This window comes from Streptomyces sp. RKND-216, from assembly GCF_004795255.1.
GTDB lineage: Bacteria > Actinomycetota > Actinomycetes > Streptomycetales > Streptomycetaceae > Streptomyces > Streptomyces hazeniae.
Genome location: NZ_SSBQ01000002.1, coordinates 908609 through 1023951, shown reverse-complemented (window position 1 = coordinate 1023951; position 115343 = coordinate 908609). Strand labels below are relative to the sequence as shown.

The 115343-nt window shown below is 70.0% G+C and carries 76 protein-coding genes (2 of these 76 running past the window's edge); 39 read left to right on the top strand and 37 right to left on the bottom strand.

Annotated features, from left to right (window positions below; translation table 11 throughout):
• The 6 genes in view from E4198_RS04505 to E4198_RS04480 are tightly spaced (at most 45 nt apart) and all read left to right on the top strand, a layout consistent with a single transcriptional unit that may run on beyond the window.
• Nucleotides 1–17079, top strand: the 3' portion of a protein-coding gene (locus tag E4198_RS04505; protein ID WP_136182018.1) for an SDR family NAD(P)-dependent oxidoreductase. The gene continues 5094 nt to the left of window position 1, outside the view; 17079 of the gene's 22173 nt are visible here — the last part of the coding sequence; its start codon lies beyond the left edge, outside the window; its stop codon occupies nucleotides 17077–17079.
• Complete coding sequence (locus E4198_RS04500; protein ID WP_136182017.1) at nucleotides 17076–18056, top strand: LnmK family bifunctional acyltransferase/decarboxylase; 981 nt, start codon at nucleotides 17076–17078, stop codon at nucleotides 18054–18056. Before E4198_RS04505 ends, E4198_RS04500 begins: the two co-directional genes overlap by 4 nt.
• On the top strand, nucleotides 18053–18313 hold the full coding sequence (locus tag E4198_RS04495) for an acyl carrier protein (protein ID WP_136182016.1): 261 nt from the start codon (nucleotides 18053–18055) through the stop codon (nucleotides 18311–18313). Before E4198_RS04500 ends, E4198_RS04495 begins: the two co-directional genes overlap by 4 nt.
• Nucleotides 18310–19566 carry a hydroxymethylglutaryl-CoA synthase gene (locus E4198_RS04490; RefSeq protein ID WP_136182015.1) on the top strand — a complete coding sequence of 419 codons (1257 nt, stop codon included), beginning with the start codon at nucleotides 18310–18312 and terminating at the stop codon, nucleotides 19564–19566. The genes E4198_RS04495 and E4198_RS04490 overlap by 4 nt, the downstream gene beginning before the upstream one ends.
• A gap of 45 nt (nucleotides 19567–19611) precedes the next feature.
• Nucleotides 19612–20364 (top strand): alpha/beta fold hydrolase, encoded by a 753-nt coding sequence (locus E4198_RS04485; protein WP_136182014.1) that lies wholly within the window; start codon nucleotides 19612–19614, stop codon nucleotides 20362–20364.
• Between the two features lie 41 nt (nucleotides 20365–20405).
• Nucleotides 20406–21164: a 4'-phosphopantetheinyl transferase superfamily protein gene (locus tag E4198_RS04480; RefSeq protein ID WP_136182013.1), complete on the top strand. Its 759-nt coding sequence runs from the start codon at nucleotides 20406–20408 to the stop codon at nucleotides 21162–21164.
• A 40-nt stretch (nucleotides 21165–21204) separates the two neighbouring features.
• On the opposite strand, the gene E4198_RS04475 is transcribed toward E4198_RS04480, so the two are convergent.
• Nucleotides 21205–21609, bottom strand: coding sequence for a DUF3224 domain-containing protein (locus E4198_RS04475; protein WP_136182012.1), 405 nt, complete (start codon nucleotides 21607–21609; stop codon nucleotides 21205–21207).
• 162 nt (nucleotides 21610–21771) lie between these two features.
• On the opposite strand from E4198_RS04475, the gene E4198_RS04470 reads away from it, so the two are divergent.
• The 8 genes from E4198_RS04470 (at nucleotide 21772) to E4198_RS04435 (ending at nucleotide 32423) form a co-directional block, all read left to right on the top strand.
• Nucleotides 21772–22980, top strand: a complete 1209-nt coding sequence (locus E4198_RS04470) for a cytochrome P450 (protein ID WP_247597553.1) — start codon at nucleotides 21772–21774, stop codon at nucleotides 22978–22980.
• Nucleotides 22981–23140: 160 nt separating this feature from the next.
• Nucleotides 23141–23533 carry a DUF3224 domain-containing protein gene (locus E4198_RS04465; protein WP_136182011.1) on the top strand — a complete coding sequence of 131 codons (393 nt, stop codon included), beginning with the start codon at nucleotides 23141–23143 and terminating at the stop codon, nucleotides 23531–23533.
• A gap of 190 nt (nucleotides 23534–23723) precedes the next feature.
• The gene (locus E4198_RS04460) at nucleotides 23724–25151 is read left to right on the top strand and encodes an MFS transporter (protein WP_168711368.1); all 1428 of its coding nucleotides are present in this window, start codon (nucleotides 23724–23726) and stop codon (nucleotides 25149–25151) included.
• Nucleotides 25152–25301: 150 nt separating this feature from the next.
• The gene (locus E4198_RS04455; protein ID WP_247597552.1) at nucleotides 25302–26033 is read left to right on the top strand and encodes a PIG-L deacetylase family protein; all 732 of its coding nucleotides are present in this window, start codon (nucleotides 25302–25304) and stop codon (nucleotides 26031–26033) included.
• A gap of 5 nt (nucleotides 26034–26038) precedes the next feature.
• The gene (locus tag E4198_RS04450; RefSeq protein ID WP_136182009.1) at nucleotides 26039–27526 is read left to right on the top strand and encodes a class I adenylate-forming enzyme family protein; all 1488 of its coding nucleotides are present in this window, start codon (nucleotides 26039–26041) and stop codon (nucleotides 27524–27526) included.
• A 90-nt stretch (nucleotides 27527–27616) separates the two neighbouring features.
• Nucleotides 27617–27982: a nuclear transport factor 2 family protein gene (locus E4198_RS04445; protein ID WP_136182008.1), complete on the top strand. Its 366-nt coding sequence runs from the start codon at nucleotides 27617–27619 to the stop codon at nucleotides 27980–27982.
• A gap of 832 nt (nucleotides 27983–28814) precedes the next feature.
• The gene (locus tag E4198_RS04440; RefSeq protein ID WP_136182007.1) at nucleotides 28815–30227 is read left to right on the top strand and encodes a family 2B encapsulin nanocompartment shell protein; all 1413 of its coding nucleotides are present in this window, start codon (nucleotides 28815–28817) and stop codon (nucleotides 30225–30227) included.
• 18 nt (nucleotides 30228–30245) lie between these two features.
• Nucleotides 30246–32423 carry a germacradienol/geosmin synthase gene (locus E4198_RS04435; RefSeq protein WP_136182006.1) on the top strand — a complete coding sequence of 726 codons (2178 nt, stop codon included), beginning with the start codon at nucleotides 30246–30248 and terminating at the stop codon, nucleotides 32421–32423.
• A gap of 135 nt (nucleotides 32424–32558) precedes the next feature.
• Here the strand turns inward: E4198_RS04435 and E4198_RS04430 are convergent, their stop codons facing one another.
• Nucleotides 32559–34226 (bottom strand): bifunctional NAD(P)/FAD-dependent oxidoreductase/class I SAM-dependent methyltransferase, encoded by a 1668-nt coding sequence (locus E4198_RS04430; RefSeq protein ID WP_136182005.1) that lies wholly within the window; start codon nucleotides 34224–34226, stop codon nucleotides 32559–32561.
• A 76-nt stretch (nucleotides 34227–34302) separates the two neighbouring features.
• Here E4198_RS04430 and E4198_RS04425 point away from each other — a divergent pair, with 76 nt between their 5' ends.
• Complete coding sequence (locus E4198_RS04425) at nucleotides 34303–34860, top strand: helix-turn-helix transcriptional regulator (RefSeq protein WP_136182004.1); 558 nt, start codon at nucleotides 34303–34305, stop codon at nucleotides 34858–34860.
• A gap of 70 nt (nucleotides 34861–34930) precedes the next feature.
• Here E4198_RS04425 and E4198_RS04420 read toward each other — a convergent pair whose 3' ends face one another.
• Nucleotides 34931–35674, bottom strand: coding sequence for a GNAT family N-acetyltransferase (locus tag E4198_RS04420; protein ID WP_136182003.1), 744 nt, complete (start codon nucleotides 35672–35674; stop codon nucleotides 34931–34933).
• 565 nt (nucleotides 35675–36239) lie between these two features.
• Between E4198_RS04420 and E4198_RS04415 the strand changes: the two genes are divergently transcribed.
• The 11 genes from E4198_RS04415 to E4198_RS04365 all read left to right on the top strand — a co-directional run bounded on the left by E4198_RS04415 (nucleotide 36240) and on the right by E4198_RS04365 (nucleotide 48569).
• Complete coding sequence (locus tag E4198_RS04415; RefSeq protein WP_136182002.1) at nucleotides 36240–37823, top strand: ATP-binding protein; 1584 nt, start codon at nucleotides 36240–36242, stop codon at nucleotides 37821–37823.
• 3 nt (nucleotides 37824–37826) lie between these two features.
• Nucleotides 37827–38231, top strand: coding sequence for a roadblock/LC7 domain-containing protein (locus tag E4198_RS04410; RefSeq protein ID WP_199779575.1), 405 nt, complete (start codon nucleotides 37827–37829; stop codon nucleotides 38229–38231).
• On the top strand, nucleotides 38228–38584 hold the full coding sequence (locus E4198_RS04405; protein WP_027763182.1) for a DUF742 domain-containing protein: 357 nt from the start codon (nucleotides 38228–38230) through the stop codon (nucleotides 38582–38584). Before E4198_RS04410 ends, E4198_RS04405 begins: the two co-directional genes overlap by 4 nt.
• On the top strand, nucleotides 38565–39185 hold the full coding sequence (locus E4198_RS04400; protein WP_136182001.1) for an ATP/GTP-binding protein: 621 nt from the start codon (nucleotides 38565–38567) through the stop codon (nucleotides 39183–39185). Before E4198_RS04405 ends, E4198_RS04400 begins: the two co-directional genes overlap by 20 nt.
• Entirely contained in the window at nucleotides 39182–40621 is a 1440-nt protein-coding gene (locus tag E4198_RS04395) for a cytochrome P450 (protein ID WP_136182000.1), read from the top strand. The genes E4198_RS04400 and E4198_RS04395 overlap by 4 nt, the downstream gene beginning before the upstream one ends.
• A 341-nt stretch (nucleotides 40622–40962) precedes the next feature.
• On the top strand, nucleotides 40963–42084 hold the full coding sequence (locus tag E4198_RS04390; RefSeq protein ID WP_136181999.1) for a selina-4(15),7(11)-diene synthase: 1122 nt from the start codon (nucleotides 40963–40965) through the stop codon (nucleotides 42082–42084).
• A 31-nt stretch (nucleotides 42085–42115) separates the two neighbouring features.
• A complete protein-coding gene (locus tag E4198_RS04385) occupies nucleotides 42116–43462 on the top strand; it encodes a cytochrome P450 (protein WP_136181998.1) in 1347 nt (448 codons plus the stop codon).
• 332 nt (nucleotides 43463–43794) lie between these two features.
• On the top strand, nucleotides 43795–45000 hold the full coding sequence (locus tag E4198_RS04380) for a polyprenyl synthetase family protein (RefSeq protein ID WP_136181997.1): 1206 nt from the start codon (nucleotides 43795–43797) through the stop codon (nucleotides 44998–45000).
• Entirely contained in the window at nucleotides 44997–46577 is a 1581-nt protein-coding gene (gene crtI, locus E4198_RS04375; protein WP_136181996.1) for a phytoene desaturase family protein, read from the top strand. The genes E4198_RS04380 and crtI overlap by 4 nt, the downstream gene beginning before the upstream one ends.
• Nucleotides 46564–47574 carry a phytoene/squalene synthase family protein gene (locus E4198_RS04370; protein WP_136181995.1) on the top strand — a complete coding sequence of 337 codons (1011 nt, stop codon included), beginning with the start codon at nucleotides 46564–46566 and terminating at the stop codon, nucleotides 47572–47574. Before crtI ends, E4198_RS04370 begins: the two co-directional genes overlap by 14 nt.
• Nucleotides 47571–48569 carry a DUF5914 domain-containing protein gene (locus E4198_RS04365; RefSeq protein WP_136181994.1) on the top strand — a complete coding sequence of 333 codons (999 nt, stop codon included), beginning with the start codon at nucleotides 47571–47573 and terminating at the stop codon, nucleotides 48567–48569. Before E4198_RS04370 ends, E4198_RS04365 begins: the two co-directional genes overlap by 4 nt.
• A gap of 46 nt (nucleotides 48570–48615) precedes the next feature.
• Here the strand turns inward: E4198_RS04365 and E4198_RS04360 are convergent, their stop codons facing one another.
• From E4198_RS04360 to E4198_RS04315, 10 genes are all read right to left on the bottom strand, one after another.
• Nucleotides 48616–50160, bottom strand: a complete 1545-nt coding sequence (locus tag E4198_RS04360) for an FAD-dependent oxidoreductase (RefSeq protein ID WP_136181993.1) — start codon at nucleotides 50158–50160, stop codon at nucleotides 48616–48618.
• Nucleotides 50160–50879 carry a methyltransferase domain-containing protein gene (locus tag E4198_RS04355; protein ID WP_136181992.1) on the bottom strand — a complete coding sequence of 240 codons (720 nt, stop codon included), beginning with the start codon at nucleotides 50877–50879 and terminating at the stop codon, nucleotides 50160–50162. Before E4198_RS04355 ends, E4198_RS04360 begins: the two co-directional genes overlap by 1 nt.
• A 29-nt stretch (nucleotides 50880–50908) precedes the next feature.
• Nucleotides 50909–52099 carry a lycopene cyclase family protein gene (locus tag E4198_RS04350; RefSeq protein WP_136181991.1) on the bottom strand — a complete coding sequence of 397 codons (1191 nt, stop codon included), beginning with the start codon at nucleotides 52097–52099 and terminating at the stop codon, nucleotides 50909–50911.
• Nucleotides 52092–52916: an anti-sigma factor gene (locus E4198_RS04345; RefSeq protein WP_168711367.1), complete on the bottom strand. Its 825-nt coding sequence runs from the start codon at nucleotides 52914–52916 to the stop codon at nucleotides 52092–52094. Before E4198_RS04345 ends, E4198_RS04350 begins: the two co-directional genes overlap by 8 nt.
• A gap of 60 nt (nucleotides 52917–52976) precedes the next feature.
• The gene (locus tag E4198_RS04340) at nucleotides 52977–53657 is read right to left on the bottom strand and encodes a class F sortase (protein ID WP_136181989.1); all 681 of its coding nucleotides are present in this window, start codon (nucleotides 53655–53657) and stop codon (nucleotides 52977–52979) included.
• 26 nt (nucleotides 53658–53683) lie between these two features.
• Entirely contained in the window at nucleotides 53684–54526 is an 843-nt protein-coding gene (locus E4198_RS04335; RefSeq protein WP_136181988.1) for a DUF4397 domain-containing protein, read from the bottom strand.
• A 353-nt stretch (nucleotides 54527–54879) separates the two neighbouring features.
• Nucleotides 54880–56535 (bottom strand): hypothetical protein, encoded by a 1656-nt coding sequence (locus E4198_RS04330; RefSeq protein WP_136181987.1) that lies wholly within the window; start codon nucleotides 56533–56535, stop codon nucleotides 54880–54882.
• Between the two features lie 289 nt (nucleotides 56536–56824).
• Entirely contained in the window at nucleotides 56825–57289 is a 465-nt protein-coding gene (locus E4198_RS04325; RefSeq protein WP_136181986.1) for a hypothetical protein, read from the bottom strand.
• Nucleotides 57290–57507: 218 nt separating this feature from the next.
• Nucleotides 57508–59673, bottom strand: coding sequence for a hypothetical protein (locus E4198_RS04320; RefSeq protein ID WP_136181985.1), 2166 nt, complete (start codon nucleotides 59671–59673; stop codon nucleotides 57508–57510).
• Between the two features lie 11 nt (nucleotides 59674–59684).
• Nucleotides 59685–60005, bottom strand: coding sequence for a hypothetical protein (locus E4198_RS04315; protein ID WP_136181984.1), 321 nt, complete (start codon nucleotides 60003–60005; stop codon nucleotides 59685–59687).
• Between the two features lie 393 nt (nucleotides 60006–60398).
• Between E4198_RS04315 and E4198_RS04310 the strand changes: the two genes are divergently transcribed.
• Complete coding sequence (locus tag E4198_RS04310) at nucleotides 60399–61061, top strand: lysophospholipid acyltransferase family protein (protein WP_136181983.1); 663 nt, start codon at nucleotides 60399–60401, stop codon at nucleotides 61059–61061.
• 30 nt (nucleotides 61062–61091) lie between these two features.
• Here the strand turns inward: E4198_RS04310 and E4198_RS04305 are convergent, their stop codons facing one another.
• From E4198_RS04305 to E4198_RS04275, 7 genes are all read right to left on the bottom strand, one after another.
• Nucleotides 61092–61367: a DUF3253 domain-containing protein gene (locus E4198_RS04305; protein ID WP_136181982.1), complete on the bottom strand. Its 276-nt coding sequence runs from the start codon at nucleotides 61365–61367 to the stop codon at nucleotides 61092–61094.
• Nucleotides 61316–62320 carry a hypothetical protein gene (locus E4198_RS04300; protein ID WP_210732777.1) on the bottom strand — a complete coding sequence of 335 codons (1005 nt, stop codon included), beginning with the start codon at nucleotides 62318–62320 and terminating at the stop codon, nucleotides 61316–61318. Before E4198_RS04300 ends, E4198_RS04305 begins: the two co-directional genes overlap by 52 nt.
• A gap of 127 nt (nucleotides 62321–62447) precedes the next feature.
• The gene (locus tag E4198_RS04295; protein WP_136181981.1) at nucleotides 62448–63509 is read right to left on the bottom strand and encodes a hypothetical protein; all 1062 of its coding nucleotides are present in this window, start codon (nucleotides 63507–63509) and stop codon (nucleotides 62448–62450) included.
• Nucleotides 63510–63711: 202 nt separating this feature from the next.
• On the bottom strand, nucleotides 63712–63948 hold the full coding sequence (locus E4198_RS04290) for a hypothetical protein (RefSeq protein WP_136181980.1): 237 nt from the start codon (nucleotides 63946–63948) through the stop codon (nucleotides 63712–63714).
• Between the two features lie 85 nt (nucleotides 63949–64033).
• A complete protein-coding gene (locus E4198_RS04285; protein ID WP_136181979.1) occupies nucleotides 64034–65416 on the bottom strand; it encodes a hypothetical protein in 1383 nt (460 codons plus the stop codon).
• Nucleotides 65417–65419: 3 nt separating this feature from the next.
• A complete protein-coding gene (locus E4198_RS04280; RefSeq protein ID WP_136181978.1) occupies nucleotides 65420–65761 on the bottom strand; it encodes a hypothetical protein in 342 nt (113 codons plus the stop codon).
• A gap of 401 nt (nucleotides 65762–66162) precedes the next feature.
• A protein-coding gene (locus E4198_RS04275) for an IS3 family transposase (protein ID WP_136181977.1) occupies nucleotides 66163–67406 on the bottom strand; the annotation gives its coding sequence in 2 pieces (ribosomal slippage) (nucleotides 66163–67124 and nucleotides 67124–67406; 1245 coding nt in all).
• Here E4198_RS04275 and E4198_RS04270 point away from each other — a divergent pair.
• A complete protein-coding gene (locus E4198_RS04270; protein ID WP_136181976.1) occupies nucleotides 67405–68361 on the top strand; it encodes an IS481 family transposase in 957 nt (318 codons plus the stop codon). The genes E4198_RS04275 and E4198_RS04270 overlap by 2 nt on opposite strands.
• 97 nt (nucleotides 68362–68458) lie before the next feature.
• On the opposite strand, the gene E4198_RS04265 is transcribed toward E4198_RS04270, so the two are convergent.
• From E4198_RS04265 to E4198_RS04225, 9 genes are all read right to left on the bottom strand, one after another.
• Nucleotides 68459–69832, bottom strand: coding sequence for a hypothetical protein (locus tag E4198_RS04265; protein WP_136181975.1), 1374 nt, complete (start codon nucleotides 69830–69832; stop codon nucleotides 68459–68461).
• A gap of 164 nt (nucleotides 69833–69996) precedes the next feature.
• Complete coding sequence (locus E4198_RS04260; protein WP_136181974.1) at nucleotides 69997–72153, bottom strand: DEAD/DEAH box helicase; 2157 nt, start codon at nucleotides 72151–72153, stop codon at nucleotides 69997–69999.
• Nucleotides 72153–73478 carry a BREX system ATP-binding protein BrxD gene (gene brxD, locus E4198_RS04255; protein WP_136181973.1) on the bottom strand — a complete coding sequence of 442 codons (1326 nt, stop codon included), beginning with the start codon at nucleotides 73476–73478 and terminating at the stop codon, nucleotides 72153–72155. Before brxD ends, E4198_RS04260 begins: the two co-directional genes overlap by 1 nt.
• A 46-nt stretch (nucleotides 73479–73524) precedes the next feature.
• A complete protein-coding gene (locus tag E4198_RS04250) occupies nucleotides 73525–75273 on the bottom strand; it encodes an AIPR family protein (protein ID WP_136181972.1) in 1749 nt (582 codons plus the stop codon).
• A gap of 39 nt (nucleotides 75274–75312) precedes the next feature.
• Nucleotides 75313–78213 carry a BREX-2 system phosphatase PglZ gene (gene pglZ, locus E4198_RS04245; protein ID WP_136181971.1) on the bottom strand — a complete coding sequence of 967 codons (2901 nt, stop codon included), beginning with the start codon at nucleotides 78211–78213 and terminating at the stop codon, nucleotides 75313–75315.
• Nucleotides 78210–82097, bottom strand: coding sequence for a phage resistance protein (locus E4198_RS04240; RefSeq protein ID WP_136181970.1), 3888 nt, complete (start codon nucleotides 82095–82097; stop codon nucleotides 78210–78212). The genes pglZ and E4198_RS04240 overlap by 4 nt, the downstream gene beginning before the upstream one ends.
• Nucleotides 82098–82189: 92 nt before the next feature.
• Nucleotides 82190–84085: a DUF2075 domain-containing protein gene (locus E4198_RS04235; RefSeq protein WP_136185182.1), complete on the bottom strand. Its 1896-nt coding sequence runs from the start codon at nucleotides 84083–84085 to the stop codon at nucleotides 82190–82192.
• 183 nt (nucleotides 84086–84268) lie between these two features.
• Complete coding sequence (locus tag E4198_RS04230) at nucleotides 84269–84499, bottom strand: hypothetical protein (protein WP_247597551.1); 231 nt, start codon at nucleotides 84497–84499, stop codon at nucleotides 84269–84271.
• A complete protein-coding gene (locus tag E4198_RS04225) occupies nucleotides 84496–84747 on the bottom strand; it encodes a hypothetical protein (protein WP_136181969.1) in 252 nt (83 codons plus the stop codon). Before E4198_RS04225 ends, E4198_RS04230 begins: the two co-directional genes overlap by 4 nt.
• A 209-nt stretch (nucleotides 84748–84956) precedes the next feature.
• Between E4198_RS04225 and E4198_RS04220 the strand changes: the two genes are divergently transcribed.
• A complete protein-coding gene (locus E4198_RS04220) occupies nucleotides 84957–85799 on the top strand; it encodes a helix-turn-helix transcriptional regulator (protein ID WP_136181968.1) in 843 nt (280 codons plus the stop codon).
• Nucleotides 85781–85990: a DUF397 domain-containing protein gene (locus E4198_RS04215; RefSeq protein WP_136181967.1), complete on the top strand. Its 210-nt coding sequence runs from the start codon at nucleotides 85781–85783 to the stop codon at nucleotides 85988–85990. The genes E4198_RS04220 and E4198_RS04215 overlap by 19 nt, the downstream gene beginning before the upstream one ends.
• Nucleotides 85991–86050: 60 nt before the next feature.
• Here E4198_RS04215 and pglX read toward each other — a convergent pair whose 3' ends face one another.
• Nucleotides 86051–89665 (bottom strand): BREX-2 system adenine-specific DNA-methyltransferase PglX, encoded by a 3615-nt coding sequence (gene pglX, locus E4198_RS04210; RefSeq protein ID WP_136181966.1) that lies wholly within the window; start codon nucleotides 89663–89665, stop codon nucleotides 86051–86053.
• Nucleotides 89662–94332, bottom strand: coding sequence for a BREX system serine/threonine kinase PglW (gene pglW / locus E4198_RS04205; RefSeq protein ID WP_136181965.1), 4671 nt, complete (start codon nucleotides 94330–94332; stop codon nucleotides 89662–89664). Before pglW ends, pglX begins: the two co-directional genes overlap by 4 nt.
• Before the next feature lie 285 nt (nucleotides 94333–94617).
• Here pglW and E4198_RS24795 point away from each other — a divergent pair, with 285 nt between their 5' ends.
• From E4198_RS24795 to E4198_RS04190, 4 genes are all read left to right on the top strand, one after another.
• Nucleotides 94618–94839, top strand: a complete 222-nt coding sequence (locus E4198_RS24795; RefSeq protein ID WP_168711365.1) for a hypothetical protein — start codon at nucleotides 94618–94620, stop codon at nucleotides 94837–94839.
• A gap of 56 nt (nucleotides 94840–94895) precedes the next feature.
• Nucleotides 94896–95525 carry a restriction endonuclease gene (locus E4198_RS24790; RefSeq protein ID WP_168711364.1) on the top strand — a complete coding sequence of 210 codons (630 nt, stop codon included), beginning with the start codon at nucleotides 94896–94898 and terminating at the stop codon, nucleotides 95523–95525.
• Nucleotides 95526–95591: 66 nt separating this feature from the next.
• Nucleotides 95592–95987 (top strand): hypothetical protein, encoded by a 396-nt coding sequence (locus E4198_RS04195; RefSeq protein WP_136181963.1) that lies wholly within the window; start codon nucleotides 95592–95594, stop codon nucleotides 95985–95987.
• Nucleotides 95987–99682, top strand: coding sequence for an AAA domain-containing protein (locus tag E4198_RS04190; RefSeq protein ID WP_136181962.1), 3696 nt, complete (start codon nucleotides 95987–95989; stop codon nucleotides 99680–99682). The genes E4198_RS04195 and E4198_RS04190 overlap by 1 nt, the downstream gene beginning before the upstream one ends.
• Here E4198_RS04190 and E4198_RS04185 read toward each other — a convergent pair.
• From E4198_RS04185 to E4198_RS04175, 3 genes are read right to left on the bottom strand one after another with little or no spacing between them, the layout of a single operon-like run.
• Complete coding sequence (locus E4198_RS04185) at nucleotides 99669–101843, bottom strand: hypothetical protein (RefSeq protein ID WP_136181961.1); 2175 nt, start codon at nucleotides 101841–101843, stop codon at nucleotides 99669–99671. The genes E4198_RS04190 and E4198_RS04185 overlap by 14 nt on opposite strands.
• Nucleotides 101844–101846: 3 nt before the next feature.
• Nucleotides 101847–102668: a protein phosphatase 2C domain-containing protein gene (locus E4198_RS04180; RefSeq protein ID WP_136181960.1), complete on the bottom strand. Its 822-nt coding sequence runs from the start codon at nucleotides 102666–102668 to the stop codon at nucleotides 101847–101849.
• Nucleotides 102665–103501: a vWA domain-containing protein gene (locus E4198_RS04175; RefSeq protein ID WP_136181959.1), complete on the bottom strand. Its 837-nt coding sequence runs from the start codon at nucleotides 103499–103501 to the stop codon at nucleotides 102665–102667. Before E4198_RS04175 ends, E4198_RS04180 begins: the two co-directional genes overlap by 4 nt.
• Nucleotides 103502–103907: 406 nt before the next feature.
• Here E4198_RS04175 and E4198_RS04170 point away from each other — a divergent pair, with 406 nt between their 5' ends.
• A complete protein-coding gene (locus tag E4198_RS04170) occupies nucleotides 103908–106022 on the top strand; it encodes a DUF2075 domain-containing protein (RefSeq protein ID WP_168711505.1) in 2115 nt (704 codons plus the stop codon).
• Nucleotides 106023–106076: 54 nt separating this feature from the next.
• Here E4198_RS04170 and E4198_RS25295 read toward each other — a convergent pair whose 3' ends face one another.
• Both E4198_RS25295 and E4198_RS04165 read right to left on the bottom strand, forming a co-directional pair.
• Nucleotides 106077–106205: a DUF6408 family protein gene (locus E4198_RS25295; RefSeq protein WP_281727960.1), complete on the bottom strand. Its 129-nt coding sequence runs from the start codon at nucleotides 106203–106205 to the stop codon at nucleotides 106077–106079.
• A gap of 355 nt (nucleotides 106206–106560) precedes the next feature.
• Nucleotides 106561–107895, bottom strand: coding sequence for a DUF3592 domain-containing protein (locus tag E4198_RS04165; RefSeq protein WP_136181958.1), 1335 nt, complete (start codon nucleotides 107893–107895; stop codon nucleotides 106561–106563).
• 10 nt (nucleotides 107896–107905) lie between these two features.
• Here E4198_RS04165 and E4198_RS25665 point away from each other — a divergent pair, with 10 nt between their 5' ends.
• The 4 genes from E4198_RS25665 to E4198_RS04145 all read left to right on the top strand — a co-directional run bounded on the left by E4198_RS25665 (nucleotide 107906) and on the right by E4198_RS04145 (nucleotide 114563).
• Nucleotides 107906–108859 (top strand): DUF4232 domain-containing protein, encoded by a 954-nt coding sequence (locus tag E4198_RS25665; protein ID WP_136181957.1) that lies wholly within the window; start codon nucleotides 107906–107908, stop codon nucleotides 108857–108859.
• A 633-nt stretch (nucleotides 108860–109492) separates the two neighbouring features.
• Entirely contained in the window at nucleotides 109493–110617 is a 1125-nt protein-coding gene (locus E4198_RS04155) for an ATP-binding protein (RefSeq protein ID WP_136181956.1), read from the top strand.
• Complete coding sequence (locus tag E4198_RS04150) at nucleotides 110605–111261, top strand: response regulator transcription factor (protein WP_136181955.1); 657 nt, start codon at nucleotides 110605–110607, stop codon at nucleotides 111259–111261. Before E4198_RS04155 ends, E4198_RS04150 begins: the two co-directional genes overlap by 13 nt.
• 245 nt (nucleotides 111262–111506) lie before the next feature.
• Nucleotides 111507–114563, top strand: coding sequence for a LuxR family transcriptional regulator (locus tag E4198_RS04145; RefSeq protein ID WP_136181954.1), 3057 nt, complete (start codon nucleotides 111507–111509; stop codon nucleotides 114561–114563).
• Nucleotides 114564–114623: 60 nt separating this feature from the next.
• Here E4198_RS04145 and E4198_RS04140 read toward each other — a convergent pair whose 3' ends face one another.
• Nucleotides 114624–115343 carry the final stretch of an ABC transporter ATP-binding protein gene (locus E4198_RS04140; RefSeq protein WP_210732775.1) on the bottom strand. The gene runs 882 nt beyond the window's last position, so the window shows 720 of its 1602 coding nt (coding positions 883–1602); the start codon falls outside the window, past its right edge — the gene reads right to left on this strand; the stop codon is at nucleotides 114624–114626.

Sequence of the window (115343 nt, the reverse complement as noted above, 5' to 3'; positions counted from 1 at the left end):
GAGGACGCCCTTTGCGCCGAGCTCTATCTGGAGCGCCACGAGATCGACGCCCGGAGCAGCTTCCACGAACTCGGACTCGACTCGGTCGGCGCGGTGCGGGTCACTCAGCGGCTGGCGGAGCGGTTCGATGTGGACGTCGAATCCACCGCCGTCTTCGACCACCCCACGGTCCCGCGGATGACCGACCACGTCCTCGCGCTGGGCCCCGTGAACCGCGGACCGTCCGCCTCGACGGCCGTGCCCGGCTCCTCCCCCCGGTCGACCGATGCCGACGACATCGCCGTCATCGGCATGTCCGGCCGCTTCCCCGGTGCCGAGAACCTCCACGAGTTCTGGGAGAACCTCGCCGCCGGCCGACACAGCTTCGCCGAGATCCCCCCGCACCGCTGGGCCGTGGAATCGGTGTACGACCCTGACCGCCGGGCGGCAGGCCGTACGTACAGCAAGTGGGCGGCCATGCTCCCCGACGTGGACAGGTTCGACGCAGCGCTGTTCAACATCTCGCCGCTCGAGGCCGAAGTCATGGACCCCCAGCAACGCCTGTTCCTCCAGCAGGCCTGGTCGGCGTTGGACGACGCGGGCTACGCGGTCCAGTCCGGTGATCCCTCCCGGTGCGGCGTGTTCGTCGGTTGCGCGCCCGGAGACTACGGAGAACTGCTGGGACAGGCCGGGCGCGCGGACGGCGGCCACGCCTTCCTCGGCTCCACGAGCTCCCTCATGCCCGCCCGCATCAGCTACCTGCTGAACCTCGTCGGCCCCACCCTGGCCGTCGACACCGCCTGCTCCTCCTCACTCGTGGCGGTCCATCTGGCGGCCGAGAGCATCCGGCGCGGCGAGTGCGCCACCGCCCTCGCAGGCGGAGTGGCCCTCATGGTCACGCCCCAACTGCACATTCGCACCAGCAAGGTCGGCATGCTGTCACCCACCGGCAGCTGCCGGCCCTTCGACGCCCAGGCCGACGGCACGGTGCTGGGCGAAGGGGTGGGCTGCGTGGTCCTCAAACGCCTCGACCGTGCGCTGGCCGACGGGGACCACATCCACGGCGTCATCAAGGCCACCGGCATCAACGGCGACGGCCGGACCAACGGCATCACCGCCCCCAGCGCGGTGTCGCAGGCGGCGCTGCTCGCAGAGGTCCACGCACGTGCCGGCGTCACAGCCGACCACATCGGTTACGTCGAGGCCCATGGCACAGGCACACCCCTGGGTGATCCGATCGAGGCCAGGGCACTCACCGACGTCTTCCGACGCACCACCGATCGGGCCGGATATTGCGGTATCGGCACTGTCAAGGCCAACATCGGACACACCACGATGGCCGCGGGGATCGCCGGCCTCCTGAAGGTGCTCCTCGCTCTGCGGCACGGTGAGTTGCCGCCGGCGCCTGCCTTCGACACACCCAACCCCAGGACCGGCCTGGAAGGCAGCCCGTTCTTCGTCGTGCGAGAGCGCCGCCCGTGGGTTCCGGGACCGGACGGCACCCGGGTGGCGACGGTCAGCAGCTTCGGATTCAGTGGCACCAACGCACATGCCGTGGTGGCCGAGGCCCCCCCTGCCCCTGCGCCTCCGCGTGAAGCCGGCGGCGCTCACCTGTTCCCCGTCTCGGGCCAGGACAAGCAGGCCCTGAGCCGGGCGCTGGTGCGGCTGGCGGATGCGCTTGAGGACGAACCGCCGCCGCTTGTCGACGTGGCGTACACACTGGCCGTCGGCCGCAGCCACTGGGCGGTGCGCGCCGCGTTCGTCGCGGAGGACCGCGCCGAACTCCGGCAACAGCTCCGCGACGCCGCCCGCAGCGGCAACCCGCGAACCCCGGGCGCGGAGGTGTCGACCCCGGGCGGCGGGAGACACGGCAACGACCGCCGCGCCGAACTGGAGCGCCTCGCGCAGGAGTACGTCGCCGGGAAGGACCTCGACTGGTCCGGGCTGTTCACCGGCAGGGAAGGGCGCCGGGTGCCGCTTCCCCCCTACCCCTTCGCCGACCAGCGTCATTGGGTCGGCGGCCCAGAGGAGCCGGCCGGCGGAGAAGCTTCGAAGTCGCCTGGCCGGCACCCCCACCTCGGCGCCCCGGTAAGCAGCTCGGACGAGGCGGAAGGGGCGGTGTTCGACGTCGCCGTTCCGGACGGCCACTGGCTGCTGGACCACCACCGGGTCGGCGGGAGACCGGTCCTTCCCGGTGCCGCCGGCCTCGACCTCGCCGCCTCCGCCGCACGGGCCTCCGGCTTGACCGGACCACTCCGGTTGACGGGTGTCCGGTGGCTTCGGCTCGTCGACCCGTCCGCGGCAGGCACCTTGAGGGTGAGGCTGACGCCGGCCGAGGACGGGTACACGTTCATACTCGAGTCGCGCGACCGACAGCAGCGGTACGTCCAGGGCGATCTCGTCACCGCCCACTCGGCGGAGCAGGAGCCGGACCTCGACCTCTCCGAGGCGAGGCGGCGCTGCCCCCGGAGCATCCCGGCCGCGCGGTTCTACGAGGACTTCCGGTCCGGAGGCATCGAGTACGGGGAAAACTTCCGGACTTTGTCGGAGGTGCGCTTCGGCGAACGCGAGGCACTGGGCCGGTTCGCCGCCCTGCCGAGGCCGGGGTTCACGCTCGACCCCTGCCTGCTCGACGGCGCCCAGCAGCTCGTCGCCGCCGTCGAAGGAGCCAACGAGACGGTGCTGGTGCCGTTCGCACTGGACAGCGTGACCCTCACGGTTCCCGGAGCGGTCCCCCAGTACGCCCATGTGGAACGTGTCGGACCCCACCGCTACGGCATCCGGCTGGCCGACGCGTCGGGACGCGTCTGCGCGCGCTACGACGGTCTGCTGCTGCGTGCACAGCAGAACCCCGTCGACGAGATGGTCTACCGCCCGGTGTGGCGCGAGACGGCCCCGGTCGTCCCGCCCGCCGAAGCGCCGGACGACCGCCGTACCGTCGTGGTGCACACGCAGGACGCGCACCGCCTCGCCGAGGCCCTCGCCGCCCGGACGGCGCGCCACGGCCAGGTCACCACCGTGCCGCTGCCGGACGCCGGCGCCGCCGACCTCCGGCCTCTCGACGACCCGCTGGACGTCGTCTACTTCGTCGCGGGCGGCGACGAGCCCGCCGTCCCGCCGGAGGAGGACACCACCGCGTTGACGTTCTTCCGCCTGGTGAAGCGGTTTCTGGCGGCCGGGCGGCAGCGGGAGCGGCTGGAACTGCGCATCGTCACCTCCGGTGCGGTGCCGGCGGACGCGGAGGAGACCGTGGTACCGCACGCCGCCGGGCTCCTCGGTCTTGCCCGTGCCGTCGAGTCCGAGTGCCCCCGATGGCGGGTGTCCTGCGTGGACGTGTCCGCTGCCGACCCGGACCTCGAACGCACGGCCGACCTGATCGTTTCGGAACCGGGCTCCGAACCCCTGGTACTGCTGCGCGGCGGGCGGCGCCTCGAGCGGACCTTCGCCCCTGTGCGACTGCCCGCGCCCGAGGGCACCGCGCCGTTCCGCAGCCAAGGCACCTACGTGATCGCGGGGGGTGCCGGCGGCATCGGCTTCGCGCTGAGCAGGCTGCTTGCACGGATCGCCGGGGCCCGACTCGTCTGGCTGGGACGCAGCCCGCGAGGCCCGGAACACGAGAGCAAGGCCCGGGAGATCGAGGCGCTCGGCGGGCGGGCTCTCTACCTCCAGGCGGACGTCGCCGACGAGGCCGCGCTGCGACGAGCCCTCGAGCGGGTACGGACGGAGTTCGGTGCCGTGCACGGAGCCGTTCACGCGGCACTTGACCTGCGGGACCGCACCATCGCGCACATGGACGAAGCGGAGTTCGCCGCGGGGCTCGCCCCCAAGGTAGCCGGTGTCACCGCCTTCTCCCGTGCGTTGGAGGAGGAGCCGCTGGACTTCCTGCTGATCTTCTCCTCGGCCGTCTCCTTCGTGGAGGCCGGCGGCCAGGCCAACTACGCGGCCGCCAGCACGTTCGAGGACGCGTACGCGCAGTGGCTGGACCGGCGTCGGCCCTACCCCGTCTCCGTCGTCAACTGGGGCTTCTGGGGAAGTGTCGGGGCCGTGGCCAACGACCGGATGCGGAAAGCGTTCACGAAGCTGGGCATCGGCTCGATCGAACCCGCCGAGGGGATGGCCGTACTGCGCCGCGTGATCTCCGCCCGCCTGCCCCAGGTGCTGGCCATGAAGGCGGAGAAGTCCGCCCTGCCCGGCATGGGCATTCGCATCCGGGGCGCCGCGGACGCCGATGCGGCGGCTGTCCGGTCGGCCGCAGACCCGACGGCCCTCGCGCCGGAGACGAGCGCTGCGGCGTCGGTCGCCCCCTCCGCTTCGGCACCTCGGACGGCGACCGACGCCTCCGGCGGCGCCGACCTCGCTCCCGGGGCGGTGCGCGCCTACGTGGCTGGGGTCTTCGCGGAGGTGCTGAAGCACCCGGCGGAGGCCGTGGACGAGGAGGCGACGTTCGAGAATTTCGGTGTCGACTCGTTGGTGAGCCTGAGCATCGTCGACCGTTTCGAGCAGGATCTGGGCGACCTGCCGTCCACCCTTCTGTTCGAGCACATGACGATCAGCCGGCTCGCTGCCCACCTGAGGGAAGAGCACGGCGAACGGCTGGCGACCGTCCTGTCGGCCGGGGTGGACGAGGGGGACCGGGCGGCCGCGTCCGCACCCGCCTTCGTGGGCGGGAGCGGCGAGCCCGCGCCGGCACCGGACGGCGACGGAGAGGACCTTGCGGAGGCCCGGCGGGGCTTCGCGGCGGTCGAGTCGTACAGCCGGACCCTGCTGCGTGACGCCTTCCACCGCATGGAGGGTCGGCCCGTTGCGGGCGAGACCTCACCGGTCGCGGTCTGGGAGAGGCGAATGGGTGTCGTGGAACGTCACCGCCGTCTGTTCCACGCCTCCCTGGAGATCCTGTGCGGGGTCGGGTCCGTGCGTCGGGAAGGCCCAGGGTACGTCCTCACCGGCGCGGCCGAGTCGCCGGACGAAGCCCTCGCGGACGAGATCATCGCGCGCCATCCGACGATGGAGGGCCACGTGCGTCTCGTGGAACGGTGCGTCGACGCGCTCGGCGACGTGCTCACCGGGCGGCGCGATCCCATGGACGTGCTGTTCCCCAAGGGGTCGGTCTCCCTCGTCGAGCCGATCTACCGCGGACAGCCGATCACCGACCACTTCAACCATACGCTCGCCCAGGAGGTCGCCGAAGCCGCACGCCAGGCCCACGGACGGCGGGGGAGCGCCGCCCGCGTCCTCGAGATCGGCGCCGGCACGGGTTCGAGTTCGGGCACCGTGCTCGCGGCGTGCGAGGAACTGGGTGACGGGGCGGTCCAGTACGTCTACACGGATATCTCCCCGGCCTTCCTGAGGCACGGAGAGCGGGAGTTCGGCGCCACCCGCCCGTACCTGTCCTTCGAACAGTTGGACATCTCGAAGGATCCGACGGCGCAGGGGTTCCCGGCCGGTGAGTACGACGTGGTGCTCGCCACCCATGTGCTGCATGCCACTCCCGACATCCGGCGGACGCTGGCACACATCGGCACACTGCTCCGGCCCGGCGGAGTCGCCCTCGTCAACGAGATCACCCGGGTCTCGGACTTCCTGACACTCACCTTCGGGCTGACGACCGGCTGGTGGATGTACGAGGACGCGGAACGCCGCCTGCCCCACACCCCGCTTCTCAGCACGGAGCAGTGGCGTACCGCTGCGGAGGCCGTGGACCTCACGGTCGCGCGCACGCACGGCGTGCCCGGAGCCACACCCCAGGAGTCCGCGCAGTCACTCGTCGTCGTCGAGAAGCCGCGTAACGCGGATGGTGCGGACGAGCCGGGCGACCTCGGACGGGGGACGTCTGCCGCGCGCGCCTATGTGGCCGGGGTCTTCGCGGAGGTGCTGAAGCACCCGGTGGAAGCCTTGGACGAGGAGGCGACGTTCGAGAACTTCGGCGTCGACTCGTTGGTGAGCCTGAGCATCGTCGACCGATTCGAGCAGGACCTGGGCGACCTGCCGTCCACCCTTCTGTTCGAACACGTGACCCTCGACCGACTTGCGGCGTACCTGGAGGAGCACCACGGCGACCGCATACCGGTTGCCGCGGTGCCGCAGCCCGGCACGGAGGAACCCCCGGCGCCGCCGGAGCCGGGAGACCGCGACCCCGCTCGCCCGGCGGAGGGCGCACCGCCCCCGGCACCCGCGCCGACGGCCGAAGTCGCTCCCGCTGGGGGACAGTCCGCAGCACCGCGCGTCACCGGGACGCCGGGGACGGTGACGACCGCCCCGGCCGGAACCCCGGCGGCAACGAGCGCCGACGACCGGCCGGAAGCCGACGACATCGCGATCATCGGAGTGGCGGGCCGCTACCCCGGATCGCCCGATCTGGAAACCTTCTGGACCCACCTGTCCCGGGGCAATGCGTGTATCGGCGAAATCCCGGAGGACCGCTGGGACTGGCGCCCCCACTTCGACACGCGCAAGGGCGTCAAGCACCGCACGTACAACCGATGGGGCGGGTTCCTCGAGGGGGTCGACGCCTTCGACGCGCCGCTATTCGGCATCCTGCCCCGTGAAGCCAACGACATCGACCCGCAGGAGCGCCTGTTCCTGGAGACCTGCTGGGAGCTGCTGGAGAGCACAGGTCACCTCGGAGAACGGACGCGTGAGCCGCTCACCGGAGTCTTCGCAGGACTCATGTACGGAGAGTACGGGCTCCTGGCAGCTGCGGCCGACTGGCCCGAGGGCCGCTACGCCACCGGCCACTCCGCCTACTGGTCCCTGGCCAACCGGGTGTCCTACACCTTCGACCTCCAGGGCCCGAGCCTCGCCCTGGACAGCGCCTGCTCGTCCGCCCTGACGGCAGTCCACCTGGCCTGTGAGAGCCTGCGCCGCGGGGAGTGCGCGATGGCGATAGCGGGCGGCGTCAACCTCATACTGCACCCGGCCCACTTCGCCGCACTGGCCGCGCGGAACATGCTCTCCACCGGTGACGCGTGCCGCGTCTTCGATTCCGAGGCGGACGGGTTCGTACCCGGTGAAGGGGCGGGGGCGGTCCTGCTGAAGCCGCTCGCACGGGCGAGGGCCGACGGCGACACCGTATGGGCGGTCGTCAAAGGCAGCCTGAGTAACGCCGGGGGTAAAGTCAGCGGCTACACGGTGCCCAATCCCAACGCCCAGGCCCGGCTCATCGAGGAGACATTGCGGCGTTCGGGGGTACATCCCAGGACAGTGTCCTACGTGGAGGCCCACGGCACCGGCACGGCACTCGGCGACCCCATCGAAGTGGCCGGTCTGACCCGTGCGTTCCGCGCCTTCGGCGTCACCGAGAGGGGCTTCTGCGGCGTCGGCTCGGTGAAATCGAACATCGGACACCTCGAGGGCGCCGCCGGGATCGCAGCGCTGACCAAGGTGCTGCTCCAGTTCCGGCACCGCACACTCGCACCCACCATCAATCTCCGGACGGTCAACCCCAAGATCGGTTTCGCCGAGTCACCGTTCCGTCCGCAGCACGAGGCGGCGCGGTGGGAACGTCCCGAGGCCGACATAGGCACCGGCAAGCGGACCTGGCCACGCCGGGCCGGCATCAGCTCGTTCGGAGCGGGGGGAGCCAACGTGCACCTGGTGCTGGAGGAGTACACCGAGCCCGAACGACCCGAGGGCTTCGGCGACGGCGGAGCCCCCGTTGCGGATGCGGATGTGGCGGAGCAGCAGGTGTTCGTGCTGTCCGCCCTCAGCGGGGAGGCGCTGCGCCGCCACGCCTCCCGGACCGCGGCGTACCTGCGTACCCCGGCAGGTGCGGAGACACCCCTGCGGGACCTGGCGGCCTCCAGCCAGACCGGACGCCGGGAACTGCCCGAACGGCTCGCGGTGTGCGGCAGCGACCACGAGGCGATCGCGGCCGGTCTGCAGCGGTTCGCCGCGGGCGAACCCCTTGGTGGCGGCGTCCACAACGGCACCGCTTCCGGGAGGAACGGCGACGGAGCGTTCACCGGTGCACCGGCCGACGACCTGAGCGCCGATGCTCAGGACCAGCGGGCGCGCCACTGGGTGAACGGTGGCTCCGTCGACTGGCACGGGTTGTGGGTGAGCCTCACGGAGGCGGGCCGGCCCGCGCCGCGCAGGGCGGTGTTCCCCACCTACCCCTTTGAACGCCGTCGGTACTGGATCGCCGAACACGGCAGGGGAGCCGCCGCCACCCCTGCCACCACCGGGCACGGCGAGATGCCCGACGAACCGGCGGACCTCGTCCCACCACGGCCCGACACGGCCGCAACGGACCGCGCAGCCGCTCACCGCGAGGACCCACCTGCCCCCGCCAGCACGCGAACCTTGACAGAAGGACAGGAGACAACGGTGGGCCGCGACCGACCGATCGTGACCGAGGAACTGGCGACCCACCCGGCGCTCGGCCTCGCCAGGTATCATCTCATCGACGACGCGCCTTGCGTTCCCGGCGTCGCCCTCCTCACCGTCGTAGCCGAAGCGCTTCTTCAAACGCGTGCCGCACCCGCCTACCCGCTGCGCATGACCGACATCCGCTGGGTGTCGCCGGTGAACCTCGACGCCGGAGTGGAGCGGGTGCGTACGACGCTCACCGCGCGCGAGTCCGGCGGCAGCGACTTCGAGGTGAGGGCGGAGGGGGCGTCCGGCCCACGCACAGCCGCCCGGGGCCTCCTTGCCGCGCCGGACGAGAAAGCGCTTCCTTCCGGGCAGACCCTCGCCCTGGAGGAGCTCCGTCGCCGCTACCGCCGGCGGATTCCTTCGGCGGACCTCTACGACGGGTTCGTCACCAGCGGCCTGCGTCACGGGCGTCCCCTCCGCGTTGTCGCCGACCTCTGGGTGGGCGACGGAGAGGCACTGGCACGGCTCGCCAACAGCCACCAGATGCGGCAGCGCACCCACAACTTCCGACTGGACCCCGCCCTGCTCGACGGCGCTCTCCAGGCCGTCTCCGTGCTGTGCCGCGACGAGGAGTCCTACCTGCCGGTGGGTGTCACGGAACTGCAGGCCGAGGCGCCACTCCCGATGGACTGCTGGGCCCAGGTCCGGGAAGTGACTCCGGACGGCAGCCCCAACGGCCACCGATGGTTCGACATTCGACTCACGGACGGCGACGGCTGGATCCTCCAGCGCCTCGACGGGTTGGAGATCGCGCCACGGGTCGCACGTAAGAGCGAGTCGGCGAGCCCGAACGGCCCGGTGCCAAGCGGCACGTCAGCCGGGGGCTCCTCCCCGGAAGGGGCGCACCTCCGGTACCTGCGACCCGTGTGGGAGCCGGCCGCTCGCCCCGTGCGGCGCGAGCCGGCGCGGACTGCGGTCGTGTACGCCGAACCGGGCGACGCGCGAGGGCTGGTGGTCGACCGCCTCACGAGGGAGGGCGTCGGGGTCGTCACCGTTTCGGAGGGCGGGCGTTTCGCCCGGACCGGTGACGGCGGCTACACGATGCGCCTCTCGGACCCCGGCGACCACGACCTCCTCGTCGAGGACCTCGCAACGCGCGACGCGCTGCCCGACGCTCTCGTGCACCTGCCGGAGGGCGTCGGACGAGAGAGCCGTACGCCCACCCGGCCCTCGGACCCACCTTCCGCTGCGCTGCCCGCGGTGCTGTGGTCGTCCGCCGCCGTCCTGCGGCGTCCCGAACGCCCCGCTGTCCGCGTGCTGTACGCCCACCCCGGCCCGCCCGCGGAGGTCGACCCGTACGACAGCGCTGTCGGAGCCACTCTGCGCACGCTCGCGCTGGAACACACCCGCCTCCACGGCGTGCGGCTCGCCCTCCCGCCTGCGCACGACGCGGCCACGGCGCGGACGAACGCCGATCTCCTCGTCGAGGAACTGCTGGGCGCCCAGCCGGGCACCGTGGAGATCAGGCACCTCGACGGGTTGCGGCAGGCCAAGGACTTGCGGCCGTTCACACCCGTCCGGGCCGACCGGCCCCCGTTCCGTCTCCGTGCGGGCGGCACCTACCTGATCACCGGTGGCGCCGGTGCGGTGGGGCGCCACTTCGCCCGCTACTTCACCACCCTGGAATCGGACGCCACCGTGGTGCTCGCGAGCCGCACAGCACCGACCGCGGACCTGGTCGCGGAGCTGAACAGTTTCGGCGCCCGGGTCGTCCACCGCCGAGTGGATCTGCGGGACGCCGACGCGACGATGAGACTGGTGGCCGCGGTGAGGGAGGAGTTCGCGCCCTTGCGGGGCGTCCTGCACGCCGCTGGTGTCACCCGTGACGCCCGAGCTGTGCGCAAGACACCACGCGAGGTCGCCGACGTCCTGGGCCCCAAGGTGGAGGGCACCGTCCACCTTGACCGCGCCACGGCAGCCGAACCTCTCGATTTCTTCGTCCTGTTCTCCTCGATGTCCGGAGAGGCGGGCAACCCCGGGCAGGCCGACTACGCCTACGCGAACGCCTTCCAGGACGAGTTCGCGGCCCGCAGGGTGCGTCAGGTCGCGCAGGGCATCCGGGCCGGGGTGTCACTGGCCATCTGCTGGCCGCTGTGGGCGGAGGGGGGCATGCGGGTCGACGACGCCACGCGGGAGCTGTTCGCCCGCAAGTGGGACATGGTGCCGCTGAGTACGCGGGCCGGTCTGGACGCCTTCGTACGTGCCCTGGAGTCGGGCGAGGCCTGCTGCGCGGTCGTCGAGGGGCAGGCGCCCGCGGCCGCGCGGGACGGAGCGGCCCCCATCGCTCCGCTGTCCCACACCGCCCTCGACGGGTCTCCCGCCGAGGCCGGCACACGGGTGCGCGACCTCGCCGAGCGTGAGGCCCGTCTGTTGGCCGCGGAGTTCCTGCTTGTTGACGAGTCGGACGTCGACGTGCGGGCGGAGCTGCTGGAACTCGGCTTCGACTCCATCACGCTCACCGAGCTGGTGAACAAGGTCAACGAACGTTTCGGCCTGGACCTCCTGCCCACCGTGCTGTTCGAATGCCCGGATCTGGCGGCGTTCGCCGACTATCTCGCCGAGCACCACCGCACCGAGCTTCTCGCAGCTCTGGGGGACCAGGACCACCCGCTCGAACCGCGGCCGGAGCGCGAGCCGCAGCCGGTGGAGGCGACGGAAAGCAGACCTGCCGCGCTTGCCGGTGGAGACACTTCGTCGTCCACCCCAGCAGGCACCGACCAGCCCGTCGCGGTGATCGGCATGGCCGGCACGTTCCCCAAGTCACCCGACCTCGAAACCTTCTGGGCACACCTGGACAGCGGGGACGACCTGGTCGACCACATCCCGCACGACCGTGCCGCGCTCCTCGCCGACCCGGCAACGAGGACCATGCGGGGCGGATTCCTCGACGACGTCGCCGCGTTCGACGCCCGCCTCTTCGGAATCTCACCCAACGAGGCGGCGCTCATGGACCCGCAGCAGCGACTCTTCCTCCAGTCGGCGTGGTGTGCCTTGGAGGACGCGGGTCACCGTCCCGGCGGGCTAGCGGGTTCCGCGACCGGCCTGTTCGTGGGCGTGGCGACCCACGACTACGACGACCTGCTCAAGGAGCACGGCGTCGCGTCCGCCGCCCACGCCGCCACGGGCATCGCCCATTCGGTGCTCCCGAACCGGGTGTCCTACCTGTTGGACCTCCACGGGCCGAGTGAGGCCGTCGACACCGCGTGCTCCAGCTCGTTGGTGGCACTGCACCGCGCCGTGCGGTCCCTGCGCGACGGAGAGTGCGAGATGGCCGTGGCGGGCGGTGTGAACGTGATCCTCTCCCCGGGACTGCTGCGGTCGTTCGCCGACTCCGGGATGCTCAGCCCGGACGGCAGGTGCGCGACGTTCGACGCGGCCGCGGACGGATACGTGCGCGGTGAGGGTGCGGGGGCGGTGGTGCTCAAGCCGCTGGCGCGCGCCCTTGCTGACGGGGACGAGATCCACGCCGTCATCCGCGGCAGCGCCGTGAACCACGGGGGTCGCTCCCCGTCTCTCACGGCACCCAACCCGGAGGCCCAGGCACGGGTCATCGCCCGCGCCGTCAGGACGGCAGGGGTGGCTCCCGACACGCTCAGCTACATCGAGACCCACGGCACCGGCACCCGGCTGGGCGACCCGGTCGAGGTGGAAGGACTGAAGAAGGCATTCACACAGTTGCACCAGGAACGACGCGAGCCACTACCGGACGGCGACCGTGTCGCTCTCGGCGCGGTGAAGTCCGCCATCGGCCACGGGGAGACGGCCGCCGGTATCGCCGGTGTGCTGAAGGTACTTCTCTGCATGCGGCACCGGATACTTCCGGCCAATCTCCACTTCACCGATCCGAACCCGTACCTGCGCCTGGACGACGGCCCGTTCTTCGTGAACGACCGGCGCCGCTCCTGGCAGCCCGTCAAGACAGCCGACGGCTGCGAGGTGTATCGCGCAGGCGTCAGCTCGTTCGGCTTCGGTGGCTCCAACGCGCACGTCGTGCTGGAGGCCTACGACGACGGCGACCGCCCTCACCATCCCTGCCCGCTCCCGGTGCTTGTCCCGCTGTCCGCGGGAACGCGGGAGGACCTCGCCGACTACGCCGGCCGGCTCGCACGTCACCTTCAGGATCATCCCGAGGCGGACCTGGCTCGGGTGGCGTACACCCTGCAGACCGGCAGGACGGAACGCCCCCACCGCTTCGCGGTGGCGGTACGGGACCGGGCCGCGCTCGTGTCCGCCTTGGAGAAGTTCGCCTCCGGCGTGCTCCCGGCCGGGGCGGCTGCCGGCACCGCCGTCCGTCACACCCCCGGGGCACGAGGCGACGAAGGACCGACCCGACTGGCCGCGCTGTGGTGCGAGGGAGCCGCGGTCCCCTGGGACCTCGGCTGGACACCGGCGCCGGGCCGTCTCCGTCTCCCGACGTCACCGTTCGTCCGCACCCGGCACTGGGTGAGCGGTCCGGGTGGGGACGCTCCGGATGGCGTCGCCGCTCCTGCTTCCCGCTCCCAAGAGTCGCCTCAAGTCAAGGAGTCCGTTGTGCCGTCTGTTCCCGCGGAACGCCCAGCAGGTGACGGCACGCCCGGTCCGCTACGTCGCGGACCCAAGGTGACGCTGGTGACCCCGGCGGCACGCACCGCGCAGGAAGCGGCCGCGTCCGCGCCGTCCTCGACGGCAGCCCGGCAGCCGGAGCGGGGCACCGACAACCACATCGCGATGCCCGAACGCCCGGTGGTCGGGTCGCCTCGTCCCGCTCCGGCCGGGCCGGGGCGCGAGGCGGCGCTCCCGGCTGTGGCCACGCTGCTCCGCGACCAGCTCGCCGACATCCTGGGCACCGGAGGCGAGGAGATCGGCGACGATGTTCCCTTCGCCGAACTGGGTCTGGACTCCATCTACCGGATGGACCTGGTGCGGTTGCTCAACACGACCTTCTCCCTGGAATTGAAGGCTGCGGAGCTGTACGACTACGACACGGTCGGCAAACTTTCCGGCTTCGTCGCACCGTTGTGCGCCGGGGAGGACGGCGGCGCACCCGTCGGGCCCGTGTCGCGTCCCTCTCCGACCTCACCCGCCGACCCGGAACCCCCCGACCCTCGAAAAGCCCGGACGCCGGAAGGGGGCCATCCCGCTCCGGAGACGATCCCTGCCGCGCCAGTGGGGATGTCCGCACTGGAGCAGCTGCTTCTCGCCACGCTCGGCGACATCGTGGAACGGAGGGTGGACCCGACACGCACCTTCGCCGACAACGGCTTTTCCTCGTTCGACATGCTCCGATCCGTCGCAGCCCTGGAGAAGAACTTCGGAGCCTTGCGCAAGACGCTTCTCTTCGACCACCCGACGGTTCCCGAGCTGGCTTCGACCCTCGCGACCCTCCACGGTGCCGGGGAAGCCGTCCGCCTCCTTCGGAACGACGGGCCCGGAGCCCCTGCGGACGTTCCGTCCTCGCCCCGGCCTGTCCCGGGGGAGTACCGAGGAGGGGCCGTGGTGATAGAGAAGGCGAGACTGGCGGAGAATCCGGAGATCGCCCGCACGGTCGCCGACCTCGAGCGGCGATACGGCAGGGAGGGCGGCCTGCCCGGACGGGACATCGCCCCGCTCCTCTTCCTCGGCTCCGACCGAAGCGCCTACTTCCACTGCTCGCGCCGCGACGAGGTCATGCTGACCTGGTCCTACGTGGGGCCCGCCGAGCAGATGCCGGCCCTGGCCGCGGAATACGTGCGGTACGGCCGTGCCCACGGCAGGCAGGCCAACATCGTCTCGCTGCTCCGGCTCGAAGAGGAGGCCGGTGTCCACTTCACCGCCACACCGTTCGGCGCCCTGCAACGCCTGGAAGACATCCAGAACTTCTCCCTCGCAGGCGGCCGCATGGCGCGCTTGCGCTACCTGATCGGCAGGTTCGAGAAGTCCGGTGAGTGCCGCACCGTCGAGTACGAGGTCGGCTCCGATCGGACGACCGACCGTGCGATCACCGAGATGATCGACAGGTGGGGCGACGCGAAGGCGATGGTGAACCCCTATGTCTCCACGGTGCGGGACGAGATCGGGCGTGGCATCCTGCAGCAGAGACACCGCATGTTCCTCACGTACGTCGACGACCGTATGGTCAGCGCGGTGATCGTGACGAAGATCCCCTCGGAGCCCGGCTACCTCCTCGACCTGGAGTTCTACCCGGAGGACGCGCCCCCGGGCGGCCTCGACTACGCCGTGGTCAAGATCATCGAGAGGACGGCCGCTGAAGGGTGCACGGTCTTCAGCTTCGGCGGCAGCTTCGGCGCCCGGATCGGCGAATCCCCCAATGCGGCGCCCGAGGTCGAGGCCGCCCTCGCGGAACTGCGGTCTCGCGGCATCTTCACCGGTGACGGCAATTTCCGCTTCAAGAACAAGTTCCGCCCGGACAACCACCCGCTCTACCTGTGCCAGCCGGCCGGCGAACCACGCACGGACGTGTCCCGGTTGATCCTCATGATCGCGGACCCGGAGGTCGGTGCCGACCGCGCGGGGCAAGGGGCGGCCACACCCGAGGCGGCCCCCGCACAGAACCCCGCGATCCCGCCCGAGCGCCCTGCCCCCGCACCGACGGGCCCGGCGGATCTCGCGCTCGACCGGCGTACCCGGCACCTCGAGGCCCACGGCTGGAACCCTCTGCTTCTCCCCGCCGACCTGGTGGACCACGACCTGGTCACCGACTCCTGGGCGGAACTCGGCCCTGCGCTCACCGCGGCGCGAACCGGCGAACTCCAACGGCGTGCGGTTCAGCTGACTCCCGGTCACACCCTCGAAGACATCGACCTGCTGCCCTTCTCCTGCGTGGTGCCGACCCCTTCCGGACGTGCGGCGGAGGCGGCGCTGTGCCGGGCATGGCCCTCGCGCGGTCCCGTGGTCGTGCACAACTCCGTCTTCCCGACCTGGTATTTCAGCCTGATGGACAACGGCTTCCAGCCCGTCGGCGTCCGCACCGACCCCGCCGGTGCCTTGCGCGGGGACATCGATCTGGACCACCTCGAAGCCGTCCTGACCGAGCACGCCGGACGGATCGCCTTCCTGTGCGTCGAGACCGGCGTCAACGCGCAGGGCGGGGCACCGCTGTCCCTCGCCAACCTCACCGCCGTCCGTGAACTGGCCGACCGTCACGCTGTACGACTGGTCCTCGACACCACGCGCGTCCTGGACAACGCCGTCCTCATCACCACCCAGGAGAAAGGACGGCATCACCAGGACCCGTTCGAGGTCGCACAGGAGATCCTGTCCCTGGCCGACGCGGTCACGATGAGCTTGAGCAAGAACTTCGGCACCGACTCCGGGGGGATCGTCGCGACCGACGACCCGGAAGTCGCTGCCCACCTGACGGAGCACCTCTCGATGAGAGGCCCCGCAGTGAGCCGTACTGGCCGAGCGGAGACCCTGACGGCCCTCAGGGACCACCGGTGGGCGGTGAGGGCCGTCCACGACCGCGTGCACCGAGTCGCGCGGATCCACCAGGCACTGAGCGACGCCGGTCTCCCCCTCCTCCCGGGCCCGGCGACCCACTGCGTCCTGCTGGAAACAGGACGCATGCGGGAGCTGCGCGCATTCCGGCAGCCCGTTCCGGCGGTGCTGGCGTGGATCTACCGGCACACGGGCATCCGTGCCGCTGCGCACCTGGGCAGCGGCAAGGAGGATGCGGGGCTGGTCCGTCTTGCCGTACCCGTCGGGATGGAGGACGACGAGGCGGACGAGGTGGTGGACCGTCTGACGCGGCTCTTCGCCGACCGGAGCGGCCTGCGCGATCTCCTGCCGGCCACGTCCGGCCCCGGTACTCCGGCACTGGCACGCTTCCATCCCGCGGAGCACGTCCCCGAAGACATTCGCGAGGCACTCGCCGAGGGGTACACGGCGCAGGACGAGACCGCCGCGGTGCTGCGCGAACTGGCCGAGCACGTCGAACGCCACCTGCTGGAGGTGCCGGGCGGTCAGGTGGAGGTGTGGAGCGCGGGCAACGGACCTGCCCTGCTGCTCATGCTTCCGTTCAACATCGGAGCCGGCCTGTTCGGTCCTCAGTTCACCGCCCTGGCCGACAGGTACCGGGTGATCGTCGTGCACCATCCCGGGGTGGGGGCCACGACTGCGGCGGACGACCTCAGTTACGCCGGTCTCGCGGACCTGGCCCGCCAGGCCCTCGGCGCCCTGGGCGTCCGGGAGCCCGTCCACATCGCGGGAGCCTCCTTCGGCGGCCTCGTCGCGCAGACCTTCGCGTTGCGCCACCCCGAGAGCACCGCTTCGCTGACCCTCGTGGGCAGTTCGTACAAGCTCGGCAACCGCGCAGACGAGGCCAACCGGCTGGGCGTCGTCGTAGAGGAGGACTTCGACCACGTCGAAAGGAACGCCGCGTCCCCCCGCTTCGCCCGTGACCGCGCGCACCATGAGCAAGTGCTGTTGCGCAGCGAGAGCATGGACCCACTCACGGGGCTGCGCTACCTCGACGTCTTCGCCGCCGAACCGGACCTCCTGGACCGCCTTGCCGACGTCTCTGCCCCGACCCTCATCGTCCACGGCCGGCACGACACGGTAATCCCGCTGAAGACCGCTCACCTGCTCCACGGTCTGATTCCTCACTCGCGCTACCACGAAGTCGCCGACGCGGGGCACTTCCCGAGCCTGACCAGCGCCGAGGAGTTCAACGACGTCCTGACCGCCTTCCTCGCGCAGCACCCGGCCGGCGTCGCAGCCCCCTCCGCAACGACGAGGAGTGACCGATGACATCGCCCACCGGCGCCGCAGCCGCACGGAGCCCGGGCGGTACCGGCGTCCGCCGCTCCGTGACCGTACGGCCCGGGATGTGCGGGCCGAGTTCCCTCTTTGTGGGCCTCCTCGGCGACTGGACCTGGGAAACGGTCAGCGAGCTGTGTGAGACGGACGTCTTCACCGCACGCGACGACGCCGGGAATCCGACGTACCTGGCGTTCTACTACTTCCGCGTCCGAGGGAGCGCCTCGATCAATCCCCGCGTCCTCACCTTCGGCGACCAGCTCGACGTCGTGTCCGGCTGCTACGACCAGGGCAGCGAGTCGGTCCTCACGCTCCACCGCATCACGCGTAGCGAGGACGGCGAGGCCGAGCGCCAGCTCGATCCGGAGGAGTTCCACCTCGGCCCACGCGAGAACTGCCTGTACGTGGAGAATTTCAACCGCTGGATCGCACGGAGCACCCCTGGCAGCAACCAGGGGCTGGTGAAGGCGTCTCCTCCCGGCTTCCGGCACCGGGACCTGCCGATGCTGCCGGACCGGTTCTCGCCCCGGGCGGTGTACCAGCGGGCCCGACGAGACCTCACCTTCCACGACCCGACGAATCCCGCCTACGAGGCGATGCCGGACGAGGTGACCGTCACCCACCCCGTCGACGTCCTCCGCGACGTCAACGGAGTCGGGCTGCTCTACTTCGCGTCCTACTTCTCCATGGTCGACGAGGCGCTGCTGGCCCTGTGGCGGCAACGCGGCGGCACGGCCGCGGCCTTCCTCGCCCGAACCGTCGTCGACCAGCAGATCTGCTACCTCGGCAACGCCGACGTGGACTCCGTGCTCACTCTCACCGCATCGTCCTGGCGGCGCACGGGCGTCCCTGGCGACGAGGTCGGTGACGTGGTGGTACGTGACCGCGACACCCGGCGCGTCCTCGCCGTCAGCACCACTCGCACAGTCCCCGCACCGACCGCACCTCCACGGAAGGACCCGGCATGACACTGGCCCACTCCTCGCAACGGGCGGCTACGCACGCCCTCGTGCGCGAGGTCGTCCGAGGCATCCTTCCCGGCGTACCCGACGAGCTGATCGGAGGTGGCAGGCACCTGAAGGACCTCGGTGCCGACTCCGTGGACCGTGTGGAAATCATCGCCCTGCTCGTCGAGCGCACCGGCATTCGCACGCCGATGTCCGCGTTCAGCGACATCCCCGACATCGAGACGCTCGTGGACTTCCTCTGTGAGGAGCAGCGATGACCGAGCCCGCGTACGTCCGCCGCGACGGCTGCGGCATCGAGGCGCTCAACGTGTGGTGCGGACTCGCCGCCATCACCGTCCAGGAGCTCTTCAGGGGACGAGGGCTGGACACCGACCGCATCGACAACCTGATGATGACGCGCCGCTCCCTGGCACTCCCCTTCGAGGACCCGGTCACCAACGCGGTGAACGCGGCACGCCCGATCGTCGACGCCCTCCCGCCCGAGCAGCGTGACCGCATCGAGATCCTCGTCACCTCCACTGAGTCGGGCGTGGACTATAGCAAGTCCGTCGCCTCGTACGTGCACGAGTACCTGGGGCTCAGTCGTCACTGCCGGATGATCGAGGTCAAACAGGCGTGCTTCGGGGCCACGGCCGCCGTTCAGTTGGCGACTGGCTATCTGGCCTCGGGCCTATCGCCGGGTGCAAAGGCTTTGGTCATCGCGACGGACGTGGCCGTCGTCGACGAGCGGGCGGCCTATTCGGAACCGGCCGCTGGACACGGTGCGGCCGCCGTCCTGCTGAGTGACGATCCCCGAGTGATGCCCCTGGACCTCGGCGCCTTCGGCAACTACAGCTACGAGACTCTGGATTCGGCCAGGCCCGCACCGGACTTCGACATCGCGGACGTGGACCGCTCGCTGTTCGCCTACCTCGACTGCTTGACGCACAGTTTCGCGGACTACGCCGACCGGGTCGAGGGCGTCGACATCGCCACGACGTTCGACCACCTCGTGATGCACACGCCGTTCGCCGGACTGGTCAAGGCGGCCCACCGGAAACTGATGCGGGACCGCGGCAAGCCGGCGGGCGAGCTGCAGGAGGACTTCGCACGACGCGTCGTCCCGTCGCTGAGGTACCCCTCGCTCGTCGGCAACCTGTGCTCGGGCTCCGTCTACCTGGCCCTTGCCAGCCTCCTCGACTCGGGCACGGTGACTGCTCCGAGCCGCGTCGGCGTCTTCTCCTACGGTTCCGGCTGCTCCTCGGAGTTCTTCAGCGGCGTCGTGGACGCGGAGAGCGCCGCCACGGTCTCTGCCATGAACATCGGCACCCATGTGGAGAACCGAGCCGACGTCTCCTTCGACGAGTACACGGGTCTCCTGGAGGAGAACCTGAAGTGCCTGGTACCCGTGCAAGACCGGATGATCGACGCCGCGCGCTGGGAAGCGATCGGTCAACGAGCCGTCGACCGCAAGGAGATCCTCGCCTTCACCGGCGTCAAGAACTACCACCGGCAGTACACGTGGCGCTGAGCACGAGTCGGCCGCCGACGACGAGAGAAAGCACGGGAAACCAACATGTCGGGCTCCTGGGTCAGTCCTACCCCGAGCGGCGCCGACGCGCGCCTGCGGATCTTCTGCTTCGCACACGCCGGCGGCGGCAGTGCCTTCTTCCGCCCGTGGCGCGAGCAGACGCCTACGGGGATCGAAGTGGTTCCGGTCGTCCTCCCGGGACGCGAATCACGAATGCGGGAGCAGCCCCATCGCCGCATGACCCCTCTCGTCTCCGAGCTCGTCGCCGGCCTGCGCCCCCACCTGGACCGTCCCTACGCCTTCTTCGGACACAGCCTGGGCTCGGTGGTCGCCTACGAAGCGGCCCGTGCCCTGCGCCGGGCCGGAGACCCCGGGCCGGAGGCCCTGCTCGTCTCGGGGCGACGAGCGCCCCACATGCCCAGCCGGCTGTCACCGGTCTCGGGTCTGGCGGAGAAGGATTTCCTGGCCGAGATGGTCAGGCTCGGCGGCACCCCGGCGGAGGTCGCCGGCAAACCTGAGGTGATCCGTCTGTTCCTGCCGTTTCTCCGGGCCGACTTCGAGCTGAACGAGACCTACCGGCCGGCACCCGGCCCGTTGCTCTCCTGCCCCGTCCACGCCTTTTGCGGCGATCGTGATCCGCTCGCCGCGCCGCAGGAGGTCGGCGGGTGGCGCGAGGTGACCAGCGGGAACTTCCGGCTACGGGTCTTCCCTGGGGACCACTTCTACCTGAAGGACTCCAAGGAAGTGCTCGAGGCGCTGTGGTCCTCTCTGGCACCGGCCCTCAGTCCGCCCGGGTAATGTCGGCTCACGGTGCTCTCCCGCACGGGGAGGACGGCGAGGTGACGGTGTGGCTCTGCCCGAACGAGGCGCTGCCGCCGCCGACGGCCGACATACTGGCCCTGCACTGGTTGGACCCCGACGAGTGGGCGGCGGGGGAGCGGCTCCGCCGTGAACAGGACCGCCGGCAGTACCGCACAGCACGGGTGCTGGTCCGGCGGGCACTTGCCCTGGAAACCGGAATCCCGGAAGCCGAACTGGTCATCGTGCGCTCCCCGTTGGGCCGACCGCGGCTGCGGCTCCCGGAGAGCGTCGCGCCGCGAGGCCGGGCGGCCTTCGACTTCAACCTCTCCCACACCGAGGGCATGAACGCCCTGGCACTCGCCCGGCCCGGCCGTGTCGGCGTCGATGTGGAACGAGTCTCCCGGACGGCGACAGGCCAAGGATCCGCCGCAATCGCGGCGATGTTCTCCGACGAGGAGTGCAGCGGTCTGCGCGCTCTAGAGGAGGGCAGGACGCGTGACAGGGCGACGACCCGGCTGTGGAGCCTGAAGGAGGCATACGTGAAGGCGCGCGGTACAGGCATCGGCCTGCCCTTCGACTCCTTCGCGTTCGCTCTCGACGAAACCGGTCACGTGGTCGGATTCCGGCCCCCTGAAGACGACGTGGAGTCCCGCTGGCGATTCCGGGTGTTCGACGCGGGGCCGGACGTCGTCGCCGCGGTCGCGGTGGAACGGCGCGCCCCCGGTGAGCAGGCGGTCCAGGTGCACCACGGCTTCCCGTGGCGCACCTATCCGGCACATCGGCTGCGCGTCGGCTGACGGCGCATAGCCGTGGGAGGTGTGCCGGGCCGCCGGAAGGCTACGTGCGGTCCCTGTCGGGAAACTCCACCCGGAGATCGAGAGTGCCGTGTCCCAGGGTTCCCTCGCCGCTCACGCCCGACAGTTCGCCGGTGCCGGACCCGGGGACGATGCCAGCCCACGTCACTGGTTCCTGATCGAGAATCTGCGTCGCCCGGTGTTCGAGGACGAACGTCCCCGTGCGGCCGGCCATGGTGCCGGTGACGCGCTCCTGCGCCACGTAGGCGGCGCCCCCGGGGCCCTGCGTGGTGGCCATGTGGCCCGCCGCCGTGCCGGTCACGTCTCCCTCGGTGTAGGTCTTGCTCAGTTCCACCCGACCCGTGCTGGGGCCGCCCTCCACCGGTTCGTCAGGGGTGGCGTCCCAGACGTCGACGGTGAACGTGGCCTGGATCCGTGTGAGTGTCATGCGCGCAGTATCGGGCGCGACGCCTCCCGGGGATGTTCCGGATTGAGCATGCCCCGGCTGCTGCGGCCGCTAGCGTGACCTGGCGTCACGCCGTGTGCGGCGCAGCGTGCACTGTGCTCGTCGGCCGTCGGGCCCGGCGGTAATCTGAAGGAGGCAGGCAGAGTGAGCACCGGAGTGGAAGCCGAGAAGCACCAGGGAGAAGCAGTTCCCTATCCCTTCGCCGGGGGACGGGGGCTCGAACTTTCCGGGGAGTACGCCAAGCTCTTGCAGGACGGGGAACCGATCCGGGTTCAGTTGCCGTACGGCGACCCGGCGTGGCTGGTCACACGCTACGTCGACGCGCGTCTCGTGCTGACCGACCGGCGCTTCTCGCGCGCCGAGGTGACACGCCGGGACGAGCCCCGCATGACGCCGCGTGCCATTCCGGAAAGCATTCTCACCATGGACCCGCCCGATCACACTCGGGTACGCACGCTGGTGTCGAAAGCTTTCACCGCCCGGCGCATCGAGGGAAAACGGGCCTGGATCGGAGAGTTGGCCGCGAAGCTCGTGGCCGACATGAGGGCGGCGGGAGCCCCGGCCGAACTGGTCGGCTCGTACGCGTTGGCCATGCCCATCACCGTCATCTGCGAGTTCCTCGGGGTGCCGGAGGAAGACCGTGCCCAATTGCGCAGCTGGTGCGATGCGGCACTCTCCACAAACGAGCTCACTGACGAGGAGTGCGGTCAGAGCTTCGCGGACATGCAGGACTACTTCGAGCGCTTGATCCTCGAGCGTCGCGCGGCACCGGGCGACGACCTGATGAGCGCCCTGATCGAGGCGCGGGACGCGCACGACCGGCTCACGGAACCGGAACTCCTCGGCCTGTGCATCTCGATCCTTATCGGTGGTTTCGAGACGACGGCCAGCCAGATTCCGAACTTCGTCCACGTACTGCTGGAACGGCCAGAACTGTGGAATCGGCTGTGCACGGACCCGGAGCTCGTTCCCACGGCGGTGGAGGAGCTCCTCCGTTTCGTGCCCTTCACCGCGAACGGCGTCTCCCCCCGTTACCCGCTGGAGGACGTGCGGGTGGGGAACGTCCTGGTGCGTGCGGGAGAGCCGGTCGTCGTGGACACCAGCGCCGCCAATCGGGACGGTCAGACCTTCGACGAACCCGAGGAGGTCCGGCTGGACCGACCCGACAATCGGCACATGGCCTTCGGCCACGGGCCGCACCACTGCCTCGGCGCCCACCTGGCGAGGGTCGAACTGCAGGAGGCCCTCAAAGCACTCGTGCAGGGCATGCCGGGCCTGCGCGTCCACGGCGAGATCGAGTGGAAACCGGACACCACGGTACGGGGGCCGCGCACACTCCATATCAGCTGGTGAAGATTCGGTTGCACCTTCCGAGCCCGGTGGCTTGAACTGAGCCCTGCCCGACGTACGCGGAAGGACAGGCTGTCCCCGGAGTATACGATGACGGTCCGTCACATCAGCTGGCGCACAGTCACGGCCAGTCGATCGTCCCGCACGAGAGGACCACCGCAGGATGACCACCCGAGCAACCGGCACGTACACCACGAAGTCGTGGAACGAGAACCCGTACCACCAGCAGGAGGGTTCAGCCTCCCTGACACGCGCCAGCGTGGAGAACACCTTCAGCGGTGACCTTGAGGGCGAGGGCGTCCTGGAGTACCTCCTCGCCTACGGAGAGGGCGGCTCGGCCACGTACGTGGGCCTCCAGCGCTTCGAGGGCTCCATCGGCGACAGGAAAGGCACCTTCGTGGCGCGTATCGAAGGTGTCTTCACCAGTGCCGCCGACGAGAGGTGGACCCTCGTCGAGGGGACCGGAACCGGCGACTTCGCCGGCATCTCGGGCACCGGATCCGTCAAGTCCCTGGATGAGAAGACGGCCGAGTACACGGTCGAATACCGCCTCTGACGGCGGGACGTGTCACTGGGCCGGGGCCGCGACGTGCGCCCCGGCCCCTGCACGCTCACCCCTGCGGGGCACCGGCTGCGTTCCCCCCGCGATGCGCTGTAGTGAGCATCCCGCCCGCATCCCCGTCCTTACTGTGGGGTGCGTCCGAGCCCGCCGGACCGGCGGGTGCGCACAGGAGACCAGGAGAGTCATGACCGTCCGGCCCACCGACGAGCCCTCGGCAACCGACAAGAGAGCCACCGCGGAGCCGGGCTCCGTCCTCACGCGGCTCATTCTGCTCACGCTGCTGATGGCCGAGCTGCTCATCCAGGTCGACCAGACCATCGTCAACGTCGCGTTGCCGTTCATCAAGCGTGACCTGGGCTTCAGCGAACCGGGCCTGCCGTGGGTGGTCAACGCCTACGCCCTCCTCTACGGAGGGTTGCTCCTCATCGGAGGCCGGATCGGTGACGTGTTCGGACGCCGCCGGGTCCTCATCATCGGCATCACCGTGTTCACCGTGGCTTCCGCCGTCTGCGGCTTCGCAACCGATCCGGCGACGATGGTCGTCGGGCGAGCGGTCCAGGGAGTCGGGGGTGCCCTGACCGCGCCGGTCGTGCTGTCCCTCATCATCACTTCCTTCCCCGAGGGGCCCAAGCGACAGAAGGCTCTGGCGCTGTGGGGCAGCGCCGCAGCTGCGGGGGCACTCTTCGGCCTCCTCCTCGGCGGTCTGCTGACGTCCGGCCCTGGTTGGCCGTTCAGCTTCTTCCTCTCCATCCCGATCGGGCTCGCCATCGTCGTGCTCTCGCTCACCACCCTCACCGACAGCCGTGCCGAGGAGCGGCCGTCGCTCGACGTGGTGGGGGCGGTGACGATCACTGCGGCACTTCTGCTGACCGTCTTCGTGTTCCTGGACACCGACAACCCCTGGAGCGCCCCGCAGCGCGGGGGTCTGCTCGTGGTTGTGGCGGGGCTCCTGGTCCTGTTCTTCGCGGTGGAGCGGCGACAGGAACACCCGGTCGTCCCCCTGCACCTCCTCCGCCGACGGAATACGGGCGGTGCCCTGGGCATCATGATGATGTGGGGGGCCACGCAGATGAGCTACTTCTACTTCGTCACGCTGTACCTGCAGGGTCAACTGGGGTTCTCCGCGCTCAGGACGGGCATCGCCTACCTTCCTCTGATCGCCATCCTGATGGTCTCCGCGCAGGTATGCACGAAGACGGTCGACCGGGTGGGACTCAGGCGCATGCTGGTGCTTGGCCTCAGCTTCCTCGGGGTGGGCATGGCGTGGCTCGGTGTCGCGGCACCCTCCGTCTCCTACCTGGGCGCGGTGCTCGGCCCCACCATCCTCTCCGGCATCGGCCTCGGCCTGACCATGATGCCCGCCGGCTCCCTCGCCACCGCCGGCATCGCACCCACCGACGCTGGTGCCGTCTCGGGCCTGTTCAACACCGCGATGCTCGTAGGAGGCTCGCTCGGGCTCGCGGTGCTGACCACCGTCACGCAGGCGACCGGTGGCCTGGGCGACACGTACAGCTTCCGCGTCGGATTCCTGTCCTGTACCGCCATCATGGCCGCAGCCCTGGCGGTCGCCCTTCTGGTCATTCGCGTACCGTCCGAGCCCGAGGCCGCCTGAGAACCCGTCACCGGCCCCGGCGCCTCGGGAAAGTGCTTCACTTCCGTCCACCGCGTTCGCAACGCATGTCAGCCCCGGCTGCAGCCGAGCCCCGGAACGTCGCTCGGACGCCGTCGGTCCATCCCCTCGCCGACAACGTACGGAGATCTCATGGCCGACGCACTCCTCGACATGCCCGACGACTGGAGCCGCGCGCTCGCCATCGTTGCCCATCCCGACGACATCGAGTTCGGGGCCGGCCCTGCCATCGCCCGGTGGACCGCGCAGGGCCGGGAAGTGGTCTACCTCCTGGTGACCCGCGGCGAAGCCGGTATATCCGACCTCGCGCCGGAGCAGTGTGGACCGGCGCGCGAAGCGGAACAACGCAAGGCCGCGGCGGAACTCGGCGTGCGCGACGTCGACTTCCTCGAAGGGCACGCCGACGGCTCCATCGTCTACGGGCCGGACCTGCGCAGGGACCTGGCCCGCGCCGTACGCAGGTGGCGTCCCGACCTCATCCTCACCTTCAACCACCACGACACCTGGGCCTCCGGCGCCTGGAACACCCCCGATCACCGTGCCGTCGGCCGGGCCGCCCTGGACGCGGTGGCCGACGCCGCCAACCCGTGGATCTTCCCCAGGCTCGCCGAGGAGGGTCTCGAACCGTGGCGTGCCCGCCGCGTGGCAGTCGCCGGCTCCCCCCGCGCAACACACGCTGTGGCCGTCGATGCGGACGCCGCGGAACGCGCTGTCCGCTCCCTCGCCGCCCATCGCCGCTACCTCCTGGCTCTGAGCGAGGATCCGCCGGAGGATCGGGCACGCTTCATTCTCGACCACCTCCTGGCCGCCACCGCGCCCCGGTTCGGGGACCGCAAAGGCGTCGCCTTCGAGCTTGTGGGGTGACACGGATGACGAAGCGGACCACCATCTCCTACCTCACCGACCAACTTCACGCGCACGCGGCGCTGCACCCCGACCGTGTGGCTCTCGTCATCGACGGACGACCGGACCTGCTGTACGGCGCCTGGGACCGTCGTTCGGAGGCGGTGGCGCGGGGCCTGCAGGCGGCGGGCGTGCGTCGCGGTGACCGCGTCGGCATCCACTTCGGCGGCATGGACTGGGCCGATTACGCCGTTGCGTACCTCGGCGCGCTCAAGGCCGGTGCGGCGGTCGTGCACTTGTCCGTGCGCCTGCCCGCCGCAGAGACGGAACGCCGGGTACGGCAGAGCCGCATGGTCGGCATCGTGCATGGGCGGACACTCCCGCCCGACGACCTGTCTGTCCGGTGGACGCGGTCTTTGGACGAGCTGTCGATGGCCGACGGCCCGCCGGTCGCGCTCGCACACAGCCCGCATGACGACGCGGAGGTCGTCTACTCCTCGGGAACCACGGGGATGGCGCGGGGAGTGGTTGTCTCCCACGAGAACCTGGCGACCGCCGGGGGCCCGCCTTCGGTCATGGCCCACGACGAACCGACGCCGATGGTGGCCTCGGTGAAGCTCGGCATCACCGCGAGCGCGACCACGGTCTCGATGGTCCTCAACGCCACCCCGACGACCCTCGTCCTTGCACCTCCCGGTGACGCCGACCGGCTGGGCGCGCTGATCGAGGAGCATGCCGCGAGCACGATCATGATGACTCCGCACCTCGCGGTGCAACTCGTCCGAGACGGAGTGCTGGAGCGCTACGATGTCTCATCGGTCAGAACGGTGGCTACGGCGTCTGCCTTTCTGCACCCACCGCTTGCTCAGGCATTGCTGAAAGCCATGCCGAACGCCTCCGTGATCGGCGCCTATTCGGCGAGCCAGGCCAAACCCGCGGTCACCATCGGCACCTTCGACCCGTCTCGCCCGATGTCCGTCGGTCGCCCGGCACCCGGCACGCACGTACTGATCACCGACGAGCAGGGTGAGGCCCTGCCGCAGGGGCAGGTGGGGCGCATATGGCTGCGTGCCGAAGGCGCGCCGGCCCGCGTCCGCCTGGACTCCGGACCCGAGGAGCAGGGGACACCCCCGGGCGGATGGTGCGACACCGGCGACCTCGGGCACCTTGACGAGGAGGGCGAGCTGCATCTCTTCGACCGTGAGTCGGACGCCGTTCGCACCCCGAGGGGGATCGTCTCCACGCTCCGGGTCGAATCCGCCCTGCTCGCTCACGACTCCGTCGGCGACGTCGCCGTCGTGGGAACAGCGGAGGGCGCCGTGGTCGCAGCGGTCGTTCCTGCTGAGGGAGCCCCTCACGACGCCGGCATGACGTCGGCGCTTCTGGCCCACGCCCGTGGTGCACTCGCCTTCCACGAGGCACCCTCTCAGGTCCTTCTCGTGGACGAACTGCCGCGCAACGACCTCGGGAAGGTGATCAAACGCTCCATTCGCGGCTGGTTCTCCGCTTCCTGACCCCCGGTGCCCCTTCCGTCTTCGACGCCACCTCGTCCGCTCGCCCGCCTCGTCCGCAACGGATACCGCCGAACCGACTGGAGCCTTGTCATGAGCACAGAAGCCGAGATCGAGCTGCACCCTCTCTTCGCCGAAATGGTTCGCTGCACGGCGGAGCGTGACCTGGACGGACTCATGAAGCTGTACCACCCTGACGCCGAGTGGATCCGGTTCACCGGCACCGTGCGGGGAGAGGACGAGATCCGGAAACTCCTGGCCCGCTACTGGGAACTCGACCTGCAGCACGTGGAGATGAACGAGTTCATCCAGACCGATGACACGGTCATGATGCGCGGCACCATGACCGTCCGCGGTGAGGTGGTCGTCACGTTCGGCGTGTACGTGCTCCGCGACGGTCTGATCTGGCGTCAGTGCGGCGCGGATGAGGGCGGATCCCGGGACTGGTGGGCATCCTGAGGCCTGCGGGTCGCTGAGCGAACCCGTACCGACAGGTGGGTCGGCGCCTTCCTCCCGCTCCGGCCCGACGTGCCCGGTGAAAGATCAACGGGCGGCCTCTCGATGCGAAAGGCCGCCCTCGCTCTTCGCCTCCGCCGTCCCGGCAGCGGATGTGAATCCACGCTCCTCGATCCTCAGTACAGGGAGCGGGGTGTCTTCGCCGGTCAGAGCCCGCGTCTCTCACCGGACGACATGCCGGCCACTCCGGGGCCGGGTCGGCGGTCACGGATCGACACCGGTCGGGCTATAACAGCGGTGCACCCCACGTACGTCCTCCGAAGCGATCCGGGACACCTCCGGAGGAAGGAAGCTCTTGCCTACCCAGTCGCCGTTGCCGCATGCACCTGAACCGCCCCGGGTAGGTCGGAGGCTCTAGGTGTGTTGTTCGGTGAGGTTGGTGACGCTGGGGCCGGTACGAAGGGGCGGGTTCTTCAGCGGCAGGATGAGAACCGCCAAGTCACTCGTCCGCCGTCCCAAAGGACCCGCCCGGTGTCCCACCGTAATGTCCAGCTGCCCGAGACCGGACGTCTGCGCTTGGCCCGCTGTGTGGTCGAGGACGGCTGGTCCTGTTCTGCGGAGCGTCCGTTCAGCGGCGCATCCCTCGGACACCGTTTCTTTCCCGGCCGTGCGCGGCGCCGGTAGGCCCGCGGGAAGCGGCCGAGCCCGTGCACCACGTCCGGGGCGCAACCCCGCGTGCGTCAACTCCCGCTGCGTCAGGTCTAATTGATGTTGACAGCTCTGACGCACGCCCAGACGACCGCCGGTCGTCCGCACGCCCCCACGGAGGACACGCATGACCACCCCGTCGCAGCCTCGGGCCGCAGAGACCGAGGAACCGCTGCGGTCTCTCAGTACCGCCGCCGCGCGGAAGCTCGCGACCACCACCAAGTCCGCCCCGCAGATGCAGGGCATCACCTCGCGCTGGCTTCTCAAGGTCCTCCCGTGGGTGCAGACCGAGGGCGGTGTCTACCGTGTCAACCGGCGGCTGACCTACGCGGTCGGGGACGGCCGCATCGACTTCGATCAGACCGGCGCGACCGTCCGTGTGATTCCCCCGGAGCTGGGGGAGCTGGGCATCTTCCGCGGATTCGAGGACGGAGAGGCCCTCTCGGCGCTGGCCGACGCCTTCACACAGCACGACTTCGAGGCCGGTGAGGTGCTGGCTCGCGAGGGTGAGGACGTCCAGTACGTGCGCCTGATCGCCCACGGCAGGGTCCGCCGTACGCGATCGAGCAGGTACGGCGAGGACTTCGTGCTGGAAACGGTGGCTGAGGGCGACCGGTTCGGTGAACAGGCGCTCCTCGGGGAGCCCGCCACCTGGGACGCCACCGCGACCGCGCTGACGTCCGGCACTCTTCTTCAGCTGCGGCGTGACGACTTCGAGCGCCTGCTGGAACGCGTTCCGTCACTCCGCGAGCACGTCGGCGCGTTCCGCGCCCTGTCCTCGCAGGAACAGAACAGGCAGGGGGAGGCCGAGATCGCGCTGGCCTCCGGTCACGTGGGGGAACCCACCCTGCCCGGCACCTTCGTCGACTACGAGCTCAAACCGCGTGAGTACGAGCTGTCGGTCGCGCAGACGGTGCTGCGGGTCCACACTCGCGTCGCCGACCTGTACAACAAGCCGATGAACCAGACCGAGGAGCAGCTGCGGCTCGCGGTGGAGGCGCTGCGCGAGCGTCAGGAGCACGAGCTCGTCAACAACCGTGAGTTCGGTCTGCTGCACAACGCGGAGTACAAGCAGCGCATCCGTACCCACTCGGGGCCGCCCACTCCGGACGACCTGGACGAGTTGCTGTCCCGTCGCCGCAACACCCGTGTGATGCTGGCGCACCCGAAGGCCATCGCCGCGATCGGCCGTGAGCTGAACCACCGCGGGCTGTACCCGGGGAACGCCGAGCTCAACGGCGAATCCGTCCCGGCGTGGCGCGGCGTGCCGATCCTTCCGTGCAACAAGATCCCGGTGACCCCGCAGGGCACGTCCTCGGTGATCGCGATGCGGCTGGGGGAGGACAACCAGGGTGTCATCGGTCTGCACCAGACCGGTATCCCGGACGAGATCGAGCCCGGTCTCAACGCCCGCTTCATGGGCATCGACGACAAGGCCGTCATCTCCTACCTGGTGTCCACCTACTACTCGGCCGCGGTACTGGTACCGGACGCGCTCGGCATCCTCGAGGACGTCGAGGTCCACCACCGCCGCGACTGACCGGAGGAGGACGGAGAGATGGCCAGGCCCTTCGAGCTGCCCACGTTCTACGAGCCGTACCCGGCCCGCCGCAGCCCCCACCTGGAGACGGTCCGCACCCATGCGCGGGCCTGGGCGAGGAGCATGGGCATGCTCGAGGGCTCGGGCATCTGGGACACCGACGCGTTCGATGCGCACGACTACGCCCTGCTGTGCGCCTACACCCATCCGGACACCTCCGCCGAGCGGCTGGCGACCGTCACCGACTGGTACGTGTGGGTGTTCTTCTTCGACGACCACTTCCTGGAGAGGTACAAGTACACCCGCGACACCGTCGCCGCGCAGGAGCACCTGCAGCGGCTGCGGGCGTGCATGCCGGTCGACTCCGTCGCCCCGATGCCGGAGCCGCGCGACCCGGTGGAGAGGGGGCTCGCGGATCTGTGGCGGCGCACCGTGCCCGTCATGACGGACGACTGGCGGGAGCGGTTCACCGAAGCCACCCTCGCCCTGCTGGACGAGTCGATGTGGGAGCTGTCCAACATCGAGAGCGGCCGGGTCTCCAACCCGCTGGAGTACATCGAGATGCGCCGCAAGGTCGGTGGCGCCCCCTGGTCGGCCGGTCTCGTGGAGTACGCGGCGCACGCCGAAGTGCCCGCCCGGGTGGCTTCCTCCCGACCGCTGCTGGTCCTGCGCGACACCTTCTCCGACGCCGTCCACCTGCGGAACGACCTGTTCTCCTACCAGCGAGAGGTCGAGGAGGAGGGCGAACTGTCCAACGGCGTGCTCGTCTTCGAGACCTTCCTCGAGTGCACCACCCAGGAGGCTGCCGACAAGGTCAACGACCTGCTCACCGCCCGTCTCCACCAGTTCGAGCACACGGCGCTCACCGAGGTTCCGCCGCTGTGCGCCGAGCACGGGCTCACGCCCGACGAGCAGTCGAGGATCGCCGCCTACACCAAGGGGCTGCAGGACTGGCAGTCCGGCGGCCACGAATGGCACCGTCGTTCCAGCCGCTACATGCGGGAGTCCGGCCCCGGCCCGGAGGACGGGTCCCGCCTTCCCGCCGGCCCCACGGGCCTCGGCACCAGTGCGGCCCGCCTCGCGGGTTCGTACGTGCACACCATGCCGCAGCGGCGGCGCGGCTACACGCATGTCCAGCAGCCCGCGGCGGGTCTGCCGGAGCCGGAACCGCGCATGCCTTTCGCGGCGAGGCGTTCCCCGCACCTGCACGCCTCCCGGGAGCGACTCGTCGCCTGGTGCCATGAGTTCGGGGTCACCGCGGAAGGCGTGTGGGACGAGAGGAAACTGCGTGCGGCCGACCTGCCGCTGTGCGCGGCAGGCATCCACCCGGACGCAACCCCGGAGGGACTCGACCTGACCTCGGGCTGGCTGGCGTGGGGCACCTACGGAGACGACTACTACCCGCTCATCTTCGGGCGCACCGGCAACCTGGCAGCGGCCAGGCGCTACACCGACGGGCTGTCGGATTTCATGCCGGTCGATGCGGGGACGCCTCCCCGGCGGGCGGACACGGCGTTGGAGCGGGCTCTGTACGACCTGTGGGTGCGCACGACCGCGCCTATGACGCGGGAGGCCCGGATCACCTTCCGGCGAACCATCGTCGACATGACGGACGCGTGGGTGTGGGAGCTGGTCAACGCGGTGCAGCGCAGGGTGCCCGAGCCCGTGGACTACATCGAGATGCGCCGCAAGACCTTCGGCGCCGACCTCACGATGAGCCTGTCGCGCATCGGGCACGGCGGCGTGATTCCCGGTGAGGTGTACCGTTCCCGTCCCGTGCAGGCGCTGGAGCACTCGGCGGCGGACTGGGCCGGCTTGCTCAACGACGTGTTCTCCTTCCGCAAGGAGATCGAGTTCGAGGGCGAGATCCACAACGCGGTACTGGTCGTGCAGCGGTTCCTGGACTGCACACAGACGCAGGCCCGTCGGATCGTCGATGATCTGATCGACGGAAGAATGCGGGAGTTCGAGCACGTCTGCAACGTGCAGCTTCCCGTCCTGTGCGACGACCTGGAACTGCCTCAGGAGACCCGTGCCGCCCTGAACCTGTACGCCCTCGAGCTGCAGAACTGGATGTCCGGCATCCTCGTCTGGCACCGGGGCTGTGATCGCTATGACGAGGAGGAGCTTCTGCGGGACATGGGCGGCCTGGGTACCGCGGTGACGCGCGCGCGTGTGGGTGCCCTCGGCGTCTGAGAGGGTCCTGCTCCCCGGCGCACCCCCGCCCCTCAGGCCGGTGGTTTCACATCCCCCGCCGTGTCTTCGAGGCGGCGGGGTCGGCGCTCCGTCGTGCTCCCCCTCCGCTGTCGTGCTCACCGGCCGGCAGCGCGGTCAGCGCGCCCGCCGGGTCGCGCGCAGGACGACGTCGTCCACGTGGTGGGTGCTGGCCGCGCCGGGGGGCCGTGGCCGGGTCTCCTGGATCTCGACCTCCCAGGTGTCCGGGTCGGCGGTGAGCGCGGCGGCGACCTCGTCGACCCCGACGAAGGCCTCCGGGTCGTACATCCGGGTCTGGGTGGCCACGTCCACCGGGTCGCGCAGGGGAGTGAGGTCGTGGTGCACGACCAGGAACGTGCCACCCGGGGCCACGGCGGCGAGCAGGCTGCGCAGTCCGCGCTGGTCGGGGGTGCGCTTGAACGAGCCGTACTGCAGGGAGACCAGGTCGAACGCCTCGGCGCCGAAGGGCACGGGATCGTTGGCGTCGCTGCGCAGGAGGTCGACGGCGAGTCCGCGCCGATCCGCCTCGGCGCGCACCCGGGCGAGCGCGTTGCCGGAGATGTCGGTGGCGGTCACCTTCCAGCCGCGCTCGGCCAGCCAGAGGGCGTCGGCGCCCTCGCCGGTTCCGACGTCGAGCGCCCGGCCCGGGGGCAGGCTGGCGACCTCGTGGACGAGCGTGCCGTTGGGGTTGCCGCTCCAGGCCCGGTCCGGGCCCCCGTAGCGGTGGTCCCAGTCGGCCTCCTCGCCCGAACGCCGGACGGCGTCGTGCAGATCCTCTTCGGCGAGGCTGAAGGCGATCATGGCGCCGACCTGGCTGCCCTGGGCGGCCGACGGCAGCACCTGCAGGCTCGGGTCGGTGACGTTGCCAGCCGCGTAGATCCCCGGTACGGCGGTCTCGCCGCGCTGGTCCACCGTGAGGACGTCGCCGGCGCCGGTCGGGTGCGGGGTGGCGGTGAGCCCGGTCCCGGCCAGCATGTCGACACGTGCCCGGAACCGCGGGCCGACCACGACGGCGTCGGCATCGAGGACGCGACCGTCGCCGAGTTCGACTCCGGACACCTCGCCCTCCGGCCCGGTGCGGACCCGGCCGACCTCGCCGTGTTCGACGGCGACGCCGGAGGCGGCGAGCGCGGCGACGGCCTCCTCGTCGAGTCCGGCCGGATCGTGCAGTACGACGGTCAGCCGGTCGGTCAGGTGCCGGAACAGCGGGGTCGGGTGGAGGCCGAGAGCGTGGGTGACGATCTGCACCAGGCGCCGGTCACGCACTTCGAAGCCGTGGCAGAACGGGCAGTGGATCACGCCCCGTCCCCATCCCTCGGCGACGCCGTCCAGAGCGGGGAGTTCGTCGAACAGGCCGGTCGCGGCGAGGACGCGGCGGGCCGTCAGTGCATGCCCGCCGGTGAGGTCGAGCCGGAACCGGCCGTCGTCGAGACGGTGCACCCCCACGACCCGGCCGGAGAGCACCTCCCCGCCGTACGCGCGTACCTCGGCGCGCCCGGTCTCCCTCAGCTCGTCGGGCGCGACGCCCTCGTGCCCCAGGTACCCGTGCATGTGCGCGGCCGGGGCGTTGCGCGGGGTGCCGTCGTCGACCACGACGACGCTGCGTCGCTGGCGGGAGATCTGCAGGGCGGCGGCGAGACCGGCGGCCGAGCCGCCGATGACGGCGACGTCGCAGTGACGCTCCTGGGCGGGGTGCCGGGTGTGGCTGTCGTGACCGGTGTTGTCGGGGTGCCCGGCGTGCTGGGAGTGGGCCGAGGTGCGGGTCTCCGCGGGGTGGTCGCTCATGGGTCCGACGGTACGACGCCCGGCGGTCTCCGCAAAGCGCCTTGCGGAATCAGCAAGAGGGCGGGAGGATGGGAGCATGCACGGAGTCGCCGACATCGAGGCCCTGGCGCGGTCGCGCCTGCGCAGCATGCGCACCACCCTGGGGTACTCCCTCGACGAACTGGCCGAGCGCACCCACCTCAGCCCGTCGACCATCAGCCGCGTCGAGACGGGCAAGCGCACGCTGAGCCTCGACGTGCTGGTGCCGCTGGCCAACGCCCTCCAGGTGAGTCTCGACGCGCTCTTCGAGGCGCCCACCGACGACGACGTCGTCATCCGCCCGGTCGCCCACAGCAGCGGCACGCGGACGACGTGGCCGCTGAGTCGTCCGGACGGGCGCACGGTCGCGATCAAGATGCGCCTCGAACCGTCCGACGCGCCGCCGAGTCAACGGGTGCACCCGGGCCACGACTGGTTCCTCGTGCTCGACGGCCGTGCGCGCCTGTGGCTGGGCGAGCGGCAGATCGACGTCGACACGGGGGAGGCGGCGGAGTTCGCGACGATGGTCCCGCACGCGATCACGGCCCTGGACGCTCCGGCCGAGTTGATCATGGTCTTCGACCGTGAGGGGCAGCGCGCCCACGTGCACCAGTGAGGCGGCTCGGGCTGGATTCCGACGGGGGCGGAAGCCGTCGAGCCGCCCGAGGGTGCACCGCAGGCCAGCCTCAGGGGATGTCGGGGGTGGTGAAGCCTCGGAAGGTGACCGGCCTGCGTGAGGTGAAGCCGAGCCGTTCGTACAGGGAGATCGCTGCGGTGTTCGCCTCCGCCACGTGGAGGAAGGGCCGTTCGCCGCGCGCCACGATGCGTGCGGCGAGTGCGGTGATGAGGCGGGAGGCGTGGCCCTTCCCGCGTGCGTCGGGTGCGGTGCAGACGGCGCTGATCTCGGTCCACCCCGGAGGGCGCAGGCGCTCTCCGGCCATGGCCACCAGGACGCCGTCCGACCGGACGCCCAGGTAGGTGCCGAGTTCGTGGGTGCGCGGCCAGAAGGGCCCCGGCTCGGTCCGGGCGACGAGATCGAGCACGTCGGGCACGCTGTCCGCAGCCAGCTCGACGAGGTCGGTGCCGGGCGCGGATTCCGGGCGGCCGGGGCGGGCGTCGCCGTTCCAGATCATCTGACGGCCCTCCAGGGTGAAGACCGGCTGCCAGTCCGGCGGCGGGAGGGACGGGCAACTGAACATGTCGGCGAAGGCGCCGGGGCCGAGCAGGCGGGCGAGGTCGGCCCAGTCTTGAGCGTCCGGGTCGGTGGCCACGGCGGAGAAGGTGGCCACGTCCGGGAGGTAGGTGGCGGCGCCGCCGGCTCTTCGGGCGAAGGCGGCGTGCCGGCCGCCGAGCGACCGGCCCACGGGGTCGTCGAGGGCCGGGTCGTCGAGGACCGGGTGGCCGAGGACCGGCTCGTTGTCCTTCGTCATGGCGCAGTTCCTTTCCCGCGGGCAGCGCGGTCGGCCGGATGGTGGCCGGCCTCGTCGGGTCACCGCCCGCGGGGCCGTCCACGTCCTCGCGCGCGACGCGGATACGGACTCCGGTCCGGAGCGTGACGCGCGTCGGACGCCGTCGGTGCCGGGGGTCGCCACGGTGGAGGCAGCATGTCGGCCGTGGGCGCGAGCCGTGCGGGCGTTCGTCCAGTCTCCCCCGCCCCGGGTCGTCGGCAGGCGGCGGCCCCGTCCCCGTGCGGTGAACGGAGCGGAGGAAGCACTGGTTGGGACGCCGTCGCACGACCGGCGAGCCGGGTGTCTCCTCGGAGCCTCGCGCATCTGACGGGCCATAGACAAAAGCTGACGGGCCGACAAAAGGTCTATGTGATCTACGAGTTCATTGCAGCTATGCTGCCGAGGGCTCGGAGCGCTGACGCAGTGGATCTCCTCTGCCGCTCCCTGTCCTGTTGCCGTGTCGAGGGTGTGCGCCTCGGCTGACCGGTCTTCCCGTCGCTGTACGAAGAACACCGCCTGTTGCGCGCGTCGCTTCAATATTGTGAGGATGCTGATGGTTCGTGCTGGATCGTCCCCCGGAGTCCCGCGGTCCGTACCTGCGGCGGCGTGGTTCCTGCCCGCCGCCGTGACGGCGGCGGTGACGGTCGTCGCCGCCCTGATGGTGCAGCCCGTGGCGCGCGCGGCGGTCGTCTGGTGCGGTGCCGCGGCCACACTCGCCGTCGCCGCGCTCGCGGCGGAAGTGGCCCGTCGCGGCGCGACGGCCGCCGCCGAGCGGGCCCGGCACGCCGAACGGGAAGAGGCGCTGCGCAGCCGCCTGATCCAGCAGGAGGCGGCCACGACGGCACTGGCGCAGCAGCGTCTACCCGAGGCCGTCGAGCGCCTGCAGGAGGGCGAGTTCGCCGAGGACGTCCTGCTGTCCATGGAGTCCACCGGGGAAGGGCTCAGCGACGAGTTCCGGGCAGCTCACCGGGCGCTGCTGCACAGCGTCGTCCAGGCCGTGCAGGCCGAGGAGACGCTACGGGACTCCGCCCAGCGCGGTGTGGTCAACATCGCCCGCCGTGTGCAGGCCGTCATCCATCAGCAGGCCCGCGACCTGCGGGAGATGGAGGAACGGCACGGCAGCCGGCCCGACTTCTTCGCCGACCTGCTCAAGCTGGACCACGGCACCGCGCTCATCGGCCGCCTCGCCGACAGCATCGCCGTGCTGGGCGGGGCACGCCCCGGCAGGCAGTGGAGCAAGCCCGTGGCCCTCTACAGCGTGCTGCGCGGCGCGATGTCCCGCATCACCGACTACCAGCGCGTCGAGCTGCACTCCGTCGTCGACGTCGCGATCACCGGCCCGGCGGTGGAACCGCTCATCCACGCGCTCGCCGAACTGCTCGACAACGCGACCCGGTACTCGCCGCCCAAGGCGAGGGTGCATCTGACGGCGAGCGAGGTCCACGCGGGTGTCGCCGTCGAGATCGAGGACGGCGGCGTCGGCCTGAGCGAGGAGGCCAGGTCCCGCGCCGAGCAGATGCTCAAGGAGGCGCAGGCCGGGATCGACCTCAACGACCTTGGTGAGGCACCGCGCCTCGGGCTGGCCGTGGTCGGCCGCCTGGCCAGGGCCTACGACTTCCAGGTGTCGCTGCCGCCGTCCGCCTACGGCGGGGTGCGGGCCGTGCTCGTCGTGCCCAAGCAGCTGGTCACCACGGCGCCGGTCACGGTACGCGCCCACGGCATCGGTGCCGCTCCCGGCGCGGACTCGCGAGCGCACACCCCGGCGGACGCCGGATCGGGCGGCGGAGTCCGCCCCGGCGCCGGTCACGAGCCGCGGCGGGCGACCGCCGCCCCGGCACCGGCCCACGGTCTCCTGGAGAACGCCGAAGAGGCGGCTCCCGCGGAGGAGCCGGTGCGCAACGCGAACGGCCTGCCACAGCGGCGCCGTCGGCGGCAGGGTCCGAACGGCCCGGGTCGCTTCGGTCCCGCGCGCCCGGATCCTGCCGCTCCGCCGGTCGAGCAGGGAGAGGCCCCCGCACCGCAGCCCGGCATGTGGATGGCCGACCTCGCGAGCGGGTTGTCCGGCGAGGAGCGCACGACGCCGGCACCCCGCCACAGCAGTACAGACACGACGTCGGATGAGGGTGAGTGAGCGATGGATCGGCGGGTCGACATGGACTGGATGCTGAAGGACCTGGCGGAGAGCGTCCCGCAGACACGCCATGTGGTGGTGCTGTCCTCGGACGGCCTGTGCATGGCGCGGCACGCCACCGACCAGGACACCGCCGACCGAATCGCCGCCATCGGGTCGGGGCTGCAGAGCCTTTCGGTGGCGATCGCCGCGGAGTTCGAGCACAGCAGCGGCCGGATGCGGATGGTCGTCATCGAGGTCGACGGCGGCTTCATGTACCTGATGGCGGCCGGTGCGGGAGCGCATCTCGCCGTGCTGGCGGACGAAGGAGTCGACGCGGGTCTCGTGGGCCAGTGCATGCGCGACCTCGTGGCGCGTATCGGCGCCCACCTCACGAGCCCTCCGCGGCATGACGGGTCCTCCGTATGAGCGGAGGAGACGAGGAGTGGGAGGACGCGGAGACCCCCGAGCGGCTCTACGTCATCACCGGGGGCCGCACCGACTCGCCGGAGACGGCGGGTCTGGGGCTGGTCACGCTGATCGTCGCCCGCGTGCAGCCGAAGGTCGGGATGCAGCCCGAACACGCGGCCATCCTGCGGATGTGCGGTGCCCCGCTGTCCCTGGCGGAGATCTCCGCCTACCTGCGGCTGCCGGTCAGCGTGACCACCGTGCTGCTGACGGACCTGTTGGACGAAGAACTGGTGCAGACGCGCAACCCTGCATCCACGCTTCCGGACATCGCACTGATTGAGGCGGTAATCGATGGACTCAGCAAGCTCTGAGACGGTCACGGGGCCGCGGAGTGAGGACGCGCTGCCGTCGTCGACCAACGTGGCGGTCAAGCTCGTCGTGGTGGGCGGCTTCGGCGTCGGAAAGACGACGCTGGTCCGTTCGGTCAGCGAGATTCGTCCGCTGACGACCGAGGAGACGATGACGCAGGCCGGCGCCACGGTCGACGACAACACCGGCGTCGAACGGAAGACGGCCACCACCGTCGCGATGGATTTCGGCCGCATCAGCCTCAACCAGGAGATGGTCCTCTACCTCTTCGGCACGCCCGGACAGGAGCGGTTCTGGTTCCTGTGGAACGGCCTGTTCGACGGAGCACTAGGCGCCGTCGTCCTCGTCGACACGCGACGCCTCGAGGCCGGCTTCGACGTGATGGGCCGGCTGGAGGAGGCGTCGGTCCCGTTCATCGTGGCCGTCAACGCCTTCCCGGACGCCCCCACCTACGCCGTGGACGACCTGCGCGACGCGCTCGACCTGCCGCCGAGCGTACCGATCGTGGCGTGCGACGCCCGGCACCGCGATTCCAGCCGTGACGTCCTGATGACGCTGATGCACCACCTGCGTTCCCTGGCCACGACTTCGGAGGCGATGTGAACTCCCCGAACGAACCCACCGTCGGGCCGGGGCCGGCCGCGCCACCGCCCGGATGCCCCGCGCACGCCGCCGGGACGGACGGCCTGCGGCGTCTCTACGGGCCGGAGGCCGACGCCGACCCGATGGCGCTGTACGAGAAGCTGCGCGCGGAGCACGGGGCCGTGGCTCCCGTGCTGGTGCACGGGGACCTGCCGGCGTGGCTGGTGCTCGGTCACCGGGAGAACCTGGAGGTGGCGCGGACCTCGACGCTCTTCAGCCGCGACTCGCGCCGCTGGCGCGACATGGCGGAGGGCAACGTGCCGCCCGACCACCCCCTCACGCCGATGACCGCGTGGCAGCCGCTGTGCGTGTTCGCCGACGGCCCCGACCACGAGCGGCTGCGCCGCGCCGTCACCGACAGCCTGTCCCGGTTCGAAGCGCGCGGCATCCGTCGCTACGTCACCCGCTTCTCCCACCAGCTCATCGACGACTTCGCCGCCGTGGGACGGGCCGACCTGGTCGACCAGTTCGCCGCCCAGCTCCCGCTGCGCGTGGTCACGCAGCTGTTCGGCATGCCGGAGGATTACGGACCCCGGCTCGTCGACGCGGCGCGCGACATGCTCGGCGGCACGGAGACGGCGGTGGCCAGCAACGACTACCTCACCGAGACGCTCCAGCAGCTCGTCGAACGCAAACGCGTCACGCCCGGCCACGACGTGGCCTCCAAGCTCATCGAGCACCCGGCCCGGCTGAGCGACGACGAGGTGCGCGAGCACCTGCGCGTCGTGCTGGTTTCCGCCAACGAGCCGACGGTCAACCTGATCGCGGGCACCCTGCGGCTGGTGCTCACCGACCGTCGCTTTCGCGCGAACCTGGCCGGTGGCCACATGACGCTGCCGGACGCTCTGGAGCAGGTGTTGTGGGACGACCCGCCGATGACGACCAACCTCGGCCGCTGGGCCACCGGGGACGTCGAGCTGGCGGGCAAGCGGATCAAGGAGGGGGACCTGCTGATCCTCGGCCTGGCCGCGGGCAACGCCGACCCGGCCATCCGCCCGGACACCTCCACCGCCCTGCACGGGAACCGCTCCCACCTGGCCTTCAGCGGCGGTCCGCACGAGTGCCCCGGCCAGGACCTGGGCCGGGCCATCGCCGACACCGGGATCGACGTCCTGCTCAGCCGGCTGCCCGACCTGCGCCTGGCCGTACCGGAGGAGGAGCTGACCTGGAACGCCTCGCTGATGTCGCGTCCGCTGGCCGCCCTGCCCGTCCGCTTCACCCCCGGGCGGCTCCGGTCGGCGAAGGATTCGCCGGCCCCGGAGGAGACCGCGGGCGCCGAACTCCCGCCCCAGCGCAGCGTTCCCTCCCCTCCGGCCCCCGCGGACGTACCCAGCCGGACGGCGCCCGGGGTTTCCACGTCCCGCCGGCCCTTCCGCCGTCTCCGGTGGCGCCGTTAGGGACTGTTCGGCCTCGCCGGTTCCGGGGCCCCGGGCGCGCGACCGGGTGAGACGCGTGTCGTCCGTGCGCGTGCGGGGCCTGGGGCGGGTGCCGGGCCCGGGTTTCGGCAACCGCATATGATGGCGCAATATGCCCTCTTGACATGCCAGTTCGATATCCGGGGTCTTGAGTGCCCCGGGACGATGTGATCCACTTCTGGCCGTCTTCGACACACCGATGCAGCCACCGCGATACCCCCGCGGTGGCTGCATCGGTGTGTCGTGGACCTGGTCGCGGTGCAGGCGGCTCCCCGAGACCCCGTGGAGAGCGGCCGTCCGCTGAACGACTGAGGTGATCGCTCGTGCACCACGGGTTGCTCGTCCCGCCCGTCTACTCTCCGATACCCCCGGCCATCCACCCGCGGCACCAGGCCGTCGACCGTCAGAACGCCGCATGGGCGCACGCCTTCGGCATAGGCTCGACGGAACTGCGTGACAAGCTCGTCGCCAGCGAGATCGGCACCTTCGCCGCGCGCATCCTCCCCGAAGGCGACGAAGAAGTCGCCCGGCTCCTCGCCGACTTCATCCTCTGGCTGTTCGGCGTCGACGACGGCCACTGCGAGGAGGGAGAACTCGGCGCCGACCCGGGGCTGCTCGCCGGTGAGCTCTCCCGCCTGCTGCGCGTCGCCCAGAATCCCGAAGCGCCGATGCTGCAGCAGGACCCCCTCGCCCGCGGCCTGCGAGACCTGAGCCGCCGCATGGCCCACCACGGCACGCCGGCCCAGGTGACCCGCTGGGTGGACGCACTGCGCGAGTACTTCCTCTCCGTGGTGTGGGAAGCCGGCCACCGCAGTCACGCGACGGTCCCCGACCTCAACGACTACACCCTCATGCGCCTCTACGACGGTGCCACCTCCGTCGTCCTGCCGCTGCTGGAGATGGGGCACGGCTACGAACTCGATCCCGGCGAGCGCGACCACCGGTCGGTCCGGGCCGCAGCCGAGATGGCCTACTTCGTCATCACCTGGGACAACGACCTCTTCTCCTACCACAAGGAGAGCCGCGCCGGTCAGCACTACCTCAACGTGCTGCGCGTCCTCCAGCACCACCGAGGACTGGCCCCGGAAGACGCACTGCGGACCGCAGTCGCCCAGCGCGACCGCGTCATGGTGCTCTTCGAGAGGCTCTGCGACCACCTGACGTCCACCGTCGACAGCCCGCGGCTGCGGCAGTACCTGCGCAGCCTCGGCCACTTCATCCGGGGCGCGCAGGACTGGGGCATCAGCTCCCACCGCTACACCACCCCCGACGACCCGGCACGGCTGCCCTCCACCTTCCTCGACGCCCCGACCGACGACAGCAGCGAGCCGCTGGACATCCCCTGCGTCGCCTGGTGGTGGGACCTGCTGCCCCGAGCGCAGGACGCCCCCTCGCCCCCGCCGGCGCAGCAGAAGACCCTCCTCACCGAACTGATGGCGAACTGACGGCCAGGTGCCGAGACAAGGAAACGCCGTGATGGCCGCAACCAGCGCCGCCGCTGTGCCACGAGCACCGGGCCGCATACCGCTCATCGGACACGTCCTCCCACTGGCCCGCCGCCCGCTCGACTTCATGCAGTCGCTGCGGCACACCGGCGACTTCGTACGGGTCGACGTGGGAACCCTGCCCATCTACTTCGTCAACAGTGCCGAGCTGACCCACGAACTGCTCGTCACCAAGGCGCGCCACCTGGACAAAGGCCGCTTCTTCGTCCGCGCCCGCGTCCTGGTCGGGGACTCCCTGCCCACCGCTCCCAGCCACATCCACAAACGGCACCGGCGGCTGATGCAGCCCAGCTTCCACCAGGCCAAGATCGCCGGGTACGCCGCGACCATGGCCGCCCGCGCGCGTGCCATGGCCGACGCGTGGACCGACGGGCAGACCGTCCAGGTCGACCAGGAACTCGCCGAGTTCTCCGTGGGCACCCTGGCCGAGACGATGTTCTCCGCCGACATCAGCCGGCCCGCCGCCGAAGCCGTCCGCGTCGACGTGCCGATCCTGCTGCGCTACGCCCTGCTGCGGGCGGTCACCCCGCGCCTGCTCGACCACCTGCCGATTCCGGCGAACCGGCGCTTCAACCAGGCGGCGAAGAGGTTGCGCACGGTCATCGACGACGTCATCGCCGCCTCCCACAAGGAAGGCGACGTCGACTACAACGACCTGCTGTCCATGCTGCTCAACGCCCGCGACGCGGACACCGGGGAGAAGCTCACCGACCGCGAGATCCGGGACGAACTCGTCGCCATCATGTTCGCCGGCACCGAGACGACCGCCTCCACCCTCGCCTGGACCTTCCACGAACTCGCCAAGGCACCGGAAGTGGAGAAGAAGCTCCTCGCGGAGATCGACGAGGTGGCACCGGACGGGAACATCGCCTTCGAGGACCTCCCGAAGCTGACCTACACCCGGCAGGTGATCGACGAGATCGGCCGTATGCACTCGGTGCCGCTCCTCATGCGCCGCGTCACGAAACCGGTGGAACTCGCAGGTCACCGCCTGGAGGAGGGCACCGAACTCGCCTTCAGCCTCTACTCCCTGCACCGCGACGAACGCCTCTACGACGACCCGCACACCTTCGACCCGGACCGCTGGTTGCCCGAACGCCGGGAAGGGCGGCCCCGTGAGGGGTACATCCCCTTCGGCGCGGGGAACCGCAAGTGCATCGGTGACGGCTTCGCGCTGACGGAGATCGCCATCGCGATGGCCACCGTCCTCTCCCGCTGGCGGTTCGAGCCCCTCCCGGGCCACACGGTCCGCGAAGTCGCCTCCGCCGTCGCACACCCGGACAAGCTGCCGATGCGGGTCGTGTCCCGCCGGACGTAGCCCCCCGGCCGCCCGGCCGGTCCCGTCCGGCCCGTGTCTGCGCGGACCGGGCGGGTCCCCGGCCGTCCGCCCCCTGCGGGACTTCTCGTGCGGGGGTGCGTCAGCCTCCGACGGCCGGCAGACGGCAGAAGCACGAGGCGTGGTCCGGAACCACTGCCGCTCGGCCCTCCCCTCCACGGCTCCCGGCACCCGCGCCCCCGGGCAGGACCGTACGTCGCCGCTCTTCGGCGGGGCGGCTCGTACCGGTGGGCACGCGGAACCGCCGCCGGGGCCGTCGGGCCCATGCTCGTGGCGTTGAATCCGATCGCGCCGCTTCTCCGGTAGAAGGAGGCATGACTCTCTCGTCCGAGACGGAGGACCGCACCTGTCCTGTGAGCCCGCAAACCCCACTGTGGTCCCGCTGCGGCACGCAGACTCCGCACCCGGACGTCGACACTCCGGGAGCCGTAGAGGCACTTCTGGCCTCGTGGCTGGAGGACCGTGTGGTCGAAGCGGCTTCACTCGATGAGGTGTTCTGCGACGAGGTCGCCCGGCCCGTCGCGGACTTCGTCCTGCGCGGCGGCAAGAGGCTGCGTGCCTCGTTCCTCTGGTGGGGGTGGCGTGCTGCGGGGGGCTCGGGCCGGGAGCCCGAGGCGAGCGGCGCGCTGAAAGCTGCGGCTTCTCTCGAGTTGCTGCAGGCGCTCGCCCTGATCCATGACGATGTGATGGATCGCTCAGAGACGCGGCGCGGAAGGCCGGCCCTCCACATGGACTTCGCCGCCCGCCATCGCGGGGTCGGCATGAACGGCTCGCCGGAGGCGTTCGGCACGAGCGGTGCCGTGCTGGCCGGTGATCTCGCTCTGATGTGGGCCGAGGACCTGTTCGCCGAGGCGACACGCGAGCGCGCAGCTCCACGTGGCGAAGACCTCGGGTGGCGGGCCATGCGGGCCGAGATGGTCGCCGGCCAGTACCTGGATCTGCGCACGCAGGCCGTCGGAGCGTTCTCCCCCGAAAGCGCCTTGCGGGTGGCGGCGCTGAAGACGGCGGCCTACACCGTGCGGCGGCCACTGGGCATGGGCGCGGCCCTCGCGGGCGCTTCCCCACACACCCGCAGGTGCCTGGAGGCCGCAGGGCACAGCGCGGGCCTCGCCTTCCAGCTCCGCGACGACCTCGACGGCGTGTTCGGCGACCCGGCCGCCACCGGAAAGCCGGCAGGGGAGGACGTGCGCGAGGGGAAGGCCACCCATCTGGCGGCCCTCGCGTGGCAACGGGCGGAAGCGTGCGAGGACCATCAGGCGCTGGAGGTGATGAGACGCGTCTTCGCCGACTCCCACCTGGGCGCCGAAGCCCTGGAGGAGTACCGGCACGCGCTGGTCCGGGTCGGCGCACGTGACGCCGTGACCGAGCGGATCGAGGCGCTGGTGAGGCACGCCACCACAGAGCTTGCCCGCGCCCGGCTCGACTCCGACGCCGAGCAGCGGCTCGTCGACCTCGTCCACGCCGCCACCCGCGTCGTCCCCGGAGCCCCGGGGGTTGCAACGGACCGGAGGAGTACGTGACGCGAACGGTTCCCGGCCCCACCGACCGCGTCGTGGTGGTCGGCGCGGGACTCTCCGGGCTCTCCGCAGCACTGCATCTGCTCGGCTCCGGTCGGGAGGTGACCGTCGTCGAACGCGATGCCGGACCGGGCGGCCGGGCCGGCCGCACCGACCTCGGCGGCTTCCGGCTCGACACCGGCCCCACCGTGCTCACCATGCCGCATCTCCTGGACGAGGCGTTCGCCGCCGTGGGCACGTCGGTCAGGGGCCGACTGGAGCTGACACAGCTTCACCCCGCCTACCGGGCGCTTTTCGCCGACGGCTCGAGCCTGGACGTGCACACCGACGCGGAAGCGATGGAGGAGGAGATCCACCGCTTCGCCGGGCCACGCGAGGCAGCCGGGTACCGCGCTCTCCGCTGTTGGCTGCAGCGCCTGTACCGCGTGCAGATGCGCCGTTTCATCGACGCCCACTTCGACTCTCCCCTCGACCTTCTGCACCCGGACCTGGCGCGGCTGGCCGCACTCGGCGGCTTCGGCCGCCTGGAGACCCGCATCGGCCACTTCCTGCGCGACGAGCGGCTGCGGCGCGTCTTCACCTTCCAGTCGCTCTACGCCGGGGTGCCCCCGGCCAAGGCGTTGGCGGCCTACGCGGTCATCGCCTACATGGACACCGTGGCAGGCGTGTACTTTCCCACCGGTGGCATCCACGCCGTCGCTCGTGCCATGACCGCGGCAGCAGCCGAGGCCGGAGCCACCTTCCACTGGAACACCGAGGTCGGCAGCCTGGAGCGGTCCGGCGACCGGATTCGCGCCGTGCGCACCGCCGACGGTCGCCGCCTGCCCTGCGACGCAGCCGTCCTGACCTGTGACCTGCCCGCCGCCTACGGCCTGCTGGGCCGCACACCGCGCCGACCGCTTCGGCTGCGGCACTCACCGTCCGCCGTCGTGCTGCACGCCGGAACCGACCGCACCTGGGACGAGCTGCAGCACCACACCCTCTCGTTCGGTCACGCCTGGCATCGCACCTTCGACGAACTCACCCGCCACGGGCGGCTGATGACCGACCCGTCGCTGCTGATCTCACGCCCCACCGCCCACGACCCCGGCCTCGCCCCACCGGGTAGGCACCTGCACTACATCCTGGCGCCCTGCCCCAACACCGACATCGGCCCGAGCCCCGCCGCCTGGCGCGACCTGGGACCCCGCTACCGGGACCAGCTGGTCGCCGAGCTCGAACGCCGCGGCCTGACCGGCCTGAGCACCTCCATCGAGGACGAGCAACTGGTGACCCCCGCCGACTGGACGGCCCAGGGCATGGCCGCAGGCACCCCCTTCTCCGCCGCCCACACGTTCGCGCAGACCGGCCCGTTCCGTCCCCGCAACCTGATGCGGGGCACCACCAACGGCGTCCTCGCCGGCTGCGGAACCACCCCGGGCGTCGGCGTCCCCACGGTCCTCATCTCCGGGAAGCTCGCCGCTCAGCGGATCACCGGAGCGAGGGCGCTTCCCGCGTCCCGTCACCACCACTGCGCCGAAAGCATGCCGCACTGCGGCAGCCGCATCCCGGCAGGAGGCACCGACCATGACGGCACGTGAACTGACTGCCGCCGGCATCACCGAACCGGGCCTGCGCCGGGACTACACGCTGTGCCGGGCCCTGAACGCCCGCCACGGCCGCACCTACTTCCTGGCCACGCGCCTGCTGCCGCCCGCTCGTCGCCCGGCAGTGCACGCACTGTACGGCTTCGCCCGCTGGGCCGACGACATCGTCGACGACCTCGCCGCCGATGCCGCCGTCCACGAGCGGGCGGCAGCCCTGAGCCGCTGGGAGCAGGAGCTGGCCGTCGGCCTCCGTACCGGCTCCAGCGGCGAACCGGTGGTGCGAGCCGTGGCGCACACGGCCCGCACCTACGGCATCTGCCACACCCACTTCACCGACTTCATGGCGTCCATGCGCATGGACCTCCAGGTCCGCGCCTACCCGGACTATCCGGCTCTGCAGACCTACATGCACGGTTCGGCGGCCGTCATCGGCCTGCAGATGATGCCGGTGCTGGGCACCGTGGTCCCGGCGGAGGAGGCCGAAGCCCACGCTGCCGCGCTCGGTGTCGCCTTCCAGCTGACCAATTTCCTCCGCGACGTCGGCGAGGACCTCGACCGTGACCGCGTCTACCTGCCCGGCGACCTGCTGGCCGCCCACGGCGTCGACCGGGGCCTGCTGCAGTGGAGCCGTGCCACCGGACGCCACGACCCACGCATCAGCAGCGCCCTGCGGGCCGCCGACGCCCTCACCCGCGAGGTGTACCGGGAGGCCGAGCCGGGCATCGCCCTGCTCGATCCCGTCTCCCGCCCCTGCATCCGCGCCGCCTACACCCTGTACTCGGAGATCCTCGACGCCGCCGCCGACGCCGGCTACCCGGTGCTGCACCGCCGCGTCGCCGTCTCGCCGGCCCGACGCGCCGTGGTGGCCGCACGCGGCGTCACGGGAGTGGCCGCCGCCCGGCTGCGGCGCGCCCCGTCCGCCGCACGGCGACGCCCCGGGAAGCCGGAACCCGTCCGTCACCCCGTTCTGCCGCGAGAGGACTCGGCATGAGCCCGCTCCCCGCACCGCGCCGCCGGCCTCGTCTTCCGCTCTCCTGGCGCCGCCGGCCCAGCCGCTGGGACGCTCAGGAGCCCACCTGGCGGGAGGCGAGCCCCGCGCTCATCGCGGCCGCCCTGAAGACGGCGTCCGCTCGGCCGACCGGCAACTGGTATGTCGTCGCAGGCAGCCGCGAGGTGCGCCCGGGCACCGTCCTGGGCCGCACCGTGGGCGGTCTGGAGGTCATCCTCTGGCGCGGGGACGACGGTGCGCTCCGTGCGGGGCCGGGCGCCTGTCCCCACCTCGGTGCGCCGCTGCGCGACAGCCCGGTGCGCTGCGGGAGAGTGGTCTGCCACTGGCACGGTCTCGCGCTGGACGGCGCGCCGTTCGCCGGCTGGGAGCCCTACCCCGCCCACGACGACGGCCTGCTGGTCTGGGTGCGACTGGACGCGCTGGGAGGCGAGTCCCCGATGCAGAGCCCGCTCGTCCCCGCCCGTCCCTCCCTGCCCGGCGCGGTCGGCGCCGTCATGAGCGCGCAAGGCGTCTGCGAGCCGGAGGACGTGGTCGCCAACCGGCTCGACCCCTGGCACGGCGCCTGGTTCCACCCCTACTCCTTCGTCGACCTCACGGTGGAGAACGCCGCCGACGAAGGCTTCACCGTACGGGTGTCGTTCAAGGTGGCCGGCCGGCTCGTCGTCCCCGTGCGCGCGACGTTCACCGCCCCCGGACCCCGCACCGTCGTCATGCGGATCGTCGAAGGCGAAGGCGAGGGGTCCGTGGTCGAGACGCACGCGACCCCCCTCGGGCCCGACACGCACGACCGGCCCCGCACGCGTGTCGTCGAAGCCGTCGTCGCCACCTCTGAACGGACCGGGTTCGTCGCCGCGCGGCGCGCCGCCCCGCTGCTGCGTCCGCTCATGAGTGCGGCGGCCGCGCGCCTGTGGCGCGACGACCTCGCCTATGCCGAACGTCGCTACCTGCTGCGCTCCACCGGTCGTTTCCCCGGCTGACCGCTCCACCCGGTAGCCCGAACGGGGCGAGCAACGGGGCTGCGGGTCAGGCCAGGGCCGCTGCGGCCCTCAGCGCGGCCGAGCGCCCCGCCCGCGGCACGGTCCACAGCGTCTGCCCGCGCACACCCCACTGCCGCAACAGGGCGTTCGCCGCCTGGAATCCGGTGGTCGCGGCTCGCTCCATCAGGGCCACCGGCAGGTCGGTGCGCACCAGATCGCCGGCGAGCATCAGCCGTGCGTGCGGCGTGGTCACTCCGGGGCGGCGCGGGTGACCGCCCACCTCGAAGAGCGGGCAGTCCGCCCGCCATTCGTGCCGTACATCGATGATCCGCGCCTGACGCGTTTCCGGATACACGGAGTGCAGGTGTGCCGTCAGTTGCTCCTCCGTGGCCGCGCGGTCGGTGCCGTCGGCCACGGCGTAGGCATGCAGTTCGACGACCGAACCGCCGGTGCGCTCCGCCCATCGGCGGGCCTCACCCTCCCATCGGTCGAGGACGCTGACGTTGTCCAGCGGGCCGTAACCGCTGGTGCCCAGGAACCCCGGCCGGTCGGCGGCCACCGGGCGGTCCAGCCACAGACGGGAGACCAGGAACGGCGGCGCGGCGCGCAGCCCGGCCACGCGCGAGCGCCAGTCGGCGTCGCCCAGGCCGGGGGAGCGCCCCACGAGGGACTGCAGACCCGCGGTGTCCAGCGCGAGCACCACCGCATCCACCTCCTCGCTGGCCGGCCCGGAGACGACCGTGAACCCTGCGTCCCGCGGCTGCACGGTCTCCACCGGTGTCTTGGTCCGGACCCGTGCACCGTGGCGGGCCAGGTAGCCGGCGAGCGGCTCCCACAACACGTGCGGGAACGGTTCGCGGGGGACGTCGAACAGCAGGCCCTCGCTGGAGCCGAGGAAGTAGATGTGGAACATCAGGACGAGTTCGGCGGCGGAGAAGTCGCGCGGGTCGGCGAAGAAGCTGCGTGAGAACACCTCGAACGCGAGATGCCGGGCGGCGGGCGGGAACCCGATCGCGTCCAGGTACGAGGCGGCGCTGGCGCCGTCGAAGCGCGCGTACACCTCCGGGACCCGCACATCCAGCAGCGACAGTGCCGCTCGCGGCCGGATCCGGGTCAGATCCCGCCAGGCGAAGGCCTCGCTGCGGGCCACGAACGCCGCCGCGTTCCACGGCGGCGTACGGGGCAGTCCGCGGAACCCGTCACGCAGACCGTCGTGGTGCCACAACGGATAGTCCGCGAGCGGCGTGAGCATGCCGAGGGATCCGTCCACACGCCGCAGCAGCCCCCGCAGGTTGTAGTACTGGCGAAAGAAGGCGTGGAAGCCGCGGCTCATCGTCACCCGGCTGCCGTCCGCGAGACGCTCCGGCCAGCCCAGCAGCCGACCGCCCAGCCCGGACTCCCTCTCATACACCGTGACGCGCGCACCACGTTCGGCCAGTCCGGTCGCCGCCGCGAGCCCGGCGATGCCGCCGCCGACCACCGCGACGCGCGGCGGCGCACCCGTCAGCCGCGGCGCCCCCGGCGGCGGCTGCAGCGCCTCCGCGCGCGGGTCGCGTCCACGTCGTCCCCGGCCGTGAGCATTCACACGCATCACGCGGCACCCCCTCGGCGCGCGACGAAGGTGTGGACGATGCCCCACTGCCACCCGGTGGCCGGAAGCACCCGCACGTCCTCGAACCCGGCTCTCCGCAGCCGGGCACGGAAGTCGGGGGCATCGTCGAAATCCAGGACGCTGCGCCACAGATGCCGGTACAGGCGGCCGTCGCCGCGCAGTGACGCCACGGGGACGAGACCACCCCGGCAGACTCCCGTCCACAGCGCGCGGTGTGCCCGGGCGCCGCTGAGGGTGTACTCGTGCACCGCCAGCCGCCCAGCCGGAGCCAGCAGATCCCGTACAGCGGCCAGTACCCCGTCGGGATCGGAGAGGTTGCGGAAGAGGTACGCGGCGAAGACCGCGTCGAACGGGCCCCGCACCCCGGCTTCGGTGAGCTGCTCGGCGGGGCCGTGTACGAACTCCACCGCACCGGGCGGCCACGGTTTGGCCTCCGCCCGCTCCAGCATCCCCGCCGACGCGTCCACGGCGGTGACGTGGGCCCGTGGCGCGGCGGACAGCAGTGCGGCGGTGGAGGACCCGGTGCCGCAGCCCAGATCCAGGATGCGCAGCGCCGCACCGCGGTCAGGAAGGCGCAGTCGTCGCGCGGAGCGCCGGAGCCCGGCCCGGTAGCCCGGGTTGGCGGCCGTGAAGCGGTCGTAGGTGCCGGCGGCGTGGTCGAAGGCGGCGGAGAGTTCTTGGTCGTGCAGCAGGGGCACCGCGTCTCCAGGGAGGGTGTGAGCAGGAGTCAGGTCGTCGTGGGCGGTCGGGGCCGCAGCCAGGGAAGTTCGGCCACGGTGCGGAGCATGGGCAGCACCGGGGTGCTCGCCCCGACCCGCAGGTCTTCGAACGGTGTCGTCGTTCCGTCCAGAAAACGCAGTAACCGCCTGGTGTCGTTACGCGTGAACAACCGCTCGAAGAACGCGGCGCCGTCCACCCGGCCGGCGTCCAGGGCGCGCAGCATCACCGCGTCCATCGCCCGGGACCTCGCCGTGTGCGCGGGAGGGGGCGTGGGAGTGCGGCCGGCGAACAGGGCGTCGGCCACCGCGCGCACCTGGCGCTGCGCGGCGGTGAACGTGTAGCCGGTGGAGGGCCGCGTCGCGCCGCCGGCCGTACCGATGCGGAAGACGGAAGCACCGACGCGCCGGGGGAAGCGGCCGTCCGTCATCGGGATGGCGCCCTGCTCGGTCGCCTCGACCTCGAAGCGGCCGAGCCCCAGGACCTTCCCCGTGTAACGGCGCAGGGCCTCGTCGTACTGCGCCACGGTCAGGGGTCTGCGGGAGAACTCGGTGTACTCCACCAGGGCTTCACGTGTGCTGAAAGGGAGGACGTAGCCGAAGGACAGGCCCTCCTGCGGCTGTTCGGTGCGCAGATCCATCAGCACCGCGGCTCCCGGATCGAACGCGGAGTGCTCCGTGCGCAGGAACCAGCCCCGGAAGTGCTGCCACAGCAGGGTCCGTGCCGGAGGCAGGGCGTGTGGACGGGAGTCGAAGACCCACCGGGCGCACACCGTACGCTCCGCTCCGTCCGGTGCCGTGCAGTGCACGCGTGCCTCCCTCTGCCCGGAGTCGATGCCGGTGACCGTGGCATCGAGACGGGAAAGGGTGCGAACGGCCGCGAGGCGGCGGTCGGTTTCCCGCTCGTAGGAGGGAGAGCGGATCATCAGGTAGCGCATCGGCGAGATGTCCGATGCGACGACGCGGCCGGTGGGTCCGTGCACGCGGACCCTCGGCCAGGACGCCGTGGCGAGCGCTTCGAGTTCTCCCGGTTCATCGTGCCAGAAGCACCACGTCCGCTCGGGCGGGCGCAGCCGCCTGAGTGGCGTCTCGATGAGAAGGACCGTCAGCCGAGGGGCTGCCGGCGGCGGGTCGGCCAGCATCCGTGCGAGGGAGAGACCCGCCGCTCCTGCCCCTACGATCGCGACGTCGACGTCAGGCACCGGCCGCACCGCCCCGGCCGGTCAGCGGCAGGGAACCGCGGACCACGCTCCTACCCGAGTGGGCCGTGGTGCCGTCATACGGCTGGGCCGATACGTCCAGCAGGGCGTACACGTCGGTGTCGACTCCCTTCGGAAGGGTGAGTGTGGAGCTGCCTCCCGTGCCCAGGGTGCCGAGCGGAATCAGCTTCCGGTGTGTGCGGTCCATGAGCCACACCTCGTAGTACCCGGCCGTGGACGGCAGACCGTGCACCGTCACCCGGACGCGGCCCGGCGCGCCGTCCCGCACGAGCTGCACCTCGCCCCGCGCCTCGCCGGTCCCGCCCGCCCCGCCCGCCTTCGGTGGGGTGAGGGCTCGTGCCCCGGCCGCTGTGGGTGACGTCTCGGGCTGCCGCATCTCCCACCAGGTTGCGGCACTGCCCGCGGCGGCGCCGCCCAGCACCAGGCAGACGACGGAGGCGACGCCGGCCAGGCAGCGAGAGGTCCGCCAGGTGCGCCGGTTGCGGGTGAGCCCCGTCGCGGCGGGCGTCTCGCGGTCGGTGGCAGCGGATGCCCCGCCCGTGTCACCCCGCGTGGCACCCCGCGTACGGGCGTCCTTCGTCACGTCGGCCAGCAGCGCTTCCCACACCCTGGGCGGCGCCGGTACCGGGAGGTCTTCCGCCGTCAGCGACCGCCCGGCGTGTGCGACCCGCTGGAAGGACGCGAGTCGCTCGATGCAGGCGTCGCAGTGACGCAGGTGGCCGGTCTGCCACGGAGCGAGGGTCGCCGCCTGCCCGTCCAATGCGTGTGCCGCGAGGTCTGCCGGATCGATGTGACGCACTGCGGAAGACCTCCTTCTGGCACCACCCGGGTCGGGGGTGCCGTGGCGCACACAGGGCGATCATGCCCGCTGCCGGGGTTCTGCGGTGACGACCAGGTTGTTCCGGTAGCCGGTCCCCTCGTCGTACGGGGGAGCGCAGGTGATGAGGGTGAGCACCGGAGGCCCTTCCCGGCGGAACAGTCCGGACGGCAGCCGTTCCTGGTCGACGACCTCGCGTGCGGTGATGCGGTACCGCGCCCGGTCCGCTCCGTCCCGGCGGATCGATACCTCGTCGCCTGCACGGACGTCGTAGAGAGCAGCGAACTCCCCGAGCTCCCCGGTGGCATGGTCGACATGTCCCACGAGCACCGCGGATCCGCGGTCCTTGCCGGGTGCGACGCCGAAGCGGTACCAGCCCGCCGAGTCGGGCGACGTGGGGACTTCCACCGTTCCGTTCTCCAGCACTCCCACCGGCTCCACGCGCGCCGCGAGGCCGACCCGGTCGATGCGGATGCTCGCCGGCTCGGCGGGCGGCCCGGTCGGCAGCGCGTCCGTCCCGGGTCGCCCTGCTCCGCTCGCGCTCGGTGGCGTCGAGTGGGGGGCCGGAGCGGGCGCCTCGGCGCTGCGGGTGTCGCCGGTCGTCCGGGTGCCGAAGTCCGGCGGCGGACCGCCTCCGGGCAGCAGGACGAACGCCGTCGCTGCCGCGGTGCAGAGCACCGCGGCAGTGAGGGCTGCCCGGACCGGCGGCAGGCGTCGTCGCATCGGATGCCTCCTGCGATCCCCTCCCCTCAGTGACGGGAGGCCGCGGCCGTCTGCCGGCGCTGACGCAGTGCCAGGGCGCCGGCCGCCAGGGCGGCCGCACCTGCGGAGCCGGCCAGCCAGAGGGCTGCGGAGTTGGTGCCGGCCTGCGTGTCGCCCATGCCGGCCTCGACGCCGCCCGGTTCGGAGTGCATCCCGGAGAGCGTCTGCACCTTGAGCGCGAGGTTGTCCTCCTCGGCGCTGCCCCAGGCGTAGACGATGTTGCTCGTGCCTTCCTTCAGGGTCAGGTCGGCCGGGCCGATGGCCACGTCATCGGTCCCGGCGAGCGTCACGTCTGCCGAGACGGTGCCCGCGTCCACCACGCCGGACTTCTCGTTCGGGTTGGTCAGGTCCTTGAACACGGCCTTGTCGTTCGCCCGCACATCCACGGCCGGGGCGGCGGCGACGTGCCGCACCGTCAGGCGGGACTTGCCGGCGTCCACCTTCGCGGTGTCGTTGACGAACGCGGTCAGTTGCGGCTCGCCGTCGGCACTCAGATGAGCGGCGACGGTGGCGTTGGCTCCGGCGGGCACCTCGACGGTCTTCTCGATCGCGGGGTCGTCCGACTTCGGGTCGGCGCCGTCGGGGAAGACCTTCAGGTCGTAGCTGCCGGCCGCCAGCGGCAGGGGCTCCGTCAGCGTGCCCGGCTCGAAGTCCGGGATCAGCTCCTTGTCGCCGGCGTAGACGTCCACGGTCATCCCCGGGACCCCGTGGAAGACGGACACCATGGCCTTGTCCTGCTCGGAGGCGCCGGCGGGTGCAGCGGCGGTCAGGCCGAGGGCGCAGGTGCCGAGAGCAGCCGCAACGGCGGTGCTCTTGCGGATGTACGACATCTCTCTGGTTCCTTTCGCGGGGAGCTCCGCCCGGCGCGGAAGCTGCTGACCTGAATTCCGGGAATCGGGGTGTTCCGGATGCACGCTCGGCCGACGAATCGGAGCATGTATGTGCAAGGCGGGCGCCGGTGGGGGCACCGGGCGACGCCGCCGTCCCGCAGGGGATGTGCCCCCTGACGCCCCGGTGGGACTGGCATGTGCATGCAGCGACAGGGGCGGGCAGCGCGAAGCACGCACTACGGCACCCGTGCACAATCACCGACAAACCGGTCACCCGATCCCGGTGGGTACGACTCCGCGCGCCTCACCGTCAGGACCCAGGACACCGGGTGCGAGCTGAACGCGCGGTGGGACTACGCGGCCTGAGCGGACAGCCGGCAGAAGCACGAGGAGTGCACCGGGACGTCCGCCCTGGCCCGCGCGAGGCGCAACTGCTGCTCGACGAGGGCGGCTTCGCGCGTGCGGCCCAACCGCTCCAGGCACTCGTGGTAGCCGTGGAGGCTCCATACGTTGCCCGGGTGCTGCTGGGACCGGGGGATGCTGCCGTCCAGACCCAGGTCGGCCCGGTACACCGCCTCGGCCTCCTCGACGTGGTCCTGCTCCAGCAGCAGCGCGCCGTAGGCGTGCCGGGTGGGCTGCATCCACCCCCAGGGTTCGTCGTAGGGGAGGTGGTCGTCGAGCTCGATCGACCGTCGCAGCGCGGCGTAGGCGTCGTCGAGGTTCCCCCTGCGGTACTCCAGTTCGCCCTCCAGCATCGAGGCCGCCACCGCGAGGATGTCCTGACAGGTGTTGTTGAACAGCATGCGCGACTCCGGCACCCGCAGCCGCGCCGCGTCGAACATCGCCTGCTGGGCGGCGGCCGCGTCCGTCCGGCCGGAGGCGGCGTGGGCGACGGCCTTCGCGTAATGCAGGAGAGCTGTGGTGACGCAGTACAGCTCGGAGTCGCCGGGCAGTTCGGCGTCGATGATCTCCTGCCACATGCCGAAGCGGATCAGGACGTGCATGCGCAGGGGGAGGAGGCCCTCGAGCCAGTCCGCCATCGGCGGCACCTGCACGCGGAGGAGTTCCTCGGGAACCGCGGCCTCGAGCGCGTCGCACGTCTGCAGCGCAGCCGCCCGCTGCCCGAGCAACATCGCGCCGTAGATCTTGAAGTGGTAGTCGTGGCAGCGGTACAGCGTGTAGAAGTTCATCGGGCCGGAACGCGCCACGCACTTCTCGTCCGCCTCGATGGCACGCGAGTTGGACGAGACCACGCGGGCGTAGTCGCCGCACAGGACGTCGAGGTGGGTGGGCATGTGCTGCAGGTGGCCCGCGTCGGGGACGAGGTCGCGGAGCCGGTCGGCCATCGGCAGGGCCTGTTCCGGCGTGGACGACATCTCCATCAGGTGGATGTACAGGTGCAGCACGCCGGGGTGGTCCGGCCCCCCGGGCAGCCCCAGCGCGTGGTCGAGGACGGCGCGCGCCTCCACGGCACGGGACCCCGGCGCCGGCTCACCGGTCCACTGGTCCCACAGCTGCCAGGGGGTGAGGTTCAACAGCGCGTCGGCGAACAGCGCGGCCACGTCGAGGTCGTCGGCGTGCTCGCCGTACACGCGGCGCATCGCCTCGGCGTAGCGGTGGTTCCACACCGCCAGGTCCGGCACCGCCCGCGGCCGCGGGTAGCGGTGCCGCAGCGCTCCGACGAGCGCCCGCTCCACCGGCGCAGCCCTCTCCGCGAGCCGTGCCGCCTCCTCGGACGCTTCGAACGCCCGGGAGACGCTCGTCGCGAGATCGACCGGGTCGAAGGCCTCCCACGGCTTGTTGTAGTTCGGCCCCAGAGCGAAGGCGATGCCCCAGGGAGCCATGGCGCACCCGGCGTCGTGGGCACGCGCCCGCTCGAAGCAGTCGATCGCCTCCTCGTGGTGGAAGCCGTAGCTCCACATCAGACCGCGGTCGAACCAGACCTGCGCCGCCTCCACCGTGGTCGACACCGGCCGGCTGTAACGCCCGAGGTCGTAGTAGTCGCTCATCGCACGCACCCTCCGGCCGTCTCCACCACCAGGAGCCCAGCACAGCGGCGGACCGACTCCCTGCCGCGCCCGCGGCCCCGCTCCGCCTGCCGCGCCGACAGCGGAAACGCACGCCACACGCCGACGGCACCTCCGCCGCCACAGCGCGCAGACGCCCTTTCATGGTGACCCTTCCACCTGCCGCCAGCCAGTCGGCGACGCCGAGATCGGCCGGCGACTTCCCGGTTCCCGCGTGACGCGCCGATTTCCGTGCAGGGGACCTCCCGCTCATCGGGAGGTGCGCGGCCCCCTACGACTCCGTCGGAGCTGCGGGCTTCTGGACGGGATTGCCACTCGGTAGGCGCGGAGTCGAGCATTTCAGCACGTCGGAGCTGACGTAACGTGCGGTGTCCGCTGCCAGTCGCGCGGCACTTTTGGCGAGTCTCTCCGAGGGCACGTCGGACCCTCTCCGGCGGTCGGGAAGGAGCACCTGGACCGATGCGCCAAAGTCACCGTTTTGTGCAGTGCGCCCCTTCGGGCTTCTGCAGTCGAATACGAGTACAGATTTTTCCGGGGTCGTGAACCCGATCGCAGACCCCAAGGTGATCTTTATCCGGTTATCTGGATAATATCTCTTGTAGCTCTTGAAGAGATCTTCGGCCTGCGCGTCAGTTTTTATGAAGGTGGCGACTTTCACCACGGAAAAGACATCACTCTTCTTCTGGGTGATCCAGATATCGCAGTCGCCCTCCGTGGCCCCACCGGTGCTGCCCAAGGCGTCGATTCCACCTCCTTTCGAGGGCATCATTTTGGTACTTGTGTAGGGTCCCGGGTACATCTGCCGCAGTGCACTTGTGGAGATACTTGTGTCGCAGAGTGTACTCTTGAGGAGGCCTGTGTCCCGCTTTGCATCGCCGTCGGCGGAGCAAGACGTAATAAGGAGGCAGGCGATAATTGTCGTTGCCGGCACGGCTGCGAATTTTCGCAAGTCGATCAACCCCTCTTGCCTGCGCCAACTGCGCCAACGGCGAATGTCTGCTGGGACTCGCGGGCCACAGTGTGTCCCATTTGTTGGGAGTCACTTGCGTTGTAGCCGTGATTCCGAGCTGATTCTCTGACCATCGAGTCCATTGCTCTTTCGTGCGACTGTGCGCCGGAAGCATATGTGTCTCGCGCATCGAAATTGGCTTCTGTGGTGTAGTCCTGGCGAATGTGACCCACCACCGCCGTGCTGAGTCCATCGTAAGTGGCGCCCACTGCGGCACCTGCAACGGGAGTTGCGTAAATGCCTGTGGCGGTGCTGACTCCTAGTCCGACCCATTTGTTGACTTCGTCGACGGTGGAATTGAAGTCATTCGCTTCCGCCGTCTTGTGCCCGTGGACAGCCTCGGCGCGTGCTTCGCTCATGATGCCGGCAATCTCGGAGCCTGGAGTGGTGACGTTGATAACGCGATCCTCTACCCGCCCGAAGTCCTGGCCGTTGCCATCCGCCAGTGTTTCGTCGACCAGTCCTTGGGTGTAACCGATCTGAGCGCCGGTGACCGCCTTGTACGCGTCCGGGTCCTGGCCGATCGAGGCCATGAAATTGATGGCGTTGCCGCGGTCGATACCTGCCTCGCCGCCTACAGGGGCTCCGTTGGTCGGAAGGTCCTGGGTCGTGAACGCTTGCTGGAAGTCGCCCATGTAGTTGGCGGTGATGTCGCCGAGGCTGTCCTTGATGGGATCAAGGCGACCGTCGCCGTCGATGAGGTCCGCGTTCTCGGAGCTGCCGAGCGTGGTGACGAGTTCGTTCACGAGCTTGGCTTGTTCGGGCGTGTGGGCCGGCATCGAGGTTCCGTCGTAGTCGTACGGCCTCCCGGTCGTGGCCGCCTCGAGGGCGTGGCCGAGGTGGTCGATGTCTCCGTCGCCGCCGTGCCACTCGCGGTCCTTGAGGAGGTAGTCGAGATTGTCGACCTTGCCGTCGTCGGTGTCCGTGCTGCCGGAGAGGAAGTCGGTGGCCGCTTCGGGGTTGTGACCGAGGGCGTCGGAGAAGCCGACCATGGGGTCGGAGGTGATGAGGTCGAGAGCGGAGCCGCCGCCCCAATAGGATTCGCGGTCGGAGCCCCAGAACTGGTAGCGGTCCTGCTCTTCCTTGATGAGTTCGGTGCCGAAGTCGTTGAGGAGGCTCGAGTCCCATTCGCCGTTGGCCATCAGGCTGCTGGTGAGCTGGTAGCCGTTGTAGTCGTGGGTGCCTGCACGGCCTCCGGAGGAGTGGTAGTCGTTGTCTCCTGCAGCCATCAGGTCCTTCTCGAACCTGTCCATGGCCCGGCTGTCGACCGTGGTGGCGGTGCCGAGTGTGGTGCCGAGATTCTTCTGGATCTTCTTGAGCAGTTCCTTCTGGTCGTGGCCCGAACCCGGGGGCGGGTTCATCATCGTCATGTAGGACTGCAGTGTCCCGTCCGCCCCTCGTGTCCTGGCGAACTTCTCCGCGAAAACGGGGTCGTTCCCGTGTTTGCTGAGCAGTTTGTTCAGCTCACTGAGCTCGGTGGGGGAAGCGCGACCCGCCATGAGTTCGGCCGCCCGCTCGGCGTCCTTCTCGGCCTGGGCGACCTGTTCGAGGGTGGTGTGACCGGCCTTGGTGAAGGTGTCGTCCTCTTCACCGTTGCGGTCTGCCTTCAGGGCGGTTTCCGCGGTCTCGTCCGCCTCGGTGGCCTTCCGGAGGATGTCGTCGATCTTCCCCGCGTAGCGGTTCACGAGCCGCTGGCGGCCCGCACGCCAGTCGTCCATGCCCGGGTCGTGGCGGGCGGCCTTGTCCTGGTGCGTCGGGTGGTGGTCCGAGATCGCACCGTTGCCACCGACCTGCAGGTGCTTCTCCTGCATCTCCTCCTCGAGGGTGCGGAGCTGCTTCTGGAACTCGTGGAGGTCGTGATGGATGTCGTCCAGCAGCTTCGCCATGCGACCGGCTTCACCGGCTGCGGCGTCCATCTGCTTCTTCACCTGGACGATCTCGCTCTGCGCGGCGGCGGCGGCCTCGCCCTCCCAACTGCGCTCCAGTCGGCGTCTCACCCGCTGGTCGTAGTCGTCTCCAAGGCCCTCATAGGCGGATTTGACGGATCGCCAGTCCTTCGCCGCCTGCTCCAGGCCCGACAGATCGGCCTGGTCCAGCTGTTCGTAGTTCATGACGGCCCCCCTCAGCCGAAGTCCTGGCGGATCTTTTCCTGGTTCGCCGACTCCTGTTTCTCTCGCTCGGTGTACTTCACCTCGGAGTCGTGGAGCTTGCGGCTGATCCCGTCCAGCCGGTCGTGCAGATGCTTCACCTGGCGGTTCCAGCGATCCGCGAGCGCGACGAGCCCTTGCGGCGTCTTCCAGCCACCCGCCCTGTTGATCTTCGGCCCTGCCGCCCGGGTCGTGTCGTCGGCCTCGTTGTCCTTCCGGCGCAACTGGCTGCGGATGCCCACCAACGCATCCGCCGCGGCGGTCAGCTCCTTGGTCTCGACCTTGGTCCGACTCATCTCCCCATCCCCGTCACGTAATCGTCTGCGTGCTCAGCGTGAACGTCGACCGGTCATGCTACAGAGCCCCGGGCGCGGTCGAATCGGGGGGTTCGCGCCATGGTCCCTGCGGACTGCCTGCTCACGGGCGTCGTTCTGCGGATGCCGACGATCCCCGCCGCCTCGCCGTCGCGGCCCGTGCCGAGTGAAGCAAGGCCCGCCGTCGAAGAACTCGGCCGGCTCCGGCGCGAGGTACGTCATGCACCGCAGGTGAACACGTGCGCCCGGAACGGCGGCTGTCGGAGGCGACGGAGGACCTGCGCCGGAGCGGAAGATGAGTACCGCTACTCAGGCTCGGGGCGATAACCGCCGTCGATGATGAAGGCCGACATCGTAGAGACCGGGAGCACGCTCATGCTCAACCGCATCGCTGCCACGCTGGTGCCCGCCGCAGGCCGGCTGTCGGTCACCACCGACCCCGATGCCGCATTCGCGCCGGGCAGCATCCTCGCTGCCAACCACACCTCCCTCGCCGATCCCGCCATCGTGGTCGCCGCCCTGCACCGCCTCGGTATCGAGCCGGTCGTCATGGCAGCCGCGGGACTGTGGCGCATTCCCCTGCTGGGGTGCGCTCTCACCCGCGGAGGACACATCCCGGTTCGTCGCGGACACCGGCGCGCCGCGGACGCGCTCGACGCCGCAGCCGACGCCCTGAGCAAGGGGCGGCTGGTCCTGATCTACGCCGAAGGGGGCTTGCCCCTGCGGCGGGGTGCCGCGGAAGCGGCACCGGGCACCTTCCGCAGCGGTCTGGTGCGGCTCGCCGAACGCACCGGTGCCCCCGTCGTCCCCGTCGGTCAGGCCGGCGCTCGCCGGGTCACCTCGGGCGGCGCCGTCAAGCAGCTCGCAGGGCTGGTCACGGCGCCGTTGCGCCGGCCGGACCTGCATGTGCACGTGGGCGCGCCACTGGCCCTGACCGGCGACCACCCCGCGAGAACGGCCCGGGCCCACGGGGCGGTGACCACCGCATGGCGTGTGGCCGCATCCCGCCTCGGCGAACCCGCTGCGCTCGCCGCATGAGGCTCCGCACGGGAAGCCGTCGCGACCCGGCTACCGACGTGTCAGCCGGATACGGATAGGCCCCCGCACCTCAGTCTCCGTGACGGGCCGCCCAGCCTGGGTCACCTCGACCGTGCCGGCCGCTTCCAGACGCCAAGCCGCCCGGCGGGCCGCTTCCATCAGGGCCCGCCAGCCCTCGCCGTCACCCTCGTAGACCTCGCGTGCGGCGTCGGACGGGCAGATCGAAGCAGTCTCGGCACGGCGCTGCAGCAGGCTCACGATGGCCCGCTCCAGCCGCTGGTCGAGCTGCTCATCCCTCTCCACCACGCTGTCCAGTCTCGCACCGGATCCCAGCACGTCGTGCGTGACTCTCTCGGGTGAGGGGCGGCTTCCTGCTCGACGGGTGGGACGATCACGTCCTGCCGTGCTGCCTGCGTGCGGTGCGCAGGGTGTGCGCGGTGTCCAGGAGGTGGGCGGCGGAACGGCGCCCTGCGGCGGCGGCAGGTGGTTCGGTGCCGCGAAGACGATGCAGAAGTTCGGTTCGCCACCCGGGTTCCGGGCCGAGAGCGAGCTGCAGCAGCAGAGCGTCCTTCTCCTTCGGGGGCATGCCGGCGATCAGCGGGGCGAGTTCCCTCTTCGTGGGCCTGGCCGGCTTCCCGGGGGCGGCTGTCCTGGGCCGCGGCTGCCAGCAGGTCGTCGTCGACACGCAGCAGGTCCGCGAGCGCGCGCTGCGGGCCCGTCAGTTCGTCGAGTCCGCACGGAACGGGCGGCTCGGGACAGGTCTGGTACTCCTCCTCTTCGTCGTCTTCGAGTTCCCAGGCGGCGAGCGCGGAGAGCCAGGCGAGGTAGAGGGGGCGCAGGTCGCCGTCGGCGAGTTCGTCGCGTAGTCCGATGAGGGCGGCCAGGGAGTCCTCGGCGCCCTCCACCCATTCGCCGCTTTCGTCGTCGCTGGTGAGGTCGAGCAGGAGGTGGGTGCGGGTGGTCCATGCGTCGACACGGTGGTCGAGGCAGTACGGCTTCACCGTGGCCAGGGCCAGCGCCCGCTTGGGCAGGCGGAGCATCAGTCGATGGGTGCCCCAGTTGGTGACGTACAGGTGTGCGTCGAAGTAGCGCTCGGTCATGCGACGCGGACCCCCGCGCAGGTCACCCCACTCGTAGGTGTTGGTGAAACTGGTGGCGGTGATCTGGGCCCGGGTGGAGATCGCCCGCAGCTCTTCCCGTTCCTCCCGGCGGAGTGGGCGGTCGAGGGCCTGGAACTCGTAGTACTGGTACTCGCTCACCTCGCGGACGTGACCGCTGCCGCACGTGTCCAGTGACGCGGAGGCGTGCGCACCGACCGCCAAAGACGGCTCTGCCTGCTCGCGACGCGGTGTGCTCCACCTGCCGGGCTGTTCGTCCGAAGCAGCGTCAAGTGCGACGTTGTTGAGGGCTACCTGGCCCGGCCCTGCGTACGCTTGACCGCGCGAGCGGAGAGGAAGGCGCGAAGCCGGGGGCGTCCAGCGGTTCCGGGCCGTCTCCGGGGGCCTCGGCGGCAGCAGCGCGGCAGTCGGGACAGAGATCGTTGTCGCTACCAGGCGCCGGGGTGAACAGGCGCGGCTGTGTGTGGCGCGTGCGGCACTCGCGCATGCCGGTGAGACGCGGCTGCGGGCGTGGGCCGGACGGCGGCGGGGGAGGAGTGTCGGAAAGGGCGTTCGCCAGGCGCCAGCGGAGGAGGGCGACGGTCGAACGCGCACCTGCAAGGCCCTGGGTGAGGGTGCGCCGCAGTTGATCGCGTGGCAATCCGGTGTCCAGCCAGCCGACGGCCAGGGGAGCGAGGTGAAGGGCGGTGTGCCGGGGGAGGCTGAGCCGTGGGTCGTCGCGTCCGAGTGAGTGCAGGAACGCCTCTGCGTCCAGCAGGCGGGTGGACGGCTCCTCGGAGCGCTGCGCGCCGCCGTTGGTCGCTGCCGGCTCCGCCTGGGCGTGCGGCGGCTCTGTCGTCACCTCCGCTGCACGCTCGGGTGCGGACGAGGCGGGTTGGTGGGTGTTCTTCCCGGTGTTCTCTTCTGGTTGACGGCCGACGGCCTGGTCGGTCGGCTCACCGGCGGCCGGTTTCCGGTCACTCGGCCGCGCTTCCGTGAGGCGCGCCCCACCGGGCGCGGGCTGGAGCCCGTCGCGTACGGCAAGCGCTTCCTTCGTGCTCAGCGGTGCGTTGGAGACGAGCTGGACGGTGACGAAGCGACCGCCGCCGGTCTGCGTCCGCCACTCGTGCAGGTAACCCTCGTCGCGGAGTTGGCGTTTGGCGTTCTGGAAAGCGCACTTGCCGATCCCGGCGCGCCGGGCGGTGTCGCTGAGGCACTGCCGGTCTCCGGGCGGGAGCGACAGCTGCCAGTTCAGGAGGGTCTTCGCGTCCGACGACAGGCGGGGATGGCGAAGGATGGCGTTCGGGATCTGCGCGAACGCACGCGCAGGCGCGATAGCATGCCGGAGCATTTCGGGGACTCCTTCGAAGTCCTCGGGGTGTAGGCCCCCGGGCTGGTGCGCTAACACCTCCGGCAGCTGCCTCATGTTCGGAATGGGGCAACCTGTTCAGACGGCAGCGTACACCGCACGGTGACGGTGTGACGACTACTCGTCGCGCAGTGTGATGATCGGCGCGGACAGTGTGGGTGGAGAGCCTCAGCAGGCAGAGTGCTCATGTCCCGGGAGCGAGCACCATCCGGGCGACTGCGGTCATCGCCAGGAGCGCAGGAATCACGAACCACCATTTCCGCAGACCGGCGAGAGCGACGAACGCGGCTGTGACGGCGACCGCAAGGACTTCCGTCAAGAGCCCCAAGCCGGCCATCAACCGGACCGTGTCCGTGACGCTCGTGTCCCACGCCCCCTCCGAGGTCGTCATGAGGGCGTTGAGGATGAAGAAGCCTCCCACGGCATGGAGAATGACCAAGGCGAGGCAACACACCCCCTGGGCGGCCGTCCGCGCCCACGTGCGGGAACGCGGACGGGTCTCGGAATCAGTCACGCAGAGCCTGCCTGGCGTCTTCGGCGTTGTTCGCGAAGCCTCGACCGTAGGCCTGAGCGGCGTCGCTCTCCCAATAGGGGCCTCCGTTGTACCGTGCCGCGAGCTCCTGTTGCTGAGCTGGGGTCATCTCGTCCGCCGGAACGTCGGCGAACTCGCTCTCGGCCTTGAGCTGGGCAAGGTACTCCGAAGCGATGTAGATGTTCGTCCCCGGGTTCTGAGTGGCCTCCTCGACCTCGTTCCACTGGGCCGGCGTCATGTGCTGAGGGTCGTAGCCGAGCACTTCCGCGGAGCGCCGGAGCTGGATGGCCATCGGCCCCATGGATGTCTCGTCGGCTTCGCCGCTGAGTCCGACCTTGTCTGCCACCCACTGAACTTCCGGCCAGGCTTCGTGCTGGTTCTGGCGGTAGTTGTGGGCGATGTCGTCGGCCCACCCCGGGTCGCCCTGCACTTCCTGCCAAGCGATGCCTGCGACCATGTCGGCGGGCAGCCCGGTGTGCTGAGCAGCGTCCCGGATCTGCTCCCGGTTGGCGTGGATCCAGTCGCGGCGGTCCTCGTCTGAGTTCGAGGGGAGCCAGTAGTTGTTTCCCTTGGCCTCCGGCATTCCCTCGAGGCGAGAACGTATCTCCTGCAGCTTCGGGGACACCCGACCGTCTCCGACTTCGCGTGGAATGCCGTCGACCTTCGGTCCCGTTCCGGGAAGAGCGACGAAGGGGTCGTCCGCGGCCTCCCGGACTTCGTTCTCGAACCCAGGCATCCCGGCCAGAAGAGTCGACGGATGAGGGACGTCGCCACGGAGGTCCGGCAGCGAACGATACGCTTTCCGTAGATCGGCTGTGCAGTCTTCCCGTGCCTCCCGTTCGAGGCGGGCGGCGTCTGCGTAGGCCTGTTCGATCTGGTTGTAGTAGTTCTCGGCTTCGTCTCTGATCTCGTCCACATCGACTGCGATCTCGGCGATCCAGTCGAGCACGCCGGTTCGCTTCCGCAGATCTTCCCACTGCCTCATCGGCTCGGCCTGCTGTGCGGTCTCGGTCACCGGAGTGGCAACCCGGGACATGACTTCGGAGAGCTTGCTCTCACAGGACGTGCCGTCCAGGAAGCGTCCCTTGGCTTTCTTCACGGCGTCCGCGTAGTCGTTGAGAGCCTTCCGCGCATCCCGGTAGGCCACCGACAGATCCCTGGCCAGGTACTCGGCCTCGCGGAGTTCTCTCTCGTAGCGGTCGTTGGCCTCGCTGGTCCAGTCCGTCAGCTTCGCCTTGCGGAAGGAGTCGTCCGTCGAATCCAGTAGTTGGTGAAGGCGCTGAAACTCGTCGGCGTTCTGCTCGATCAGTGCCGGGTTGCACAGCTCGAGGAATTCGACGTCAGCACGGTAAGTCATGGCTCACCTGTCCTCGGGGCGAACGAAGTGGCTGTCGGCCAGGATGTCGTTCAACGACCCCTGGACGCCGGCTTCTGTCTCTGCGTACGCCACGCTGTTGGTCTTCAGCTTGGTGGACAGGGCGGCCAGCAGCGAAACGGTGTCCAGAAACTGGTCGTTGGTGAAGTGCGCGAACGAGTAGATCTCCTCCGAGACCTCCTGATGCGACCGCGGAACGCGGGCCGTGACGGATAACTCGCCGTCAGGCCTCCCCTGGTACAGCAGGCCTGCCATCTCCAGTAGCAGATGCGAGCTTCCGTCGATGGACTTGGCACTTGCCGAGAAGCCGCTGGCATGAGATGTCATGTACGCCCCCCAGATCGTCCATGATCGGGTGATACCCATCTTGGGCTTCGGATAGTCGCCAACCCGCATGAACAGGTCGTTTGGCGTGAAGCCGTCATCCAGTCGCAGGCAGGCCCGGTGCCGAATCGGTTCGAGCCTTCTCCCGCAAAGTCCCGACTTCGACGGGTACTGACTCTGGCCTCACCGCTGCGAGGTCTCGCTGAGATGCTCGTCCTAGTTGTATTGCTCATGAGCGTTGTTGACACTCACAGGTCTTGATCATGGCGAAGGCCTCCGTGTGTGGTGGAGGTGTCGAATCTTCACCGCACGGAGGCCTTCGTGTCCCACCGTAATGCCCGTCTGACTCCTTTGAGCAGGCGCCTGCTGGTCGATCGTGAACCGTTCCGGGGTCGGTGGAGGCTCTATGGACTGGCTCCAGCCGCCGGTTGCGGCTGGTGCTGAGCGTAGTAGGTGGCTTCGCATTCGGCGGGCGGGATGTCGCCGATCGCGGTGTGGATGCGGTGGTGGTTGAACCAGTCGACCCATTCCGCGGTGGCGACCTCGATCTCGGCGAGGGTCTTCCAGGTAGTACGGGGTTTGATCAGTTCGGTCTTGAACAGGCCGATCTGAGATTCCATGAGCGCGTTGTCCAGGGCGTCACCGACGCTGCCGATCGAGGCGTCGAGACCGGCGGCCACCAGGTGCGTGGTGAAGGCGAAGGACGTGTACTGGCTGCCGGCGTCGGAGTGATGTATCAGCCCGGGCCCGGCCGGCGTGCCGGCCCGGTCGCGTCGCCACAGCGCCATGTCGAGAGCGTCCAGGACGAGCTTGGCTCGTTTGCTGGTGGCCGCTGACCAGCCGACGATCGTGCGGGAGTACACGTCGACTACGAAGGCGACGTAGACCACGCCGTTCCAGGTGCGCACGTGGGTGAAGTCCGCGACCCACCGCTGGTTGGGGCCACGCGCGGTGAAGTCGCGATTCAGCAGGTCAGCGGCCCGCTCGTGTCCCTCGTCGCGCACCGTGGTGCGGATCTTCCTTCCACGTCTGGCGCCCTGAAGGCCGAGTTCACGCATCAGCCGGGCCACGGTGCAACGGGCCACCGGTATGCCCTCACGGTCCAGTTGCCGCCACACCTTCCGGATGCCGTAGACGCCGTAGTTGTCGGCGTGGACGCGGCCGATGTGCTCCTTCAGTTCTGTGTCCCGGACGGATCGGGGGCTGGGCGGGCGGTTCTTGGCCGCGTAGTAGGTGCTGGTTGCGATCTGCAGTCCGTGTCCGGTCAGGACACGGCAGATCGGCTCGACACCGAACACCTGCTTGAACTCGTCGATGAAGGCTACGAGCGCCTGTGTGGCCGGTCGAGCTCGGCCGCGAAGAAAGCCGATGCGGCCTTGAGGATCTCGTTCGCCCTCTTCAGCTCGGCGTTCTCGGCCTTGAGGCGCTTGATCTCGGCGGCTTCTTCAGAAGTGACCCCCGGCCGCTGGCCGGCGTCGACCTGGGCTTTCCGGACCCAGGTCCGCACGGTCTCCGCCGCACCGATTCCGAGCTTTGCGGCGACCGCTTTCATCGCGGCCCACTCGGTCGGGTAGTTCGGGCGGACCTCCGCGACCATGCGGACCGCACGCTCACGAAGCTCGGGAGGGTAGGGGGACGGACGGGTCATGACTCGATCCTCTCAGGGAATTGAGCCTCCATCAGACCCGGAACGGTTCAATCGTGTCCGTTCCGGCCGCCCGGTGGCCCATGTGGCTGCGGAGATGGGCATATCCCGGGCCACGGCCCACAAGTGGGTCCACCGGTGGCGAGCCGAGGGCGAGCCGGGCCTGTGTGACCGCCCCAGCCGCCCGCACACGACACCGCACCGCACCGATGCCGATACCGAAGCACGGGTCTGCCGGCTGCGGACCGAACGCAAACTCGGACCCGCCCGCATCGGCCCGATCCTGGGCATGCCGCCCTCGACCGTGCACCGGATCCTCACCCGGCACGGCCTGCACCGGCTGGCCTGGATGGACCGGCCAACCGGGCGCATCATTCGCCGCTACGAACGCGAGCGGCCCGGCGAGCTGGTGCACGTGGACGTGAAGAAACTCGGGCGGATTCCCGACGGCGGCGGCTGGCGTGTCCACGGCCGCGCGGAAAGCCGCCTGACCAAGACCGGAGTCGGCTTCGACTACATCCACTCCGTCGTCGACGACTACACCCGCCTCGCCTACAGCGAGGTCCACCCCGATGAGAAGGCCGCCACCTGCGCAGGCTTCCTCCGCCGAGCCGCCGCCCACTTCGCCGCCCTCGGCATCGACCGCATCGAAAGGGTGCTGACCGACAACGCCTGGTCCTACCGCAAGAGCACCCTCTGGAAGCAGTCCCTGATCTACCTCGGCGCCACCAGCAAACGCACCCGCCCTTACCGACCGCAGACCAACGGCAAGGTCGAACGCTTCAACCGCACCCTGCTCGACGAATGGGCCTACCTGCGGCCCTACACCAGCAACGAGCAGCGGACCGCAGCTCTGCAAGACTTCCTGCACACCTACAACCACCACCGCTGCCACACCGCACTCGGCGGCCAGCCACCGATCAGCCGTGTGAACAACGCTCCGGGTCAATACACCTAGTGCCCGATCCCCGCCGGATAAGCGGACGGCATTACCGCCTCGGAACGCTAACCGCGCTGTGCCTGACGAAAGTGCTCGTTGGCGTTCCGGGACGGCGTCAGCGTCGTGTCGGCCGCTGCCCCGGCAGTAGCCGGATGGCAAGCACCGAGCCGTCGGGGTGAAGGGAGACAGGCCCGCCCCACTTCTTGTCCCAAGCGAGCTGAGGGAGCGTGCGGCGGGCGGCATGTACACGCCTGCGGTATTCATCGACTTGCCCATCGGAGAGAAGCTCGAAGAGACCCGCTTCCACGCCGGAGAACGCCTCGACGCGGGGGCCGTTCAATCGGAACACGTGGTCTGTGCCGCTAAATGTTGCCCCAAGGAGTTCGTGACTGACGTCCTGGACGCTGCCGCTCGCGGCGTGCCCGATGCCCTCGAATCGCTTGCGGCCTTGCCGCTCGGTCAGATACTGGGCGGTCGCCTCGCCCGAGCCGGTGAAAGCCGTGAGCCCCGCCGCCGCTGTGTGGCCGAGGGTCTGCTGGAACCAGGCGTGGTACTTGGGCGTCACATGACAGCCGGGTACCGACTCCGGGATCGAGTCCCCCACTTGGGGTGGCTGAATTCCTGGGAAGACGTTCTCCTGCACGGGAACCGTATCCAGACTCACCTTCCCCTCTCCGGGGAGGTTGTTCAGCCAGCCGCCCCGTCCCGTAGCCTGGAGCGCATGAACGGTCACGACGCCGTTCAGCGACAGCTCCGTGCTGAACAACAGACTCGGAGTTTGGTTCCAGTCGCCGATGTGCACGGCCTCGGCGTGGGCCGAGGCTGATGCCAGTTGGCCGGCAGAGTCGGTGGCGTTGCCGTGGTGGCCCTTGCTGGCGACGGGGATGACGAGTGACGGCTCCCCTGGACGCCAGACTTCAGCGAAGTACTGCGGACGGTAGCGGTACTTCACCGTGGGGCCCTTGTCCCTACTGGTGAGCGCCCACCCCGCACGCAGAGCGGTGTCCGCAGGGACGATCGTCACGGAATGATCTGGGAAGCGCCGACCCAGCAGCTGCTTGGTGAGGGTGAGTGCGAAGCCGATACCCAGTTCGCCGGACTGTAGGTTCTTGTACTGCTCCGCGATCTGCCGTCCCTCGTCCGTCAGACCGAGGAAGCGATCCGCTTCGCCTGCGAGAGCCTGGTTGTACTTGAGAGCCCCCCAGTGCTCGGCCAGCCCTCGTCCCGCGCCGCGCCCCGACAGCGTGGTTGCCCGGCCAAGCGTGTGCAGGACGTCCCAAGGACTGACCTCCTGCTGGCGGCTCAGTTCCGTGCGGGGGATCGTGGCCAGGCAGGGTTTGCGGCGGAGGGGTTCGTCTTCCTTCTTCGCCCTCTCCTTGTCGTTTGCGGCTATTGCAGAGTTCACGCTGCCGACCAACTCGTCTCCGGAGCGCACGGCAATGTTGGACGACTCGAGCAGATCCAGAAGTACCTCTTTGACGGACTTCAACGGGTCCTCCGTGCCTCGTGCGGGTTCGTGGACCTCACGAAGGTACGGAGGACCCCGACGGAGCACGCAAGTAGGCAAAGGCGCATTCACCCCTCGCCGAGTCGGTGCCCCCCCAGGTTCCTTCTCCCCGGAACGGGCGTCCGGAGGGGGAATCCCCACAGGCTTCAGGCTGGGGATTCCGTGGAGAAGCGCACCGGCTCCGCCAGGACGGTGCGCGCACCGTCGAAGTCGGCTAGTCGCGCCGACAGCGTGGCTACGGCGAGGCGAGGGGGGAGTGCAGCGGAGAACTTGAGGCCGCGCACGGCCCGCTGGTCGACTTCGGGCAGGACGAGTGCCGGCCCGGTCTGGGCGGACTGGAGGGCCGTACGCCACTTCTCCGGGGTCAGATCGGCACGCAGACGCAGGGAGACGTCGGTCGGGCGCTGGACCGGGTCGGCGATCGAGGCCAGTGTCGCACCCAGTGTCGCGTTGGCGCGGTACCCGGCCCACGTCCACCAGCGGACGTCGTCGCCCTGCCGAGTCACGAGTGTTCCGCCCGGGTGGACGAGTCGGGGCGCCTCCTCGTCACGCCAGTCCTGAAGGCAGGACTCGGCCCGTCGTGTGAGGGAGACCGGCGGGTCGGCTCCCAGAAGGATCTCCCGCATGGCGCGGGTCAACGCGTAGGACAGCCCGGTGAGCGTGCCCCCCGACCACTTGGCTACTCCGCCGCTGTCGACCGGCTCGACGAAGACCCGCTTGCGTCCCCAGTCGATGTACGTCACCTGCCAGCTGCGGCCGGCCAGCAGCAGCCGCCGTGGCCCGGGACGCTCCTCGGTGAGGACCGACGGATCCATCCGGCCGATCTCGTTGCGCCCGGACAGGACGGTGAGCTGGGGTGGTGCCGTGAAGGATGCCGTCAGCTCGATGAAGTGCCGGCGTCCGAAGCGGTGCTCGGCCTGCGGGCCGATGAACAGCATTCCGCCGTCGGTGTCCAGGAAGCCCTGCTCCCGCAGGTGACGCAGGATCGGCGCGGCTGAGCGGTCGAAGGGGGGGAGGCCGTTCCACTGCTCCGGCCAGAGCCGGTCGCCCAGTTTGTGCTCCTGGAGGGTGACGGCGAGCAGCTGCTGGGCGACGAGATGACACGGTTGGGGCGGTGGGACGACCGGTTCGACCCAGTCGCGGCCCCAGAGAAGCAGCAGCCCTGCGGCCTGCAGCAGGGTGTCCTTGCGGGTGGCGAGGAACAGGCAGTTGCGGGTGCTTCCCGCGCGGCGTCCGGTGCGGCCGACGCGCTGGAGGAAGGAGGCGACGGTGGCGGGCGCGTCGATCTGGACGACGCGGTCCAGGTCGCCGACGTCGATGCCGAGTTCCAGGGTGGAGGTGGCCACGATGACGCAGTCGCGTGCCTCGGCGAACGCCTGCTCGGACCGTGCGCGTTCGTCGGCCGAGAGCGAGGCGTGGGACAGGAACACGGTGACATCGCGCGCCCGGAGCGCGGCGCCCAGCTCCTCGACCTGTCGGCGGGAATCGCAGAAGACCAGTCGCTTTTCACCCTTGTGCAGGACCCCGAGGACCTTCGCGGCGTTGGCCAGGGAGCCCACGTAGTCGAGCTCGATGTCTCCCGGTGGCGGGGCTCCGTCGGCAGCGGCTGACGGCCTCTGCGGATCAGCGAGGTCCGGGGCGACGACGCGCCCGGTGCGCCGTCCGGCGCCCGACCCCTGGAGCCAGGTGAGGAGTTCCTGCGGATTCCCGACGGTCGCGGACAGCCCGATCCGCTGGATCTCGTGGCCCGTGACCCGTTGCAGGCGCTCCAGGACCGCCAGGAGGTGCCAGCCCCGGTCGTCGCCTGCGAACGCGTGCACCTCGTCGATCACGACGGCCCGGATCCCGCCCAGCAGGTGTTCGTGGTCCGTCTTGACGCCGATCAGCATGGCTTCCAGTGACTCGGGCGTCGTCAGCAGGATGTCGGGTCTGTCGGCACGTATACGGCCGCGCTGGGACTGCCCCGTGTCGCCGTGCCACAGGGCCGCACGGCGTCCGAGCCACTGAGCGTAGACGTCGACACGGGTCACCAGATTGTTGAGGAGGGCCTTGAGGGGGCACAGGTAGAGCACCGAGGTGCCGCTCCACTGCTGAGCGGCCATGGCGGACAGGACCGGCAGGCAGGCCGCCTCGGTCTTGCCGCCGGCGGTGGGCGCCAGCAGTACGGCGTCCTCTCCGTCCATCACCGGGTCGATCGCGGCCTTTTGCAGGGGACGCAGGTCCGGCCAGCCCAGCGTGTTGACCACGTGGTGCAGGATGACGGGATCGAGCCGGTCCACGGGATCTGCGTCGGGCGTCGTCATCACAGGTCCAGGTCGATGTCGTCGGCGGACGACGATCCGGCCAGGTTGCGCTCGACGTCGGTGAGTTCGTTGCCGCGCACCGTGAACGCGTAGTGCTGTCGCGGGTCGAAGTCTGGAAACTGGTCCACCCGGTCAAGGACGTCGCCGACGAGCTTCTTGAGAAAGAGCCGGGGCGCGACGCCGGCCTTGCCGCCGAGAGCGCCCCCGACCGCGCGGGCGAGGTCCGCGACGTAGGCGTCGTCGACCAGTGTCGTGATCCGGTCCGGTGAGTCTGCGCCGGACGCATAGAGATCGCGGATGCGCGTGCCGAGGCTGGTCAGTGACTCCAGGGTGAATCCGGGCAGGCGCAGCTGAACCGCCCGCGGGTTGTCGAACCGGGCGTCGGTCGTGAAGTCGGTGGCGAGTCGCTGGGCGAGCGGCGGCAGCCGCTGCACACCCTGCTGGCCGTCGAAGAACGCGGGCGTTCCGGTGATGACGAGATAGAGACCGGGGAACCGTCCGGAGTGGACCTCGTCGATCAGCTGACGCAGGGCGTTGAGCGCCTTGTCGCGCGCGTCGGAGCGCACGCGCTGCAACGTCTCCACCTCGTCCAGTACGACGAACAGGCCCTGGTGCCCGGAGTCCCGCAGCACGGTGAGCAGCCCCTGCAGGAAACCGAGGGCACCGAAGTGGTCCAGCTCGCCGCGCACGCCTGCCGCCCGGCGGGACGCCGCCGCCACATGAGGCTGGCCGCCGAGCCAGGCGAGGACGGCCGCCGCGGTCGGCTCGTCGCCCCCGGCGAGCGCGGAACGGTAGCCGCGCAGCGCGGTGGCGAACGAGGGGGCGTGCCGGGACACCTCGCTCAGGCGGGCGGTCAGCAGCTGCTCCACCGCGCTGCCCAGCTCCTCCTCGTCCGCTCCCTCGGCGAGGGCGTCCTCCTCCAGCCCGTAGAACCAGGCGTCCACCACGGGCCGGAGCGCGCTCGGCGGGAAGCTGGTCGTGGAGAGCCGCTCGGTGAGGCGGCGGTAGACGGTTTCCAGCTTGTGGAGCGGCGTCTCCGTCTCCGAGATCTGGATCTCCGCGACGGCGAAGTTGCGTTGTCTGGCGCGCTCCCCGAGCCAGCGGGTGAAGAACGTCTTGCCGGAACCGTACTCACCCCGCACGGCCTTGAAGACGGACCCGCCGGAGGCGACCGTCTCGATCTCCGCGTCGAGCGCGGTCTCGAAACGGTCGAGCCCGGTGGCGAGGAGGTCGAGGCCGCTCTCGGGCACCGCACCGCGCCGGAGTGCGTCGAGGGCGGTGCGACGCCGGGCGGCGGAGACGGGAGAAGAGCGCGGATCGATCACCGGCTCATTGTCCCATCCGCGCCGCTTCGCCGGTCGGACGGTGACGTCACCTGCGGCGGAGGCTGCCGTATCCCAAACCGTCGGTCAGAGAGGCGACGAAGTCGCTGCTCTTCGCGGTCTTGTCCGGCCCGGCCCGCTTCTCCCGCTGGAACGCGTCGAAATGCTCCTGGAGCGACGCCCACAGCGACTGCAGGCGGGTGTCGCTCGGGAAGGCGTCCTCCCGGGCGGCGTTGTTCAGGTTCTCCGGCTTGCTGAACACCCGGCCCACCAGGTCCACGGCCCCGAGCATGGCCAGGTGGAAACGGAGGTTGGTGTGCAGGGAACGGGAGACGGGGTCCGAGGTGGACTGCAGGAACTCATCCACCCGGCGTTGTGCACGGGCCAGCCACAGGTAGACGGGCAGTTCCGTCTTGTCGGAGAACACGCGGCGGTAGTCCGTGTCCGACTTGAGCAGGCTCGAGGGACGGGCGCGGGCGTAGTCGGGCTGACCCAGCGCCATGGCCATCACGGACTGTGCCAGCAGCGGGATGCTGACGATACGGTCGGCGGTTTTGCCCTGGTTCCGGTAGAAGTTCTTTCGCCGGTCGTAGAACCAGTCGTGTTCGAGGAAGTACGACTCGATCTGCCGCTGGATGTCGTCCGTGGCCCGCAGCGAGGCGACGGGCACGCTCGTCTGCCGGTTGGTGGCGCGGATGACGGAGTCACGGGCCGCCTGGTCCACGGTGACGAGGATCCGGACCTGCACCAGCCTGTCGAAGACGGGGTCGGTCGGATCGCTCAGGTAGAGGTCCTTGAGCGTCTCGTGGAGGGTGTAGGAGGTCTGCAGGCCGTTGACGACCTGCACGTCGGACAGGCTGAGCCGCTTGCCGACGGAGGTCGCCTGCGAGCACACGATCGTGATGCCGTTGTTGAGCCACCAGAACTCCGGCGCGTCCGGGTCCCGGAGAGCCGCCGTGATCTCCCGGTTCACCTCCACGTTTCCCTGGTAGTCGCGGACGTTCCAGTCGAAGATGTGGGACTTGATCGCCCCGCTCTCGTCGCTGAGGAAGTCGAGGTACTCACCCAGGGAGACGAGCGCGAGGTGGCTGGTGCCGTGGGTGATGCTCTCCCGGTAGGGAAGCTCGAGGGTGTACGAGGGGAGGGTGCTGGCGCGTCGCCAGAGCTCTCCCGGGCCGAGGAACTCGACCTCTCCGGTGGAGATGGCGAAGGCGTTCTCGAACTGCGCTTCGAGGAGCTTGGCCTTCGCCTGGACCTTGGGGTGTACGTCGCTCGCCTCGCCGCGCGTGACGTAGGAGAACTTGATCAGCACGGTGGGGTGGCGGGTGAGCAGCCGCTGCAACGCCGTGCGGAACAGGCGGAAGCGGGCCAGGAGCTCGTCGGCGTACAGGACACCGACGGTGGCTTCGTCGACCTCCATGTCCAGCAGGTTCTTGCAGGTGGACGCGGCTTTGTCCAGGGCCACCTCCGAGAACCCGGCGCTGGTCTTGGCCTGGATGAGCCACAGGGTTAACCGGGTGCCGTGCTCGACGTTCGCGGCGCCCGACTGAGGCTGGAGGATCTCGCTGTCCTCGTGCAGCAGCCGGCCGCCGAGGAAGACGTACGCCCCGTCGATGCCGCCGTCGTCGGCCCCACCGATGACCCCGGCTTCGATCTCCTCGTCGGAGAGTCCGAAGCCGTGCAGGGCGTGTTCGCTGGCGAACCTCTCGAATTCGGCGTCGAAGGAGAGGGGTACGCCGCGCGCGTGGCGGCGCTCCTCGATCATCTGGTTGATCAGCACGCGGTCGTTGGCGCTCATGTCTCCGGACTCTCGGTGGGCGGCAGGGCGAACGGAACGTCAGGCTAGACCGAACTGCATGCGGAGCAGGGAGAGATGGAGGCGAACGGTGCGGCCGTCCGGCAGCGTCTCCAGCACCTGCACACCGTCGTAGTTGAGCAGTTGGCGCAGGATGGCGGCGAAGCCGTCCGCGCGAGTGGCGGGATACGAGACGCGCTGGGCGAGTGCGGTGACCGGCAGGGTGCCCCCGGCGTCGACGAGTGCACGGATCGCCTTCTCAACCTTGTCCAACGGCGGCTTGCGTGCGAGGAGGCTCATCTGCCCCGTGAACGTCTCCGAAGCGAGCAGCGCCGCGACCAGGGCGTCGTCGGGGCCCACGAGTTCGGGGGTCACCAAAGCGTCCTGATCTTCACGCGCCGGGGCCATGGTGACGTCGAACAACGCGTCGTGCGTACGGGCCAGGTGCGTCTGGGAAGCCGTCGGCCTGCGCCGTGTCTGACGGGCGGGGGCGGATGCCGTCTCGCGGTGAGGGGCGGTGCCGGCCGTGGACGTGGCCGCCTCCCCCTCCCACCAGGCCGGTCGCTGGTCCCCGAGTTCCCGCCAGGCAGGGGGAGGTGTCGCCCCGAACGGCAGGAAGGCCAGGACCGGGATGGTGAACTCGGCGAGGGAAGCCCCGCCGTGGTACCCAGCCTTGCGTGCTGTGTACCGCGAGTCGGCGTCCCACAGGGCGACGATGGAGCCGTCCGGTTCCGGCGCGACGACCCGGCTGCCCTGCAGCGCGACCTCCGCCGTACCCACCGCGCCGCCCGGGGACCGGTGGCGGGCGGACAGGGCCGAGCCGGTCTCGACCTTCCGGCCGCGCCGGTCCACGACATGCCCGTGGTCGCTGGTCAGCACCACCGCCATGCCCTGGGAGGCCGCCACACGCAGCAACTCCTGCAGGCCGGGTACGTGCTCTGCCCGCCAGCTGCCGTCGCCCAGCTTCTGCTCCTTGGCGAGCCGGTCGTCGATCGCGTTGAGGACGACCGCCACGTGCGTACGGCCGTCCATGAGCGCTTCGGTCAGCGCGGGACCGAAGACGTCCCCCGCACTGTCGGAGCGCAGATCGTCCTTGTGGAACACCGCAGCGGGTGCGCCACGCCAGAGCGGCAGGGCGGGGAAACGCTTGGCCTCGTCCTTCTGGGAGCCGTGCGACAGCTTTCCGGAGAACAGCGAGGTGCGGGACACGGAGGTGAGGGTGGGAAGCGCCGCCGCCATGGCGCGCCGTCGCGGCGAGTCCTCGCCCACCGGGTCGAACTCGGCCCAGGAGGAGCGCAGTTCCTCGCCCAGCTCGGTGGCGATGGCCGCGCTCATGCCGTCCAGGACGATCAGTAGCACGCGCCGGTCGGTGGTGCCACGCACCACCGGCTTCACGACCCGCTCCAGGAAGGTCTCCACCGTCAGCGGGCCACTGCGGGGGTCGTTGCCGTCCGCGGTCCAGTGCGCCAGCTCGCGGGCGAAGTCACGGTCGATCTCGTGGCGTCGCTCGCGCGCGCGCTCGGCCAGCGCGTCGTAGGCGGCTCGCAGCCGGTCGTCGGGATCTCCGCCGGCCTCGATGTGCTCCAGCGCGCGATCCACCCAGGCGGTCTCCCGGAGGTGGCGGTCCATGGCCTCACCGACGCCTTGCGTCTCGACGGCCGGTTCGGTGGCCAGCCACCGCAGGAGTCGCCCTGCCATGCGGGTCCGCTCGATCCGCGCCCGCACGTCCGGCACGTCTGCGCGCCGGTGCTCGCTCAGGGACTGTACGGCCGCGTCGAGCGGTCCCGGCTCACCGGCGGCGAGGGCCGTCCCGACCTCGGTGAATCGGGCTTCCAGACCGGCCGGGAGGAGGGGACTGGTCCGGGCGGCGGCTTCCGCGCCGAACTGGCGGACGAGTACCGAGGCACGCTCCAGGACCGTGTCGCCGGTCCGCCGCGCCTCGCGGGCTTCTTCCGGGCCGGCGCCGTTCCTGGTGGCTTCGGCGAGCAGGATGCCGACGTATTCCTCCGCGGCCCGGCCGAAGGCCGTCGCCATGGCGTCGAGCTGTTCTCCCCGCGCCGGGGGAGGGTCCCCGAACCACCGTTCCGCGCGACCGCGCGCCTGGTAGACGGCCGCATCCGGTTCGGCGTGGCACCACAGCGCGGCACAGACGAGACCGAAGGCCACCGCGTCCGGCCCGTGCTCGGCCTGGACCAGGGCCATCAGCGCACGCCCGCCGAGCCCGGCCTGGTCTGCCTCGCCGAGGAAGGAGGACAGGCCGGTACGCTCCGGGCCGCGCAGCGCCAGGAACCGCTCCGGGCCTCCCGGGAGAAGGGACCATCCCAGGAGGGTGTGGGTGTCCAGCCGGTCTGCGGACGCGGTGTGGTCCTGCGGCAGCGTCTCGTCACGGTAGCTGCCCAGCCCCAGGCGTCGCAGCGCCAGCGCGGACAGCGCGGTCCTGCGGGACAGGACGTGGCCCCCCAGCCGGGGCCAGCCGCCCCGGGGAGGCGCCGCGTCCAGCAGTGCCTCCCCGGCCCACTTCTCGTCCCGCAGCCGCAGTTCGACCTGCTCGGCCCCGAATGCGTCCCGCACGACATTCCACCTGTCCACCGTGTCGACGCGCTGCCGGTGGGCGCGAGCGAGGAGGGCCGGGTCCAGTTCGTGCTGCTCGCGGTCGGTGAGGATCACCAGGACGTCCGGGCCCGTCGCCGCCTCCGACAGGTGCGCGAGCAGCAGCTCGTGCACGGCCAGTGGGGAAGGGGCAGCCGCGATCCGGGCCGACCGTCCGTCGCCCCAGACGTGTTCGGCGGGACCGTCCCACTCAGGTGCGGAGCGCAGCAGCACGGCCCGTCGCCGGTCCCGGCCTGCCAGGGCGTCGGCGAGCGAGCTCTGTGCGGACAGGAACTGGGTGATCGTCGGGAGAGTCAGCCGTGTCGCCACCGCGCTGGTCGTCGTCGCGCTCATCCTTCGACGACCCGCCAGGTGATCTCGACCGTGGCCCCGGGCTGCTGGGCCACCAGGTCTGCGATCTCGGCCTGCAGCTCGGCCACCGCCCTCCCGGCCGTCGTCAGGCCGCCTCCGGAGTGCTTCACGCGCCCCTTCGCTGGCGCGCCGGTGCCGGCTGTCTGCTGCTCGGGCACGGGCGGCTGACTGGTCGGGGTGTCGAGGGGCACGTCGCCCGAGCGCGGGGCCGGGGGAGCGGGCTGCGGAGCCGGTGTCGCCCGGTTGCGCTTGACGAGCGCCAGCACCTCGCGCTGGGCCTGGGCCAGTGCCTCCTTGAGGTCGTTGGTGCGCTGGTCGCTCTGCGCGGCGTTGCGCAGGGACTCCAGCAGTGCCTCGCCCTCGGGGCCCTCGGAGGTGGCCAGGTCCAGGGTCGTCCAGGACGTGGAGTCCAGCGCCTGCGCCACCTTCCGGGCCTGCTTCACGGAGGTTCCGAACCGGTCGGCGCCGATGTCACCGAAGTCGAAGGCGGCGAGCGTCTCGACGGTCTTCCGGGCGGAGGCGGCGCCCTGGCCGGCCGAGCGGGTGAGTTCCTGGAGCAGGGTGGACGCCCGCCGCGCGAGTGCCAGGCGCCCGCTCTCGGCGGTCTCGTCGAGGCGGAGGAAGCCTGCGTGCCGCTCCAGTTGGGCCACCAGCTCCTTGGCGTCCTCGTGATGGTTCTTGGACTGCTGGGCGATCTGCCGGGCGAGCTGGTTGACCATGCGGCCCCGGCGCAGCGTGGGCGCCGGCTCGCCGAAGAGGGCCGTGAACCGCTGACGGGCCGTCTCCCACACCTCTTCCGAGGGCAGCGGCTGGCTGCGCAGCGCGTCGTGGTCCTTGACCTCGTTCAGCGCGGGCGCCGGGTCGAGCGGTGTGCCCCCGCGCACCCACACCCGGTCGTCCATCTCGGCGAACGAGGCCACGACGAGCCGGGCGAGGAATCCCGGCAGGCCGCGCGGTGTCGGCACGTCCGTCCAGTCGGTGAGGGCGATCAGGCTGAGGTCGCCGGTCACCCGCTGCTCGCGGGCGAGCTGGCGGAAGTGGTCGGCCCAGTACTGCGACAGCTCGAAGTACGCCTCCTTCTGCTGCCCCAGCCGCAGCGGCGTGGCCACCCGGCGCATCAGCGGCCGGTCCCCGGCGGGCACTTCCGCGCGCCCGTCGCGCGCCTCCGCGGCGGCCTGGACGTGCGTGAACACCTTCCTGGCGTCGGCCGGCTTGACGACGCCGCCGTTCTTCTCGGGGTCGAAGTCCGGATGGTCCGGGTACTGGCTCGCCAGCAGCTTGTCCGCGATGTGCCGGATGCCGTCCCGGAGTGACTGGCCGAAGGACAGGGTCAGGCCGTCGACTTCGCGCAGGGACTCCAGGTGGTCGGCGAAGCCGAGTTCCACGTCGGTGGCCTTCTTGTCGGCGAGGCCGTAGGCCTGCTTGAAGGCGGCTTTCACGTTCTTGAGCAGCGATTCCCGCTGGGTCTCCAGGAGCCCCTTGGCTCGCGACCGGTTGTCGGGACTCAGGTGGTTCGCGTACTGCCCGTCGAAGCGCTCGCTGTCGGAGAGCACCTTGTCGATGACGACGAGGCGGCGAAAGTCCAGGTACCGCTGGCTGGACAGGTGGGTGGGCAGCCAGGCGACGCTCCGGGACGGCTCGCCCTGACGCTCGCGCAGCCGCTGCATCCGGTTGGCATCCTCGCGCGGCCCCCACTCGCTCTCGTCGAAGGGGAGGTCGATCACGATCCGCCAGTGCCCGTCCTGCTGGGGCATCAGGTCGTGGTCGGGCAGTCCGTCCTCGTCGGCGACGTTGCCGAACACCACCTCGACGCTGCGGTCGGTGCCCCGCCACACCCAGTGCAGCTCGTTGATCAGCTTGTCCTGGGAGATGCCCAGTTCCTCGACGAGGATCCGCTTGGCGAGCGACTCGCGGTTGCCCGAGTTGTCGTTGACGTTGGCGTTGGCGATCACCGAGTCGACGTCGACGCCGGACAGTTCGAGCCGGACGCCGGGGTTGGCCTCGGTGCCGGTCTCCTTGATCTCGGGGAAGCGGCCCGCCCACTCGGCCACCTTGTTCTTCAGGATGCCGTACTCGCGGCCCGGGATCGGCGCGACGACCGAGCCGTAGTTGAGTGCGGACAGGCGCCGGATCGTGAGGTCGGACAGCGCGGGCACGCTCGGGGCGAGCGCGGACAGCAGCAGCGTCCCGACGATCCGGTTGTCGCCGGTGAACTGCTTGAGCCGGGCGCGCAGGTCCGGGTCGGAGATGCTGTCGGGGCGGTGGGCGTACTGCTCGACGTCCTCCTCCGACACGTTGTGGGTACGCAGGAGGTAGGGCCGCAGCTTCGTCCGGTACAGCTTGTCGGACGCCTCGAAGACCACCTTCAGTTTGTCGGTGAAGGGCTTGTCGCCGCCCGTGGTGATCAGCGGGTACAGGTCACCGACCGGGATCAGGTCGCCCAGCCGCAGCTCGGCCCGGTGGTCGGCGAGCAGCTGCCCCATCAGCTTCATGCCGGTCCGGTTGCGCTGCAGCGCGGAGGACACGTGCACGAGGGTGTCCATGAACGCCGGCGAGAAGGGGTACGTCAGCCGGAAGCTCTCCTCGTCCGCGCCGACGCCGTCGGCGCCGCGGTCGGAGCCCAGCAGGGTGTCCCACACCTCCTGGCGGATCTTGCGCGTCTTGTCGAACTCGGCGGCGATGCGAGCGGCGGCCTCTTCGTCCCGCGGCCTGAGCAGGCGCGCATGCGCGACCTGCGGGAGGTTGCGGTCCTCCAGCGTGATCTTGTCGAAACGCCCGGAGGCCAGGTTGAGCGTGTCCTGGATGGACGCTTCGGCCGCCCCCGACACCTCCTGCCCGACCAGCTCGCGCAGGTCGCGCTGACGGGCGATGAAGGAGATGACCGGCACGGCCCGGCGGGCGTCACCGCCCTCCACGAAGTTGGTGATCTTGCCGGCTTCCTTGGCCACGAACCTCTGGTCGTGGATGAGGGTGGCGAGCCACAGGATCAGCTCGTCCATGAAGAGGATCAGCCCGTCGTAGCCCAGCGACTTGGCGTGCTCGGCGATCACGGACAGGCCGGCGTCCAGGGAGACGAACCCGTGCTCGTCCTCGGCGGCGTTCTTCGCGAAGCCCGGCAGCAGGTGCGTGCTCGCGTCCTGCACCAGCCGCGCCCGCAGCTCGGCGGGCCGTGACGGGCTGACCAGATTGAGGGCCTCGCCGCCCTCGTGGACCTCCTCGGCACCGAGCGCGGTGTCGAGGAGCTGAGGCGTCCAGCCGAACGCCTCGCCCCACTCGTCCTCCTCGTCGGTCGCCGCCCCCTCGCCCGAGGAGAGACCCGCGATGACGGCCGGGTCGCCCATCCGGGCCCGCATCGACCGGATGTCGTCGAACAGCGCGTCGGTCCGGTACACCTGCGGTGTCGGGGCATCGGGGTGCAGCTTCTTGACGTGGCTGACGTACCCGCCGAGCACCCGCTGCTCCAGGGACTTCGCCCCGAGCATGTGGTACGGCACCAGCAGGAACCGCTTCCCCTCGGTGGCGAGCCACTCGTGCTTGGTGAGCACCGGGTCCAGGTCCGTCCGCGCACGGGCCGCCGGAGCCCCGCTGAGCAGCGCGTGCAGCACGGCCATGAAGTGCGACTTACCGGAACCGAACGAGCCGTGCAGGTAGGACGCCTTGGACCGGTGCCCCTCGAGCGCGGACCGGATCAGGCCGAGCGCCTCGTCGAAGTTCTCCAGCAGCCGTTCGGTGACCACATAGTCCCGCAGCGCCCGCTCCGCACCTTCGGGACTCGTGGCCTCCGAGAGCTGGAGGACGAAGTCCGAGGTGGAGATGGACTCCTTGATGTCGATGACATCGCGGAGCAGGGGCGGCTGCTGTGCCATGAACGATCACTCTCCGAGTGCTTGCTGCGCGGGCTCATCCGATCGTATGGCGTGACACGGACAGCGTGGGACCACTTTTCGCACACGGCCGACTACGCGAGCGCGGGCGCCTTCGCTCGAGTCGCCGGATGCACGAGGGAGCGCAGCTTGTCGCGCGTCTCCTGGTCCGTCGAGTAGAGGATCGTGCCGACCATCCCCCGGGTCAGCAGCACTTTGTAGGTGTTGCGGATCAGCAGGTCGATCTCCTCGTCCGGCGTCGCCTTGGTGAAGATCGGGTCCTTGGACGCCGCACGGTTCAGAACCCACTGGTCCGTTCGCCACACCAGGTCGGGCCCGATGATGACGCCGGACCAGTCGTACTCGAAGCCCTGGGCGGTGTAGACGCAGCCGACCTGGCCGAACCCCTCCGGGCTGGTGGCCCACAGAGGCGCGGGAGGGGCCCCGAGGACGGACCGGTCGCCGTAGACGTTCCAGGGCCGCGCCCACTGCCCGATGACGACGTCGGCGGGCAGCTCGGTCATCTCGGGCGTGATCTTGGTGGTCCACTTCCAGCAGTAGCCGGCCGACATGCGCGCGCCGTAGCCTTCCGCCCGTCGGGCGAGCAGGAAGTCCTCAAGCTCCTGCGGGCTCTCGGCGGTCCGCAGCTGCAGCTTGCCGTCTGGCTCCCAGGCGCTGGGTGTGCCGCCCTCCAGGCCGAGCAGGTCGAGCACCCACTTCTCGTACGCATCGCTGCCGCCGCAACGGAACTGGCCGTCCAGATCCACGGAGGTGAAGTCCAGGTTCTTCTCAGCCGCGGCCTGCTGGATCTCCTTGCTGGTTCCCATCTCGCCGGGACGCACCACCTGGTGCTGGTCGAGGAGGAACACGGGGACGCGGGCGGCGTCGATCAGCTCCGCCACCTGCGGGCGGCCGGTGCGCAGCTCGGCCCTGGTGTAGCGGTTGGCGGAGGTCTTGCGCAGCCGGTGGGCCTCGTCGCAGATCAGCACGTCGAGGCCGTTCGGCTCGGCGTCCATGAAGCTGTTGAAGTACTTGAACAGCCGCTGCACGGCGGGTTTCCGTACGCCTGCGATCTTGCGCATGGTCTTGGTGAAGGACCCGGAGCCGGTGGCGTGCAGAGCGGAGTCGCCGCGACGGTACAGCTCGCCCAGGAGGGAAAGGGCGATCACGCTCTTGCCGGACCCGGGGCCGCCGTTCACCACGATGACCTGCTTGTGGTCGGACCGCCTGGCCTTGCGCACGGCGGACATGACCTTCTCGTAGGCGACGCGCTGCTCGGCGAGGAGCACGAACTGCTCGCGGTCGCGGATCTCGTCGGCTGCGACGGCCATCAGTTGCTTCGACGGCCGGATCCTGCCGTTCAGCAGGGCGTCTGCCGCCTCCGCGCTGGGCTTCGCGGCGAGCCGCGAGCGGAGGAAGTCCAGGAAGGCACCGCGCTGGTCATTGCTGTAGAGGCTGCCGTGGAGGTCCTCGTCGACGCCTCGCAGGCCCGCGATGCGGTTCTCGGGCGCGTTGTGCAGGAAGGCCACGCCGGCGAGAGAATCCGGGAGCCGCTCCAGCGCGCCGTTGAACGACAGCAGGTACTCGCAGTACCCCCGGACCTGCTCGATCGGATTGAGCACGGCGTCGCGGTAGGCGTCGATCCGGCACAGCAGCGGCCCGTCCTCCTCGTCCGGGCGGGCGGCGCTCCACTGCTTCAGCTCCACGATGACGTACGACGGCTCACCAGTGGTGGGGTGCACGCCCGCGAGCACGGCGTCGGCGCGCTTGCTGGTGAGGGGCAGGCTGTACTCGAGGAGCACTGCGACGTCGCCGAGGCCCGCGTCCATGAGGGCGTTGACGAGAGCGGGGATGCTGCGTTCCCACGACCGCACCTCCGCTTGCCCGGCATTCCGGCCGTGCAGGTGACGGAAGTTCTCGGTCAGTTGCAGCGCCAGCGACCCTTCGAGGATGCGGGCGGCCACGGACGACGCGGATTCACGCAACAGCAAGAAGATGCCCCCAGGCAGCACGAAGAAGACTCGTGCGGGTGGGGGCATGTCCTCCGGCGCCCGCCGCGCGCGCTCGCGCGGCGAATCAGGAAGCCCGTCGGGCCGCTGAGACGGTTTCCGCCATCCTAGGTGAGGGCGGTGATCACGGGGAGGGGATCAGGCCGACGGCGCCGTGCGGTGGCGTCACCTCGGTTGTCTGCTGCGGGCGTTCGCCACGGCGACGAGGGCGCTGATCAGCTCGGACTGCGTGAGCGGGCGGACGGTCTCCGGGGCGGCGTCCCATTCGCGTCCACCGGCGAGAGGGCGGAGCTGGAGGTACGGGCCGTCGTGCGCCATGACCCGTCCGACCCGGTCGCGGGCGGCGTCGTGGACGGCTTCGCCGACGGAGGGCACACCGTCGGCGTCCTCCGTCACCCGGCGAGCCCCTTCGTGATCGCGTCCGCGAGCATGTGGGCGACGGGGGCGGAACACACGCCGAGGTGGACGAGGGCGTACCGCACTTCGCCCTCATGGTCGTCCCCGCGCACGTCCAGCCACGGTGTGCGGATGTCCATGGCGGGGAGCTGGATGCCGGCCCGGGTGAGCGCGCCCGCGAGGGCATCACGGGCCTCGAGGGCTTCGGTGACCTTGGGGTTGTGGGGAGGGCGTGGTGTGGGGCTCATGTGGCTCCTCGTCCGTGCAGTCGGTGGCTGCTGTTCCGTTGATTCCAGGACCCGGCTGCGCTGCGTGAACTACGCTGCGTAGTGCGGGTGTCACGAGACTGCACCCGTAAGTGGGCGACCGGCGTGTGGACGGGGTGGTGCTTCCCCGCCGCGCGGGGGTGGTTCCACACGTTCCACATCGTTCACGTGCACGTCTCGGAGGAAGCCGCATGCCGCAACGACGCGTCATCACCGGCCGCAGCCAGGAACCCCGGCAACGGTTCGCGCAGGAGCTACGGACCCTGCGTGCCGGGAACGGGACCAGCCTGCGGGCGCTCGGCGAACGACTGGGCTGGGACTGGTCGTTGTTCGGCAAGATGGAGAAGGGCGAGACCCTCGGCAGCCCGGAGGTCGTCCAGGCCCTCGACACGCACTACGGGACGCCCGGCCTGCTGCTCGCCCTGTGGGAGGTGGCCGCCGGGGACCACACGCAGTTCCGCGAGCGCTACCGGCGCTACATGGCGCTGGAGTCGGAGGCGGTGAGCCTCTGGCACTTCGCGGTGAGTGTGCTGCCGGGGCTGCTGCAGACGCCTGGCTACGCCCGGGAGGTGCTGTCGGCGGGCGGGCTCAAGGGGAAGGAGTTGGAGCAGCAGGTCGATGCCCGGATGGGGCGGCAGGAGCTGCTGGAGGGGGAGGACGCCCCGCCGTTCCGGACGATCCTCTCGGAGGCGGTGCTGCGGACGCCGCTGCGGGACGTGGGGGAGTGGCGGGGGCAGTTGGAGTACCTACGGGATGCTGCCGAGCGCCCCAACGTGACGGTCCACGTGCTCATGCAGAGCGCCGGACTGCATGGCCTCATGAGCGCCGACATGTGGTACCTGCTGCTTCCGGAGGGCAGAACCGTGGCGTACACCGAGAACGGATACCAGGGCGAACTCATCGAGGAATCCGGCCCGGTTGTGCGCTTGCAGAAGACGTACGATGCGGTGCGCGACCTGGCACTTACACCGGCCGAGTCGCGCAAGTTCATCCTGCGGATGTTGGAGGAAGCAACGTGCGATCCATCGACCTGACTGCCGCCTCCTGGCGCAAGAGCAGCTACAGCAACCAGGACGGTGGCGCGTGCGTCGAGGTCTCTGATGATTACGCCGATGTCGTGCCGGTACGGGACAGCAAGGCTGCGCAGGGGCCGATGCTGGTGTTCCCCGCTGTCGGCTGGGCTTCCTTCATCTCGGCTCTCAATAGGGGACAGTTGGGCAACTGACCCGGTAACCCGACGGCCCCGCGATCTGCTTGGATCGCGGGGCCGTCGCCAGGGCTGGGGCTACTTCTTCGCCGAACGGCGTCCCCTGGTCGCGGCGGCCGGACGCCAGGCGCGCAGGTCGTCGTCGGTCAGGCCGTGCTTGCCCTGCTCCATCTGCCGGTCGCCCTCGAAGAACTTGGCGGGGGTCGGGGCGAAGAGCGGATCGGGCTCGTTGTGCCACTGGTTCAGCCAGGGTTGGAGCTCCAGCAGCCCGGCCAGGAGCGGGGTGACCTCTTCGGTGGTCAGGCCCTCGTGGGTGGCGATGTACGTGTCGAGCGCGATCGCCTGCTCCCGGTGGTCCCAGCCTGCCCAGCCGTAGAGGTCGGGAGTGGCCACGTTGGCTCGTGCGTAAGAGACAAACCGTTCCTTGGGGATGTCCAGCTTGCCGCGCGCCCGCCAGTAAGTGGGTCGCAGGAAGTCGGCCGAGGTGTACTTCGGTGGCACGGAGATGGTGTCCCGGATCTTCCGCTTGGCCGGCTCATCCGGAGCGGCGTCTTCCTTCCGCTGAAGATGCCAAACATGCTCCCAGTCGGCACGCTTCTTGAGTGCGGCGGGCTTGTAGCGCAGAGCGGCCAGGAAGGGCACGTGCTCGACCGTCATCAGCTCGGAGACGACGATGGGCAGTTCCTTGCGGGGTGCGTAGAGCTTGGCGACGGAGACAAAGTCCTCGTCGCGGGACAGGTTGTCGATGAGCCGTGAAAGCGTGACGAGAGCGGGCTGGCCGTTCTCATCGAACCAGTGCTCGCGGTCCTCAATCTGGTTGAGCAGCCAGCTCCGGAGCGCCTTCTCCTGCAGTGCGTCCCAACCTTCGGTGGCCCATCGCCGTTTGTACTCCGGTCGTTCGACCATGCCAATGGCCCGGGACGACTCGATGACGTCGATTCGCTTCTGGACAACCTCGCGGTAAGCAGTGGGCCAGTGGGCAGGAATTTCTGTGGTGGGCGTGAAATTGTGATTATGGTGCTTGAACCACGAGGTGGCGACCTCGCCGCGCTCAGCCTTGCGCGCCAACACGATTGCGAAAGCGCGCTCTGCGGGATTAATTCGAGGAATTTGCGCGACAGGCACCAAATCTTCTTCCTCATGGAGGCCGTAGAGGGCGTAGACTTGCCAGTCCAACTCCTCCTGGAGTGCGATCATGCGTTCCCGGATGGATTCCCATTGGTCCTTGGCGCCTCGGAGGCAGGCGGCAGTAGGTGACCCGTTGGAGATCACGGCACTAGGGCTTGTTGTGCACAGCTCCCTGGCGAGTGTGTCCAAGGCGGAGGCCAGAGAAGTGGGAAAGTCGTAGGGGAGCGGGAATTCTTCAAGCTTTGTACCCGTGAACTCGAAGCGATGCTCCCAAGGCTCATCGGCTCCAGCAGAATCTGCACCAGGGCGCCCTTTGTCATGGCTGACCTGGCGGAGCCAAAACCCGGCGGTTGAGCTGTTGAGCAAGCCAAGTAGCGAAAGGTGCTCCTCCTCGCTGGCATGCTCGGGCAGCTTAATCACTGGCGCCGACTGTTTGAATACCTTTCCCCCCCGATCCAGCACGAAATGATTGTGTGTTGCGACAAAAGCAAAGGGGATTGTGAAAGACGCCCGGTATCGGTCTCTGAAAAACATTGAATACTCGAACCAAGACAAGCCGCGTGCGATCTGGGTCTTGCCGAACGCGACGCGGTCCCGCAGTAGAACGCGGAAGGGCCAGAGGCAACGCGCGGCTGCTGTCGATACTGAAGCTTCCAAGGAGGTGGGCGAGTATGGCCACAACGACATTGTTGCTTCACTCACAGTGTAATCGCGGACTTCAGTTCCTTCCACGATGTAGCGCTTATGGTCGGACTCAACTCGTTGGCGGCGCAAATGTCCGGAGCCGACCATGTAAGCATGGTCTTCCCGTGTGATCGCACCAGTGCCAATCTCTGAGATGACCTGTGAGAGTGGCTTGGCCGCAGACGCTTCGAGTTGATCAATCATCTCGAGACCGCCGTCGTTCAAAATCCACGGCTGCTTCCCGAAGTAACGGCCACGGTCCAAGTCATCGACCGAAACCCACTGACTGGCTGATGCTGGGTTATCGATCTGCCTTCGGATTGCCCCCCAGACCATGCCATCCTCAGCCCTCTCTGGTGTCGACGGCTCGCCTTGGACGCTACGCACAGCTCGGATGGTCTCCGAGCGTCCGCTCCCACTCCGCCGTTTCCCGACCAGGATGACTGTTGGCGTGCCATGTCCGGGAATGTATGCTCCCGAAGTGTCGATGACCTCGGTCAGTTCAATTTCGTGTCCGAAGTACGTTTCAATCAGTCTCGTCCCGAACTCCCGTTTCATGAACGAGTTCGCGGTAATCTGGCCGACCAGGCCGTAACCGCGCCCGCTCTCGGTCTCCCCTGCCTTCGCAAGCTCGAAGAAGCGCTGAGCAAACGGCACCGACAGGGCGTATGTCCCCGCACAAGCGTCGTACAGTCCCCGGTAAAGTTCATTTAGCTTCTTATCCTTGACCGTGATGTACGGCGGATTCCCCACGACCACGTGGTACCGTCCTGGCCGCAAGATCCCCGGGTGCTCGTCTACGTCCTCGGTCTCATACTTGAAGTCGGCCAGTTCATCCGCGCCTTCCTCCTCCAAGTCGTCGAAGAGGTTTCCCTGCTTGTGCCGGTGCTTGATCAGCGAGTCGCCCACTGCCAGGTGGATCGGCCACTCGTACTTAGCTGCCTCCGCCAGCGTCCGCACCCCACTCGCCGCCATGGCCGCCACCAGCAACCGGAACCGGGCGATGGCCACCGCGAACGGGTTCAGGTCCACCCCGTGCACGGAGTCCAGTGACTCCCGCACGCGCTCGTGCACGTCCTTTCCCGGCCTGCCGTCCGCCCACAGCCGCACCAGCCGCCGGAAGGCGCCCAGCACGAAGTGACCCGACCCGCACGTGGGGTCGATCATCTTGAGGCCCTCGTACCCGAACTCCCGAACCGCCGGGTCCATGGCCCGGTCGAGGATGAACTCCTCCACGAACTCCGGGGTCTGCAGCAGCGCGTACGTCTTCCGCGCCGCCTCGCTCAGGTCCTGGTACAGGTCGCCCAGGAACCGGGTGTCCCAGCCCTTCGTGCCGTCGCCGTCCTCCTCCAGCGGGTCCGTGAAGTCGTGGACGAGGACTCCGTCCTCGTCCCGACCGCGCCAGAAGTCGACCAGGTCCCGTGCGCCGTCGTGCGACAGCGGGATCTGGTACAGCGGGTTGTGCTGGCGGTCGAACAGCAGCCGTCCCGCCTGCCCCGCGCCCAGTTCGTCGAACGCCTGCTCCAGCCAGCCCCGGTACGTCGGGTCGTCCGACCGGGAGACGTACTCCTCGAACCGCGCCAGCGCCAGGTCCCGCCGGTCGTCCTCCGGCGCCGTCAGGTACGGCTCCGGGATCAGCCCGTTGTCCTCGCAGAATCGGACGAAGACCGTTCCCAGCACCCACGCCACCGCGACCTGCGTGACGCGGTCGTCCAGCCAGGAGTTCCACGTGGCCGCCGTACGGCCCAGCTTCCGGGCGCGGTCGTACTCGGCGCGCAGCTTCTCGCCCTCCGGCACCACCTCGACCTGCTTGGCCAGGTCGGCCTCGGCCGCCTTGACCTGCTTCTTCAGGTCCTCCAACAGGGCTGTGCGGTCGATCACTCGTCGTCTCCCTCGGTACCGTTCACGCCCACGACATGTCCGTCCGTCGTCCCGGACAGGTAGTCCTTCTTCACCCACGAGTCCGGCAGGTCGATCCACTCGCCCAGGCCGGCCTGGTACGCCACCGCCGTGTGGCCCAGCTTCGGCTCACGCGCCGGGTCCGCCTGCGGCACCAGCAGCCACAGTCCGCGTCCGCCCTGCCGGGCCGCCTCCGCCAGCCGGTCCAGGACGCCCATCCCGTCGTACCGGGCGAACACGGCCACTTCCGTCAGCAGCACCGGGCCCGAACCGGCCCCCGGCGCGAGCAGGTCCCGGACCTGCGGCTCCACCGTGCCCCACGCCGTCCGCGCGTACTCGCCGAACTTGAGCGCACCCCGCGAACCCGGCTCCGCCACGTCCGCCTTGAGGAGCGTCTCCCACGTCGGTTTCGTGCCCGGCGGGACCAGGGCGTGCAGGGACTCCAGGAAGAGTGCGGTCACCGAGACCGGCTGTGCGCCGATGCGGTGGCCCGCCAGTCTCCGTATCGCCTCGACAGCGCGGCCGTGGTGCACCGTCAGGACCCGGTAGCCGTCCCGCCGGGCCGAGGCCAGCAGCCGCTCGTCAGCCCGGACGCCGCTCGCCACCATCGGATCGTCGGAGTAGCGCGTCGCCGCCCCGGCCTGCGTCGACTGGCGCCAGTCCGCACTCGTCAGATAGGTGGACGCGCTGTCCATCCGCGTCGGCAGATACCGCAGCGTCCGCGTGACCTCATGCGTGGACAGCGTCAGGTCGAAACCGGCCTCGCGCAGCGCCTTGGTGAGCGGTCCGTCGACCGGTAGCTCGTGCGTGCTGACGCCCCGGCGGTCCCTGATGACCAGCTCGGGGAACCGGGCCCGGACCCGCTCGTGCACGTCCTTGTCCGTCAGGCCGGGCTGCCGGCCCTCCGGCTGGCCCGGGATGAGCCGGACCAGCCCGGCCTGGGTGAGGCGCAGCGCCCGCACCAGGGGCAGGTCGCGGGGGTAGATCTCCAGCCGGGGCGTGGCCGCCGCGTTCTCCGACGCCGCCGCGGCCAGTTCGACCAGGCGGCGCTCGTCCCAGTCCACCGTGCCCGGCGGTGGCGTGAGCGCGCCCAGTTCGCTGAGCACGGTCGTGGCCGTCGGCAGCGTCTCCAGCCGGCTCAACCGGTCGGCCGTCCTGCCCAGGCGGGTTGCGTACTGCAGGAGCCCCGGAGCCGTCGGAGTGTCCGGGCCGTCACCCTCCCGGACATCCAGCGCGAGCAGGCCCGCCGCCAGGACGTCCTCCGTCGCCCTGCGGTTCGCCTGGTGCTGGAACTCCGCTTCGTCCGGCTGGAGCTGCTCCACCTCCACCACTGCCCGCACGGCGGCCAGCGCCAGAGCGCGCCGCTGTTCACGCCCCGGCAGTTGCGTACCGCGCCGCACTGCCAGCGCGTCGGCGATCTCCACGGCGGGAGCGACCCGGCCGAGACCCTCCAGCAGGCCGACGATCTCGGCCCGCAGCACCCGGACCGCCGGATGCTTCTTCCAGCGCTGGCGCTCCTCCTTCAGCATCTGCGGGATGCGCCCGGCGGACAGGCCGAGCGTGTCGGCCACGTCCTTCTGCTTGGGCCACACGCCGATGCCGGGCAGCTCACCGTGCTCGTCCGGGAGGCGCAGCAACAGCCGCACCATCTCGACCTTGTTCTGGTTGGAGCCGTTGTTGTTCAGCTCCGGGACGAAGAGTGTGGCCAACAGGTCCAGGCTCACCGAGCGGAGGGCGGACTCCGGCAGGTCCCCGGCCCCCTCGCCCACGGCCAGGGCGCCGGCGACCGCCGACTCAGTGGCGGTGAGCTGGGCGAGTTCCTCCTTCGCCTCCGCGCGGGCCTTCGGGGTGAGCGGGGAGAGAGGAGCCTCCCGTAGCATCCGGCCCCACTGTCGCTGGCGGCGCTGCACCTCCGTGCGGGTCTTCGTGCCCAGGCCCGGAGCGTTGAGGAGCTTGGTGCGGCTGTAGTCCAGCAGCCCGCCCACCGTCGTGATCCCCAGGCCGTAGAGGAAGGACTCGGCGGCCGGAGAGAGGCCCGCGGCGGACAGGTGCGTCTCGCGGGTGGCCTTCGCCGCCACGAGGTCCCGCTGCTCCTCGGCCGTGAGCGGCTCGGCGTCCGCGATCGCCGCCTGACGGCCGTCCGTTGCCGGCTGCTGCGTGGCCGGCTCGGGGTGGCGGGAGCGGTGACTGGACGGCGGCTTCTGCGAGGCGTCGAGGAAGATCTTCCGCCAGGCGTCCCGCATCGGTTTCAGGTCGGGGAAACGCTGCGCCGCGTCCCGGTGAAGGGCCTTGCGGAAAAAGGCTTCCAACCCGTCCCGGACGAGGGGCTCGAAGGCGTCGGCCTGAATCGTCGGGTGCGGGACCTTCTCGGCGTCCGTCATCCTGGGCGGCACCGAGCCGTCGCCCCACTTCGGCAGCTCGCCCGACGCCATCTGGTGCAGGGTGACGGCGACGGCGTACCGCTCGGCGTGCGAGTCGTACGCGGTGCGGGTCAGGGTGCCGATGAACGGGTCGAGGTAGCCGTCGGTCCCGGCCTCGTAGTCCTTGGCCGGGTAGCCCGCCAGGGAGAAGTCGATGAGGACCAGCTCGCGGGTGCGGTTGGGACGGATGCGGATCGCGATGTTGTCCGGCTTGATGTCGCGGTGCCAGACGCTCTCGCCCTCCAGGAAGTCCACGGCACCGAACAGGTAGTCGCCGTACGCCTCCAGCTGGTCCATCTTCAGCCGGCCGTCCTCGCGCAGCTGACGTGCGACCGTCTCCTCGCGGCGGCGGGTGCGCGTTCCCGTGCCGGGGCGGGTGGACGGGTCGGAATCGTCGCGCTCGTCGCCCACATACTCCAAGGCGAGGGCGGTCCGGGACCCGATGCGCAGCGGTTCCGGCTCGACGAGCCGGATCACCCGGGAGTCAGGACGCAGCCGGTTCATCACCTCCGCCTCGTGGACCAGCACCTGGCCCCTGCTGTCCGAGAGGGCCACCTTCAGAACGGCGAGCGGGCGGGTCTTGCGCGCCTCGGCCTGGAGGTCCCGGACGAGGAAGGCCCGGCTCGTGGAGCCGGTCCCCAGGCGGCGGCGCACTTCCCAGCGTCCGTCGAGCACGTCGCCGGCCACGGCCTCCAGCGGATCCTTGTCGGAGTCCTTCTCCGGTTCCGGATCGTGGGCCGGGGCGGTCAGGCCGTCCTCGACGATCTCCAGCATCTCCAGAAACTCGTCCACCGAGGACAGCCGCTGATCGGGCCGGTAGGCCGTCGCCGCCTGCACCAGCTCGTCGATGTCCCCGGAGAGGTCGTCGACCAGCGAACTGGGGCGCAGGCCCTTGCCCGCCTCCAGCCACGCCAGCAGTTCGGCCTGGCTCGCGGCCGGAGCCCGGCCCGTGGCCAGGAGATAGGTGAGGACGCCGAGGCCGTACACGTCCAGGTGGACGGGGTCGGGCTTGGAGGCGGTCAGCTCCGGTGCGAAGTAGGCGTCGGAGTCCTCCGAGAGGTGTGTCGCTGAGAGCGCGGTGGGCGCGAAGCGCGTCGCGCCCCCGCTGGTGCCCGCCGTGTCGGAGGCACGCTGGGTGGCGATCTGCCAGTCGGAGATCTCCAGACGGGGGCTGAGCCAGGCGGCGTCCTCCCCGATCGCCCGCCCGGGTCGGCCCCGGTCGCGGGGGATCACGTGCACGGCGCGGGCGGTCAACGCCCGGTGGTGGAGCCGTGCGGAGTGCGCGGAGCGCATCGTCTCGGCGAGCTGGCGGACCAGCGCCATCCGGCCGAGGATGTCGAGGCTCTTGCCGTGCTGGAGCAGGTACTCGTCGAGGCGCAGCGTGCGCGGATCGTAGTCGAAGATCAGGGCAGGGCCCGCGGAGTGCCCCGAGGGGAAGTACTGCTTGAGCTGAACGACGCCGGGGTGCTTGAACCGCTGCAGCACGGCCGCCTCACGGCGGGCCGCGCTCTCCACCGACCGGCGGAGCGACGCGTCCGACCCGCGCTCACTCAGGTAGACGCGCACCCGCGCCACCTCGGACAACTCGCTGTGTTCCGCCGTGTAATCGGCCCAGGTCGGGCCGGTGTCGAAGGCTTTGCGGGCCAGCTGGTACGGGCCGACCTTGTACTCGGCATCGCTCCGCCGGATACCGATCCGGTCGAGCGCGGACTTGATCTCGCGGGAACCGGCAGCCGTGATGCGGCGCCGCTCGTCACGCGGCGGCTGCATCAGCATCGCGACCAGCTCGTCCACGGTGTGGACGCCGTTCTGGTCGTGGGCGGGCAGGCGCACGCGCAGCCCGCCGTCGGTGAAGCAGACGGCTTCGCCCACCCACACCCGCCTGCCGTTCTGGCCGAGCAGGGTGGCCAGCTCCTTCGCCTTCTTGTTGACGAGGTGCAGCGGGTTGCCGTGCGGGCGGCGATGACCACTGGGCGTGGTCTGGATCCAGGTGCCGTTCTCACTGGTCACCGAACCGTGCCAGTCCTTGAGCTCGATCATGCACACGCCGCCCGGGGCGACCACGAGAAGGTCGACCTCGCGGACGTGGCCCGTGTGGGAGGTGAAGGTGAAGTTCGACCAGGCCCGCCAGGGGTCGGCGTCCGGCAACTTCTTCCGGATGGCCTCCAGTCCACGGCGTTCGTGGTCGAACTCGGACTCGGTGACCGTGGTCCACCGACCTTCCCGCATGTACTGTCCCCGCCTCTTGGTCCTGTCTCCGGTCGCCGTCCATTCGTGACCTTACGTGTTGGTTCCGCCACGTCACAGACCCTGGAGAATCCTAGTCATGGCCGCCGACAACGGGGAAAGCCGTACGTCAAGTGCCGGCCCTACCCAGAGGGCGCGCGGAGGAGACACGCGAGTGGAGGATGCTCCCGTGCGCCCCCGGTTCCGGCTGGTTCGGCCGAAGACGCACTGGTGGGGCCGAGGGTTTCTCGATACTCCTGAGACATAGGGCGGGGAACGGAGGAATCGATGCTGCTCGTCGTGGCATTACTGGTGATCGGCGGCATGGCGCTGGTGTCGCGTTGCGGGGGTCCGACGACCTTCCACCGGCCATGCCGCCGAAGACGCAAGGGGCTGTTCGCGCGCTGTCGGGACCACACCTTCACGCTGATCACGATCACCGACCTTGCGGGCCTCGCACTGTTCGGGCTGGCCGGTGGCGTGTTTGCGCTCTTCGGGCCGGTCGCTTGATGCGGCGCAGGCGGAGCCAAGGGGGGTGGGCGGCGATTCCCCGGTGGGTGTGGTGGATGGGCGCCCTGGTCATGGCCAGCGGTCTGTGGCAGGCGGCCGAACAGTGGCCGGTGTGGACGGGCGTGGCGCTGGCCGCTGCGGTAGCAGGACTGGGCCTGAAGCCGGGATGGCTTGTCGTACAGAGGTGGACTGACCGCTCGGCGCTTCCCCCGGGGCCCGTGCGCTATTCGCTGGCGCATCTCGATGCCCTGGACCCGGTGGGGTTCGAGCTGGCCGTCTGTTCGTTGGTGCGCCGGGACGGGTTTGCCGCGGAGCATGTGGGCAGATCGGGGGACAAAGGGGCCGACGTACTCGTCGTCGACCGATCGGGGCGACGGGTCGTGGTGCAGTGCAAGCGCCTGCGGCCGGACCGACGAGTCGGCGATCAGGATGTGCAACGGGTCAACGGCACCTACCGCCACGACCATGGCGCCGATTTCGCGGTGATCATCACGACCGGAGGTTTCACGGCGGCCGCGAGGGCCAGCGGCCCACGCTACGGGATCCGCCTGGTGGACCGGGACGCTTTGGAGAGGTGGGCGGACCTGGGCGAGCCGCTGTACAGGGTCCTTGGCGTACCGGACGAAACATCACGACGCAGGATCCGAGTTCCCGGATCATGGCGGCGGGAGAGGTCACTAGGCTGACGGAGTATCAGCGGTGTCCGTGATCCTGTGATGGGGTGGGCGAGTTGGCCTTTACGAAGGGGGAGCATGTCCGACGACGAGACCGAGTCCGTGCAGATCCAGGTGTTCGGCGCCGACCCGCGGCATGCGGAGCTCGAAGCGCGAGAGCTTCGTGAGGTTCTGCGCAGGTTGGACGGAGCCCGGGTGCGCTTCGCTCAGCCCGAAGCGGCGGGTGATACGGAGGGCGCGAAAGGGCCGGGACTGCTGACTCCGGAGGTCGTGCTCGTCCTCACCATGAGCAGCTTCGCGCTGGCGAGGACGGCGATCAAGGCGTGGGTCGAGGTGCGTAAGAGCCGCAAGGCGCGCATCGTCCATGCCGACGGAACGGTCACGGAGTTCCAGGGCGGAGTATCCGGTCGTGAGGTGAAGAGACTCCGCGACGGTCAGGGCGACGGGCCGGCCATCGGTCCGGGAGGCGAGTGATGAGCCGCAAACATGCCCTGCTGGTGGGCACCGCCGCCTATGAGGACGGGAACTTTCCCGCCCTGCCCTCGGTTCGCGCGGACGTCCACTACCTGAGCCAGGTTCTGGAGATGCCCGCGGTGGGGAGGTACGAAGACTGTGTGCGGGTCGAGGACTCGTCGCAGACGGCAATCAAGCAGGCTGTCGAGAGATTTCTGGGAGACCGCGAACCGGACGAACTGGTCGTGCTCTATCTCAGCGGCCACGGGGCATATGACCGTGAAGACGGTCAGCTCTACTACATCACGACGGACACCAGGGCGGACCAGGTCCAGCAGACCGCCCTCGAAGCCTCCTACATCACCGACCAGTTGGAAAAGTGCGCGGCGCGGCGGAAAGTCCTGCTGCTTGACTGCTGTTTCAGCGGCAGCGCCGTACAGGGCTTCCGCAGCAAAGGAGCCTCGGGCGCGACCACCGCACCGGTCGTCGAGGCCAGCGGAGTGCACGTCATCACCGCGTCACAGCACTGGGAGCAGGCCTTCACGGCCGAGGTGGACCAGCCCTCGCAGTTCACCCGAGCGATAGTCGACGGCCTGCACTCCGGACAGGCGGACCTGGACGGTGACGGGCACGTCTCGGCGAACGACCTTTTCCGGTATATCAGCCGTGACTTGCGGAACGCCCCCGACGGGCGCCGGCAGACGCCGACCCAGTCGAGCCTCCAGGTGACCGGCGACATCTACCTTGCCGATGCCGCCGCCGGCCGGCAGATCCCCGCCCTCAAGCCGTTGCCTGCCGGGCTCACCGTAGTCACCGACGGCGCCGGCGGGGTGACGCTGGCACCGGTCAAGGCCATCGAAGCTGTGCATGACGACTCCGCTTTCACCGACACCGACTGGACACAGCTGCTTACCTACTACCAGCACTGTCTGGAGCTGGAGAACTCCACGGGCGACCTCCTGCCACTGGAGGGCAGCGACCCTCCACGCGCGCTCTGGCCGGCAGGGGAGGAGGTTCTGCTCTCCGGTACGGAGACCGCAGTGCGAGCGCCGGAACGCGTCGTGGACCTCGCCGAGCGCGCCGAGAAGGATGGCGCCGACCTCTGGTACGGGTACCCCGTCGCCGTCCTCTACGACGGCAAGCGCCAGGTGTGCGCACCGCTCGCCATGCGTCAGGTCGAAGTCGAACGCGATCCGCAGGGACGCAGCATGGTGACGCCCACAGGGCCGATCGTCCTGCATCCCAAACTTGTCGTCGACCGACTGGGCAAGGACGAAGGCAAGGAACTACTCGCCGCCTACCAGCCCAACTGGCGTCCCGGCTTCCGGGAAGACATGATCCGCGACCTGCGCAGTCTGTTGCAGGAACTGGGCCTGCCCGACACGGAGCACCTCGATCCCGGATCGCTGGGCGACGGCGGCTCGCTCCGCGCCGCGCACGAGGGCGCCCGCAACGTGGCGGTCGTTTTCGCTGCACGGTCGGACTCGGCGGCCACCGCGCAGCTGATGAAGGACTACGGAACGCTCCGGAAGAGCGTCGGGCAGTTCGGCGGCACCGCGCTCGGGGCACTCACCGCACAGGCCGACCAAGGAGCGGACGAGAGCGCCGAGCAGGAGGTGCAGGTCGTTGCTCCACTGGAGCTCAACGAAGGACAGGAAGCGGTCATCCGGGCCGCCATGGTCCGCCGGCTCACCGTGGCCACCGGCCCTCCTGGCACAGGGAAGAGCCAGCTCATCGTCAACGCTGTCGCCACGGCCAGAGCAGCCGGCCAGACCGTGCTCGTCGCATCGACCAACAACAAGGCGGTGGATGAGGTCTACCAGCGCTGCGAGGCTCTCGCACCGGGCCTTCTCGTCCGCACGGGCAACCAGACAGCCGTCGAGGAAGAGCTGCGCACGCTGGAGCAGCTGACCCGCAGCGTGCAGCCCCACCAGACTTCCCAGATGCACGGTGGCGAGCTTCGTAACCATCTCCGGGATCAGCAGGCGCTGCGCCGACAGCTCGCGGAGGCCGCACGCCGGGAACGGGAGCTGGCGGACCTCGGTCGACAGCGCTACTCGTACGCCGAACGACACCAAAGCGATCCGCAGACGCTCGCTGCTGCCCTGGGCGAGGTCTCCCTCGGCCGATGGCTGCGCCGGGCTCGCACGGCATGGCGTCTCGGCTTCCTCGGCGGGTGGCTGCGAAGGCGGTGTCTGCGCGATGTCGCCCCTCTGTCTGCGAAGGTAGCAGATCGCGAAGCCTTCGCCGACCTGCTGCGTTTCGTGGAAGCGGAGGCCGTCTGGCGGAAGAAGAGTTCCGAAGCCGTGACGGTGGCAGGTGACACTCAGCTTCTGACCATGCTGCGGGAGACTGACAAACGGGTCCGGGAGACGGCGGAAGCGTTGTTGCAGGCATCGGTGTCCGAGGGGGCAACGACCGCGCGGGCGGCCATCCTCGACCGCATCGAAGCCGTCAAGTCGCGATCGCCGAGGCAATGGTCCTCCCTGGAGCGAATCTTGCCGCAGGTGTCCGGCTGGGCTGTCACCGCCAGGTCCCCCCGGCGGTTCCGGGACCGGGCCGCGCTCTTCGACCTGGTCATCGTCGACGAGGCGAGCCAGTGCTCCACCCCGGACGTGCTGCCCTTGCTCTTTCGTGCCCGGCGGGCGCTCGTGATCGGTGACCCGATGCAGCTGCAGCACATCACGACCCTCCAGCCCCGCCAGGAGGCCGAGGCGCACCGTGGGGCCGGGCTCCGGGCGAGCTGGCTCGACGAGCACCGGCTTGAGCATCGCCGTTACTCCTCGTTTCACGCCGCTGCCCATGCGGCCGGAGAGACTCTGCTGCTCGACGAGCACTTCCGCTGTCACCCGGACATCGTCCGCATCTCCAACCGGCACTGTTACGGCGACCGGCTCACGGTACTTACCGAGCCTCGGTCGCTGCGACGTCTTGAAGGTGTCGCAGCGGTTCAGTGGCTCGATGTCGCCGGAACGGCGCGCAGAGGTGCAAGCGGGTCCTGGACGAACGAGGAGGAGGCGGACCGCGTTCATCTCTCCGTGGAGCGGTTGCTGAAGCGGCTCCCTGACGGCTCGACCGTGGGAGTCGTCACCCCTTTCAGGGCCCAGAAGGACCTGATCGCCAAACGCTGGGCACACGAGTCGCGGGTACGAATCGGAACGGTGCACACCTTCCAGGGTGGTCAGCAGGACGTGATCCTGCTGTCTCTCGTGGCAGGCGCCCGCATGCGCTCCAGCTCGGTCAGCTGGCTCTGCCGCGAGATCAACCTGTGGAACGTGGCGGTCACCCGCGCACGTTCGCATCTCATCGTGTTCGGTGACCGCGACTTCTGGGCGGTTCGTCCGGGGATGCCGCATGCCCTGCTGGACGCCGCGGAGGGCAGAGTCGTGCAAGCACGTCCGGGTGCAGAAACCGGACACCGACACGAGCTCGTCGGCGACCGGCTCCAACGTCTGCTGACGGGCGATATCCCCACAGCCCGGCTCGACAGAGACGTCGCAGCCGACGGCTACCCCTACGACTTTGAGGTCTGCCGGGGAGCGAGCGTGGCCCAGGTCCAACTGGACCACGGGGCATCCGCCGACATGGAGGAGGCCCGCCACCTCAGGCTCGCCCTCAGCCGCGCTGCGCTGCTCCGTAACGGTGTGCGACTGCCCGCCTGGCATGTGTGGGCCGACCGAGCCGAGCGAGTGACGGAGCGGCTCAACGACCGATGAGGGCGAAACGTAGATAGCGGAGGAAGGACAGCGCCCGCGCCGACCGGTTGGCCGCTGCGATCTCGGCCTCGACAATGGCCAACCGGAAGCGCGGGTCACCCAGTTGCGCGAGCCGCTGGGCCAAGTGCTGACGCTGCTGAGAAGCGTGCCTGGCCGCGAGTTGGTTTTCGCCGTCCAGCCGGGCGAGGCCCGACCGCAGCTGGTTTACCGCGGTCTCGAGCGCTCTGCGTGCTGTCACCTCCGCCTCTGTACGTTGACGGTACAGGTCCGTTTCGCGCCGCACGAAGTCGGCTTCGATGGATTGGTGTCTGGCTGGGGGAAGGCTGGACGGAGCGCGAGAGGAGACGCGAGCGTGCTGCCTCACTCGCCACGCATCCAGAGTTCTGGCGCGGTTCTCACCGATCCCTTTGATGTCGACTCTGCGTCCGTCGGCGGTGTTGATCAGCGCTGTGACGTTGTTGTACCGTCCACCGGACCTGACCAGTGTGATTCCGGTGAAGTCCGCCGCAGTGCGGACTCCGCGGGCAGCCAGGGCCTGGACGAGGGAACGTCCGATGCCGGTCAACTCCCGCTCGTGCAGACGGATCTTGCCCAGCTCCCTGTCGATGGTTTCCTTGCGGTAGCTCCTCAGGGCACGCCCCAAAGTCGTCTGGCGCTGCCGTGCGAGTGCGGTGATTTCCTTCTCGATGGCTTGCTGGTCCCTGACCTTCTTCTTCTCCGCTGCTTTGACGGCCTTTGCGTGGGTGTGCTGCAGCTTCGTTTGAGCGGTCGCGAGCCGGCGCTGCCGGGTGGTTTCCGAGACGTCGAACTCCTGCCGCTCTCGCTGCAGCCGGTCAGCGGTACGGACGGGGCCGAGGGTGGCTCGCCGCCTCTCCCTGAGCCGGCTCAGGTGAGCGCGCAGCGCCGTGGTCTCCGGGCGTCGGCGACGAGTCGTACGGGCGGCAAGTGCTGTCATGCCCAGACTTCCCCCATAAGACAGTGTCAGGACGTATGGAGTGATCAACTCGGCCACCGCGAGTGCGCTCGGCCCCAACACAGCCAGTGGCAGCAGGAGTCCGAGCAGCACGTCCGGGACTTGGCGGTGAACGTACTTGGGCGGCAGTGAGTCTGTGGGGGTTGCGGATGCGGATGCGCCTGGGCTCGGCGCCGTGGTGGCGCTGACGTGATCGTCGAGCCAGCTGGGTCGACGTCCCGTAACCGCCCGAGGGCCTGGGATGCGAGCTCCGTGTGCGGGAGCGACTGGCACCGAAAGGCGTGGGACGAGCGATAGCGGTTGCCAGGCCAGCATCCTGATCTGTTCTGCCAGGTCACGCACCGTGCTGTCGGTGTGGCTGAGCAGGGTGAGGAGACGGACCGACCCGGCGGGGTCTCTGAAATCGTCCTCAGCCAGAAGGAGGTACTCGCCGTCCGGCTCGTGCAACCGCGTCCATAAGGAGGGATCGGCGGAAACGGCATGCAGGGCGAGATAGATGACCCAGTTCGAGAAGTGGTCGAGAGTGCTGTCGAAGTCGTCGTCGCCCCTGGCCGGCGACTGATAGTTGCGGTGTCCGCGCTCCGTGCTGTGGCGTCCGTTCAGGGCCGGTACGAACATCCCATCGTAGTCGACCAGCCTGAACGTACCGTCCGATGCGACCAGCAGGTTTCCGTGCTGCAGATCGCCGTGTGCGATGTCGTGAGCGGCGAGATCCGCGGTGAGGAGAGCAAAATGCTCGGCGAGATTTCGCACTGCCGTGCTGTTCTTGTGGTGACTGTCGAGCCAGCTGGACAATGTCACGGCCTCTACCCAGTCCATCTTGAGAACCGGAAAGCGTGACCCATTCACGAGAATTCCGTCCGGCACGTACTCGAATCCGATACGCCATGGTTGTGAGAGCGACCTGGCATCAATGCCGGACAGCTTGTCGCTCACCGCCTCGTAGCGGTCTTGCTGATCACGAACGTGCGAGGTGAAGCACTTCAGCGCATAACGGCGCCCGTCGGAAGACGTCAGTGAGAAGACGCTCGCGAACTGCCCAGAGATGGGGCGGGGCAGGCCGAGCTTGGTGACCTGCGGCAGCGCACCGCGAAGATCGCGATCATGGAAACACAGTGCAGTGTTCTGCAGAGCTTCCTGGTACTGGCGGCCCGAAGGGAACGCCAGCGGTCCTGACGCGGTACTCATTGTTCACCGCCCTTCGACATCGATGCGCACGACGGCCACGTCGTCGTTCTGGAGCACACCCTCCGAGCGAAGACTCCGGAGCCAGTCAGAGAAGCGACATGCATCGTGAGGGCCCGAGAACTCCGACAGTTCACCGAGAACGCTCTCGTGGTCCGTGGCTGAAAGAAACCAGTGAGCGAGGGCATCGGTCATCAGGAGTAAACGGTCTCCCGCCTCGCAGGCGCCTTCGGTGAACATGGTTCGAGCCGCGATCAGCGTGCTGTTGCGGTTCAGGCTGTTGAAAAGATCTGGAGTCACGCCGAACTCGTGGGCTTCTTCGACCGGGAACGACCTGAGTATCTTTCCGTCACGGACGTGAAAGAGACAGCTGTCACCCAACGAGGCGCACCGCCATAGCCAGCCACCTTCTGGCACCGGGTCCATGCGCAGCATGAGAAAGGTGGCGGATGCTCCGGCGCCTAGCTTGGTGCGTTCGTACCACTTAAGCGGATTTTCCCTGGTGACGCGTTCCGCGGTGTACTTCTCGAGCCACGGTTCCCAGAGCGAGACTGTCGATAGAGCGAAGGACTCGAAGGCAGCACCACCGAGCAGGATCTGTTCGTCCTCCCAGGCATGCTGGGCGGCGGACCGGGCCAGCATCTGTGCCCAGTCCTTCGCCAGGAGGCTCTCCGTCGCCCCGTCGGCCACGCCCACGGCCAGCGGAGAGTCCACGAGTTCGTCGAATGACGCAGCGGGAACGACGTGTACGGCATCTTCGCATTCGGATTCCTTGCTGCCGTGCTTTGGCGCAATGAGCTGCGTGAGGTAGAGACCGTTCGAGGTCACCGGAGTTCGGTGGCGCGGGTGCCGATATCGAGGAACTGGACCACAGAGGTGACGTCGGCGTTGTACACGAATCCACGGGTGCTCTCGCTCACGCGTTGCCCTTGCGAGGCGGCGTAGGAACGCATGTGCGTGGGCAGGAGGCTCGACATGGCGAACAGCGCGCGAGCGTAATCATCTGGCAGGTCAGCGTCAGAGTCGGGGAACGCGCTGGGAGCTCCGCCGGCATCGGAGACGTGCAAGTTGAACAACAGCACCGACCCGTCCGCTGTCGCATGCGAGGTGACCGCGGTGGCAGACGGAGCGGGATCACCGTCGTTCGCCTCTCCATCCGTCAGATTGAGAACAATTGGCGGGAAGCTCTGAGGGAAGCGCTCGACCCAGTTCGCGACGAGCCCCTCGGCGTATTTGAGTGCGCGGTTCATCGGAGTTCCGCCCTGGGCGACGGGATCCATCCAGAGCGGGAACTGCACCGAAGTTTCGACCAGTCCTCCGGCGCCATCCGGCACCTTCTTTGCTCGGGTTTCGATCCTCGCTGGCGTGTCGGCTACCTCGCTCAGAGGTACCAGATCGCGTCCGGTGAGCTCTCCCTGGAATGCGGAGCCCACGGTGCTTCCGTAGCCGATCACCGCGATGTGAAAATAGTCGCGTACACCTTCCTCCTTGGCGCACTTGACCGATAGTTCGGTCAGAAGCCGGTTGATGGCGTCGGCCACCACGTCCGCTTTTTTGTTGGGGTCGTCTCCACCGATCGGATCGGACATCGAGGTGGACTGGTCGACCAGAAAGATGAAGCAGGTCGGACTGGTGCGGCTGATCTCCGCTGTGTAGGGCATGCCGGTGCTGTCCCTTCCCCGGTGGCTACGAAGGGCGACGCCCGGGCTGGCGCGCGAATGGCCGGGGTCTGTCCTTCCTGACTAATGGTCAGACTATCGGTTCTTCCTGCGCGGCATCGTAGAGGTAGAGGAGGTCGCCGACCTCGGAGGCCACTTGTCCGCCACAACCAACGGTTTCCGGCCAGCGGATGCTGTTGAGGCTGTGCGTCGTCGGTACAGAGCCTCAAAAACAGACCCCGAGCTCCGCTTTCGAGAGAAGTTCACGACCTCCCTGGTGACCTGGCGGTGCTGGTGAGCGCGCGACTCCGTAGGATCATCCGTACCGGTTGCGGCCCGATGGGCTTCCCCAGGGACATGCCCCCACCCGCACGAGTCACTCGTGCCCTGGGGGAACCTCCTCGTGTCCATGCTCCTGCTGAGGTTGGCAGCGCAGGATCTGCTCACTCTGAACCGCCGGCGCCGGATGGTGCCGCATCTCGCCGCCCGATGGCGGCACTTCCGCGGCAGTGACGCCTCGGAGACCGAACGCTCGGCGTGGGCGGAGAGTCTGGTGAACCTCGCCACCGACCTGGTCGCCGCCGACCGGGGAAACGTCGAAATGATCGTGGAGTGCGGCGCGACTCTCGACGAGAGCGACCGTCCAGGCGGCCCGCGGCTCATCGACGTCGTCCTGGTGGGGCGTCACCCTGAAGCCCACAACCTCTCCGTCCAACTGGTGGAGTTGAAGCGCTGGTCGACGGTCACCAGAGTGGAGAAGGCAGCCGCCGACCTGGTCGAGGTCCCGGGGATGGGCGTCAAGAAGCATCCGGCCCTGCAACTGCGCGCACAGTTCCATGACTTCACCGGCCACCGGGGTCCGCTGAACGGTCTCGACTTCGAGTGCGGCGGCTTCGCCTACCTCCACAACGCCACGGACGAGTCCGTTCGGCCTCTGATCGACATCGACGCTCCGACCGGCGCCTACGCAGGTGTGTACACCGGCGATGCACGTAAGGCACTTCAGGCCGACCTGCGAACGCACTTCGCCGCCGACGGCGGTCCGACAGAGGCGGAGATTCTTCTGTCCAGGATGGGCTTACACAGCGATCGTCTGCTGGACGCCATGATCTGGTCGAACGGAGAGGACACGGTTTTCACTCTCCGAGGCCGGCAGAGGTTGGTCGCCGAGGAGATCATGACCGCTGCCTCGAAGGTCCTCCCGGATCTCCGGAACCCGGCTCTCATCCAGGACGAGCGGCGCGTGATCTTTCTCGTGACCGGAGGCGCAGGTACGGGTAAGAGCGCGGTAGCCCTCCAGCTCAAGGCCGACCTGGAGAGCCAAGGCAGGACGGTCAACTACGCCAGCGGCAGTCGGGCCTTCAACGGAGCGATGCAAGAACACGTCGGCTTCGGTGATAGGGAGTTCCAGGAGACGTTCACCTACTTCTCCAACTACGTCACGCCGCCGGACCCTCCTTTGGACGTCCTCATCTGCGACGAGGCGCATCGGCTGCGAGAACGGTCGTACAACCGATTCTGGCCCCCGGAGAGGCAAGGCACACAGCCCCAGGTGGACGAGCTTCTCGACGCCTGTCGCCTGGCGGTCTTCTTCCTCGACGAGCAACAGACCGTTCGACCGAAGGAGGTCGGCACCGTCGAACTCATCGAGGCGGCGGCTGAGCGACGAGACGCCCACCTTAAGCGGTATCGACTGCGAGAGCAGTTTCGGTGCGGCGGAAGTGACGCCTACATCCGCTGGGTGAAAGCGGTGCTCGGTCTCACGGCCGAGGAGCCAGAGCAGTGGACCCCGGACGGGCTCATGCACGTTGAAGTTGTCGACACTCCGGGAGAACTCGAGCAGATCATCCGTACCGAAGCGTTCGCCGGCGCCTCGGCCCGGATGGTGGCGGGTTACTGCTGGCCGTGGACGGAACCTGTCGGCGAGGAGAAGAGACTGGAGGCTGATGTGCGCATCGGCGACTGGCATCGCCCCTGGAATGCCAAGACCGACGTGTACTGCGAGAACGGTGCGCCCCCGTCGAAGATCTGGTCCGTCCACGAGAAGGGTCTCGGCCAGATCGGGTGTGTGTACACAGCTCAGGGCCTCGAATGGGACTGGTGCGGTGTGATCATGGGCGATGACATGGTGCGCCGCGACGGCCAGTGGGTGTTCCGGCGAGGTGAGGAGTACACCTGCCCCGACGCTGAGGTCAAACGCGTCCGTGTGCCGGGGTCGTTCGATCCCAAGGTGAGGGCTTCAAGCGTAGGGGAGGAGGAGTTCCGCAGACTCGTGCGGCACGCCTATCACGTGCTGCTCACCCGTGCGAGCCGAGCGACGGTGATCTACTCGACCGACGAGGAGACCCGGGCTTATCTGAAGGACCGGGTCGGTGAGATTCGGATACACGGACTCCGTCCCACGTGGGAGAACCTGCCGCGAGAGCTGCGGAAGCCGCCGTTGCCACGGCCGCGGCGCGGACGGCGCCAATCTCGTCGTAAGAACAAGGGGACCGGATCGACGGAGCAACCGACACTGTTCTGAGCGCAGATGCGGAGTGGGAGGTGGCGGGCTCACCGGGCCCGCCACGTGCCCGCGTCAGATGACCAGGCGCGCTGCTACGGTCAGCGACGCCACCACGAGGTTGGCGATGACGCCCACGGCGACATCCACCAGGATCCGACGAAGTCGCATCCGACGTGCTGCCTTGTACTCAACGGGGTTCACGTGTCACCACTCCTTGGTGTGAGAGGGAATGGCAGGGACCGCCCTACCGGGCATCCGCAGTCACACCGCGTGCAACACGCGATGGAGACCATTCGTCCCACACGACCTGGAAAGGCCTCACAGAACACCGCTGACGTACCCTCCGGGAAGGTGCGAGCAGCGAGATCAACAATAGTGCACACGTGAGACCGCCGTGGCGCGGTTCTTTGAAGCTGCTTCCTCAACGGGTGCGTCAGAAGCCTCACCAGGCCAGGGTGGGCTGGTGAGAGGGGGCGAAGACGGCTCCGTCCTCTCCCGAGCTGTCATGTGCCCTTGTGTCGTGGAATTGGGTGGGCCTGGGGCGGGTGCTGGAAGGTCAGATGCTCCGACCTCTGGCGTTGGTGAGGGCTTCCAGCCTTTCCTGGCGAAGCAGGGTGGGGGCAGCGGCGGCAACAAGAGGCAAGAGGAGCGCGACCACCGCGAGAATGATCGTCCACACCACACCTACCCCGATGGCGATGACGCCGAGCAGCAGACAGGTGAGCAGGAGGGTGACGAGCGCTGCGGTGTGCAGTGAGGGGTTCCACGGGGGGAAGCGCGCCAGCTTGGGGAGTTCGGCCCATTGCGTCGCCTCGGCTGCCGGAACCGGCTTCCCGGTGGTCGGATCACTGACCTCGCCGGAGATCACCCAGCACGGTAGTGCGCGGTCCGCGTTGACGATGAGGGCACCATCGACCGTTGTGAGGTCCCGGCTGACGCTGGTCACGGTGGTGCCGACGGCGGGCGTCTTCATCCAGTAGAGCGTCAGAGACGAGTCCGGACCCGAAGAGGCGAGTGCGGCAGCCAGAGCGACCGCATCGATCTCGTGGTCGAGTGCGACCGTCAACGGCGTCCCGTCAGCCGTCTCGAGCGTGAGGCAAGGCCGTAGTTGTGGCTCCCGATCGTTCGTGCCGCCCTTCGGTGCCGTTTCCCGACCCTCGCCTGTTGTGGTGGCGGGAGGGAGCAGCGTGATCGCCGTGCCCCCGACAGCCCTCACGGCGCACGACTGGACCCGGCCCAGGCGGAGTGCGACCGCCAAGGAGACCGGAAGCCACCCGCCAGTGGCCCTCCCAGCGCGGAACAGCCACATCACGTAGGGGAGCAGCACGATGAAGGTTCCCAATGAACCGCCGAGCGGCCCACCCAACTCCCGCTCCAGGACCGTGCGACTGCTGTGCAGGAGGGCCCCTGCCTCGGGTGCGGACGGTGCGTAGAGTGCCCAGATGCGGTCACCCGGCTGGAGCGCCCTGGGCGAGGTGAACTCCGAGGTGATCTTCTCACTGCCGTCATAGAACTGCACCTGGGCACGAATCTCGGTCTCGTATCCGGAGACGTGGCGCCCGGACATGTGTCTTGATGACATCACTTCCACGACGCTGACCTGTTTGAACGTGTGGCCCGCGGCCGCGACGCGTCCCGCGTCCGTGGAGTACGCGGTCATCGAGAACGCGATGGTGGCCAGAGTCAGCAACCAGGCGGCCAGCGGCCAGCCGATGCTGGTGGCGCGCGGATCGGGCCACCACCGGTGCGGTGGTGGGCTGCCCAGATCGGTGCAGCGGCCGATTCTGACCGTGACCAGGCACCCCGTCACGCCCAGGCCCGCGACCACGAAGCAGGCGATCAGATCCCACCGTGGGAGGGGCGCGTGGTAGGCGGTCAGGACGCGCGCCACGGCGGCGAGTATGCCGAGTCCTGCGAACACCAGCCAGGCGGAAGCGAGTCGGCGGACAAGGGCCTCCGGCCGTCGGCCACATGACCCCCTCCGCGTGAGTTTCCCCGGCATCTACCTGCCCCCTCCCGCGATGACGGTCCACCCGAGGGGCAGTCACCCTCCCTGCGATCCTCCGTCGGCTCCCGTCAGCCTGCTGACGGGACTCTTACTGTTGCAGAGCACGGGTAGTCCATGCGTGCCGGGGGCACGGGTGGGAACGGATGGCGGTATGGACGGTGACGCGATGACACGAGACGGCCGGCGCCGAACGGTTCGCCGGAGCGGGTTCGGACGAGCCTCGGTGGTCCTCGGGGTGGTGGCGGCCCTGGCCTGGAGCGTGACCGCGTGCGGCACGGACGACACGGGTGCCGACACCTCCGCTTCCTCCGTTTCGGCAGGTGAAGGCGGAGGGAGTGACAACGGTTCGTCGCAGCCTGGAGGCTCCGGGAAGGGCGAGGACGGTGCAGCCGCCGCCGGAGGCGGCGGCGCTCTCGACGGGACGGGCGCCGGCCCGGACGGGCTCCTCCGGTGTGCCGCGAAGGACCTGAAGCCTGCGGTGGCGAAGGCCGACGCCGCGGCCGGGAACGTCTACTACGACCTGAAGCTGACCAATGTCGGCGAAGGGGCCTGCGAGCTCAGGGGGTTTCCCGGCGTCTCGCTGATCCAGCGGGACGGTGGCGAGATCGGCGAGCCGGCGGATCGTGAGGGAGAGCAGGGCACGGTCGTCGAGCTCGAGCCGGGGCAGGCCGCCCATGCCACGCTGCACACCGTGAACAAGGGTGTCGACGAGGCCGGGTGCTGGAAGCGCCCGGACCTGCTCAAGGTCTATCCGCCGGATTCGCTGGACGCCCTGACGCTCCGTACGGACGCCGTCCGGGTGTGCGGTGACACCTTCACGGTCGGTGCGCTGACCGCCTCCACCTGACGCCGGGCGGCGGCAGGGCCTCGACCGGGGCGCGCCTCCGTGCGGGGCCGCGGCGCCCCCGCACGGAGACGGGTTCACCTCTGCTCTGGCCGGTTGCAGCAGTGGCTGGCGCTGCTGGTCATGCTCGCCACGCCGGCGGCATGGGTCGTCGTACGCGGCTGCAGGTTCTGCAGTCTGAGGACACTCACCCGGATCACCTCCCCCGTCGGATTCTGGGAAACCGCGCCCTGCGGGGACCCCGGAGCGGGCGCCGTCCCCCTGGATGGGCTCACCCAACTGCGCGCGCCCTCACCGGGCATGGGTGAATCCCACCCGGATAGCGGCGGCGTGCCACCGTCGGAAGAGTGGTGGTGGCTGCGGTGGCGCTGGCGGGAGACTGGTGATCCGCGTGCAGCCCCGGTGGTATGGCCCGTGCGGGTGCGACCTGGCGTATGCATCGGCGGCGGGCAGAATGTGCGGGGACAGCGACGCTTGTGGACGGGCCCCGGCCTGCGCAGGGCGGCAGACGGGCCCGAGGGAGCCGCCACGGGGAGGGGGCGTGTCGTGGCAGTGGGCTTCGTGCCGATCCTGCGCTTACGCATACCGGGTGGAAAGCCGGAGGTCCGGTCGGGGCTGCAGCGTGCCCAGTCGTTCATGATCCTGGCCACCCTGCTGTACCGGGCGAGCCACCTGACGGCCGGAGTCGTGGCCGTCACCAAGTACCAGCGGGACCGTCCGCTGCACAGCGCCATGCTCGCCGTGGCGCTGGGGCTGAGTGCGCTGAGCTACGGGACGGCGCTGCGGCACGGCTGGTTCCGCCGGTGGCACGTCTGGGCGGACGTCCTCGTCGTCGGCTGCGCGCTGCCGTTCGTCCTGTGGGCGGGTGGCGGGGTGCCGGAGCCCTCCACCATCGGATGGGCGATGCTGCTGGGCGGTTCCGCGAGCGCCACGGCGGCCATCGCCTTCGAACGCCTGCACGTGCCGGCCGCGGTGCTGCTCCTGGTGGTGACCCACCTCGTCGGTTACCAGATGGTGGGGGCCGGGCCCGCGGTCCACGTGGGGCACGTCAACTCGCTGCTGTCGTCCGCCGTGATGGCCTGGGTCTTCTGGTGGTACCTGCGCCGGCAGGGGCAGTTGCTCGACGACGCCAACGCGCGTGCGCTGGCCGCCGAGGCGCACAAGGCGCGCTATGCCGAACGGCTGGAGCACCACCGGAAGCTGCACGACACCGTGCTCGCCACGCTCACCACCCTCGCCGCCGGTGGCATCGACGCCAACGCCGCCCAGGTGCGCGAGCGGTGCGGGCGCGAGGCCGCGTACCTGCGCAGGCTGATCGAGCAGACGGCCGACGAGGTGCCCGAACGTCGCATCGGTGCGGCCCTGGAGGAGGCGGTGGGCTGCGCGGAGAGCCTCGGGCTGCGGGTGACGGCGCGCTACCACCGTCTCCCGGACGTGCCGCACGAGGTGGCCGCGGCGCTCGGTGACGCGGTGCGGGAGGCACTGAACAACGTGCGGCGCCACGCCGGCACCGGTCACGCCTATCTCACGGCGGCCGGAAGCGCGGACGACGGCGGGCAAGGCGCGGAGGGCGGCGAAGGCGGCGGGGAGGTGGTCGTCACCGTGGTCGACCGCGGGCCCGGCTTCGACCCGGAGCGGTACGCGCCCGGTATGGGCCTGCGCGGTTCGGTCCGCGCCCGCATGGCCGAGGTGGACGGCAGTGCGACCGTGGACACGGCACCCGGTGAGGGTGTGCGGGTGGAGCTGCGATGGCCGCGCTGATCTCGGTCGCCGTGGTCGACGACGACCGGATGCTGCTCGACGGCATGCGGTCCTGGCTGGCCGGTGTGCCCGGGCTGCGGCTGGTGGCGACCGCCGCGACGGTGGCGGAACTCCTCGGTGCGCAGGGCCCGGTACGCCCGGCGCCGGACGTCGTCCTCCTTGATCTGATGCTGCGGGACGACTCGGACCCGTCCGACAACATCCGCCGGCTGGTGGGCGCGGGGAGCCGGGTGCTGGTGATCAGCACCGTCCCGGACGGCCGCCGGATCGTCGAGTCGGTCCGGGCGGGCGCCGACGGATACCTGACCAAGGACCACGATCTGCCGACGCTGGTCTCCGCGATCGAGGACGTCGCCGCGGGCCGCAGCGTCCATTCCCCGGAGCTCGCCTTCGCCTGCGCCCACGACGACGGCCCAGGCCGCCCCCGGCTCTCGCCCCGGGAGCGGCAGGTCCTCCTCGACTACGCCTCGGGCATGACGCTCAAGGCCACCGCGCGGCGCGCGGGCATCACCGCGCACACGGCGAAGGACTACCTGGACCGGGTCAAGGCGAAGTACCGGCAGGCCGGGCGTCCCGCGTACACGAAGATCGATCTGGCCCGGCGGGTCCGCGAGGACGGCCTCGAGGACCGCCTCGAGACGTAGCCGGCTTCCCGCGCAAGCCCCCCAAACAGACGGCTGGAGACAGGGGGAGCGCGTTCCTATCGTCGTGCCCGTCGGCGGTGCCGGACGGGAATTCCCCGAACCTGCGGTCCGGCGCCGGCCGCCGCCTTCCGCGACCGGACGACGTCCCGGGCACGCTCCGGTGCGCCGCCTGAGCGGGCACCCGGAGCCGGACCGTACGGGACGGCTCGCCCGGCCCTCGTGCGTCCCCGTGTCAGGAGAGGCAGATGACGACTCCCCACCTCGGCAGCGTTGCCGCCGCCGGCCGTCCCGCCCCCCGCAGGGGGCGCGTGCCCCTCGTCGGCCGGGAGGCGGAGCGGGAACAGATCCAGAGCGCTCTGGCTGCGGCACGGCAGGGCGGCGGCGGGGCCGTCTTCGTCACCGGTGACCCCGGTGTGGGCACGACGCGGCTCGCCGCCGAAGCCGTCGACGTCGCGGCGGAGGCCCACATGGTCGCGGTGCGGGGTCGGGCGCGGGCGCTCGACGCGCACGCCTCGTGCCGGCAGGCCCCGTACCAGCCGCTGGTGGAGGCGCTGCTGTCGCTGGGCCGGGCCGGGCTGCTGCCCGGCCACGAGGCTCTGGGGCCGTACGCGCCGGCGCTCGCCCGGCTGCTGCCCGACGCGCGGGTTCCGGGAGTTGCGGCGTCTTCGTCGCTCATGGTCGCCGAGGCCGTGCTGCGGCTCCTCGCCCTGGTCGGCCGGGGCCGGGGCTGCCTGCTCGTGCTGGAGGACCTGCACGAGGCCGACCCGGCGACGCTGGCGACCGTGGAGTATCTGCTGGAGCACGTCGAGCGGGAGCCCGTCGTCCTCCTGCTCACCGTCGGGCGCCAGGCGTGTGCCGCGGCGGGCCTGGCCTTCCGGGCGCGTCAGCGCGGCACGGCCACGACCCTCGATCTGCGCCCCCTGGACCGTGCGGAGGTGCGCCTTCTCGTCGCGGCCGAACAGGGCGTCAGCCCGGAGGAGGCCGACCCGGACCTGGTCGACCGGGCGGTGACGGACTGCGGCGGCCTGCCGTTCGTCGTCCGGGAGTGGCTGCACGACCACTCCCGCGGAGTTTCCGGCGCCGGGGCGCCGGCAGCGCCCGCAGCCGTGGTGGAGAGCGTCCGCCGCCGGATGGAGGGGCTGGGCCCGGCGGGTGTGGAACTGATGCGTACCGGGGCGGTGTTCGGCGGGCGCTTTCCGGTGGCGGTGGTGCAGCACGCGCTCGGCTGTACGCACGCCGAACTGTCCGCGCTCCTGCACGAGGGCGTCGCCGCCGCGCTGCTCGCACCGCCGGGCGCAGGGGGAGCCCCCTGGTACGCCTTCCGGTACCCGCTGGTGGCGGGTGCGGTGCTCGGCGGCGTCGGGCCCGGCGAACGGGCCGGGTACGCGCGCCGCGCGGTCCGCGCCCTCGCTGACCTGCACCCGGCACTGCCCGGGGCGTGGTGCGGGCACGCCGCCGCACTGCACGAACGCGCGGGCGACGGGGCCGAGGCCGTCCGCCTGTACGGCGAGGCGGGGAGGCGGGCGCTGTCCGAGGGCGCGCTGGACCGGGCCGTGGACCTGCTCGCCCGGGCACAGGAACTCGCCGACGACGCGAGCACGCCCGAAGAGCGCGCGGACGTGCTGGAACTCCTACTCGACGCCGTCGCCCGCTCCGGCAGGCTGGACCGGCTCCCCGCGTCGGCGACCGGCCCCACCTGCCCGGACGGCCTGGGTGTGCCGGCCCTGCGCAGGGCGGGGCTCCACGCGCGGCTGGCCGGCGTCGCGGACCTTGCTGGACGGCCGTCGGAGGCGCAGCGGCACCTGGACATCGCCCGCTGGCTGCTCGGGGACGCGCCCTCGGACGCCTGCGCCGCCCTCGTGGACGTGACGGCCGCGCAGGTGGAACTGAGCAGACGCGCACCGGAACGGATGCGTACCGCGGCGGAGTTGGCACGCCGCGGTCTCGCGGCGGCTGGGCGCGCCGACCTCCCGGAACTGGCCGGGCGGGCACGCCTGGTGCTGGCGCGCGTGCTCCTGCAACGGGACGGGGAGGCCGCGGCCGGACACCTCGCACGGGCGCGCGTGCTCGCTCACACGCACCGGATTCCCGCCCTCGCGGCGGAGGCCGAAGTGGGTCTGGCCGCGCTCACCTCGCGCGTCGACGGAGACCTCACCCGCCTCGAAGAGGCCCGGCAGGAGGCGCTGCACACCGGTGCCGTGCCGCTCGTCCACGAGGCCGACCTCCTCCTGGCCCTCGAACAGATCCATCGCGGCGACTTCGAGTCGGTCGGAGCCCGGATCCGTGAGCGGATCGCCGATGCGACGCGGCTGCGACTGGGGCGGTCCCTGGCCGAACTGTGGCTGGCGGAGGCGGTGCGCCACGCCCACCAGGGCCGACGGGACGACATGGAGGAGGCGCTGGAGGCCCTCGCCCCGCTGGCCGACGCGGCGCCGGGAGCGCTGCCGATGTCGTACGGGCTGGCGCGCGCCTTCTGCGCGCTGCTGGAGGAGCGGCACGACGTCGCCGAACGCGAGTTCGCGCACGCGCTCGTGTACGACGCGGAGAACCCGTCGAGCGGCGACTTCGGCCGGTACGGCATCGTCCTGCTGCTGGGGGTGCTGTCCGGGCGCATGGCGTGGCCGCACCATGCGAGCGTGGTGGCCCTCAGCGCCGCCGGCACGCGCTGGAACCGGCAGTTCGCGGGCATGGCGCACGCCGTGCTGCTGGGACGTGAGGGGCGGGCGGCCGAGGCGACCGCCGCCGCGGCCGACGCCCTGGAGGCGGCCGCGCCGCATCCCGTGGCCCGCGCCCTGTGCCGGCGCCTCGTCGCGCAGTCGGCGTACGACCACGGTTGGGGCGCGCCCGTGGACTGGCTGAGGGAGGCGGAGGACTACTTCCACGGTGCGGGCGTCCCCGCGGTCGCCGGTGCCTGCCGGGTGCTGCTGCGGGGCTTGGGTGCGCCGGTCCGGCAGCGGCGTTCGGGCACCGGGAGCGTGCCCCCGGCGCTGCGCCGGTACGGGATCACGGCCCGGGAGTTCGAGGTGGCCCGGCTGCTCGCGGACCGGATCCGCAACAAGGACATCGCCGCCCGGCTCTGCATCTCCCTGCGCACGGTCGAGAAGCACGTGTCCAGCCTCCTGCAGAAGACCGGCCACCCGGATCGGGGGGCCTTCGCCGCGGCCGCCTGCGAGCTCCCCGGCGGGTTCGCCGGGGCCGGCGGGACCGCTGGGTACGGCGGATCCGGTGGGTCCTCTGGGTACGGCGGGTCCGGCTTCCCGGGACCGGAGTCCTCACGGAGAGCGCGGCGTTCCGCGCCGTGAGCCGGACCTCTCCGTAGAGGGAGGGGCCGGCGCGGCGGCCTCGCCGCGCCGGCCCCTCCCTCAGCTCACCGAGCTCGCGCCCGGAGCGCCGACCGGCATCCCCGCGTCCCGGCCTGCGGTCTCGGGACGGGCTTCCCCGCCGTCTCCCGCAGGGGCGGGTGCTGCCAGGTTCGCCACCCGGTCGAACCGGCCGTCGAGGTCGCCGTCCCCGTGGTGCACGACCAGCAGGCCGGCTCCCGCAGTCCGTTCCAGCAGCGTCCGCAGGACCAGTTCCCTGCTCTCCTCGTCCAGGTTGGCGAACGGCTCGTCGGCGAGGTAGAGGTCGGCCTCCTCGCACAGCAGGGCGGCGATCCCCACCCGTTGCCGCTGGCCGGACGACAGCTCCGAGGGCAGCTGACAGGCGAGGGACTCCAGGCCCATCGTGGCCCGGAGCTGCTCGTCGACGACGAGGTCCCGAACGGGGAGGGGCGGCAGGTTCACGGGGGCGGTCAGGCTCGCCACCCGGCGCGGCAGGGTCACCGTCCCGGTGTCCGGGGCGAGCGTTCCGGCGATGAGGTGCAGGAGCGTGGTCTTGCCGCAGCCGTTGGGGCCGCGGAGCAGCACGCGTTCGCCGGGGGCCAGCGTGAAGTCGGCGACCGAGACCTCCGCCCCGTCGCCGAAGCCGATCCGCGCCCCGCCGACCACGACCAGGGCGCCTTCCTCGTGGTAGGGGACCGGCCGGGACGCGCGCAGCGACTCGATGCGCTTCAGCACGGCGGCGCTCCGGCGGGTCTGCGGGAT

Coding starts and splice junctions, on each gene's coding strand:
- E4198_RS04500 (WP_136182017.1), top strand. CDS start 17,076: ATGACATCGCCCACCGGCGCCGCAGCCGCACGGAGCCCGGGCGGTACC.
- E4198_RS04495 (WP_136182016.1), top strand. CDS start 18,053: ATGACACTGGCCCACTCCTCGCAACGGGCGGCTACGCACGCCCTCGTG.
- E4198_RS04490 (WP_136182015.1), top strand. CDS start 18,310: ATGACCGAGCCCGCGTACGTCCGCCGCGACGGCTGCGGCATCGAGGCG.
- E4198_RS04485 (WP_136182014.1), top strand. CDS start 19,612: ATGTCGGGCTCCTGGGTCAGTCCTACCCCGAGCGGCGCCGACGCGCGC.
- E4198_RS04475 (WP_136182012.1), bottom strand. CDS start 21,609: ATGACACTCACACGGATCCAGGCCACGTTCACCGTCGACGTCTGGGAC.
- E4198_RS04465 (WP_136182011.1), top strand. CDS start 23,141: ATGACCACCCGAGCAACCGGCACGTACACCACGAAGTCGTGGAACGAG.
- E4198_RS04460 (WP_168711368.1), top strand. CDS start 23,724: ATGACCGTCCGGCCCACCGACGAGCCCTCGGCAACCGACAAGAGAGCC.
- E4198_RS04455 (WP_247597552.1), top strand. CDS start 25,302: ATGGCCGACGCACTCCTCGACATGCCCGACGACTGGAGCCGCGCGCTC.
- E4198_RS04450 (WP_136182009.1), top strand. CDS start 26,039: ATGACGAAGCGGACCACCATCTCCTACCTCACCGACCAACTTCACGCG.
- E4198_RS04445 (WP_136182008.1), top strand. CDS start 27,617: ATGAGCACAGAAGCCGAGATCGAGCTGCACCCTCTCTTCGCCGAAATG.
- E4198_RS04440 (WP_136182007.1), top strand. CDS start 28,815: ATGACCACCCCGTCGCAGCCTCGGGCCGCAGAGACCGAGGAACCGCTG.
- E4198_RS04435 (WP_136182006.1), top strand. CDS start 30,246: ATGGCCAGGCCCTTCGAGCTGCCCACGTTCTACGAGCCGTACCCGGCC.
- E4198_RS04430 (WP_136182005.1), bottom strand. CDS start 34,226: ATGAGCGACCACCCCGCGGAGACCCGCACCTCGGCCCACTCCCAGCAC.
- E4198_RS04425 (WP_136182004.1), top strand. CDS start 34,303: ATGCACGGAGTCGCCGACATCGAGGCCCTGGCGCGGTCGCGCCTGCGC.
- E4198_RS04420 (WP_136182003.1), bottom strand. CDS start 35,674: ATGACGAAGGACAACGAGCCGGTCCTCGGCCACCCGGTCCTCGACGAC.
- E4198_RS04415 (WP_136182002.1), top strand. CDS start 36,240: ATGCTGATGGTTCGTGCTGGATCGTCCCCCGGAGTCCCGCGGTCCGTA.
- E4198_RS04410 (WP_199779575.1), top strand. CDS start 37,827: ATGGATCGGCGGGTCGACATGGACTGGATGCTGAAGGACCTGGCGGAG.
- E4198_RS04405 (WP_027763182.1), top strand. CDS start 38,228: ATGAGCGGAGGAGACGAGGAGTGGGAGGACGCGGAGACCCCCGAGCGG.
- E4198_RS04400 (WP_136182001.1), top strand. CDS start 38,565: ATGGACTCAGCAAGCTCTGAGACGGTCACGGGGCCGCGGAGTGAGGAC.
- E4198_RS04385 (WP_136181998.1), top strand. CDS start 42,116: ATGGCCGCAACCAGCGCCGCCGCTGTGCCACGAGCACCGGGCCGCATA.
- E4198_RS04380 (WP_136181997.1), top strand. CDS start 43,795: ATGACTCTCTCGTCCGAGACGGAGGACCGCACCTGTCCTGTGAGCCCG.
- E4198_RS04370 (WP_136181995.1), top strand. CDS start 46,564: ATGACGGCACGTGAACTGACTGCCGCCGGCATCACCGAACCGGGCCTG.
- E4198_RS04365 (WP_136181994.1), top strand. CDS start 47,571: ATGAGCCCGCTCCCCGCACCGCGCCGCCGGCCTCGTCTTCCGCTCTCC.
- E4198_RS04360 (WP_136181993.1), bottom strand. CDS start 50,160: ATGCGTGTGAATGCTCACGGCCGGGGACGACGTGGACGCGACCCGCGC.
- E4198_RS04340 (WP_136181989.1), bottom strand. CDS start 53,657: ATGCGACGACGCCTGCCGCCGGTCCGGGCAGCCCTCACTGCCGCGGTG.
- E4198_RS04335 (WP_136181988.1), bottom strand. CDS start 54,526: ATGTCGTACATCCGCAAGAGCACCGCCGTTGCGGCTGCTCTCGGCACC.
- E4198_RS04330 (WP_136181987.1), bottom strand. CDS start 56,535: ATGAGCGACTACTACGACCTCGGGCGTTACAGCCGGCCGGTGTCGACC.
- E4198_RS04320 (WP_136181985.1), bottom strand. CDS start 59,673: ATGAACTACGAACAGCTGGACCAGGCCGATCTGTCGGGCCTGGAGCAG.
- E4198_RS04315 (WP_136181984.1), bottom strand. CDS start 60,005: ATGAGTCGGACCAAGGTCGAGACCAAGGAGCTGACCGCCGCGGCGGAT.
- E4198_RS04310 (WP_136181983.1), top strand. CDS start 60,399: ATGCTCAACCGCATCGCTGCCACGCTGGTGCCCGCCGCAGGCCGGCTG.
- E4198_RS04295 (WP_136181981.1), bottom strand. CDS start 63,509: ATGCTCCGGCATGCTATCGCGCCTGCGCGTGCGTTCGCGCAGATCCCG.
- E4198_RS04285 (WP_136181979.1), bottom strand. CDS start 65,416: ATGACTTACCGTGCTGACGTCGAATTCCTCGAGCTGTGCAACCCGGCA.
- E4198_RS04280 (WP_136181978.1), bottom strand. CDS start 65,761: ATGACATCTCATGCCAGCGGCTTCTCGGCAAGTGCCAAGTCCATCGAC.
- E4198_RS04270 (WP_136181976.1), top strand. CDS start 67,405: ATGACTCGATCCTCTCAGGGAATTGAGCCTCCATCAGACCCGGAACGG.
- E4198_RS04260 (WP_136181974.1), bottom strand. CDS start 72,153: ATGACGACGCCCGACGCAGATCCCGTGGACCGGCTCGATCCCGTCATC.
- E4198_RS04250 (WP_136181972.1), bottom strand. CDS start 75,273: ATGAGCGCCAACGACCGCGTGCTGATCAACCAGATGATCGAGGAGCGC.
- pglZ (WP_136181971.1), bottom strand. CDS start 78,213: ATGAGCGCGACGACGACCAGCGCGGTGGCGACACGGCTGACTCTCCCG.
- E4198_RS04240 (WP_136181970.1), bottom strand. CDS start 82,097: ATGGCACAGCAGCCGCCCCTGCTCCGCGATGTCATCGACATCAAGGAG.
- E4198_RS04225 (WP_136181969.1), bottom strand. CDS start 84,747: ATGAGCCCCACACCACGCCCTCCCCACAACCCCAAGGTCACCGAAGCC.
- E4198_RS04220 (WP_136181968.1), top strand. CDS start 84,957: ATGCCGCAACGACGCGTCATCACCGGCCGCAGCCAGGAACCCCGGCAA.
- pglW (WP_136181965.1), bottom strand. CDS start 94,332: ATGCGGGAAGGTCGGTGGACCACGGTCACCGAGTCCGAGTTCGACCAC.
- E4198_RS24795 (WP_168711365.1), top strand. CDS start 94,618: ATGCTGCTCGTCGTGGCATTACTGGTGATCGGCGGCATGGCGCTGGTG.
- E4198_RS24790 (WP_168711364.1), top strand. CDS start 94,896: ATGGGCGCCCTGGTCATGGCCAGCGGTCTGTGGCAGGCGGCCGAACAG.
- E4198_RS04195 (WP_136181963.1), top strand. CDS start 95,592: ATGTCCGACGACGAGACCGAGTCCGTGCAGATCCAGGTGTTCGGCGCC.
- E4198_RS04190 (WP_136181962.1), top strand. CDS start 95,987: ATGAGCCGCAAACATGCCCTGCTGGTGGGCACCGCCGCCTATGAGGAC.
- E4198_RS04185 (WP_136181961.1), bottom strand. CDS start 101,843: ATGAGTACCGCGTCAGGACCGCTGGCGTTCCCTTCGGGCCGCCAGTAC.
- E4198_RS04175 (WP_136181959.1), bottom strand. CDS start 103,501: ATGCCCTACACAGCGGAGATCAGCCGCACCAGTCCGACCTGCTTCATC.
- E4198_RS04170 (WP_168711505.1), top strand. CDS start 103,908: ATGCTCCTGCTGAGGTTGGCAGCGCAGGATCTGCTCACTCTGAACCGC.
- E4198_RS25665 (WP_136181957.1), top strand. CDS start 107,906: ATGCCGAGTCCTGCGAACACCAGCCAGGCGGAAGCGAGTCGGCGGACA.
- E4198_RS04155 (WP_136181956.1), top strand. CDS start 109,493: ATGATCCTGGCCACCCTGCTGTACCGGGCGAGCCACCTGACGGCCGGA.
- E4198_RS04150 (WP_136181955.1), top strand. CDS start 110,605: ATGGCCGCGCTGATCTCGGTCGCCGTGGTCGACGACGACCGGATGCTG.
- E4198_RS04145 (WP_136181954.1), top strand. CDS start 111,507: ATGACGACTCCCCACCTCGGCAGCGTTGCCGCCGCCGGCCGTCCCGCC.